Below are 108549 nucleotides of genomic sequence, written 5' to 3'. Positions count from 1 at the left end.
AAACCTGGACGGACGACGCTAGCGTCGACTGGATAACGCGGGGTGGAGCAGCCCGGTAGCTCGTCAGGCTCATAACCTGAAGGCCGCAGGTTCAAATCCTGCCCCCGCAACCAAATCACATCACACATACAAACAGCAACGACATCGCAAACATCCCCATCCGTGGGGCTATCTGCGTTTCTCGCCCTTCGCATAAACTTTGGCAGCCAGCCAGTACGACGAGATAAGACGTCAGCGGGGAGGCGGCTGAATCGGAGCCATGCCTGAAGACAAAAAATCCGTCATGAAACGAAGCTCTTTGTTCGAAAGCATCTTGAAAGCAGGGCTCCGAACCGTAGCCCGCTCTGAAACGGTAGAGGTAATGCAGGCGTAAAATGTGGGCGGGCGATGCGTTACCATTCCTGCATTTGCCGGGAACTCGGTGTTGCAAGGCTAGAGGATCACGCTTTCGAAATCGGATGCCGTTCTCCAGCTCTTACCGCGCCACTCAATCGATTTCCTGATGGTGCCAACGGGCACACATAGCGCGAGGAATAAGCGCAAGAAGGAAAATAGGAGAAGTTGAAATCAAGGACCAATGTTCCATCTGAGCCGACAGCTCCCAGGTCCGCTCCCTTGATTGTGTCGAGGAGATATCGTCCACCACCATATGTCTCGGTGCCTGAAGTCGCGTCCACGAAAGGCAGGAAGACGCCACCGCCATACCCCTCGATCCAGTAAAGCGTCAATTCACCACCCAATCTGGTCATGAGACCCTCGGTACGTGCGAACGAACGCATCGACAGGTCGCCATCCGCTCCAGTTGCAACTGTCATCTCTTCCGGCATTACAGGCTCAAGCCGTACCGTCAGGCGCAATGAGGGGTCATACGGAAATGTTGTCGGCCCTTTGAACGCTTGGCGTTCTGCCACTTCAATTGGCGACTGAGAATGATCGAGGAACAGAGATGTCCGCGTATCGCACCAGAGGTGCCAGGCAGCGACGACGTCCGAGCTGGAACGTATCGCGTAGTAAAGGTCGGCGATCTTCTGCCGCCAATCCCAAAGTTGTTCAGCTTCTGTCATCTGATATCCTTTCTTGTCGTCGGCTTGCCGGGGCCTGGGTCAATCCTGGCCATTTTTTCGGTACAACTGCTATATATTTCCTGCTTAAGATACCGTCGTCATGCTCCTGACGGATCCTATTGCGCCACACGACGAGTCCACAGCCAAAAGTCCCGTTCCGTCCCTTTGCGCAGGGAGACATGCGGCTTTGGATTTGTCAGGCTGACGCGGTATGAGGTGAAACAACAACCTCCGCAAAAGCTTGCAAAGCCATGGGTTCAAATCCCATCAAGGCGTGCCAGTTGATGGGGATTGGTGATGACCAATTGCCTCCAAGAGCCGAGGTGACCCGATTGGTTCTTTGGGCGTCACGTACTGCAGCGAGGAGAAAACTTGATAAAAAGCGCCGTTCTTGATGCGCCATTCCTGGGAAGTTCGGAAATTTAGTCACTCGGCCTCTCGATAAACTGCGCGCGCGAGGGCGAGGGCTCGAAAACGTCCGAAAAGTATTGTGTTTCGCGCACGACAAGCCTCTTCTGGAACTCCATAATGCTGAGGACGCAGGACGGCCTGCCGTCATAGAAGAGCGTGTATTCCGTTACCCAGAGCGTGCGGGCGCCTGAGATTCGCCGAACAGCAAACCGTTTTGTGTTCGGTTATGCGACCCGACTCGATTCAATGTTCGACCGACCACGAATACGCTCGCCCGATTGTGGGTAATCCAGCACGGCATCTTCATCGTAAATCTCGTGTTCGGTGACAAAGTCACCCGCGTCCGACGCTTTCCAATGCAGCTCTAGGGCTTCTTTTATGAGTTGTTCTTCCATCTAGCTCCTCCCGAGAGCCCGCGCTTGTAGTCTTGGTAAGCTCCCATTCATTCTGTCGCTTGATGGTCGCTTCACCGGCTGAGACAGAGTTCGCGGTAGTGTTCCACCAACCGTACCAGGTCGAAGGCCCTGTTCAGTCCGCTGGGATTTGGCAAGACCCAGACTGAGGCTCCAGCAAAAAGATCTGGCTGCCTGCCCCAATTGATCGACGCGTCGTTATTGATCGCTGCATATGCCGCCTTTCCCAGGAAGGCGAGTGTAGCAGGCGCAAATGTCCTTATCTTGTTTTCGAGGGCGGGAGCAGCACTGAGATAATCGTGCCTTTTGAGCTCACCTGCACTTTTCGTTGGCCTTGCCACAGCGGAAGTCAGGCCCAGGCCATAAGCCAGAAGTTCCCGCTCTTCGTTTGCTGCCAATTGGCGTGGCGTAAAACCGGCAAGATGGAGAACCGGCCAGAAGCGGTTGCCCCGGTGGGAAAAATTGTGCCCGTCACGCGCAGCTGAAAGCGCGGGATTTAGCCCACAGAAGATGACGGATAACCCCGGCGCGAGGATCTCTGGTGGTCCAATCACTTCCGCCGCGTCGACGGAAACAGCTTTGCCAAAACCTGCAATGGATGGCATTCCCGGGCCTCCTAGCCTGACGCATATCCCTCGGCTGCACTATACCGAAAGCTGCTTTTGACTAAGTTGCGTATCTGCGCCGCCATGGTTTCCCAAAACAGTGGCTATGCCGCTGCGATGATGACTATAGTAGCAATCACGCTCGCACGCCCGCAATCTGGCGCATCACGGGGGAGATCCCATCCTCCCGATCCAACTCGCGGGTGAGAAGCCGAAGCCAACTATAGCCGACCCATAGCGAAACCTTGTCACCGACTTCTTCGGCACGGATCTCGCCGCGAGAGGCCGCGTCCATCATGATCTTCTTCACATCGGCAGTGCGCTCGGGCAGAAACCGGTCACGTAGGGCACTCAAAGCCTCCGCAGTACCCTGCGCCTCGGCAATCAGGCCGCGCAAAGCGGCTCCGGCGGGCTGTGACGCCCAAAACCGCCATAGGCTCGTGGTGTATTGCACCAGATCCTCGACGAGGTTTCCCGTGTCAGGGATCATGACGAAAGTCGAGCGTTCCGTCGCATAGATCGCGAGAAACAGATCCGCTTTCGTCGGGTACCACCGATAAATCGTCGTTTTTCCTGCTCCGGCACGGCGTGCCACTTCATCGACGGAAAACCCGGCGTAGCCTTTCTCCGCAATAAGCTCCTTGGCTGCCGCCAGTACGGCGGCTTCAGCTTCCGGACTGCGACGAGACCCCACCGAGGTCCGCTTCTTTTGAGGGGCAGAGTGCTTTATCATCATGTTGAATGGCCTAGCTTGACTCGCGGGGGTCGATCAACACCGGGAATGCGAATATCCGCCTACCGGATATCTACCGGACTTGAGGTATGAAGCCGGGTACACCGGTCTCCACCACGCTGTTGAAGCGGATGTTGGTCTTGATCCCGTCTCGCATCTCGCGCATTGCATCTTCAGGCAGAGCCGAGATGTCAAAGTTCTCTTCAATTCGATGTGGCGTCTTTGAAGTTGTCAGAAACGCGGTGCCTCGCTGCACCGCCCAGGCCAGCGCAGCCTGTGCCGGTGTCTTGCCGACACGCGCCGCGATGGCTTTGATGACGGGATCGTCCAGCAGGTTGGGTTCCATGTTGTGACCCAGGGGCGCAAAGGCAAGCAGGACTACTCCATGCTCCTGGCAGAATTCCAGCATTTCCCATTCCGGCAGATAGGGGTGCGATTCGACCTGGACGACGGCGGGCTTGATCCGTGCGACTGCAACGATTTCCCGTAGCGTTTTCAGCGTCACATCCGATAGCCCGATCGACTTGCAGCGGCCACTGTCAACGAGACCTTCCAGCGCGCGCCATGTCTCGATCAGCGTTACGCCGGAATCGTAAATGACCTGGCCGTGCTCGTCTCTCGGGTCCTGGTCATCGCCAGCTTGAAAGGCGAAAGGGGTGTGAATGAGATAGCAATCGATGTAGTCGACCTGCAATCGGCGGCAGCTCGCCTCGAAGGCGGGTTTCACCCGTGCCGGACGGTGATTGGTGTTCCACAGCTTGGTAGTTATGAAGAGGTCTTCTCGTTGAACAATGCCTGCGGCGAACGCTTCCTGCAGCGCTTCTCCGACAACCTGTTCGTTGCGATACCTTTCCGCGCAATCGAAATGCCGAAACCCGACCTTCAGTGCCGTCAGAACGGCCTGTTTTGCCGCGACGGGATCAGGGATTAGTGTCCCAAATCCCACAGCCGGAATGGCGGTATCTCCGTTGGAAAGGCCAATTGTCCGGTGGCGAAATAAGTCGGAGTTTGTCATTTTCTATCTCCCATCTTCGAGTTCGAGGCGGTGAAACACTTTGGACAGTTCGATGTCGAGCTGGTCTGAGTAGCTGAGGTCACGAGGACAGAGTCTGGGTGGTGAGCGGATGCGCTGGCGACTTGGTCATCAGCGAGACGACCAGCAACCCCAGGATGGCGGCCAGAAACGTACACCAAAAGCCATCGATGTAAGCCTGGACGTTCGCTTCTCGCTGCACGATACCAGCCAGCAAGCCAATGCCCAACTTCGCATCGCTTGCCTGTGTGCCAGAAGATCCCGATCCGTGGCCTAACACAAGCGACATCGAACCCAGTCCGCGCGTCGGGCTCGTGACGTGGAGCCCGATGAGATAGGAGTGCAACTGCTCGCGCTGGCGTATCCAAGTCGCCATGATCGCTCCCACCGTCTCCGAACACATCAGCCGAACGACCTGCACGTAGGCGGTGAGGGCGATGACGCGCGCCGGATTGACGTTGCTGAGCAAGGTGGCAACGGCGGCAAGGAAGACGATCTCTTCGCCAAATGTCTGCAGAATGCCGATGAGCTTGAATTCCGGCAGAGACCACTGGCTGGTCAACTGCGTTCCGAGCCAGGCGGAAAGAGCAAAACAGCAAAACCCTATTATCAATGCAAAGCGCTGTTTGACTATCCGCACCAGTGCCACCGCCGTGACCGTCGCGCCGGCAAGCAGCAGGATCGCGCAAGGGCCTGAGAAGTCACCAATCTGTTCCGGGCGCAAATGCGCGACAGTCACCAGAAAGTTTGGCTTCAGCAGCGAACTTCCGAGGCTGGCGGTCATAAAACAGAAGATGGCAACAAAACCGAGAGCTATGTTTCTCGACAACAGGACGGAAACATGCGCCCAGGGATTTGCGACGCGGGACTCGTGCCACAGAAAGACGCCGGCGAGAAAAGCGGCCGCGCCAAGCATAGCGATAACGTAGCCGGATTGAAACCAATCCAGCCGGTTCCCCTGATCGAGCCCGAAGTAGAGCGTCGTCAGTGAAACGCCGAAGATCATCATGCCGCCCCAGTCGCCCCGTTTGAGAAGCGCTCGATCGATTTCGACCGGTTTTGCGCCAAACCAGAACAGCATGCCGATGATAGGCGCAACGATCGCACCCTGCCAATATATCCATTGCCAGCCTATGCTCTGAGCGTAGCTCCCGGCCGTGTAGAGGCCGAGGTTCTGCGAGAACGGGATCCGAATGACGTAGAACGCAAGTGCTACGATCCAGTACCTGCGATCGAGGTTTCGAAACGCCGTCATCATGGTCGCACCGACAAACATTCCCATCATCGCGGCCCTGATCGCATGCAGCGAAATGAGAACCTCGAAGCTCTGACAATAGGGGATGAGAATGGATGCGGTGGAGTAAACGACAGTCGGTCCAACCAACACCCTTCTGACCCCGAAGACGGCGATCATCCACCCTACGCACGGAGCAACAAGAACCTGCGGAGCCGTGGCGAAGGTCCCAAGCCAGGAACCCTCGTCGGAATTCAGGCCAAATGCGCCTCGCAGATCCGCAAGCCCGATGCCGAACATACGAAGGTCAAGAGCGGTCAAAATCGATGCCATTAACACGGCGATCGCAACAAACCCCTGTCGGGCAAGATCCTGTCGGGAAGAGACATTCTCAGCCATGACTTTCTCCTTCCCCTGTGGCGATCCGGGTTACGACCGACATGCCAGGACGGAGGCGATCATAGTTTGCCTGGTGAGGATCGAGTTCGATGCGTACCGTCAGACGTTGAACGACCTTGGTAAAATTCCCGGTGGCATTGTCCGCCGGAAGCAGTGCGAAGGTCGATCCGCTCGCCGGCGAGATTTTGGAGACCGTCCCGTGAAGGTTCTCTCCAGGCAGCATATCGACCGATATATCGACATCCTGCCCCTCCCGAACCCGAGCCAGTTGATTTTCCTTGTAGTTGGCCAGAACGTAGACTTGCGGCAGCGGCACGACGGAGATCAGGCTCGTTCCAGCTGTGACATACGCGCCGAGCTGGACATTGCGTTTTGCAACGACTCCATCAAAGGGCGCGCGGATTTCCGTATAGCCCAACTCCAGTTCGTTCGCGGCCACTTCTGCAGCGGCTAAATCGACATCCGCAATCAAGGCTTCTCGTTGCTTGGCAAGCACATCAAGCTGGGCTCTCTGCGCGTTCACCACCGCTCCGTTCATCTTCGTATTGGCGAGAGCACGCTCATGAGCTGCAGTTGCCTTCTCCAGCGTCTGAATTGAACTTGCGCGAATATCGCCAGTCAGTTTCAGCTGACGTTCCATCTCCTTGCTTGTCTGAACCTCGTCGGCAGCAGACGCTTGCTGCTGCGCKACTGCAACATCGACTTGCGCGAGCTGAAACGCACGTTGGCTATCATTGTTTTGGAGGTGTGCACGCGCCGCAGCGAGCTTGGCCTTCGATGAAAGCAATGCGATTTCATATTGCGCACGATCAATCGAGAACAGAAGGTCTCCGGCCTTGACGTGGGCATAGTCGCCAACCGCGATCGCCTGCACGGCGCCGCTTACGCGAGTACTTATCGCAGACACGTCGGCAATTATAGCGGCGTCATCTGTTGATTGAACGGCCCGGTTCGCGACCCAAGAGTCCCAGTTTGCTCCGGCAGCAACAATTGCAGTCAGTGCGATGAGGATCGCAGTGCCAGGTACGATCAACGATCTGATCGGCGAATGAACAGGAGCCACGGTATTTTCCGGGGCGCCGGAGATTAACGCTGTCACATTGCCGGACCGTGCGAGTTGCGTACCCGGGTGGTTTTCATTCAAGACGGCCATGTTCTTCACCGTTGCTCTCAATCTTAAAAAAACAGTAGGTGCACTTTATATGGACGATACGTATCGTTTCGTCAAGTTTGGTAAAAAGTGGATCGGAAATTTTTGGCGACGACGCGAGCGTTTGTGGCTCGGGCGTCATTCCCGTCAGACCAGCCGTCGATAAGATGGCAAAGAGAAATCGGGAGCCCACAGGCGCAAATTTCACGTCAAAGCATAGGAAGAAGCTGGCAGAGCGCCAGTAAGGCAGGACTTTTCAAGGCCCCAAATCTACAAGTCTCCATGCCATCAGGCCCCGCAACCAATCTTCTATATCGAGCTAACAAACAAAAAGCCCGCATGGTCAAAACCTGCGGGCCTTTCGACGTTCTCGCGCAGGGCAAAACAAGCCCCACCGACAAGGCGCAAGCCGACGAAGCGGGACAGATGCTCGCTACCGACGTAAGGAGCGGGCAAAAAGATCGATCTGCCGTAAAAACCGGCGACCAAACTAAAAGCCTAACCGAGCAGGCCATCCCCAAGAAACCAAAGCTCAACAAGTGACGTTCGGGCCGCCACATCGCGGGCTTATTACTGTCGCGGGAGGCAACCACGCCATCGTCTGAGCTACCGCAGCCTGCCACACGCCAAAATTTATCTGATCCTCGAAAAACTGTAGCTGGGCGGAATAAATCGCCAGCTCCGTTGTCTACGTCCATGAAACCGCTCTGCATAACAAGGAGCCCGCATGAACGTCTTTCCTCGAAAAACATCCCTTCCCCTAGCGGCATCGATCTTGGTGATCTTGTCCGTTTCCGCGTTTGCGGACGATGCAGTATCGCATGAACACACTACCTCCCCGGTTACCGACGAGACGCCGTTCCTGGCGGAAAACGATGCAGCCATGGTGAGGATGATGAACGACATGGCGGTCAAGCCAACAGGCGACGTCAGCAGGGATTTCGTCGAGATGATGATCCCTCACCATCAGGGCGCGATCGATATGGCGCAGACCTATCTGCGTTATGGCAGCAATGAGCAACTTAAGCGCATAGCCCAGGAAATCATCGTCGATCAGCAGCAGGAAATCGCCGCGATGCGGCTGGCTCTCGGCGATCCTCTTCCGCCTTCGGAGCCGGCACCGACACAAGTTTCCCCGCAGAACTCCCTCTCTTCTGGAGCCGGCATGTCGATGATGCCGGCTATGGATCCGAACATGAAAATGGGCAATTGAAAGGACCCCGTTATGAAGTCTAGCCTTCTCGCCCTCAGCCTTTTCGCCGGCACGATGCTGGCGCCATCAGCGAGCTTTGCCGGACAGGCGCCGAGTGCGGCCTCCGATCCGGATATCCCGATCAGCGGCAGGGATCGCGTCTATGCGGCCGAACAATTCTCCAATACGGTTTCAGTCACCGATCCATCCACCAATAAGTTGCTCGGCGTTATCCGTCTCGGCGATCCGCAGCCGGGCAATTTGAGTCCGCTCTACCGGGGACAGGTCCTGGTCCACGGCATGGGCTTTTCGCCCGATCACAAGACATTGGCTGTCGTTTCGATCGGCTCGAATTCGGTGACGTTCATCGATACGGCGACCAACGCCGTGAAGCACACCACCTATGTGGGCCGCTCGCCGCATGAGGCATTTTTTACGCCCGATGGCAACGAAGTCTGGGTCACCGTTCGCGGAGAGGATTACATTTCGGTCATCGACGCGCATACCTACAGGGAGAAGCTGCAGATCAAGGTGCCGGCCGGACCGGGCATGCAGATATTCTCGCCGGATGGAAGATACGGCTATATCTGTTCCTCGTTCAATCCGGAGACCGTCGTCGTTTCCGTCGCCGATCATCAGATCGTTGGCCACATCAAGCAGGAAAGCCCCTTTTGCCCCAACATTGCGGCGACGCCTGATGGCAAGCAGGTTTGGTTCACTCTGAAGGATATCGGCAAAACGCAGGTCTTCGACGCTGACGCGCCTTTTGATCTCATCAAGACGATCGATACCGGGCCGATCACCAATCACGTCAACATCGTTCACAACACCAATGGCGACTTTGCCTACATCACCGTTGGTGGCCTCAACCAGGTGAAGGTCTACCGGACGGATAATTTCGAACAGGTCGCGACGATCCCGGTCGGTAATCTTCCGCACGGTGTGTGGCCATCAGGCGATGGCACGCGCGTCTATGTAGGCCTCGAAAACGCCGACGCGCTCGCAGTGATCGACACGCTGACGAACAAGGTGATTGCCATGATACCGATCGGCCAGGCGCCACAGGCCGTCAACTATGTCCCAGACGCAGTCCCTGAGGGCGACGGCATGCAGAACCTCCAGCCGCTCGGTATTGCCGGCCAGGTGGCGCATCTTGCCCTGCAGGCGCCCAAGTCAAAGCAGGATGGCATTGCTCCAACCAGTGTCTCTCTTTTCGATCAAGGCCTGTCGCAGGTGTTGCAGGCGTCCGTGACGGGTCTGGAACCAAAGAAGCCCTACATTCTTGCGCTCTCCACGCGGGCCGACGGTACGGGTGATCTTCAGCCTCTGGCTTCCTTCATGACGAATCCGGCCGGCTCGGCCATCGTCAACGCGGTTGGCCCCATCCGACAAATCATCCAGAGCAGCGAGAAGGCTGAGCGCCGCTATCTCGTTGTCGCTGCGGCAGGGGATAAAGGGCCGGGTGACGTCGTCCAGATCCAAGCGAAGTAAATCCGTTCAGCCCGCCGGCTGTGATAGGGTGGCGGGCGGAAGCTTCTGAAGGTAAGCCTCTCATGAGTGACATTCTGCAGCTCGTCGAACCAATGATCCCGGCACTCCGCCGCTATGCCCGTGGACTGCTGCGGGATGCGACGGCAGCCGACGATCTCGTCCAGGATTGCCTGGAGCGGGTTATCGCCCATTGGCATCATCGCCGAAACGACGATCCGCGCACCTGGGTCTTCGCCATTCTTCACAATCTGGCGGTCAACCGGTTGAAACAGACCGCACGCCGTGGCGAACATCTGCCCTTTGAAAAGGTGGACGAAAGCGCCTTTGCCAGGCAACCGACACAGGAAGACAATCTGATACGTCGCGATGTAATTCAGGCGCTGGAGCAGCTTCCCGAGGAGCAGCGAAGCGTTCTGCTGCTGGTGTCGGTCGAGGATCTGTCCTATTCGCAAGCAGCGGAAGTCCTGTCTATTCCGATTGGCACCGTCATGTCGCGCCTGTCGCKGGCGCGTGAGCGGCTGCGTCAGATATTGGAGAATCCGGGGCAGACAGTGCAGGGGCCATCCGCCCATCTTCGGAGAGTAAAATGAGCGTAAAACCAATAACCGAGGATGATCTTCACGGCTTTGTGGACGGCGCCCTCGACGAGGTGCGTGAAGTCGAGGTTGCTGTCTACCTTGAAACCCATCCCGAAATCGCTGCGCGAATCGACAGCTACGGCAGGCAACGGCTGGATCTGCGGGCCGTGCTCAACCCGGTGGCGGAAGAACCGGTTCCAAGCCGACTGAACCTGAGCCACCTGGTGGATATGCGTAAGCAAAGCCGGCTACCCTTCTGGCGCATGGCCGCCGCCGCCGCGTTTCTTCTGATTGCTGGCGGTTCGGGTGGCTGGATGTTGCATGGCATGTACAGGCAATCGAGCGAGGGCATGGTTGCGCTGGCCGATGAAGCAGCCGACAGCTTTGCTACTTATGCGTCCGACAGGACGAGGCCGGTCGAGCTTCGCGCCGACAAGATGGTCGAGCTTGTTGACTGGGCGACCGAACGAATGGGCCGTAAGCCGGTGCTGCCGGATCTTTCCAAGTCGGGCTATCGTCTGATGGGCGGCAGGATGATCGCGACGTCTCATGGCGCCGGGTTGATGCTGATGTATGATGATGACCGGGGAACGCGTCTCGTTATGCTGACGCGGCCAATGCTCGCCGATCAGAACAAACCCATGGCGCCGCATGCGCAGGGCAATGTTGAGGGCTGGAGCTGGGCGTCCGGCGGCATGGGTTACAGCCTGGTCGGCGTCCTGCCGGCCGATACCTTGCATCCTCTCGCCGATGATATCAGGCACCAGACCGAAACCGGCGTCTGAACTCTGTCATGCCGAAAGCATGTTGCGCAAAGTGTGCAGGGTCTTGCGGTAACAACATGCATATTTAGTGCATGCGGGGACGGCGTTTCTCGCCGCCGCGCCTTCCAGGCAACCCCATCATGCCTTGAGGGATCTGTTCATCGGCAGCCAATGCCGCATTATGCTGGCGTAGACGCTCAAGCGCCACGGAAGCAAGCTCGGTATAGGGAATAGTAGCCGGATCGTCKGTATGGATATCCTGGATCGCTGCAAGGACCGTCTCGGCTTGCGTAAGGCGGCGTGTTGCGATGAGGGCGATGCCTTCCTTGTAGCGGGCCTGCACCACATGGGGCGCCTGCTCGCCGATGCGACGGAAGGTTACGGCTGCATCCTCATAGAGTTTCAGCGCCAGTTGCGTATCTCCAAGGCGAAGCGCAATCGGCAGTGGCTCGGCCGTGCGCTCCAGCAGCGACTGATAGGCGGCAAGGGCTTCGGTCAGCTTTCCCCGATCGAAGAGCAGGTTGGCAAGGCCAAATTCGGCACCGACATGGCCCGGCGAGGATTGCAGAACCTGGGCGAAGACGATCTCGGCTTTTCCCTTCTCCCCCTTTCGATACATTTCGAGTGCTTGCTCGTAGACATAGTTGACGCTGCGCGGATGCAGAACGCCGCCGAGATTGCGCCCATCGCGGGTCCTGAAGAGCGTATAGCTGATCCGTCGCTCGTCAGCGCCGAAGACATATTTGTAAGGTTCGTTTCCGCGCAGGAAATCATAGAATCGGAAGCCGCCTTCGATCGCACGGCGGATGCAATATCCATGGAGCACGAGACCGGGAGACGGCGTTTTCCAGTTCTCGTCACGACCGGTGATATAGAAAAGGATCGTCTTTTTCGGGCGGTCGATGATATTGGCGAGCGCGCCGAGCGGCTGCTCGCCGAACCAGAAGACCGGAACGTCCAGTGTGCCGTTCCTGAAGCAGTCCATCAGCATTTCGCGGGTAGAATTGATGAGCCGCTCCGTCCGTTCCGGTCCTTTGCGCTCCGTCCATCGCATGCGCCAGAAATCAAAGAGAATGGTGAGGTCGCGGTCAATGGTCTCGGGCGTTGCCATCGTGATCCGGTAGCCTTCGTCGCCGTCGAGCTTGCGCAGGAAGCGGCGCAGCTTCTGGCGCGTCTGGCTGCTCATCTTCCGCTCCAGATAGTCGTCCCAACTTGCAGGCAGAATGACCACCGGGCAGATCGTATTGTCGATATTATCATGGCCAGTTGGGACGTTGTCACGGAACATGACGAGCGGCCCCTGGAGTGCAAGGATCATCTTCTCGCGCCGTTCCGGTGGCCCGCTGAAATGCTCCAGCCGGAGATGCGTCCAGTTCTGCTGTTTGAGGTAGGCGGCAAAGCCGTCGATAGCTTTTTGTTCGTAGCCGGGCATGACGATGAGGCCGGTATAGTCGGCCGAATAATTTCCGCCCATGACGATTTCATCGTAGAAAAGCCCGCTCTGCTCATCGAGTTTCGTGAGCAATCTCAGCGGCAAAAAGGCGACATAGGGAGCATCCGGCTGCCGCTCGCGCAGCGCCAGGACGAACCAACGGCCGCGATGCCCAAGAAAGTCTCTAAGCCATGTCCAGGAGAGGAAATGTTGGGCATCCGGATCGTCCCGATAGACCTGATCCCAGTTGTCGCGAACGGCCTCGTAGCCGGCTACGGTATCAATGATATCGATGCGCATGCCCCCTCCCAATACTCCGTACGCAATTCGGGATATTTCAGTCTAATGGGGAATATCGATCTTCAAATAAACCGTCCGGGTGATTCATCGGCGCGAAATGGGATTAGTCCGCAGCCGCGCTTTCGGCCTGCAATGCTAGAGTGCCACAATCCGCGGGCTCGCATGKATGAAAGCCCAGAGCGCCTTGCTGATATTGACGATCTCGCCGATCGATTTATCCAGAAGCTCCATTTCCCGGTCATCCATCTGTTCGATCTTGCCGTAGCGGATTTCCTTGTCGTCCTCGACAAGCCGCATGAGCTGCGTGCTGGAGATCTCGCCCTTTTCGTCGAAGGAATAGATGCAGTGATTGTATTTGTTGCGCATCTTCGATTCCTTCTTCAGGCGCGACATGGCCGAGAGAACCGCCTTGCGGTCCGCAGCAGGCGTCGAAGTGAGCTTTGCGAGACGCTCGACGAGATCTATGCGCGCGCGCGTCGTATTAAGCGTCAGGAAGACCACGATCGCCGCCTCCTTCTCCACCTTGAGAAGATGGGCGATAATATAGATCAGCAGGCTTTCCGTATTCGTCCAGACATAGTTTAACCGGCCAACACTCAATAAGACATCAGACATGGCCGGCATGCTGGACTCCTCCGCTTCAACGCTAACGATACATGGACTATATCAGATCATTCCGTCAGCGCGTCGCGATTTCCTGCGCTCAGCGCTCCTTGAACGCACGCGACATGCTGTCGGCGATCGGCTTGCTCAGATACTCGAAGAAGGTGCGCTCCGAACTCTGGATCAGCACTTCAGCAGGCATGCCGGGAACCGGATGGAAGTTGTGAACGCGGGCAATTTCCGAGTCCGGGATCTGTACGCGTACGATGTACACGTCCTTCACGGACAAGCCGGAATTTTCCTCGATGGAATCGGCCGAAACATAGAAGACCTTCCCTTCCAGAACCGGCGTGGTGCGCCTGTTGAGGGCGGTCAGGCGGATTGCCGCCGTCTGCCCCTCATGAAGCTGATCGATGGAGGTACGCAATACCTGCGCCTCCAGGATCAGCGGCACATGGGCCGGCAGGATTTCCATGATCGGTTTTCCGGTGGTGATGACGCCGCCGGCGGTGTGATAGTAGGAGCGCACAACGGTACCTGTCACCGGCGAACGGATGACTGTGCGCTCCAGAACGCCGGCAGCTTCGTGCATCTGTTGACGTACGCTGTCGAGGTCGGATTCGGCGGTTTCCAGTGCATCGAGCGCTGCCTGCTTGTTGGAATTGACGGCGATGACAGCTTCCTGGCGGAACTTGGCTATTTCCGCCTCGCTCTCGTTCAGTTCGCCGTTCAGTCGTGAAATATCGCCCATCGCGTCGGCAATGGCGCGCTCGATGGCCAGAAGGTCGGTCCTGCGCATGTAGCCGACTTTGACCAGCCGTGCCTTGGAATCTCGCTCATCCGTAAGCAGTGCCAGTTGCCGTTCGAAGGACTCGCGCTGGCCCTTGTAACCTTCGAAGCGGTATTCCAGCGATTTGATGTTCTTCTCGATGAGGTTGAGCTGCTCCTCGAGCTTGACCTGCTTGCTGTGGAAGACGACGTTCTGGCTCTGGATGATGGCGTTGATGTCGGGGTCGCTCGCCTCTGCCATGACGATGTCGGGAAGCTTGAACTCGCGCGATCCCTGTGCTTCGGCCCTGAGGCGTCMGACGACTGCCTCCAGGCGCAGCCGCCTCAGCGTCAGCATTCGCTCGTTGGTCAAGGCGGCTGTTTGATCGAGAGTGACCAGGACGTCGCCCTCCTTGACGCTCTCGCCTTCGCTGACGAGCATTTCCTTGATGATGCCGCCTTCAAGGTGCTGGACGACCTTGTTGTTGCCGGTTGCCACGAAGCTGCCCTGGGCGATGATGGCGGAGGCAAGCGGCGCGGTTGCCCCCCAGTATCCGAAACCGCCGAACGAGCAGAAAAGGACAGTCAGGCCGACAAAGCTGTGCAAACGGATGGAGCGCGGCACGTCGCCATACCATTCGAGCTGCACCGGGCCGGTGGATTCCTGCTTCTTCTTTTCCATGGCCTTCATCCTTCGATACGCGGTGACTGTTGGCCAGCTCGGCCATTGCCCTTTGATATTGCCTGCAAGACTTCCATTCGCTCGCCGAACATGGCGACCGTGCCGTCCTTGAGCACCATGATCTTGTCTACGCACTGTAGAAGGGCGGGGCGTTGCGTGATCGTAACTGTCGTGATGCCCTGTTTCTTGGCGTGGATCAGCGCTTTTGCGAGAGCGGCTTCACCTTGCGTGTCGAGGTTGGAGTTGGGCTCGTCGAGCACGACGAATTTGGGATCGCCGAAGAAGGCGCGTGCGAGCGCGATGCGCTGCTTCTGGCCGCCCGAAAGCGGCGAGCCATCGGACGCGACAACGGTCTCATAGCCCTGTGGGAAGCCAGCGATCAGCTCATGCACGTCGGCAAGAACGGCGGCCTCATAGATCTGCCGGTCTTCGATGTCATCGCGCATGCGGCAGATATTGGCCTTGATCGTTCCCGGGAAGAGCTGCACGTCCTGGGGCAGATAGCCGATGCTTTCGCCGAACTGCCGCTGGTCCCAGTTGCGCAGATCCATGAGGTCGAGGCGCACATTGCCGGAGGTTGGCAGGATGGAGCCCACCAGCATTTTGCCAAGTGTCGTCTTGCCGGAACCGGAATTGCCGATGATCGCCAGCGATTCACCTTTCTTCAGCGAGAAGGAAATGCCGTTCAGGATCACCTTCTTCTGCGGCGGCGGAACGAAGAGGAGCCGTTCCACATCGAGCCTGCCTTCCGGATTGGGAAGGCGCAGGCGCGGGAAGTTGAGCGGCGAGGTGAGAAGCAGGTTCTTGATGCGGCCATAGGCAGCAGCCGATCGGTTGAATTGATGCCAGCCTTCGATTGCTCCTTCGATCGGCGCCAGCGCGCGGCCGGAAATGATCGAGGCTGCGATGACCATGCCGCCCGTCAATTCTCCAGACAGCGACAGATGTGCGCCCCAGCCGAGAAGCCCGACCTGGGTGATCATGCGGCAGGCCTTGGAAACGCCGGTGAAGATGATATTGCGGTCTTGCGCCTGGACGTGGGATTTCAGCGAGCCGGCGGTTTCCCGACCCCACATCTTCACCGCCTCGGGGATCATCGCGAGTGCGTTGATGATCTGCGAATTGCGCGACATGGAATCGAGATGGAAATTCGCGCGGCTGAGATAGCTGTTGGATTCGGCGAACTGTTTGGCCGTGAACTTCTGGTTCAGGAAGGCGATCAGAAACAGCACCGCGCAGCAGACCATGATGATGATGCCGAGATGCGGATGCACCAGATAGACCACGACCACGAACAGCGGCATCAGCGGCGCGTCGAGGAAAGCAATCAGCGTTCCTGAAGTCAAAAAGCTGCGGAGAGACTGTAGGTCCTGCAGAATCTGGTAATCCTTGCCGCTTCCATGCAGCGAGGCGCGAGCGGCGGCACTGAGGATGGGTGCACCCAGCTGGACTTCCAGTTCCACGGCAGTCCGCATCAGGATGAAGCGACGGATGGAATCCATGAAGGCCTGCAAGAGGACGGCGCCGACCACCACGATGGAAAGCATTACCAGCGTGTCGATGGAGCGGCTGGTCAGGACGCGGTCGGAAATCTGGAAGAGGTAGAGCGGGATCGCCAGCAGGAGCACATTGATCGCGATTGTGAAGACCATCACGATTGCGAGGTTGCGCCTGATGACCGCGACGCCTCTCGCAAGGCTCAAAGCGAAATTCACCGGCTCGCTGCGCTTGTGGAAGCCGTTGTTTCCGCCGCCACCACCGCCGCCGCCACCGAAATCCGGTTCCTTGCCGCCCCCACCACCGCCGCCTGCACGCAGGCGGCGCTCATTATCTTTCACCGGCCCGGTGTCGCCGTCGATCGTCTTGGCGAAAGGAATATCCGGCTTGGCCTTGAGTTCGTTGATTTCATCGGGTGCCCGCCGCGCCTCGATATTGGGCGTCGCCCAAAGTTCTTCAGCCGGCTGCGGCTTTGTTTTCGGCTCTATAGCATCGACGACGGGCAGGTCGTGGCCGGAAAGCTGCCTTTCAGATCGTTCGGTCGGCATTACGGTTTGCACGTCATCCACTTTCTCTTCAGCGACAGCCTCGACAGCCTCGACAGCCTCGACAGCCTCGACAGCCTCGACAGCCTCGACAGCCTCGACAGCCTCGACAGCCTCGACAGCCTCGACAGCCTCGACAGCCTCGACTTCGTGGGGATAGGAAGGCGCCTTGCGCGTCAGTTGGCGAAGATGGTCCACCGCATCGTCGATCGCCGAAACGCAGGCCTGCGTCAGAAAATCCTGAGGATTTGCGGCGGTCGGGGATGGTTTGTCACCACGCAGATCGAGTGCGCTGCCATTGGCAAAAATCTGTTTTGAGATTTGGTTCATCGCGGTCTCTCCCAATATACGCAGGTCACGCGACCACGGCTTGCATTACATCTGAGGGGTGAGCGGAGGACCATGAAAGGTCATGCCCGCCGTTGATGACGCCATCGCCGCTGTCCCCGCCTTGGAGGCTATCGTCGTCGAGAAAGGCGATGACTTCATTGGCAAGTCTTTCGCCTGCCGTCTCGGGCTGGCTGACATCATGGTCTATGATGCCGCCCTGGATGAGAATGGCGTCGGAATAGAGCTGACCGGCAACGTAGGTGGTGTTGCCGAAGCTGTCGTAATCGACGATCTCAGCGATATTGGCGACGGTATTGCTGCCCGTATCAATCGTGACCACAGCGTCCGGGTTGTTCTTCAGAATCGCGGCTGCAGCCAGGGTCACGTCATCGGAATCTCCGAGCACCGCGACCTGCTTGATGATCGTCATGTCGAAGAGATTGCCGGTGATGTAGAGAACATTCAGGCCGACATAGCCTTGGAAATTGGAATCGGTAGACAAGCCCTCGGGCATTGTCGGATCGCGCTCCTGGATCCCCTTCTCTGCCTGGGACATATAGTCAGGCATGGCCTCGAACCGGTCATTGGCGCCGACATTGTGGATCGCCGCGAGATTCCAGATGAGATTATTGCCGGACTGGATGGCGGCACTATCGTCGACACCATCCTCGGCGCGGGCCCAGTCATTGTCGTAAAGAAGTGAAATCTGCGTTATACTATTGATATCGTAAACATTTCCGCCAACGATCACCAGGTCGTACTGCAGGCCCATCTGGAAGTAGGATGAGAAATTCAGCGTCGTATTGCCGCCCGTCAGCACCGTCGTTTCCGACCCGCTCGTCATCACGGTCATGGTGTCGTTGTCGGTCACGAAATGATACTGCTCGATCCAGTTCACGAAGGAAACATCGCCCTCGATGACGCTGACACGCCAGGCCATCGGAAAGATCGGGTCGCCATGTGCATCGACCGTCGTCTGCGGTTGCGTCGACTGGAAACTGTCCCGTTCGAAGCTTGCAATGTTGTAGGCGGTGACGCCCGCGTTTTCGGCTGCATCAGCTGAGGAATGGAATACCGAGGAGATGCTGTCATTGTCGCTGTAGACATAGACCTGCGTGATCGCATCGACTTGGTGATAGTCACCCATGACAGCCGTCACGGAAGAGATCACAGCGGTATTGACGACGGAAGCAATGTTGGCGACGAGGTTTGCGCCCGCGGTGACCTCCAGGCTGCTTCCAGCCGGGTCATGCTGTTCGACGGATGTCTGGGTTTCGTCGGGTTCCTCAGCCAACTTGGCTAGGCCCCGGTCCGGCAGCAGGTCGTCGAGAACAGGAATTTCGGAAGCGAGCTTGCCGTTTATATAGGGTCCGGCGGTGATCTCGTCACCGGTCAGCACGAAATCATGGACCTGATCATTTGGATTGTCTGCCGGCGGTTCGTCCGTTCCGAGCGATGTCTGGCCGGAATCCTTTATCTCCTGGATATAGGTTTCCATATCCCCGGCGATCTGCTTGACGCCCTCGAGCGTGTCCGTCCGCTGCAAGTTGGCAAACGGAGAGAAAATCTCGGCCTCGGCGCTGAATTCCGTCAGTTTTTCGACGACGAAACTCGTATCGCGCGGGGCGTGATTGCCACCGGTCATATCGAGGTAATCGTCGTCGTAGAGAACGTTGACCTGTGTGGTGAAGCGGATTGCCGAGCCGGGCCCGTCGAAAACCTGCAGCTCTTCTTCGGTTTCGATACCGATGTCGATGTCTTGTGGGCTGCCGAACCGGGGCAGCGATACGTCGCGGTGGGCGATCTCGGAGAGCTTTTCGATGCTTTCCTCAAAGGGGCGGCCGAACCGGCGGGCGCCGCCATAAACGATCTCATAGCTGACGCTTCTGTAGTTGACATCAGGATCGTAGTCCTGGAGCGCGAGATCGGAGGCGAAAGTGGGCGTGTTGGCGACCAGATCGTCAAGCGCCGGATTATTTTCGGCAGGGCCTCTACCCTCCGCCAGCTCCGCGCGCAGCCTCATCTCTTCGGTCGTCGTTTCGAATATGCCGACGAAATGGGCGATGATTTCCGAGAATTTCTCAATTTGCATTGCCTTGGCCCTCCCCTTCGAAAAGACAACCGGCCATGCGGCATCCTTCTGCGGGGGCCGCGCTGTTCGTCAATTCGCACGCAAGCATTCAAACTGCACCGACCGAAGCCGGTGCAGCCCTTTCTTGGTCTTGGAGGTTAGTGTCCGCTGGTATCTTCGCCGACATCGGAGACGTGCGAGTTGCCGCCGATGACACTGGAGTCCACAGCATTGCTGAGCATGTTCGCGCCCTGAACGAGCTCCAGATGGAAGCCCGAGTTGGCGAGAATTGCGGAAGCATCTGCCGTCGATGTACCTGCGACGTCGTCGCCTGCCTTGAGGTCCCAGCCTTTGCCGTCCATATCGACGCCGTCAGCACCATGGGCGGTGCCAGCGTTTGCATTCAAGTGGTTCTGAGCATCGTTGTTGTTCTGCGCAACGTTCCAGGCGTGATCCTGGTCCGCCAGATGGTTCGCCTGGACAGTGTTGAAGACTGAGTCGGCGCCTCCGCCGGCCAGCGAACCGTTGAGGATGTTGTCGATATCGAGAGTGAAGGAGAAGTCGTCCCCGATGTCGAAGGTGAGGTCATGACCGGCAACGCCGAGGTTTCCGAAGTCCTTGACATCGTCAATGACGGCGAAATCCGTGTCCGTCTTGTTGAAGCTGTCGCTGGTGTTGTGGCTGTTGCTGGTCGATTCCGTCCTTGTGTCGTTATCGCTAACCGTCTTGATGTCGGTGTCGATATCCGTTTTCGTGGTTGTGGTCGTGTCGTTATCGTTGATCGTCTTGGTGTCGTCGTCGCTGTAGGATTTKGAATCGTAGCTCCAGTCGTAGTCCGACTTCGTGGTTGTTGTCGTATCGTTGTCGTTGATATTGGTGGTCTTGATATTGGTATCGTCGTCCGACTTGTAGCTCCAGTCGTATTCGTTGTCGCGGTTGTCGCCGTTGTCAGTCTTCACATCGACATCGACGTTGGCCTTGACATCAACATCTGTGCTGTTGTCGGTGTTGTTGCGATTGTCGCCGTTGGCGATGCCGCCGACGTAACCCGTAGAATCGTCATCGATTTCGGTCGAGTTGATAGCGCTGGAAAGGCCGTCGGCCAAGGCACCCACCTTAACGGTGTCGTCGTCGGAGCCCTGTGGACCGGGCTTGGGATCATAAGGCATTTCAGTTTTCCTCCAGAAAAAAAACTGGAGCAGCTTTCGAAGTCCCTCTCATCTCAAATGGGATCTTTGCTCGCGCTTGCTCCAATGCGTTAATATCGGCAGATGGACTCGGTACCTTTTCACCTGCAGCTTCATAGTGATTTGTTGGCCAAATTCTGTATTGGGATTGTGCCTATGCAGTACAAAGACGCACAAATCCGGTCCCGGACTCGATATGAGCGCGAGCAAGGCAGTCGAACTTCTTTTTGAGTTCCCTCGAAAGAAGACCAAGTATCAAAAACACATGCCGATACTCGGTTTTCACGTCGCCGCTTTGGCGACCATCACAGACTGATGGAAAAAAGTGGGTCCCGATAGATATCAATTCGGGCTAAGGTAGTTGAAAGCCGGTTCAATACTCTGGTTAAGCCTGTGCCGGGCGGCAGGCCCGGAAACCTGTGTATGAATTCGGGACGGCGTCCCATACCTCGGAATCCGCCGGATTCGACTGATTGCGGTATCGCGAAGTTAAGCCCGAAAGGTTCTCCGTCTTATTTTGAAATATCGTCTGCCCTTTACCGCTTTGCTTTCGTATGTCTCGAACTAATACATGGTGCTTTATACCGTGATCTAGTTGAAATACCGCCCACCAGTATGTTTCTTGTCCGAAATGCAACCATAAAGTGGCAAAAAATAAATATAACTTCGCGACAACTAACCCATTTGGGCCATTTCTTTCCTTTGAAATCCATATTACCATAATTAAGAAATGCCTAAAAGATAAGGCGGCCACATGCCTAGGGGCAATGTTCGTCGGCATGTAATACCCGCCATCGCGCCAATGGGAGTAGAAGCTCCGTGTTTGAGTATAGTGTAGCGCTAGGGGAGGCGTATATGTTCATGGTTGGGTCGGAAGTAGGAGATTCGGATCAGGCAAGAAGACTGGGTCCGAATGGAGAAACAGTCCTGGTAATCGCCAAGGCGGACTTGTTCTCCGAGTGCATGGTTGAGGCACTGGCGAAGAAATTCCCGAATTTCGATGTTGTAAGCGTACCGAGCGCGCAGTCCATATCCGAGAAGGATATTCACGACATGCGGCTTGTCCTGTTCTATCATGTCGCCGGCGCCGAGTTGCATGATGCGATGCAGACCGTTCGTGAAAACCGTCCGGATGCATCGATAGGCCTCGTCGTCGAAGCTATCGACATGATGGAGCCCTATATCAGTCGCCTCGTCGAGGCGCGCGTCATCGATGGCGTCCTGCCGCTCAATCTGCGTCTGGATGTCTTCATGGCGGCGATCGATCTGCTGATGAAGGGCGGGGAGCATTTTCCATCCGCGCTTCTCGGTCGTTTGTCCAACCGGGCGACGGCACAGCTCGAGCCCTCGCTGTACCAGACGAAGTCGGTCGACGCGGCGCGCGCCAATGCGCTGAAGCTTCGCCGCAACAGCATGGCGACTCTGACCACGCGCGAGGTGCAGATTCTCGACCTCATCTGCAAGGGCACCCAGAACAAGATCATCGCTGACAAGCTTCACCTGTCCGAAAACACGGTGAAGGTCCATGTTCGCAATATCTATAAGAAGATGAATGTGAGAAATCGCACGGAAGCGGCCTCACGTTTCTTCAACGATACTTCGGACAACGGCGATCTCTCCGGCAAGTGGCCGCACTAGGTCATCAATCCATCCGGGACGAGCGGGCAAAGCAGCGCGATTTCTGGCCGAAACCGCTCGGCGAGCAGATGTAAGGGGCAGAGCCGGGATAGACCGCGGCGCCGACACTAGTCGGGGCGGTCTTCGCTCCGGCAGCATAGGCGAAGTCCTTCGCGGCATGTGGCACACTTGCCACCACGACATTCTTCTCCGTGCTTCCTACGATCGCCGTGTCGACGACCGCACATGACAGCGGTCCGACGGCCGAGAAAACAATGGTCACAGCCAAAGCCAGAGAGCTGAAACTGCATGTCGCTCTGCCATGCATGCGATCACGAGCCTTCATTGAAGGACCCCCTCTATCATCAGGGCAGTAGCGACGCGCCCCTGCACACCCAGTGTCTGGCCACTCCTTATATTAGCTTCATTGATTGAAGCTGGAGCGGCCGGACGGAAAGCGACCGCATCGACCTGAAAATCGGAATCGATTTTTCGGAAGGCCCGATGCGTAGATTMAACGAGTTGGAGCGTTCTTTGTGCGTCCGAATGAACGCACGGCGCTCTAAATACCTTAATCCTTAAGAGGGATTAATCAAGCGAATTCGGGCATTTAATACTGTAGCTATTTAGAATTGCGCCCGTGTTTTGAAGTTGACCTTCAATAATATTCTCTTATCGTTTTAGACGCTTATACAATTGTCCGAAGAATAACCAAGTTTGTTATTCCATCGATGCTACTTTATGTTGAGGCTATCGAAGCGGATGAGGGAGAGCTGAAAGTATAGAAGGGTCTAAAGACCCCACGACATGGGAAGGAGTTTGTAGTGCGTAGTTTCATTCCCACCGAAGGCCATTCAGAATCTGTACCCTCATCGCCACGACAGCGGTCAAAAACCGTGCTGGTCAACGGAGGCGCTGGTTTTCTGGGTTCCCACCTTTGCACGCGGCTTCTCGAGCGCGGCCATCAGGTCATCTGTCTCGACAATTTCTACACGGGCCGCCGCGCCAATATCGAGCCTCTGCTGCGGCATTCCCGTTTCCGGCTTCTGGAACATGATGTTCGCCAGCCCTACGATGTCGAAGCTTCCGTCATCTTCAACTTCGCTTCGCCGGCATCGCCGCCGGATTATCAGCGCGATCCCGTCGGCACCTTGCTGACCAACGTGCTTGGAGCCGTCAATACGCTGGATGCGGCACGCCGCGGCGGTGCAACGGTCGTCCAGTCCTCGACCTCGGAAGTCTACGGGGATCCGCATCAGAGTCCGCAGCGCGAAACCTATTTCGGCAACGTCAACCCGATCGGCCCGCGCGGCTGCTACGACGAGGGCAAGCGGTCTGCCGAAACCCTGTTCTTCGATTATCACCGAAAGTATGGCGTCGATATCAAGGTTGGCCGGATCTTCAATACCTACGGCCCGCGAATGCGCCCGGATGACGGACGGGTCGTGTCCAACTTCATCGTCCAGGCGCTCTCCAACACCGACATAACGATTTATGGTGATGGTCGGCAGACCCGTTCCTTCTGCTATGTCGACGATCTCGTCGATGGTTTTCTGCGTTTCGCCGATACCGATCCGAGCTGCGTCGGCCCGATCAATCTTGGCAACCCGGCGGAGATCACCGTGCGGGATCTTGCCGAAATCGTTCTCGATCTGACCAATTCACACTCGCGCATCATTTACCTGCCGGCCGTCGCGGATGATCCGCAGCAGCGTCGGCCGGATATTTCCCGAGCCAGGGAAGAGCTGAACTGGTGGCCGACGACGGAGCTGAAGACCGGGCTKAAGCGCACGATAGCCTATTTCGATGCACTGCTGACCCGCAAGGAAGTGGCGGAGGCCGTATGAGATGCCCCGCTACATCCTGGTTACAGGTGGCGCCGGCTTCATCGGCAGCCACATTTGCAAGGCGCTTGCGCGCGCCGGCATGGTTCCGGTCACCTACGACAATTTTTCAACCGGACACATCGATTGTGTCCGGTGGGGGCCGCTGATCCGGGCGGATATCGCCGATGGCGCAAGGCTGCGGCAGGTCATGGCGGAGTATTCGCCGGATTGTGTCATCCATTGCGGTGGCAATGCCTATGTCGGTGAATCCGTCGAAAAGCCAAGCCTCTATTATCGCAACAATGTCGTCGGCAGCTTGTCGCTGTTGGACGCCTGCCTCGATTGCAATATCGACAGAATCGTCTTTTCCAGCAGCTGCGCGACCTACGGCATCCCGGAGATGCTGCCGATCGGCGAGAAAACGCCGCAACACCCGGTCAATCCCTATGGTCGGACCAAGCTGATCTTTGAGATGGCTCTGGAGGATTATGCGGCCGCCTATGGCATTCGCTTCGCCGCGCTTCGTTACTTCAACGCTGCCGGCGCCGATCCGGAGGGTCAGCTTGCCGAGCGGCACTATCCTGAAACCCATCTGATCCCGCGCGCCCTTCTTGCCGCCAGCGGCCGTATCGACAGCCTCGATATTTTCGGCACCGACTATGAGACCGAAGACGGCACCTGCGTCAGGGATTACATCCATGTCAGCGATCTCGCCGCGGCGCATCTTGCTGCCGTTCGCCATCTCCTGGTTGACGGCGACTCCTTGAGCGTCAATCTCGGCTCCGGCCGCGGCACATCGATCGGCGAGATTCTCAATGCCGTCAAACGAAAGACAGGCCACAGGGTGCCGGTCCGTTGTCAGCCGCGCCGCGCCGGCGATCCGCCTGCGCTTTTCGCCGATACGAAAAGGGCTCGCCTGGAACTGGACTTCATGCCGGCGCTTTCGGATATCGATACGATCATCCGCACGGCCGGCCCGACTTTCGGACTGGAGGTGATCGCATGAGCACCAGAGCCGGAATCGACCGTACGCATCAGTCTTCAGCCTCCAAATCCGGGATGTTCGAGCCCGTCTTTACCGGCTGGAATCGAGCTGCCTATGGTATTGGCATAGTTTTCTGGCTGGCGGCGCTCGGTTATTTCTGGCTCTGGTGGGCTCAGCCCACTCATATCGTTTCATGGCCGGCATTCCTGCTCGTCACCCTCATCCTTGCCTGGGTCACCCTGATACCGGCCTATTTCATCCTGATCTTCCTGGATGCAAGGCAGGTCAAATCGTCCGGCGACCTGCCGAAGGGCCGCGTCGCCATGGTGGTCACCAAGGCTCCATCAGAACCTTTCTCCGTCCTGCGCAAGACGCTTGTTGCGATGCTCGATCAGAAGGGCGTCGAATTCGATATCTGGCTCGCCGACGAAGACCCTTCCGAGGAGACCAAGAGGTGGTGCGGGCAGCATGGCGTCATGATCTCCACCCGCAAGGGCGTGAACGAATATCATCGCCCCATCTGGCCGCGCCGCACGCGCTGCAAGGAAGGCAATCTTGCCTATTTTTATGATCGCTTCGGCTATGAGCGCTATGATTTCGTCGCCCAGTTCGATGCCGATCATGTGCCGACGCCGACCTATCTTCGCGAAGTCCTGCGGCCCTTTTGCGATCCCGAAGTCGGCTATGTCTCCGCACCTAGCATTTGCGATGCCAACGCGGCGGAAAGCTGGGCTGCCCGCGGCAGGCTTTACGCCGAAGCAAGCCTGCATGGTTCGCTGCAGGCAGGTTATAACAATGGTTGGGCGCCGCTCTGCATCGGTTCCCATTATGCCGTCCGCACGGCTGCCCTGCGAGAGATCGGTGGGCTCGGCCCCGAACTTGCGGAAGACCATTCGACCACGCTGATGATGAATGCCGGCGGCTGGCGCGGGGTCCATGCGGTCAATGCTATTGCCCATGGCGACGGGCCGGCGACCTTTACCGATCTGGTGGTTCAGGAGTTCCAGTGGTCGCGCAGCCTGGTCACTATTTTTCTGAAATATTCCCGCAGGCATGTCGCCCGCCTGCCGTTGAAGCTGAAGTTCCAGTTTGTGTTTTCGCAACTCTGGTATCCGCTCTTTTCGACCTTCATGGCCGCGATGTTCCTGCTGCCGGTCGCAGCTCTGCTCACGGGTCATGTCTTCGTCAATGTCACCTACCCGGAATTTCTGCTGCATTCGTTGCCGCTTTCGACCTTGCTGACGGCATTCGCCATATTCTGGCGCGCGTCAGGCACATTCCGGCCATACGATGCGAAACTCTTCGGCTGGGAAGGGGTGGTCTTCGTCCTCCTGCGCTGGCCCTGGTCGCTTGCCGGTAGCCTCGCTGCCGCGCGCGATCATATGAGCGGCTCCTTCGTGGATTTCCGCATCACCCCGAAGGGTGATCAGGGACAATGCAAACTACCGGCGCGCATCATCGCACCTTACATCGCGCTGACAGGCATCTGCGCTGCCGCCATGGCTTTTGCCGTCGACGGCGACAGGGCACGGGGCTTCCAGATCTTCGCGGCGATCAATCTGCTGATCTACGTGTCGCTCGCAATTCTGATTGTCGCCCGCCACGCCATCGAGAACAACCAGCCGCTCTTGCCGCAGTCGCAGGGGCTCAGGCTTGCCGCCGCCGGTGGTCTCGTTGCCTGCCTTGTCGGCGGCGCACAGCTTGGCAATCATGGGCTGAACGCCCTTGAAGCGCTTTCGCACGGCCAGCCCTTCGTTACCTTCACCCAGTCACAATTTGCCGTGGCGGGTGCGGGGCTTGGCGGCGGCAAAACCAGGATCGTGAAATTCCGTCTCAAATGGCACGGCCTTGCCGAAGCCGACCGCACGGGAAGGGGTATTTGGGAGAGCAGAAATGCGTGAGGAGGGTAAAAAATGAGCATGGCAACACGATTGACGGGAGGAGCGCTGGCTCTGTGCCTCGGCCTTGTCTTCCCGATGAGCGCACTCGCAGTGGAACAGAAAAAAGCACCGGCGCCGCTTAACGCCGGCGAGCTCTACGCGATCTACGCCGACAGGACCTGGACCTGGGATACCGGTGGTGGCCGTTTCATCGGCGAGGGCAGGCGTTTCGTCGCCTGGGTCAACGATGGCGGCAAGCAGTCTTTCGCCGAAGGCCGCTGGTTCGTCGACGATTTCGGTCAGATGTGCATGCGGGCTACCTGGACCAATAATGAGGGGGCGGCACGTGCCAGTACCTGCTTCGGCCACCGCAAGATCGGCGACACGATCTATCAGCGGCGTCAGCCGAACGGGGACTGGTACGTGTTCCGGCACGCTTCCGCAAAACCCGACGATGAGTTCCGGAAGCTGGTTCCGGCAGATACGGTGAGCCTGAAAGCCAAGGAGCTGAAACAGGTTCTTGCGACCGGCAAATAGCCGGAGGGCGGAGGATAGGATCATGAAAACCCCGGCGAAGAGAATTTCGACTGCAGCGATAGCAATGCTGCTGGTTGGAGTTGCCGATCTTTCGCATCGAAGCGAGGCGCAGAACGCCACCGCCGTCATGAATGCGGGTGCGCAGACGATCACCGACAAGCGGCCCACTATTCACGCCGATGGTATCAAGTTCGGTGCCTACGATCCGCATGGCGATTTCGGCGCGCAGCAGAGCGTAACGACGGAGCACCTGTTCCTTCCGTGGGAAGACGTCGATCTCGAAACGCTGCGCTTGGCGGATGCCTATGCGCTGGCGAGAGGTCGCAACCTGCTGATCACGGTGGAACCCTGGTCGTGGGATGTGGGCTGGCGGCTGACCTCGACGGAGCTTCGCGCAAAGCTGCTCCGCGGCGATTTCGATGCGAACATGCGCGCGATTGCCAAAATGATCGCCGAGTTGAAGAGCCCGGTTATCGTCCGTTGGGGGCAGGAAATGGAAGACAAATCCGGCCGCTTTTCCTGGTCCGGCTGGAATCCTCCGGACTATATCGCTGCCTACAGGCGCATGATGGATATCGTGCGGCAAGAAGCGCCCGGTACGAGGCTCATGTGGTCGCCCAAGGGAGAGCCCGGCCTCAATGCCTACTACCCCGGCGACACCTACGTGGATTTCGTGGGTCTCTCGGTCTTCGGACTGGAGGCCTACGACAAGATCGCTCACAACGGCCCGCGAACCTTCACCGAGGCATTGAAGCCTGGCTACGACCTTGTCGCCTTGTATCACAAGCCCATCTGGGTTGCCGAGCTCGGCTATGAGGGCGGTGACGTCTACATCAAGCCGTGGATGGAGACCGCGACGATGAAACAGAGCGACTTTCCTGAGCTTCAGGAGGTCGTCTATTTCAATGACCGCGAGGTGCACGCCTGGCCGTTCAATCTCGGCAGACCCAACTGGCGCGTTATAGAGGATGCGAGCAACTGAGCCGGTATAATCCAAAAGAAAGGCCCGCCGGTGGCGGGCCTTCTCGCGCGTTCATATGGGCTATGATTAGCCCTTGATGGTGGCCTTGCCGGTTTCGACAAGCTGCTGCGCGGCATCGGCAACCGTGATGCGCTCGAAAGCGAGTTCGTCGCAGGTCGGGCGAAGGACGCGCTGGTCGAATTCGGTGGAACCCATTGGTGCCGGCCGGGGATAGTCACCAACCTGGTCCTTGAGCAGGTTGATGTATTTGACGGTTTCCTGCTCCGTCGGGTTGAGCTGCGGCAGAATGGCTTCCCGCACCACCGGCGACATTGGCACGCCGCGCTCCACGCCGAGGATCTTGCCGGCTTCCGGATCGTTGACGAAGAAGCTGATGAATTTTGCAGCTGCCTCGCCCTGCTTCGTCGTGGCACCGACGCTCCAGATCAATCCCGGACGATAATAATGACCCGACGGACCACCCTTCTTCTCGCGTGGCAGCATGGCGATGCCGAGCTTGTTCTTGATGATCAGCTGGTAGCCGACCATCTGGTTGGAATAGGCCATGCTGATGGCCGATTTGCCGAGGGTGAGGCAGTTCGTGTCGATRTTGTTCTGGTCCAGTGTCTGCACGTCGGCAGCAACGGTGCCGCCGGCCTTGCGCAGCTTCTCCCAGTAATCGAACCATTCCTTGGCGTCATCGACCGTGAAGCCGAGGGTTGGGCTTTCCTTGTCATAGAGGCTCTTGCCACGCTGGCGCAGCCAGGCGTCGAAGACATAGGTGTAACGTGCCGCGTAGGGGCCGCTCTTGCTGGAGGATTTGCCGAGCTCTACGGCGAGCTTGGCATACTCATCCCAGGTGAGATCGGGTGTCGGCAGCGGAATGCCGGCCTTTTCGAATTCCACGGTGTCGTAGAACATCGCGAAGGAGTTGAGGCCGAGGCCCACGCCATAGAGCTTGCCGTCGACGGTTGTCAGTTTCAGCATGTCTGCGCCGAAGCTATCGACCTTCAGCGTCGAAGGCACGAACTCATCGAGCGCCAGGCAGGCGCCGCGCTTGGAATAGTCCGAGATCGTGCCCGGCTCAAGCTGGAAGACGTCGGCGATCGCGCGACCGGCCATTTGCGTTGCGAGTTTCGTCCAGTAGCCATCACCGGCCAGCGATTCACCGACGATGCTGACGCCCGGCGTCTTCGACTGGTAGAGCTTGGCGACATCGAGCGTGCGTTTGGCGCGGTCGTTCGAGCCCCACCACATGGCGCGGAGCGAAGCATCCTCGGCGAATGCGGGGATCGAGCTGCCGGCGCCGAAGGCGAGGCCGGCCGCGGCGCCTGCGGTTCCCATCAAGAATGAACGGCGATTGACCTGCATGATTTCCTCCTGTGTCTGATGCCCGGTGCCATCCTCCAATGGTCTTTCCAGGCGTTCCGGCGGCTAGAGTACGCAAAAAATTTCTCTTTGCAAGAAATTATGATTATCTTGCAAATTTGCGTAATTTGCATAATATTTGCCGCATGAATGAAATCAGAATGAATGAGAGCAAGACCAGGCGGCCGCGCCAGGCCGATATTGCCAGCCTGGCTGGCGTGTCCGTTTCAACGGTCTCGCGGGTGCTCGCCAATGAGCCCGGCATCAGCGAAAGTGTGCGCCGGCATATTTTGAAAGTCGCTGCCGAACACGGCTATCCGGTGAAGGTCACGTCGGAAAATGTTGCCGGCGGGCTTGCCCTGATTGCGAGCGATGGGGCGACGGGCGGTCTGAGCGTCTTCTACGAGTCCATTGTGGAAGGCCTCCGCGCCGGTGCGGCCGAAGCCGGCATGCCCTTTGAGGTGCGTCTCGTGCGGGAGGACCGCACCACGCCCGACGTGGTCAGCGAATATATGCAGACGGCTGAAGCCGAAGGGCTTTTCCTCGTCGGCATCGATCCTAGTGATACGTTACGGGCGTGGCTGGAAGAGACCGGAATGCCCACCGTTCTCGTCAACGGCACCGATCCGCGACTGCGCCTCGACGGCGTTTCACCTTCCAATTTCTTCGGCGCTTACGAGGCGACGAGTCGGCTAACGAAAGCCGGCCATCGCCGCATCCTGCATCTGACCGGCTCGCACCGCCACACGATCCGCGAACGCGTGCGCGGCTTCGAAGCGGCCATTGCCGCGGTTCCCGGGGCCGAGGGTCGCCTCGTTCCATTGACCTTCCAGGGCAGCGCCAGCCGCGAGGCACATGAGCGAACGGTCGCAATGCTCGCGGAGGATCCGGGTTATACGGCGGCCTTTTGCATGAATGATTTCATCGCCGTCGGCGTGCTGGAAGCCGTCACGGAAGCGGGCCTTCGGGTTCCCGAGGATTTTGCGATTGTCGGCTTCGATGATCTTCCCTGCGCCGTCATGACCAATCCCCGGCTTTCCACCATGCGCGTMGACCGCGCAGCGCTTGGCCGCGAGGCCGTTTCCCTGATGATGTCCCGCTACCGCGACAGGACTGCTCCCGCCCGGCACATCTGCCAGGCGGTCATTCCTGTCGTTGGGGGCACCGTTCCCAATACCGACAAGCTGTGAGTGATGCCGATGACCTATGATCCCGCCAGCGCCAACCCGCTTGCAGGCAATCCGCTGAAGACGCGGTCTGATATGATCCGCGCCGTCAACGATCTCTTCGATCCGCTGCTTCCCTTCTTCTCGGATGGCAATGCTCGCGTCCGGCTCGACGGCGCCGGCGCTCATTTCGACCGGGCCGCTGCCGATCTCGAAGGTTTTGCGCGGCCGCTCTGGGGGCTTGCGCCGCTCGGCGCCGGCAAGAATGATTTCGCCCATTGGCACCGCTTTGCCGAGGGTCTCGCGAATGGCTGCGATCCGTCCCATCCGGAATATTGGGGTACGGTCAACGCTCGCGACCAGCGTATGGTGGAACTGGCAGCCCTCGGTTTTGCATTGGCGCTGGTGCCAGAGAAGATCTGGGAGCCGCTCGACAAACGCGCCCGCGGGAACATCGTCGCTTACTTCAAGCATGTCCGGCAGTTCGACTATGCCGACAACAACTGGAAATTCTTCCGCATCTTCGTAGATATTGCCCTCGACCGCCTCGGCGCCGATTTCGACCGTAGCCTGACGAAGCAATATCTCGAAGAGCTGGAAGGCTTCTACATCGGCGACGGCTGGTATCGCGACGGCAATATTCGCCGTATCGACCACTACATTCCCTTTGCCATGCATTTCTATGGCCTGATCTATTCCAAGCTGGTCGACGATGAATACGCCAAGCGCTACCGCGAGCGCGCCGTCCTGTTCGCCAAGGATTTCCGTCACTGGTTTGCGCCTGACGGCGCCACCATTCCCTTCGGCCGCAGCCTGACCTATCGTTTCGCATGCGCAGGGTTCTGGTCGGCGCTCGCCTTTGCCGATCTGGAGGCGCTGCCCTGGGGAGAGATCAAACATCTCTGCCTCGAGCATCTGCGCTGGTGGCGGGACAAGCCGATTGCCAGCCACGACGGCGTGCTCTCCATCGGCTTCGGCTATCCGAACCTCCTGATGTCGGAGAGCTATAATTCCGCCGGCTCTCCCTACTGGGCCTTCAAGGCATTCCTGCCGCTTGCCATTGCCGAGGATCACCCTTTCTGGACGGCAGAAGAAAAGGCGCCTGAGCAAGCCCCCGAGGTCGTTCCGCAGCGTCATCCGGGCATGGTGCTCATGCGCGCCGGCGATGATGTCGTGGCGCTGTCTTCCGGCCAGGAGAACCTGCAGATGCGGTTTGGCACGGAGAAATACGCAAAATTCGCCTATTCTGCCCGCTATGGGTTTAGCGTCGAGGCCGACGAGCGAGCCTTCGCACTTGGCGCCTTCGATTCCGCGCTCGCCTTCAGTGATGACGGCCTGCATTACCGCGTCCGCGAAACCAATGAAGAAGCGAAGATCGCCGGCAACATCCTTTACTCCAGATGGTCGGCTTTCAGGGACGTGAAGGTCGAAACCTGGCTCGTGCCATCGGCCCCGTGGCATATCCGCGTTCACCGCATCACAACACCACGCCCGMTGCAGACGGCAGAAGGCGGCTTCGCGATTGCCAAGCGCGATCTCGATGCAGACACGCTTTCGGGGACCGAAGGCTCTGCTCATGCGATCGGCGAAATGGATTTCACCGGCATCGTTGACCTCGGTTCTTCGATCAAGCGAAACGGCCTTGTCCAGAAGGCACTGCCGAATACCAACTTGATCGTTTCCAAGACGCTCGTGCCTCAACTCCGTGGTGAGATTCCGGCGGGCGAAACGGTTCTGGTCACGGCCGTATTGGCGTTGAACGATCCGGCTGCCGTATCGGGGGCATGGACCACGCCGCCGAAAGCGCCTGATATCGCCACCCTTCAAAAGCTGGTCAGCGAAAAGGGCATCACTGTCAGCGCCATCGAAGCGCCGGGACATATGCGATGAACCGTCCTGCCATCGTCCTCGCCATGCAGCCTTCCCGCACGGAGCATGTGCTGCCCGAGGAGGTTCTTCGCCGGCTGGATGGTATTGGGCGCCTGCTTGATGCCGAACCGCTCCAGCGCTTCGATGACGAGCGGGCGAAACGGCTGCTTTCCGAGGCGGAAATCCTGATCACGGGATGGGGCGCGCCCTATGTCGGCCGTGAGGTTCTGGCCCTTGCCCCGAAATTGAAACTTGTCGTTCATGCGGCTGGGACGGTAAAAGGCCTTATCGATGCCGAGATTTTCGATGCCGGCATCGCCGTCAGCCACGCGGCTGAGGCCAATGCCGCACCGGTCGCCGAATTTACGCTCGCCGCTATCATCTTTGCCGGCAAACATGTCTTCCGCTTCCGTGACCTCTATGTCGGTGATCGCAATCGCGACCGTACGCATCCGATGCAGAGCCAGGCTATCGGCAATTATCGCCGCACGGTCGGCATCATCGGCGCTTCGCGCATCGGCCGCCGCGTGATCGATCTGCTGATGCCCTTCGACTATCAGGTGCTGCTGTTCGATCCGACCGTCGATCCGGACCAGGCACGTGCCATGGGCACCCGGAAGGTCGAACTCGACGATCTCCTGCGCCAGTCGGATATCGTCTCCATTCACGCCCCGTCGCTACCCTCCACCCGGCATATGATCGATGCCGCAAAGCTGGTGCTGATGAAGGATGGGGCAACACTGATCAATACCGCGCGTGGCGTGCTGATCGATGAGGATGCCTTGCTTGATGTGCTGAAAACCGGACGAATCGACGCCATCATCGATGTGACCGATCCCGAGATACCGGGACCGGAATCGGCGTTTTACGATCTGCCGAATGTCTTCCTGACGCCGCATATTGCTGGCGCAGTCGGCCTGGAGCGCACCCGCCTCGGTGAAATGGCGGCAGACGAAGCTGAACGCTTCATCCAGGGCGAACCCCTGCTTTACCGGCTCACCCTCGAAAGTCTCGAAAACATCGCCTGAGGCGTCTTATGACGCCTTCAGCGAGTTGGGCGAGCCGTCATTGGCAAGTTCCGGCATAAGGTCGGAAATATTGACGACTTTGCCAGTGCGCGAGCTTGTCAGGGCCGCGATGCCGCAAAGCACGGACATGGCGCCGGCGCGCGTGCCGGCCCGCTGCGCGAGCTTGTCTTGCATGTCGGGCTTGAAGATCATGTTGCGCATTCGGTCGTCGCCGCCGTAATGGCCGCCGGAGAAATGCGGCACTGTGATGCGCTCCACCGCCTCCTTGCCATGCGGGAAGTTGCGGATCAGCAGGATCGTATCCTCCCGCGGCTCCTCCCAGGGCTGCGCCTCATACTGGCGGATCTCGATGCGGCCCTTGGTGCCGTTGAAGGCCAGGTGGTGTCCCTCGATCGGCTGGAACGTGTTCAGCGAATAGGAGACGTGGACATTGTTTCGGTAGCGGAGCGAAACGACCATCGTATCGGGAATGTCGATATCTTCACGGAAGACACAGCCGTCGCGGAAATAGCCATCGATCTTCGAGGGGTCCTCATAGAGCGTATCGAGGAAGGGATCCTTTTCGAGATCGAGATAGTAGTCGCATTCCTGCGTATGCGGACAGAGCTTGCAGCGCGGGCCGCGGAAAGGCCCCTTGCGGCCGTAATTCTGCAGGTCGGCAAAAGAGGTCACGGCATCAGGATCGCTGTCGAGATACCAGTTCAGAAGGTCGAAATGATGTGTCGCCTTATGAACGAAGAGGCTGCCGGAATTTTCCGTATAGGCATGCCAGCGGCGGAAATAATCGGCGCCATGCTTGGTGTTGAGATACCAGTGGAAATCGACTGAGGTGACGCGGCCGATCTCCCCCGAATTCAAGAGTTCCTTGATCTTGGCGGCCGTCGGCGCATAGCGATAGTTGAATGAGACGTCGACCCGGCGGCCAGTGCGCTTTTCGGCATCCAGAATCCGGCGAATCTTTTCCACCGAAGTGGTCATCGGCTTTTCGGTGATGACGTCGATGCCCGATTCCAAGGCACGCACGACGATGTCGTCATGCGTATGGTCGGGCGTGCAGACGATGACCAGATCCGGCTTTTGCTCTGTCAGCATCGAATCGATGTTTTCGTAGAGCGGCGCATTACTGCCGATCATGGTGCGGGCACGCTCGCCGCGCAGCGAATTCGTCTCGACGATTGCGGTCAGGTCGACATGCTCGCGCCAGCCCGCCAAGAGATCCTTGCCCCACATCGTGGTGCCGCGGTTACCGGTGCCGATCAGGGCAAAACGGCGTTTCTCCATCGAATGATTCCTCCTTCATACGTGATGAAACGATTGGACTTTAAAATTAAACCTGGCAGCAGTTCCTGAAGCGCTCGACGCAGGTGGCAATCACCTCGTCGGCAGGGCGCTTCCACCAATTCTCAGCCGAGAAGATTTCAACCTCCTGCGCGCCGAAGAAGCCGGCAGCCTCCACCATCCGTCTTATGCCTTTGAGATCGATGACGCCATCGCCCATCATGCCGCGGTCAAGCAGCATGTCCTTGGTCGGCACCAGCCAGTCGCAGATGTGATGGGCAAAGATACGCTTCAAGCGTCCGGCGCGGGCAATCTGATTGGTAAGATCGGGATCCCACCAGACGTGATAGACATCGACGGCGACGCCGACATCCTCGCCGAGCTCTTCGCACATATCAAGCGCCTGGCCGAGCGTATTCACGCAGGCACGATCGGCGGCATACATCGGATGCAACGGCTCGATGGCGAGCTTCACACCGGCAGCCTGCGCATGCGGCAGCACGGCGGCAATGCCGTCGAACACCATCTGACGGGCCGCGACGATATCCTTTGAGCTGCCTGGCAATCCGCCGACGACGAGCACCAGGCAATCAGCAGAAAACGCTGCCGTCTCATCGATGGCGCGCCTGTTGTCGTCGAGGTTCTTCTGCCAGTCGGCATCGTTTGCGGCCGGAAAGAAGCCGCCACGGCAGAGCCCCGTCAGCTTGATACCGTTCGACTTGACGATCCTCACCGCCTCGTCGAGGCCTGCCTTGGCAACCTGATCGCGCCACGGCGCGATCGAAGTGATGCCGTGTTTCAGGCAGATATCGACGGCTTCGGCAAAGCCGCATTGCTCGCGGATCGTCGCAAGGTTGATCGAAAGTCCCTCGACCTGCATGTCTTTCCCCTCCCATTGCCGTGCCGGTGATCAGTGAACGCCGTTGATGGCAAGCACCTGTTTCATGCGCGCGGTTGCGAGTTCCGGATCGGCAAGAACCCGAGCCTTGTCGGCCAGGCGGAAAAGCTCCGACAGATGTGTCAGGGAACGCGTGCTCTGCTGGCCGCCGATCATCGTGAAATGATCCTGCAACCCATTGAGATAGGCGAGGAAAACGACACCGGTCTTGTAGAAACGGGTGGGCGCCTTGAAGATATGGCGCGACAGCGGAACGGTCGGCTCGAGCAGGTCGAAGAACTCGTGGTTACTCTTGCGGCCGAGTGCGTCGAGCGCAGCGGAAGCTGCCGGCGCGATGGCGTCGAAGATGCCGAGCAGTGCATCCGAATGGCCCTGCTCGTCGCCGGCGATCAGTTCGGCGTAGTTGAAGTCGTCGCCGGTATACATGCGCACGCTCTTCGGCAGTTGCCGGCGCATCGTCACTTCCTTCTCCTTCGACAGGAGCGAGATCTTGATGCCATCGACCTTCGTTGCATTGGCTTCGATCACCTGCAGGCAGGTTTCCATTGCCTTCAGATGGTCGCCATTGCCCCAGTATCCGGCAAGCGCCGGGTCGAACATTTCGCCGAGCCAGTGGATGACGACAGGTTCCTTTACCTGGCGAAGGATCCGGTCATAGACCTTGACATAGTCGTCGGGCCCCTTGGCGGCGGCGGCAAGCGCGCGGCTTGCCATCAGGATGATCCGACCACCGGCGGCTTCCACCGTCTCGATCTGCTCTTCGTAAGCCCTGATGATCGTGTCGATTGTCACGTCGGGGCCAGGTGCCAGATGGTCGGTGCCGGCGCCACAGGCAATCAGCGCGTCCTTGCGGCCGGCCGCTTCGGCAAGCGCGCGACGGATCAGCTCGCGGGCTTCCGGCCAGCCGAGGCCCATGCCGCGCTGGGCCGTATCCATCGCTTCGGCGACGCCAAGGCCGAGATCCCACAGGCGATGGCGGAAAGCGAGTGTCCGTTCCCAGTCGATCGCCGGYGTCAGCCACGGATCATTGTCGGCAAGTGGATCGGCCACCACATGAGCGGCGGCGAAAGCGATGCGCGGGAAGCTCTTGGCGTCCCGCTTCTTAAGCTCGATCGGCGCACCGGTCAGCGTATAAGGAGCGATCTTGCCGTCGAGGGGAAGATTGATCGTCGTCACGGCTTAGAACTCCAGCGTGGGAACATCGAGCCAGCGGCGCTCGGCCCAGGATTTCAGGCCGAGTTCGGCAAGCTGCACGCCCTTGGCGCCGGCTTCCAGGCCGTAGGGCCACGGAGCATCCTCGACGACGTGGCGAATGAACATTTCCCACTGCGCCTTGAAGCCGTTGTCGAAGGCCTGCGTATCCGGCACTTCGTCCCAGGTCTTGTAGAAGTCGATCGTCTGCGGCTGGTCCGGGTTCCAGACCGGCTTCGGCGTATTGACGCGATGTTGGCTCCAGCATTTCGTCAGGCCGGCAACGGCAGAACCATGCGTGCCGTCGACCTGGAAGGTCACGAGATCGTCGCGGCGAACGCGAACCGCCCAGGACGAGTTGATCTGCGCGATCGCGCCGCCTTCCAGCTCGAAAGTCGCATAGGCTGCATCGTCGGTGTCGCAGTCGTAGGGCTTGCCCTGTTCGTCGATACGGCTTGGAATATGCGTAGCGCCCAGGCAGGAAACGGACTTCACTTCGCCGAAGAGATTGTCGAGCACATAGCGCCAGTGGCACAGCATATCGAGGATGATGCCGCCGCCATCGGCCTTGCGGTAATTCCAGGAGGGGCGCTGGGCCGGAACGCCCCAGTCACCTTCGAAGACCCAGTAGCCGAATTCGCCGCGCACGGAGAGGATCTTGCCGAAGAAGCCTGAATCGCGCAGCAGCGCCAGCTTGCGCAGGCCTGGCAGGAAGAGCTTGTCCTGCACCACGCCATGTTTCAGACCGGAGGCGCGCGCCTTGCGGGCGAGGTCGAGCGCCACCTGCAGGTCATCGGAAATCGGCTTTTCGCAGTAGACATGCTTGCMGGCGTCGAGCGCCTTCGACAGCAGCTCGGCGCGCATCAGCGTCGTGCCGGCATCAAAGAAGACGGTATCGTCGGGATTGGCAAGCGCGGCGTCGATGTCCGTCGACCAGCGCTTGATGTTATGCTTCTTGGCAAGCTCCTCCATCTTCGCGCCGTTGCGGCCGACGATAATGGGGTCGATTTCCAGTTTTTCGCCCGATTTCAGCGTGATGCCGCCCTGATCGCGAAAGGCAAGGATCGAACGAACGAGGTGCTGATTATAGCCCATACGGCCGGTGACGCCGTGCAAAATGATCCCCAAGCGTGCCATTTGTTCTCTCCCTGCGAGCTCTTCCGCGTCGGGAGTGGGCAGTCAGCCCGGCCCTCCCGTGCCGGTAACTAAACAGTTACTTGATGGCAGAAGTGGAATATTGCTGTCAATAGCCATTTCGGTTTTTTGAAAATCAGCGCTTTATCGAGGCGAGCGTGACGTGGACTATTTGCTGTTCCCAGGCGTCGAGATTGGCTGACGTCATGATGTCCCGACCGAAGATCGTCGAAAGCGTATACTGATTGGAGAGATAGAAATAACCGAGCGAGGCAATTGTCAGATAGACATGCAGCGGATCGGCGCTCTCGATGAAGACACCGGCCTTCTTGCCTTCTTCCAGCACCTGCGAAAGTTCGCCGATCAGATGCGAATGCAGCTCCTTGAGCCGAACGGATTGGCGCAGCCAGCGTGCGCGGTGCAGGTTTTCCGTGCCAAGCAGGCTTAGAAACTCCGGATGCTGCAGGAAGTAGCGCCAGGTAAAGAGCGCAAGCTCTCCAATGCCTTCCTCCGGGCTGCGGGTGCCGATATTCAGCGCTCGCTCGGCGGTGCGGATGCCGACATAGGCCTCCTCGAGAACGCGCAGATAGAGCTGCTCCTTGTCGCCGAAATAGTGGTAAAGCATCCGCTTGTTGGTGCCGGCCCGCTCGGCGATGGCATCGACACGTGCTCCCCCCATGCCGTTTTCGGCAAATTCCCGCGTAGCGGCTTCCAGAATGGCCGCGCGGGTGCGCTCCGGATCGCGTTGGGCGGTGCGCTCGGTGGATGGGCGCCTGATTTTCTTTTTTGCGCTCTCCCCGGTGTCGTTCATTGGATTCCCCCTATTTTCCCCATGTTGCGCTCATATGGCTAAAGCGGGACAATGTAAAAACTCAAATTGGCAGGCGCAACCGGACCACCAACACCGCTTGACAGCCCGGAGGCTTTGAACATAACTTGTAACCAATTAGTTATTTGTTGCAAGATAGCTAATTCGGAAGCGTGTGGAGGCGCTTCTTGTTGGGAGGAGGAAAACCAATATGACTTTTCGTGTAAACAGACGTAATTTCATGGCGGGCGGAGCCACGCTCCTTTCGCTGTCAGCGCTCGGAAACAGCGCTTTTGCGCAGGAAAACCGCCTGCGCCTCATATGGTGGGGCTCTCAGCCGCGCGCTGACCGCACCAACAAGGTCTCGGACCTTTTCAAAGCCAAGAATAGCGGCGTTTCGATTACCGGCGAATTCCTCGGATGGGCCGATTACTGGCCGCGCCTTGCCACGCAGGTGGCTGGMCGCAACGCGCCCGACATCATCCAGATGGATTATCGCTACATCGTCGAATACGCTCGGCGCGGCGCGCTTGCCCCGCTGGAATCCTATATGCCATCGAAACTGCAGATCGATGATTTCGATCCGGCACAGATCGAAGGCGGCAAGGTCGACGGCCACTTTTACGGCGTCAGCCTTGGTGCAAACTCGGCAGCGACAGTCATCAATACCGTCGCCTTCCAGGAAGCCGGCATCGACGTACCAACCAACAAGACGACTTGGGAAGAATTCGGCAAGATCGGTGCCGAAATCACCAAGGCCGGCAAGCGCAAGGGCTATTTCGGCTTTGCCGATGGCAGCGGCGGCGAGCCGCTCTTGGAAAACTACCTGCGCCAGCGCGGCAAGGCGCTGTATACGGCCGATTCGAAGATCGCTTTCGGTGCCGAGGATGCTTCCGAATGGTTCGACATGTGGRCCAAGTTCCGTGAAGCTAAAGCCTGCGTAACGCCCGACATTCAGGCGCTCTACAAGGATACGATCGACACCAGCCCGCTGACCGTCGGCAAGGCTGCCTGCGACTACGCCCACTCCAACCAGTTCGTTGGCTATCAGGCGATGGTCAAGGACAAGCTGATGCTCAGCAACTACATGAGGATCAAGCCGGACTCGAAGGGCGGCCACTACCGCAAGCCTTCGATGTTCTTCTCGGTCTCCGCCCAGTCGAAGGTGATCGATCAGGCTGTCGACTACGTCAACTTTTTCGTCAAGAACCCTGATGCTGCCAAGATTCTCGATGTCGAACGGGGCATTCCGGAATCGAAGGCGATGCGTGACGTCGTTGCCGGCACGCTCGATGAAACCGGCAAGGTCCCGCTCGAATATGTCAGCGGTCTTGGCGATCTCGCAGGCCCGCTTCCGCCCCCGCCGCCGACCGGCGCTGGTGAAGGCCAGGTCGTGTTGCGCACCATCTCTGAACAGGTCGCTTTCGGCCAGCTTACTCCGGCCGATGCCGGCAAGCAGCTCGTGGACGAAATCACGCGACTTCTCGCGCGGGGTTGATCTTATATGACAAATGCGATGCGCACGTCCGCAGGGACGGTAACTGTTGAAAGATATCAGGGAGTACGGGCTGACGGACGCTTCCGGCGGCTGTGGAATGCCAATGCTCCCGGCTATCTCTTTCTGCTCCCCTGGCTGGTAGGTTTCTTCGGCCTGACGCTCGGCCCGGCCCTGATCTCGCTCTATCTCTCCTTCACCGACTTCGACATGTTGAGGGCGCCTGGATGGGTAGGAGCGGCAAATTACGTGCGCATCGCCACGGCCGATCCGAAATTCGCCTCGGCCATGACCGTCACGCTGACTTACGTCGTGCTGTCGGTTCCTTTCAAGCTCACCTTTGCACTGCTCGTCGCACTCGCACTGAACCGGGGCATCCGCGGGCTGCCGGTCTACCGTGCGATCTTCTACCTTCCGTCGCTTCTCGGCGGCAGCGTGGCGATTGCTGTGTTGTGGCGCCAGCTTTTTGCAAGCGACGGCCTCGTCAATGCTGCACTCTCTCATTTTGGCATCGTCGGCCCGAGCTGGATCTCGCATCCGAGCTATTCGATCTACACGCTGGTCGCGCTCTCCGTCTGGCAGTTCGGTTCGCCGATGATTATCTTCCTTGCCGGCCTGCGGCAGGTCCCGCAGGATATGTATGAGGCCGCCAGCCTCGACGGCGCCTCGAAATTCCGCCAGTTCTACAAGATCACCCTGCCGCTTCTGACACCGGTGATCTTCTTCAACGCCGTCGTCCAGACGATCGATGCCTTCAAGGCCTTCACGCCAGCCTTCATCATCTCCGGCGGCACAGGCGGCCCGATCAATTCGACGCTGTTCTACACGCTCTATCTCTATCAGGAAGCCTTCGGCAATTTCCGCATGGGCTATGCCTCGGCACTCGCCTGGATCCTCGTGGTGATCATTGCAATTTTCACCGCCTTCTCCTTCCTGACCTCGCGCTACTGGGTGCATTACGATGACTGAGATGACCGCTTCCGTCACTGCGGCCAGGCCGCCATCTGACATCACCAAGCGCAGCCTGCCGGCAACGCTCGTCATCCATGCGCTGCTGATCGCCGCCTCTCTGCTGATGCTCTATCCGCTGCTATGGATGGTATCGGCGTCGGTCAGGCCGGAGAACGAGATCTTCTCCTCGACCTCGCTCATCCCGTCGTCGGTCGATTTCTCCTCCTATGTGCGCGGCTGGACCGGCCTCGACATTAGCTTCGGCCGTTTCTTCTGGAATTCGCTCGTCATCTCGCTGCTGGTCGTGGCAGGCAATGTCATTGCCTGTTCGCTGACGGCTTTCGCCTTCGCGCGGCTACGTTTTGCCGGCCGGAATTTCTGGTTCGCGATCATGCTCGGCACGCTGATGATCCCCTATCACGTGACGCTGATCCCGCAATATGTGCTCTTCCTCGACCTCGGCTGGGTCAACACCATCCTGCCGCTGGTCGTGCCAAAGTTCCTGGCCAGCGACGCCTTCTTCATCTTCCTCATGGTGCAGTTCTTCCGGGGCATCCCGCGCGAACTCGATGAAGCCGCGATGATGGACGGCTGCAGTGCCTGGCGCATCTACTGGAAGATCATGCTGCCGCTGTCGCTGCCGGTTCTGGCCACGGCCGCCATCTTCTCCTTCATCTGGACCTGGGACGATTTCTTCGGTCCGCTGATCTACCTCAACGACATGAACACCTACACGATCCAGCTCGGCCTGCGCACCTTCGTGGACTCCACCAGCGCATCCGATTGGGGCGGACTGTTTGCCATGTCGACTCTGACACTCGTGCCCGTGTTCTTCTTCTTCCTGTTCTTCCAGCGCCTGCTGATCGAGGGCATCGCCACGACCGGTATGAAGCGTTGATGGATCGGACAGGAAAGCCAGACAGGAAAGAATGACATGAGCATCAAGACAGTCGCGATCATCGGCTGCGGTATCGGCCGCTCCCACATCGTCGAGGGTTATCTGCCGCATCCGGACAAGTTCAAGGTCGCAGCGATCTGCGACCTGAACGAGGAGCGCCTGAAGTCGATCGGCGACGAATTCGGCATCGAACGGCGCACCACCTCCTTCGCTGAGCTGCTCGCCGACGACAGTATCGACATCATCGATATCTGCACGCCCCCCGGTATCCACAAGGAGCAGGTCATCGCGGCCTTGGCTGCCGGCAAGCACGTCGTCTGCGAAAAGCCGCTTACCGGCTCGCTCGCCGGCGCCGACGAAATCATCGAGGCCGAAAAGACCGMCAAGGGCACGCTGATGCCGATCTTTCAGTATCGGTATGGCGATGGCGTCGAAAAGGCCAAGCGCATCATCGATGCCGGTCTCGCCGGCAAGTTCTACATGGGTTCGGTCGAAACCTTCTGGCGCAGGAAGCCGGAATATTACGCCGTTCCCTGGCGCGGCAAATGGGCATCCGAACTCGGCGGCGTGCTCGTCACTCACGCGCTCCATCTGCATGACATGCTCTTTTATCTCGCCGGTCCCGCCACCCGTGTCTTCGGCCGTGTCGCGACCCGCGTCAACGAGATCGAGGTCGAAGATTGCGCCTCGGTCAGCCTGCAGATGCAGAATGGCGCCTTTGTTTCGCTCTCCTGCACGCTCGGCTCGCAGAACGAGATCAGTCGGCTGAGGCTGCACTTCGAGAACATCACCTTCGAAAGCAATCATGAAGCCTATGCGCCCGGCCAGGACCCCTGGCAGATCATCGCTGCCGATGACGAAGTACAGGCAAGGATTGATGCCGTCATCGCCGATTGGCAACCTGTGCCGCTCCGCTTCAATACGCAGATGCTGCGTTTCCATGATTACCTGATGGGCAAGGGGTCGCTTCCGGTGACGAGCGCCGATGCAAGGCGCGCGCTGGAACTGGTCACGGCCATCTATCAATCCTCCGATAGCGGCGCCGATGTCGCCTTGCCGATCGGTCCAGACAGCCCGAAATACGCCGACTGGCGTGCAAGAACCAAATAAGAGGGGATTTCGGAACATGGCAACGAGTGTCGTTCTTCAGAAGGTCGAGAAGCGTTACGGCCAGCTGGATGTCATCCACGGCATCGACCTGACGATCGAGCCCGGTGAATTCGCCGTTTTCGTCGGCCCTTCGGGTTGCGGCAAGTCCACGCTGCTGCGCATGATCGCCGGTCTCGAGGAGATTTCCGGCGGTGCGCTGATCCTGGACAACGAACGGATGAACGAGGTGGCGCCGGCAAAGCGCGGCATTGCCATGGTCTTCCAGTCCTATGCGCTTTATCCGCATATGTCGGTCTATAAGAACCTTGCCTTCGGCCTGGAAACCGCGGGCTACAAGAAAGCCGAGATCGAGCCGAAAGTGCGCCGCGCCGCACAGATCCTGCAGATCGAGAAGCTGCTCGAACGCAAGCCGAAAGCGCTATCAGGCGGCCAGCGCCAGCGCGTTGCGATCGGCCGCGCCATCGTGCGCGAGCCGCGTATCTTCCTCTTCGACGAGCCGCTGTCCAACCTTGATGCCGAACTGCGAGTACAGATGCGCGTGGAGATTTCCCGCCTGCACCGCAGCCTTGGAAACACGATGATCTACGTCACCCACGACCAGGTGGAGGCCATGACTATGGCCGACAAGATCGTCGTGCTGAATTCAGGCCGCATCGAACAGGTCGGCGCCCCGCTCGATCTTTACAACAATCCTGCCAACCGCTTTGTCGCCGGCTTTATCGGCAGCCCGAAGATGAATTTTCTCAGCGCCAAAATCGAGCGCATTGGCGATGCCGGCTCGACCATCAATGTCTGCGGCAACTCCATCGAACTCGGCCGCCGGCTTGCAGGTCAGCCGGGCCAGGACGTCACCTTCGGCGTCCGGCCGGAACATCTCTCCCTGATGGAAGGCGGCACTGCCCTTTCGACCGTCAATGTCGATCTCGTCGAAAACCTCGGCGGCGCCACGATGCTGTACGCCACGACGCCGGACAACCAGCCGCTGACCATCGCGCTCGATGGCCAGCAGAAGGTCGAGCGCGGCACAAACGTGAAAGCCTCCTTCGATCCCGCCCGCTGTCACGTTTTCGACGCGAGTGGCAAGACGATCTGAAATGGCCGCAGCTTGACAGCTGATCCCTCTCAAGCCCATCATCCTTGAGGGCTACGAGGGGGATATGCGTGACGCCTGAAGAGAGGATTCATGCGCTTGGCATCTGGCAGGGCCCGATCGACATAGTCCCGATCACCGGCGGCCTCACCAACCGGAACTACCTGGTGAGAGATGGTGCGCTGCGGCGGGTCGTCCGCCTGGGCAACGATATTCCGGTCCATCATATCAACAGGCAGAACGAGCTTGCCGCAAGCCGCGCCGCACATGCGGCCGGCATCTCGCCTGCCGTTATCCATCACGTGCCGGGTGTGCTGGTTCTTGATTTCATCGACGCCGCGCCGCTATCGCCCGGCGATGTAAGCAAGCCGGAAACGCTTGCTCGTCTCATTCCGTTGATCCGCACCTGCCACTACGACATGGCCCGCCATTTTCGCGGTCAGGCGATGATCTTCTGGGTCTTCCACGTGATCCGCGACTATGTCGCAAACCTGAAGGCAGCAAACAGCATTTATGCGCCATTGCTGGATGGCTTGCTGGGGAAAGCTGAGTATCTCGAAGAAGCTGCGGGGCCTTTCGAGATCACCTTCGGTCATAACGACCTGCTCGCTGCCAATTTCCTGGATGATGGCAAACGGCTCTGGCTGATTGACTGGGACTATGCCGGCTTCAACACGCCGCTCTTCGATCTCGGTGGTCTCGCCTCCAACAGCGAGTTTTCCGGGGAGGCGGAGTGGCTCATGCTGGAGACCTATTTCGAGCGACCGCTGACGGATGATCTGCGCCGCCGCTACCAGGCTATGAAATGCGCCTCGCTGCTGCGCGAGACGCTTTGGAGCATGATTTCCGAAATCCATTCGGCCATCGATTTCGACTACGCAACCTATACGGCCGAAAATCTTAGCCGTTTTGAGCGCGCCTATCGGGCATTTGAACAGGATCATTGAATGACGAAGGAATTACCGAAGACGGCAAAGGCCGTGGTCATCGGCGGCGGCATCATCGGCTGCTCCACCGCCTATCATCTGGCAAAACTCGGCTGGACCGATACAGTGCTCCTGGAACGCAAGAAGCTGACATCAGGCACCACGTTCCACGCCGCGGGCCTCGTCGGCCAGTTGCGCACCAGCGCCAATATCACCCAGCTTCTCGGGTACTCCGTCGATCTCTACAAGAAGCTGGAAGCCGAGACAGGCCTCGGCACAGGCTGGAAGATGAATGGCGGCTTGCGGCTGGCCTGCAATCAGGAGCGTTGGACAGAGGTCAAACGCCAGGCGACGACTGCCCAATCCTTCGGCCTCGAAATGCATATCCTGAGCCCGCAGGAAGCTTTCGATCTGTGGCCACTGATGACAACAGACGATCTCGTTGGTGCTGCTTACTTGCCGACGGATGGCCAGGCCAATCCGTCTGACATCACACAAGCTCTCGCCAGGGGCGCCCGCATGGCTGGCGCGACGATCTTCGAGGATACCGAAGTTCTCGATCTCGAAATCGACAAGGGCAGGATCCGCGCCGTCATTACCGCGCAAGGCCGCATCGAATGCGAGCGCGTCGTGGTCTGCGCCGGCCAATGGACGCGCAGCTTCGCCAGCCGCTTCGGCGTCAACGTGCCGTTGGTGTCAGTCGAGCATCAATACATCATCACCGAATCCTTCGGCGTGCCCTCCAATCTGCCGACGCTGCGCGATCCCGATCGCCTGACCTACTACAAGGAGGAGGTCGGCGGCATCGTCATGGGCGGTTATGAGCCGAATCCGATTGGCTGGGCCCTGGACGGCATTCCTGAGGGTTTCCACTACACCCTCCTTGACAGTAATTTCGACCATTTCGAGCAGATCATGGAACAGGCGCTCGGCCGTGTGCCGGCGCTCGAAAATGCCGGCATCAAGCAGCTTCTGAACGGGCCGGAGAGTTTCACACCCGACGGCAATTTCATCCTCGGCGAGGCACCGGAATTGAAGAACTTCTTCGTCGGTGCCGGCTTCAATGCATTCGGCATCGCATCGGCCGGTGGTGCCGGTATGGCGCTCGCCGAATGGGTCACGAAGGGCGAGCCGCCCTATGATCTCTGGCCGGTCGATATCCGCCGCTTCGGCCGCCCGCACTTCGATACGGACTGGGTCCRCACCCGCACGCTCGAGGCCTATGGCAAACACTACACGCCGGCATTCCCCTTTGAGGAATRTGCAAGCGGCCGCCCTTGCCGGAAGTCGCCGCTTTACGAGAGGCTGAAGGCGCAGGGCGCGTGCTTCGGCGAGAAACTTGGCTGGGAGCGGCCGAACTGGTTTGCCGATCTTTTCGCCAACGAAGAGCCCCGGGATATCTATACCTATGGCCGCCAGAACTGGTTCGATGCCGTCGGCCGCGAACACAAGGCGGTGCGCGAGGCGGCCGTCATTTTCGACCAGACCTCCTTTGCCAAATTCGTGCTGAAGGGCAGGGATGCCGAAGCGGCGCTGTCTTGGCTTGCCGCCAACGATGTTGCAAAGCCCGTCGGTTCGCTGATCTACACGCAGATGCTGAACGACAAGGGCGGCATCGAATGCGACCTCACCTGCGCCCGCATCGCCGAAAACGAATATTACATCGTCACAGGCACCGGTTTTGCCACGCATGATTTCGACTGGATCTCGCGCAACATCCCCGACGGTCTCCACGCCGAACTCGTTGACGTTACCTCCGCCTATACCGTGCTCTCGCTGATGGGGCCGAATTCCCGTTCCATTCTGGAGAAGGTCACGACCAGCGACGTCTCAAACGCCKCCTTCCCCTTCGGTCGCGTCAAGACTATCGGCATTGCCGGCTGCCCCGTCCGGGCGCTGCGCATCACTTATGTCGGCGAACTCGGTTACGAACTGCATGTGCCGATCGAGTATGCGACCACAGTCTATGACGCACTGATGGCGACGGACGGACAGTTCGGCCTCGTCAACGCTGGTTACCGCGCCATCGAGAGCTGCCGCCTGGAAAAGGGTTATCGCGCCTGGGGTTCCGACATCGGCCCCGATCACACGCCTGTTGAAGCTGGTCTCGGTTGGGCGGTGAAGACGCGGAAGAACATGCCCTTCAAGGGTCGTGAAGCGATCGAACGTCAGCTTGAAGGTGGCGTGAAGAAGATACTTGCCTGCTTCGTACCCGATGACCCTGATATCGTCCTGCTCGGACGTGAAACCATCTATCGCGACGACAAGCGCGTTGGCTGGCTCTCCAGCGGCGGCTTTGGCTACACCATCGGCAAGCCGATCGGTTACGGCTATGTCCGTAACCCTGACGGGGTGACGGAGGATTTCGTCCTGTCCGGCACTTATGAGCTGGATGTCGCCCGCAAACGGGTGCMCTGCAAGATCTCGTTGAAGCCGCTTTATGACCCCGAAATGAAACGGATAAAGGCTTAAACGGCTGTGACGGAGCCGATTCCATTCATATTTCCTCATACCCGCGGCAGTCACAGGGATGGGAAAGGGTCGCTACCCCTTCAATAGAGGGGCAGCCTGTCGTCCTGGATCAGAATCTCCAGCTTGTTCGCCACATCATCGGTCCAGGCGATGTTTTCGGTAAGCGCCTTCGGGAACAGCCCCGGCAGGTCGAGCAGTGCTTTCGAAACTGCCTCGCCGTTGCGCGGCACACCGTCGAGAAGTGCTGCAATCTCCCCCGCCCGCGGATCACGCAACTCGTAGCGTTCGCCCTTGCGGTCGACCCCAATGGCGTAGCGCATCCACGCTGCAACGGCGATTGCGTAGGTTTCGGCCTTGCTGCCTTTGGCCAGCGCTTCCGTCGCCGGCTCCAGCAGGCGCTGCGGCAGCTTCTGCGTGCCGTCCATGGCAATCTGATAGGTGCGGTGCGCGATAGCCTTGTTTGCAAAGCGCGMTATCAATTCGTCCGCATAGGCGTCAAGATCGATGCCTGGAACCGGATCGAGCGTTTCCGCCGCCGCATTCATGTGCCGACGGGCAAGGGCGGCAAGCCCTGCATCACCCATCACATCGCGGATAAATTCATAGCCTGCTATATAACCGAGATAGGCGAGCAGCGAATGCGCACCATTCAGCATACGCAGCTTCATCTTCTCATAGGCCGAGACTTCCTCGACCATCAGCGCGCCGTGAACCTTCTCCCAGGCCGGTCGGCCATTGGCGAAATGGTCCTCGATCACCCATTGGGTAAAGGGTTCCGTCTCGATCGCCGCCATATCCGTGCGGCCCGTCAGCCGCTTGGCATCGGCGTAGGTCGCATCGGTGCTTGCCGGCGTGATGCGGTCGACCATTGTCGAAGGGAAGGGCACGTTCGCCTCGATCCAGCCATGCAGGTCGGTATCGATGCGGGAGGTGAATTCCAGCACGAGGCGCTTCAGCACGGCACCGTTACTTGGCAGGTTGTCGCAGCTCAGTGGCGTAAAGGGTGCGATGCCCTTCTGCCGGCGACGTGCAAGGCCTTCCACGAGATAGCCAATGACGCCACGCGGCGCATGCCGGTTGGTAAGGTCGGCGACAATATCAGGGTGCTTGAGGTCGAGACCACCCGTTGCCGGATCGAAACCATAGGCCTTTTCCGTCACCGTCATGCTGACGATGCGGATATCAGGGTCTTCAAGCCGCGCCAGAAGGCCTGCTGGATCACGTGGCGCCACATGTGTTTTCAGGATGGAGCCGATCACCTGCGCCGTCGTACCCGAGGTGTCCCGGATCAGCGCCGTATAGAGCCCGTTCTGGGCGCCTAGATTGTCCGCAACATCAGGCGTGCGCAGGCTTGCTACCTCGATGCCCCAATCGCCGCCGGCAGCTGCCAGCGCGCCATCCGTGAAGGGCGCGAAATGAGCGCGGAAGAAGGCACCTGGGCCGAGATGCAGGATGCCGGCTTTCAGCGCATTCCGGTCATAGGCAGGAAGCTTCGCAGTTGGCGCAAGGCCGGTCACGTTCTGCAGTCTGTCGCTCACAGCTTATAGGCCTTCTTTGCATTGCCATAGGAAAGCTCGCGCGCGACGATCTCGGCTTCCTTCCTGGAAATCCGGTGTTCGACAGCAAGTTGCGCCAGGAAACGGCAGATCTCGCGGCGCCAGACGTCGTGGCGCGCGGGGATCGATAGCAGGGCGCGGGTATCGTCGTTGAAGCCGGCGAGATTGGCAAAGCCGGCCGTCTCCACCACCTGATCGAGATAACGGCGGATGCCGAGAGGGCTGTCGTAGAACCACCAGGGCGGGCCGATCATCAGGCAGGCCCAGTGGCCGGCCATAGGCGCCAGCTCGCGGGCATAGGTCGTCTCGTCGAGCGTGAAGAGCAGGATGCGCAAGCCCGGCGCATGGCCGTATTTCGAAAGCAGCGCGTTGAGGCCGCCGACCCAGTCGGTGCGCGTCGGAATATCGGCGCCCATGTTCGGTCCACGGGTTTCGAAAAGCTCGCGGTCGGTATTGCGGCGCGAACCGGCATGGATCTGCATCGTCATGCCGTCTTCGGCAGACAGGCCGGCCATTTCCGTCATCATCTGCCCGCGGAAAAGTTCCGCATCGGCCGCCGAAAGCGGCCCCTTCAGTGCCTTGTCGAGCAGCGCCTGCTTCTCGGTAAGCGGCAGATCGGCGGTAAAGGCGCTCGGTACGCCGTGGTCGGTCGCCGTTGCGCCGAACTGGCGGAAATAGGCGCGCCGCTWGCGATGGGCCTCGATCAGCCCGTCCCACTTGGTAATGTCGCAGCCGCTGATCTCGCCGAACTTGACAAGGTTGTCGCGGAAGCCGACGGCATCAGGATCGGTAACGCTATCGGGGCGGTAGGTGGTGCGCACTTTGCCGATCCAGCCGTCCGCCGCCATCTTCTGGTGATGCGGCAGCGGATCGAGCGCGCCCTCGGTCGTGGCAATTGTTTCGATACCGAAACGCTGATGCAGCGCCCGCGGTCGGAACTCCGGAAGCTTTAGCTGCGCATTGATGTGGTCGTAGAGCGCATCGGCGTTGTCAGTCGTCAGTGGCTCGGTGCAGCCAAGTACGGCCGACATGGCGTGATCGACCCAAAGGCTGGAAGGGGTTCCGCGGAAAAGATGGTATTTGGCGGCGAAAGCACGCCAGATATCACGGCCGCTCGAAACCGTCTTGCCGTCGAGACGCGGTACACCGAGCTGGTCAAGCTTGGTGCCGGTGCTGTGTAGCATACGGAAGAGATAGTGGTCGGGAATGACGAGCAGCGAAGCGGCGTCTTCGAAGGCCTTGTCGTCTGCGAACCAGGACGGTTCGGTGTGCCCGTGCGGGCTGACGATTGGAAGACCGCGCACCGTCTCGTAGAGATCGCGCGCTATTGTCCGCGTTGCCGGATCGGCGGGAAAGAGCCGGTCCGGATGAAGAAAGCCATTGCCTACATCCATCAGTTTTCCTCCCATATGGATATCGGCCTACCCCACATCATGAGGCGCGGCAAGGCCTTTTGGTAACCAAACGGTTCACTTTCGGAATCCTTTGCTTTGGCCCTCGAAACCATTGACGCCCCGGCCTATTTCGGCTTTGGAATGCCACCTGATATCAGGGGAGAAAGCCGATGTCCGACGAGGCAGCCCGCATTACCAGACTGGAAGAAATGCTGGCCCACCAGGCAAAGACGATCGATGAGCTTTCCGATCAGCTTGCCGAACAATGGAAGGTCATGGAGCAGACGCGCGCCAAGCTTGACCGATTGACTGAGCGCTTCCTGAGCCTGGAGGAACAGTCGCTGGAGGCGCCGGCGATCACCAGGCCACCGCATTATTGAACGGACGACGCGCCGCCGCCAGATAGCTGGCCCGCAGCAGGAAAAGCGGTTTCGCGCTTCCGCTCTTTGCGATATAGCCCGGAAAGACGAAGCTGAACGAGAGACATCCCATGGCGGCCACCATCCGTTATCACCAAGGCGATATTTCCGCGGCGGATGCCGCCCGTTACACCGGGGCGATCGCGATCGATACCGAAACGCTCGGCCTCGTGCCGCGCCGGGATCGTCTCTGCGTCGTGCAGCTTTCGCCGGGTGACGGCTCTGCGGACGTGATCCGTATTGCGGCTGGTCAGAAGGAAGCTCCGAACTTGGTCGCGCTGCTTGCCGATCCGACACACCAGAAGATCTTTCATTACGGCCGTTTCGACATCGCCGTGCTCTTCCATACGTTCGATGTCACCACGACGCCGGTCTTCTGCACGAAGATCGCCTCCCGCCTGACCCGTACCTACACGGATCGCCACGGCCTGAAGGATAATCTCAAGKAGATGCTTGAAGTCGATATCTCCAAGGCGCAGCAATCCTCCGACTGGGCTGCCGAAACACTTTCACAGGCGCAGCTCGAATACGCTGCCTCCGACGTGCTCTATCTGCATGCGCTGCGTGACAAGCTCAATCAGCGCCTCATTCGTGACGGCCGTCTGGAGCATGCGACGGCCTGCTTCGAATTCCTGCCGACACGAGCCAAGCTTGATCTTCTCGGCTGGGAAGAGGCGGATATCTTCGCCCATAGCTGAGTCAGCATTTCATTGGAAATGCTGATTGGCCCGCGGATAACACGTCCGCGGTCGTTAGCTATTCGTTAAGGGATTTTCAGTAACATTATCATTAATTTTTATGCATTCGACGGCGCAAAAAGTGCGCCGGTGCGGACAGGAGGATCTGCCAGGATGCAAGGGGCCGGATGAGCGCGGTCTCTTTGTAAAACCTGCTTTCATAGCCACTTTGCGAAAGGAGCATGCCTGTGTTGTCTCCCGTTCGTTCAGCGTCCAATGCAAGTCTTTCTTCTCAGGGCCAGACGGCGGCAATCGTTGCCGGCGGCCTCGGCCGGTCGGTGGTCGCCCCCACCCCGGTGAATGCAGTTGAAGCAGCCGACCTCAATGCCGCGATTGCCGGCAAGCTCAATATCCTGCTCATTGCCGCGCGCCAGCGCATGATTGAAGCGCTTCTCGACATCATCAATGCCACCGGGCGCACCATGTCCCTGCAGCGCGGCGAAGGCGAATCCGATCAGGCTTTTGCCACTCGTGTCGCCGAGGCCATCCGCCGCATGCCCGACGCCGCAATTGATGCGGTCGAGCGCCAGCTTTCCGATGATGGCCACAGTCTGCCACTGAGGATGGTCGCCGCGGCCCTCAAGAATCCCACTGGTCCGGAAGCCGCACGTGTCATCTCCTATCTGGAGATCATMAGCCATAAGGACAGGGATCTCGCAGCCCGCGCCGTTGTCCGCTCTTATCGCCAGAATGATGGGGCGCCGCCGCGTATCGAGACGCGGCCGGAAATCCAGCTGCAGCAAGACAACCTGCCCACCGCACGCCAGCCCGCCGCAAAGCCGGCTGCGGGAATGCCTGATCTCGCCGAACAAACCGCTTCGGCAGAAGCACCTGTTGTCGGGGCGGTCGATCTAACCGTCGAGGACCAACAGACCGGCGGTCGGGGCCAGTCTGCGACGGTGATGCAAGAAACTTCGCCGCTGGCAGTCATGCTGCGAGAGACGGAAGAAGTCCAGCCTGCGCCGGCGGAGCAGGAAGTGGTCGAACCGGAACAGGTTAAAGCCGCTGAGCAGTCTCAGCCGGAACAGCAGGCAATCTCCGCCAAGGCCGATCCGGTTATCCCGCGCAACTGGACCGGTATCGTCAGCTCCATGACCGAGCAGGTTTCGCAGATGATCGCAACGATCATCCGCGAGCAGGAAGCCGCCGTCCTATTGACGGAGACGCCTGTCGAAGCCGCTGTCGAAATCGATGCGATGCTGGACGAGGCCGTCATCAGCGAGGCGACGGAGAGCCTGGTTCGAACGACCCCGGAAGATGTGCTCGAGCCTGCATCTGCCCAGGCCTCTCGCCCGTCCCAGGCGGAAATCGCTGCTGTTGCCCAGACGGCGCGTCCCGCCCGCGAAATCGTTGCGCAGCCGCAAACGGTTCCCGTCGCAGTCGTCGAAACGCTCTCTTATGTTCCGCTCGCGGCCCGCATGCCAGAAGGCCTTCCCTACGCGCAAACCCCTTATCAGTTCGCCCGCGATGAATATAAGGCGACCAAGGCGGACGAGCCTCCTCAGCGCCATCATGAAAATGGTGGCTCGCAGGATCAGCAGCAGCAGGCGCAATCCGGTCAGGGCGGCGACGAGCAGCAGGCCGGCGGGGAGGAAGCCCCGCGGGAGGAGAGGCGCCAGCCGAAAATGTTTGATCCCGATCCGTCTACTGCTCCGGCAACGGTCGCCGATCCGGTCTATGCCCTCTACCAGCGCATGGTCGGCTGGGAATAATTCCAGACATTCCCTTAAGACAAAAAAACCCGCCGGAGCGATCCGGCGGGTTCTTATTTCAATGGATCAGCGAAGGATTATTCGCCGCGGTTCTTCAGAGCCGCGCCGAGGATGTCGCCGAGCGAAGCGCCCGAGTCGGACGAACCGAACTGAGCAACGGCTTCCTTCTCTTCCGCGATCTCCAGAGCCTTGATGGACAGCATGATCTTGCGGTCCTTCTTGGAGAAGTTGGTGACGCKGGCATCTACGGTCTGGCCGACCGAGAAGCGTTCCGGACGCTGTTCGTCGCGATCGCGAGCGAGATCGGCGCGACGGATGAAGGAAGTGATGTCCTCGTGGCTGACGAGCTTCACTTCGATACCGCCGTCGTTGACAGCGATGACTTCGCAAGAAACGACTGCATTCTTGCGCAGGTCGCCGGAAGCAGCGGCTTCACCGACCGCATCCTTGCCGAGCTGCTTGATGCCGAGCGAGATGCGTTCCTTCTCGACATCGACGTCGAGAACGACAGCCTTGACGACGTCACCCTTGTTGAACTCCTCGATGACCTGTTCGCCCGGACGGTTCCAGTCGAGGTCGGAGAGGTGAACCATGCCGTCGACATCGCCGTCGAGGCCGATGAACAGGCCGAATTCGGTCTTGTTCTTGACTTCGCCTTCGACTTCAGTGCCGGCCGGATGGCTGCGGGCGAATGCTGCCCACGGGTTTTCCAGCGTCTGCTTGAGGCCGAGCGAGATACGGCGCTTGGACGGATCGACTTCGAGAACGACGACTTCGACTTCCTGGCTCGTGGACAGGATCTTGCCGGGGTGAACGTTCTTCTTGGTCCAGGACATTTCCGAGATGTGGATCAGGCCTTCGATGCCCGGCTCCAGCTCGACGAACGCACCGTAGTCGGTGATGTTCGTAACGGTACCGGAGATCTTCTTGCCTTCCGGATACTTGGCCTGGATGCCATCCCACGGATCGGACTCGAGCTGCTTCATGCCGAGCGAGATACGGTGGGTTTCCTGGTTGATGCGGATGATCTGAACCTTGACCTGCTGGCCGATGTTCAGGATTTCCGACGGATGGTTCACACGGCGCCATGCCATGTCGGTGACGTGCAGCAGGCCGTCGATGCCGCCGAGGTCAACGAACGCACCGTAATCGGTGATGTTCTTGACGACGCCGTCAACAACCTGGCCTTCTTCGAGGTTCTGAACGATTTCAGAACGCTGCTCGGCACGGGATTCCTCCAGAACCGTACGGCGCGAAACCACGATGTTGCCGCGGCGCTTGTCCATCTTGAGGATTTCGAAGGGCTGCGGGTTGTGCATCAGCGGAGTAACGTCGCGGATCGGACGAATGTCGACCTGAGAACGCGGCAGGAAGGCGATCGCACCGTCGAGGTCGACCGTGAAGCCACCCTTGACCTGGTTGAAGATAACGCCTTCGACGCGCTCGCCAGCTTCGAACTTGGCTTCGAGCTTGACCCAGCTTTCTTCGCGGCGAGCCTTCTCGCGCGACAGAACTGCTTCGCCGAGCGCGTTTTCGATACGCTCAACGTAGACTTCGACTTCGTCGCCAACCTTGAGCTGGCCATCCTTGGCGCGAGCGCCGAATTCCTTGAGCGCGATGCGGCCTTCGACCTTCAGGCCGACGTCAACAACGGCGACATCCTTTTCGATGCCCGTGACGATACCCTTGGTAACATAGCCTTCGGCCAGATCGTTCTTGGCAAAGGACTCTTCGAGAAGGGCCGCGAAATCCTCGCGAGAGGGAGTAGCTACTGACATAAAATCTCCTGCGTGGCCTTCGATAGCTTCAAGGCTCACGTATGCGCCGGTTGGTTCGAGTTAAATGGGCCTGAACCCAGTCCGCCCTCGTTTAAGAAGGCAATCCGGCGCTTGGACGGAATTTCAGGCTTGCTTTCGCATGAGCGTCCCGCGCACGAAGCACGGAAAATCGCTTGTCTTAGGCATTTCGGTTCAAAGCGGCGTCGATAAACGACTTTGCAGCTTGAAACGCGGCTTCTATACTCATTTCCGACGTGTCAAGCAAGTGCGCATCGACCGCCGGTTTCATCGGGCTGTCCGCCCTGTTCATGTCGCGATCGTCGCGTCGTTTGACGTCCTCGAAAATCGCATCGAAATTCGCCGAGCCACCCTTGCCGACGATCTCGTCGTAGCGGCGTCTGGCGCGAACCTCCGGCGATGCCGTCACATAAAGTTTCACCGGTGCGCCAGGGCAGACGACGGTGCCGATATCGCGCCCGTCGAGAACCGTCCCCGGCAACTTCCCGGAAAACCGCCGCTGCGCCTCCACCAGCGCCCGGCGAACCGCCGGCATCACGGCAATCTTTGAGGCGGCTTCGCCAATCTCGTGTCTCGAGAGTATATCGCGATCGAGCCCGGCCAGTTCAACCTCGCGCGCCATCTTTTCAGCAACCGTCTCGTCGTCGAGAGGCAGCCCGGCATCGATGAGCGCCTTGGCCGTCGCCCGGTAGGTGAGGCCGGTATCGAGGTGGTGGAAGCCGTATTGCTCCGCGATCCGGCGCGAAAGCGTGCCCTTGCCCGCCGCGGCCGGGCCGTCGATGGCGATGATAAAGCTGTCGGTCATCAATTCATTCCGTGCCAAGGCCGCCGTAGCGGCGCACCAGTTCCTGCATTTCGGCCTGCTCTGCCATCTCGTCCAGGCCCTTGGCAACACCTTCGCGGTCGGCGATAGGTCGGTTCTGGCTCACCTTCCACTTGCCCTCGATCTCGGCGATCTCGATTTCGACGCCGATGATGCCCTTGAGTTGGGCACGGATGAAATCGTCAGGCGCATCACCGACCGACCAGGGCCTTGCGCGCTGACCTTCCTGTTCGCCTGTAATTGCGTTGATCTGCGAAAGCAGCCAGCCTTCGTCCTCGATCACCCGGGCGGCCCCGCGCGCCTGCACGATCGCATAGTTCCAGGTCGGCACGACTTTGCCGGTCTCTGCTTTGGTCTTGTACCAGGATGGCGTGACATAGGAATTGGCGCCCTGGAAGACGGCAAGCACCGGCGCGCCGGCCGCGATATCGCGCCACTGCCCGTTCGCCCGTGCCAGATGCAGCCGCAGCATTCCCTTCTCAGAGGCCTCGGCATCGAGATGGAAGGGCACCGAATTGGCGATAAGCCCGGAATTGCCCGCCGTAATCAGCAGGCCAAGCGGATGGGCGCGGATCAGCGCATGCTGCACGCCAAGGTCTTCCTCGCGGAAATGTGGTGGCTGGTACATGTCAGGCCTGCTCGATCTTCGCCCCAAGGCTCTCCATCAGAGCCATGAACTGCGGAAAGCTGGTTGCGATCATACTGCTGTCGTCAATGCCGACAGGATGCTCCGAAGCCAGCCCCATGACAAGGAAGCTCATGGCGACGCGATGGTCGAGATGTGTGCTTACCCGCTCACTTGCGGCACAACCGAGCCCCTTGCCATCCGGCCTGCCGGTGACGGAAAGCCAATCCTTGCCTTCCTCGCATTCGACGCCGTTGAGCTTCAGCCCTTCCGCGACGGCTGAGAGCCGGTCGGACTCCTTGACCCGCAGTTCCTGCAGGCCATTCATGACCATCCGGCCCTTGGCGAAGGCGGCGGCGACGGCAAGAACCGGATATTCATCGATCATCGAAGGTGCCCGCTCTGCCGGCACGGTGACGCCGGTCAGCTCGGAATGGCGCGCGCGCAGATCAGCAACATCCTCGCCGCCCGTAAAGCGTGGATTGAGGATTTCGATATCGGCGCCCATTTCCTGCAGCGTCAGGATCAGCCCGGTTCTGGTCGGATTCATCAGCACATTGGAAATGGTGATGTCCGAGCCCGGCACCAGCAAAGCCGCGACGAGCGGGAAAGCGGCAGAGGAGGGATCGCCGGGTACGTCGATAGTCTGTCCGGTCAGCTTGCCGCGGCCTTGCAGCCGGATCGTCCGCGTGCCGTCCGTGTCGGTCTCCACGGATAGGTCCGCGCCGAAGCCGATCAGCATCCTTTCCGTATGGTCGCGCGTAATCGCCGGCTCAATGACCGTCGTCACACCTGGTACATTGAGGCCGGCCAGCAATACCGCCGATTTCACCTGCGCGGAGGCCACGGGCAGGGTGTAGCGGATCGGGGCCGGCGTTTCAGGCCCACGCAGCATGACCGGCAGGCGGTCGCCCTCCATGGCCTTCACCTGCACGCCCATCCTGCGCAAGGGATCGAGCACGCGGACCATCGGCCGCCGAGAGAGCGAGGCGTCGCCGGTGAAGACTGTGTCGAAGTCGTAGACGCCGGCAAGGCCCATGGTCAGGCGCGCGCCGGTACCGGCATTGCMGAAATCGAGCGGTATTTCAGGTGCAAGCAATGCGCCATTGCCTGTTCCATTGATGATCCATGCGCCGCCATCCTGATGGATTATGGCGCCCATGGCCTGCATCGCCTTGCCGGTATTCACCACATCCTCGCCTTCGAGGAGCCCAGTGACACGTGTTTCCCCCGATGCCAGTCCGCCGAGCATGAAAGCGCGATGCGAGATCGACTTGTCGCCCGGAATACGGACGGTTCCGGAAAGGCCGGAGGATTTGCGAGTGAGGGCCGGCTTCAATGCGAAACCCTGCGACATGGGTTAACCCTTTGCAAAGGCAATACATTCAGATCGCTTACGCCCCGGTGACGGGGTGTTTTTCCGACCGGCCTTGCGACAATCGCGGCTGGTTAGCACAAACTTGCCGAACGGTCATCCGGAATGGCGGCGAAAAGCCTGAAGTGCCCTATGAAGTTTAGCTTTGACATGAGAAGCCGTAGCGATTATGGGGACCGGCTTATAAATTCCGAATAGAACGCCGGTTTGACGGCATTTGCCGAATTTCTCATTCGGCCATTCTCACGAGGCTTATAGTGGCGAAAGCGGAACTTGGTACAAAGCGCACTGATCCGGAAACCGGCAAGAAGTTCTACGATCTGAACCGGGATCCGATCGTCTCCCCTTATACCGGCAAATCCTATCCCCTGTCCTTCTTCCAGGAAACCTCGGCACTCGCCGAAGTTCAGGATGATGACGAGGTTGCTGAAGTCGATACCGAAAACACCGAAGTCGAACTGGTTTCGCTCGAAGACGCAGATGACGCCGCTTCCGGCGACGATATCCCTGATATCGGCGACGACGATGTCGAAGTCGAAGGCGATGACGACGATACTTTCCTCGAAGTTGATGAAGATGACGAGGATGACGACATGAGCGACATCATCGGCGTCACCGGCGACGAAGACGAAGTCTGATCGACGAATATCGGCCCGGATGACAAAAATATTCCGGGCCGGATTTTTTAGGCTTGCCATCTGCGAAAACCGCAAGTAATAAGCCGCCACTCCAGAGGAAACGCCTCCGGAGTATCCCAGGACCGGCGCAAGCTGGACCACCCTGATGGGGCTATAGCTCAGCTGGGAGAGCGCTTGCATGGCATGCAAGAGGTCAGCGGTTCGATCCCGCTTAGCTCCACCAAATTTCTTTTCATCCGTTGTTTTTATTTAAAATCAATGCCTTGTGGCGGCATGATGCTTCGGTAAGTACCCAGGAAAGTACCCAGCGAGAGTACCCACCGATTCATGTCTGCCCGCCTTGCGCTGCTTCGACCTCATTGAGCGCAATCCAGACACCCTGAAAACAGCACTGCTCCTTCTGCCGATTGAAGAAACGAGACAGCTTGGCTCGATATCATCATTGATCGCGGCGCAACTTCTACGCAAAATCGGATGGTTGTATTCCGAATCAAGGATGGGCGCGCCGATGGGTATAGGAATTTGCAAGCTGACCAAGGTCAAAGGGAAGTATGCAAAGTCGCACTTAATACCTCATGCGTTCACAAAGCCCGAGATTGCTGGGCAACCTTTGATTCAAGCTGGCTTTGGACAGCCCGCTGTGCGGCGATGGAGCAGTTGGTATGACCAAAAACTCGTGACAGCGGAAGGAGAGTTGATACTCAGAGACCTGGATACCTGGGGGATTTCATACCTTCGAAGGCAGAAGCTGGTTTGGAGCGGCTGGGGGCCATCGCGAGTGCTTCAGGGGAACAGGGTTATTTTGGAGGAGACAGGCTGGGGCATCAGATCCGTTGATGTGGATGAGCCTGAAAAATTTCGCCTATTCATCTACAGCCTGCTTTGGCGCGCGGCGGCCAGCAGTATGCTCGAATTCAGCGAGATTTCGATGCCCGCAAATGATCTTGAGAGATTGCGCGTGGTGCTCTTGAAGAATGAGCTGCCACCTATCGATTTTTACCCGGCGTCTTTAACGCAGCTATCAACGCTTGGGATCAAGCACAATTTGTCTCCGATTGCTCAAGTTAAGACAACGCCCGCAATTGGATCGGAGCCCGAGCGGCAGATTCCCATCTTTCGCTTGTACTTCGATGGCCTCATCGTTCATATTCATCGGCACGCGAACGACGACGGGTACACTCAATCCCTTGGCCCTCAGATTGTGGGCAATGAGAAAGTCGTGACTGTCTCGACGATCAGCTACGAGAAATCCTTTCAGCTGGAAAACTTGCGCGCAATCGCTGCTGGGCGGCTCTAGGTGAAGGCAGACCGAGCTGTGCTAGTTATTCCCAACAGTGCCGCGGACTGTGTCACACGTCGCTACAGCCCGGCCAATCGTTGCATTTATTGTGGCGCGACTTCGGGTCGGCTTGGCGACGAACATGTCATACCGTTCGCAATAGCCGGGAACTCGGCCATCCTGCCGCAGGCCAGTTGTCAGCCGTGTGCGGATATCAATAACAAGATCGAAGGCCCCATGCATCGCCGCCAACTTAAGGAGCTTCGGTCAGTAATCAACTCTCCAACGCGCAGACCCCGAGACCGGCCGAAGCGGTTGTCGATTGGCCTCTCTCGTTTCTCCACGTTTGAGCCCGGTGAGCAGGCGCGTTATCTTGGTGAAGCCKAGGTCGATGTAACGAATTTCCCTGTCTTCTATGCATCTTTGCATTTAGACAAACCGGGCATAATTTTAGGTCTGCCGCTCGGAACACCCTTGCCCTGGAATGTGCAGCACCACGGGAGCTTCACCCAGGACACCAACCCCTTCATGAACGGCGCGAATGCCGCTCGCATTGGCTCAATTAATCCGTACTTAACTGCCCAATACCTTGCACGCCTTGCTTTCGCTTATGCGGTTGCAGAGGAAGGCGCTGGTAGTTTTATGCCCCTTTGTCTGGACCTAATAACGGCCCGCACKAATTACTTCCGACACTGGGTAGGCGGTGAACTAGCAATTCCGGCCGCCGATCCTGCTGTTCTTCATGCGATATCGCACTCTTGGGTCAAGCAGAAGGATATCGCCTATCTCGTAGTCTCGATGCGGCTATTTTGCTTTCTAGGCACTCCGATCAACTATGTCGTCGTTGGACGTGAGAAAGGTCCGCTTAACGGTTAAATCGATTGCGATTCCGGCTGACCGCTCGGCGTAGCGCACCTTAGCCATCGAAGCTGCACCAATCGTTCTTATGCCGGGGTCTCCACTCACGAGCAAATCCTTCCGCCAACAGCATCGCGCCGACCTCCCGGCCATCCTTTCGGTAGATGTTCACTAGGGGGCGATGTGCCGGCGTGTTGTCGATCCCCTTGATTTCGATCCGCAAGCCGCGCTCCTCCAGGAGTTCCTTCAACCTGCCTTTGGCTATCAGTGCCAGCTTGCGTTCCTTGATGCACTTCGCGTGGCTGCCAATCTCCGGGGTATCTATCCCCGAGACGAACGGAATGCCGCCACCAAGGAGCCTCATGAGCTGTCCATCGCAGCGTACAGTGTCACCGTCCACCGCAGTCAGCGAGGCGCATACCAGCATTGCGGCGGCGATCATCGTAGCATCACCGGACCGCTAGAGGGCTGCTTGTAGGGATAGTGCTCCCAGCACCACCAGATGGTCTCTGTAGGCCGACCCGAGGAAAACCCGAAGCCACCCCACTTTGTGCATCCGGCCACCGAACAGTAATGCTCCACGATGACGTTTGCGCCGGGTGCCGTTGAGTGTCCTTCGATACTCATGCAGGTATTTGCTCGGGAGCCGGAAGGCGCACCAATTGGTCATCCCGCAGCGGGCGTTGAAGTTGGCGGGCCTCCTCCCACGGGGCCGTCAGCCACGTCTCAATCTCATCGCTATCCGTAAGGCTCACCGGCATGGCTTTCTGATGGACCGGCTCAACGATGCCATTCGGCTCGGTTGTGAGAAAGCCGTATAGGTCATTGACGGTGAGCCCCTGCTGGAAGTCCACTTCCTTGCCCTTCTTGCGGAGGCCATCGGCTCGCTTGGTGGCGGCTTGGAATATCGCCTGAGACGAACTCGGCAGACCCCAGCGAACGTTTACAAGCTCCCGGCCAACAGGCGTGTTGCGAACAATCGGTGCCATATAGTCGGGCCAGATTTCGGTGATGGGCTCCATGTTGCCGGTGCTGTCGATCATTGCCCGCGTGATTGAGCGAATGGCCGCCTGATTGCTCAGCATTCGGTAGAGATTACACACTTCGCCCTCCCTTGGTATCCATGCGCCGTTACGGGCAACTTCGTCCGTGTCGATGAACTGTCCGCGCCACCTGCCTCTAAACTGGCGAGCAGCCTCGCGATTGCTGAAGCAAAACACAAGGTATTGATCCCACTCAATCCAAGCGCTGAAGCTTTTCGACTCTTTTTCAAGATCGATCGCTGAAGCTAACACTTCGCCTCTCTGCCGATAGTCATGAGGCTGCTCGCCAGTTCGATAGTTTCCCCACCAGACGGCGACGTGGTGCGGCAAAAGGCGATCAAATATCCATCGGGCATAAGGATTTTTTCTCCGGTCAGCCATCTCAAACCTAAAGTGTTTCGTCCCGCCAGACAGGCACCTTCACATCCCTGACGCCGGCCAAACGGCGAACAGGAAGCTTGCCAATCTCCAACGAAGAGGGGAGGTAAACGGTCACGTCCATGTAGTCGCGCTTATTGCAGTGCTGGCAGACGAACCGCAGCCGGTTGATTGTCGTGTTGTTGCGGAGCTCAAGGATGTCGGCAGGCAGGAACCGGCGCGTAACATTGCAGAGACCGCACCGGACAATGAGAATGTGCCMGACCTCACGCGCATCCTCTAAGGACCAGCGCGAGAGTTTATTCAATTGGTTCATTTCCGGCATGGCAGTCTCGCCTGTTGGCGTCGTCCTTTAGGCGGGCAGTCCGGAAGCCGGGAGATGCTAAAAGCTACGCCAGGTAGCCTCTTTCTCTAGCTCGGTCATAGAGTGCATTGAAGGCTAGATCGATATCCTGCTCGAAGGCAAACCACATTGGCTCCGTCGCTCCAACATCACCGGCACCGTTGTAGATCCCGATGGCGCGCCCATTAGACTCGTCAATGGAAACCAAAAAGGTCCCAGTCGGAGCGCAAGACTCCATATCGAAGGCGTAGGCGAGATGTATCTCGAATTGGTCTAAGCTTTCAGAGCGGGACTCAATGGCCAGCAACACCGCAGCACGAAGCGCGGGGTTTACCTCGTGGATGCTCACGGGGACCGGCGGGGTCCAGTAAGTACCTACGGGGTTCCTATCGAAGTCGTCTTCTTGGCATAGCTCATCGATCGGCAAAATACTCATAACCGTCATCCTCCGTTTCGAGTGGCGATGTTCTTATTATGTTCTCATTCTGATAGGAGTCAACAGGCACAGTCGAATGAAGTTTTGGGGTCACGCATCTCAGAGGTGATCTACGTGCCAGTGACCGCGCGACTTCCCCCCGGTAGGGGGTGGATGGGATCCATGTTGCAGCAATTCGCTTCTGGCTATACACGCGTTGCCCTCCATCTCGTTATCGTCGTCTATTCGACTGTTCGACAGTCTTCTTAGGGGTGCTTGACCATTTGGTTATATGGTTGGTGGAAAGATCGATCATAGTCTCTCCATAGAGTTTGCAGTTGGCCTCCTCATCGTCTGTGGCGTAAGCGCGTGACCCTTGTTTGAACAGCGCCGTCTCCGCCCAAAGCATGACCTGCTGTTGACGGTCCACTCTGTACAGCGCCTCGGGCGATGACGTTGCGAATAATGAATTGGCTGCACCGACAGCAGCGCTTAGCACAACAACAGCCCAGCCAAAGATCGGATCGCCATGTGACAAAACTGTTGCCGCTCCGCCGGCGCTGGTGAGCGTCATGGCAATCGTTATCAATGGCTTTAGATAGAACACGGCAAATCGACCTGTGTCCGCAAACCCCTGCGATCTAGCTATTAATCGTTCGCCCCAACGAAGGTATTCCTGTTTTGTCAATGTTGTTGGAGGCAAAGGGAATTCGTCAGCATTCTTAAATAACCGCATAGATTGCTCCCCTATCGGCTCTGCACTCGATGCTAGCCGGGTATGTGGTTTGTCTCAATAGGCCAAGCCCTTGTGAGTCTGTCCCTAAGTCGTAGAAAGAGTCTCACATAAGTACAATTGACATTTTGAGACTAATTGTATCTCATGGTCATCAACTCTTGTGAGACTCTGAGGACGCTACGATGCCAGCAGTGATGATAGGTTACGCCCGCACATCCACCACCGACCAGAAGGCGGGACTAGAAGCTCAGCTCCGCGACCTACAAGCGGCGCGGTGCACAAAGATATTCCAAGAGCAGCTTTCCTCTGTGGCGAACGAAAGACCCCAGCTTGAGCGTGCGCTTGAGTTTGTCCGTGAGGGGGACGTGCTGGTGGTCACGAAGCTGGACCGTCTTGCTCGCTCGGTGGCGGACCTCGTGGCCATCACGGAGAAGCTGAAAGCAAAGGGCGTCGAGTTGCGTATCCTCGCCCTTAATCTGGACACCTCCACACCTACCGGCAAGCTGATGCTCAATCTGCTGGGGTCTATCGCGGAGTTTGAACGAGAGCTGATGTTAGAGCGGCAGCGGGAAGGCATCGCCAAAGCCAAAGCCGAAGGAAAATACAAGGGGAGAGCACCCACGGCTCGCAATCAGGCGGACATCGTGTTGAGCATGAAGGCTGAGGGAAAGAAGGTCGCGGACATCCAGTCTGCGTTGGGCATCAGCCGTGCGAGTGTGTTCAGGATTTTGAAGGAAGGGCTTGCCTAAGGGGCCTTCTCTTCCATGCGCCGGATGCACATTGGTTGTTCCATGCATGCTGAAAGGGCGGCTTCATATCGGCGACCTTTATCAGTTCGGGGCAAATCGAATTCAGAATACTTGTAGCCGCCCCAGAGGCCTGCCGCCAGAATGATCGGGTATGCGTAGATTGCGATGGTTCGCCTGAAGCGCTGGCCTTTCCCTACGTTAAGCCCGGAATTTAACGCACCCAGCAAAACTACGAAAGAAATCAGTAGGCCGAGGAGGAAGCCCTTGGGATGCTGTGAAAGCTCAGGAACCACCATAATGGCGATTTTGCCCAGCGTTACGACACCGTAGTACGCCGCAGCCCCTGTCACAATGTAGCGGGCCAGCAGCTCGAATAGTTCCCTAATAGGTTCTTGCCCCGCGTCGATCTTGGTGCGGTTAACTTGCGGCAGCGTCGTCTCGGTGGACTCCATATCGATTTCCCTTGAGGCCTTTGCCTGCGGTTCGCCCCCGCAAGCTTGCCTCCATGACCCCTTGATCGGGGAGTTAGAAAACCGAGTCCAGTCGGTCCCTGAGGCCTTTAGTTCGGTGAACCTGGACATACGCCACAGGCTCCCCGACCTAGAGAAGGTCAAGGATCGGTCATCCCTTCCGGTGGGGACCAAACCGCTGGACTCGGAGTTTCTATGCCCCGGAGCGCCGCGTCTGCGCTCAAGCGATTTCATATCACTCGGCGGAATCCTCCCGCAACAGAAATAGCAAAATATTCTCTTCATCGTATTTTCGAGACTGCTCATGAATTAGCTCTGGTAAGTATTTCCATGTCCTCCTGAGGACATCTGCCCAGAATATTTGGTGATATATTCCTTTGAACGGCTGAGAAACGAGATCTATATTTGGGGAGCGGCAGAAACAGAGGAAAGAATGGAAGAAATCGAACTGTATATAGCGGCTGGTGAAGCCGAACGACCTAGCTCGTACGATGGTCATCGAAGATGTTCGTATTGTGCTATCCTCAAAAGAGGAGATGAGCTGCGCACATTTTGGGGGCTTGCGAGAGTCAAAGACCCTACTTCGCTTTTTGCTTTGGCCATCAATCACGCTTTAAGCCATTGTTTGCCAGACGACCTCGAAGCGGGTCCTTGGCCAAAAGTTACTGTTTTTGTGAAGAGTCCAAAGTTCTGGGAGCGCATTGATCAGGCGTCGCGCCGAGAATCTCACGAGCCTAAAAAGATGGCCGATCAAAGCGAAGCTTGGAAACGCACCGCGACCCTCCGAGCTTTGTTCGAGATCTCACCAGCGCGCGTGCCGGAAACGTCCGAAGAGGAGCAGCTATTCCAGAAGGCAACCGCCCTGCAAAAAAGGTATACAAAAAAAGCGCTGTTGGAGGTGCCGGTGGATTTTACCGGATTGTGGGCGGATGGTGAGCTCGATCCCGGAGCGGTCCAGTGAGAGCCCGCAAGGCATTGCCGCTTGTTATGCCTGAAGCTAGCAATCAGCAGAGATGTACTGTTCCGGGCTGTTGTCGACTTGCCGAGGCATCACAAGGCAATGGGATGGCAGGTTTTCACTGCCGCTACCACGTCCAAAGGAAGTCTCGACACGGTTCCCATTGGCACGCGACCTACAAGGCGTCCGAGTTGTTGCCTTACGTTAAGAGCGCGGAACGGTGGATTAAGGAACACCGAGAGGCCTCGACCTATCGGGGGACATACTGGGAGCTGGAGCACTTCATGGCCGGGCTCGGACGCGTGGACCCTGCGATGAACTTACGGGGCCAGTCGGCGGAATACCGCGCTCGGATCGCCTTTGCGCGTCTGAGGGCGGCGGAAATTCCCACAAGGCGGCTCATTGCCATCTATGTCGGGGTTGCAGCCCTGATTGAGGATGATTTCGGCAGTCATCGGACCCGAGAGTTCCGCATCGTGCAAGCTGCGAAGGCTGTCCATAGGCTAGCCAGCGGCACCMACCGCAAGTGGGACGTCTGGGACCCCCGAACGGGCGGCACCCGCGAGGCCGAGCTTCACGCCTATCCTCGCTCATCAGGCCACGTTCTGAGGAAGATCGGGGAGACGCTGGCGAGGGCATGCGACGAGCTAGCCCGCGCTGTGGTGCCCGAGGTGATCGCTATGCGGACGCAGCACTTTGGACCCCATCCATCTCATCCGCCTGTCGCTCAGGCGTCCTAACCAAAATTGAAAGTCCTCACCACCGTTTGATCTCCTTGCGGGGGTGGGGACGCACATGTGGAGCTTTATCTTGCTTCCCCAGAAATCGGCAGCCACGAAGGCGTTGCCCTATGTTCTCCACTATGATGCATGGTTGACCGCTGGTTACGGTCGGCTCGTTGCATTGGCCGAATGCGTCTTTGAAATGCTTGCGCCTCCGATCATCACGCCCGGAAGGAAACCCAGAGCCGACGCGGCGGAGCGTCGGAAGCTTTGCTCTGTGACGCTCGTAGCAAACCTTGTGATGGTCGCTGTAAGCCCCGTTCGCTACGCGGGTCTGGCGGTGCCACTGAGGAACGGTAAGCTCAGCCGATACGACCGGAAAGATTTCAACGCTGATGTTCTCAGGCTTGTGATTGAGGAGGCTGAAAACGCGGGCCTGGTTTCAGTCCAAGAGGCTGTCTTTAAGGAGCGTCGGACAGTCGTCGCCCCGACGTCGCGCTTCCGGCAGCTCGTTGCCGCTCACGGGGTATCGCTTGCCGATATCCATCACCTGGAAGGCCGAGAGACAATCGAGCTATGGGCGGGAAGTAGAAGAAGCGGACATAAGACGCCAATTGACTATGTGGACTGCAGAGAGGCGGAYGCCCTGCGAGCCCAGATGGCAGAGATCAACGGGGTCCTCAACAGAGCCGATATCCGCCTTGGTGGTGAACAAACCGGCCCCAGCCACCTCGTGCGAAAGTTCCGTATAGATCAGCCCGAAGATGCTCGTATGTTCGACCGCCATGGCAGGCTCTACAGTGGCTTTTGGGAGGATCTCCCTAGGGATCAGCGCTATCTGTTAACGATTGGCGGTGAGTCAGTGGTAGACCTAGATTTCGGCTCCATGTTCATTCAGCTCGCTTACTGCCGCCAAGGAATAGTGCCCCCTACCGGCGACCTTTACGCAGTCCCCGGGCTGGAGGACCACCGAAAGGCCGTCAAATCGCTCATGGTCTCGCTTTTCTTCCGAAACGCGGCGGCGCGGCGGTTGCCTGTCGGCAGCAAGGAGGCGCTCCCTCTGGGGTGGACTATGGAGAGGTTCAAAGCCGCTGCGTACGCTCGCCATCCTGCAATCGCTTCCCTTTTCGATACCAATGCGGGATTTGAATTGATGGCGGTAGAAAGCGAAATTCTTGTCGGCATTCTCCTTGAACTTGGCTCAAAGGGCGTCGCCGCCTTGCCAATGCACGATGGTATCATGGTGGCAGTCAGCCAGAGGGAATTTGCCATCGCGACAATGCAGAATGTCAGCGCCGCCAAGGTGGGCCGGTCACTGCCGGTGGTCGAAAAGCCGATCCATAGGCCGCCGCGAAATAACTCCCCCCTATGGAGCTCTAGGACTGGCTCAGAGGGAATAGACCTTACTGAGTGAGACCCCATCATCACCTTTGCTTAGAGGGGGCTAGAAGCCTGCTTAGAGCAACCTAGCAGGCGTATCTCAAAGTGACTGACCTTGAAGCAGCCTCTATGCAACATGATGGGGCTGCCTTCTGGAGAAGGATGATCGATGGACAATTCACCTCCAATGCAATGCCTCAAAGCCATTCTTTGCGTTCGGTAGCAGGAGACTTAAAGTTCAGTCCAATAGGTGCTGCCGGTGAAAGGTGATGGGGTCTAGTAACAGCGGTGTCTTTCGCCAGCTTGCAGGCGCAACCCCAGTGTGCCACGCTTCTAAGACCCGCAACCCACGCCATCATGGTCACAGATTGAGTCGCCCCAACTTTTCCCTACAAAAAATCCACKAGATGTCGAAGGGCATCGAGCGGAGCCTCAGCAGGCTGAGAGCTTCAAACCTCAATGAACGGCAGCAGATGCCCATGACATATATCCCGGAAGCAGTATCTGTCTTTGTGGATTTCGAGACGAAGGGCGTGCTGMATGGCATCGGGATCAATCCATCGATCGTGAATAAACTTACGAACATTGACGCAAAGCTAAGGGGCCCTGTGATGATCGCCGTATTGTCCCATGCCCGAGGCTATCTCCGAAAATTGGAGAGTGAGCACGTTGGTGACGGAGCGCCTCAAGATTATGAGGCCAATCAGGATAGTCTGACCCAAGAGCTTGCCGACGCACATCCACCCCCGCCAATTCAGGTTTGGACAGAACAATGGGTCTACGTGAAGCGTGGATCACGCGCAAAGGAGATCATCGCTGATGTCTCCGACCTGCTTGACGAAGCTGTGCTTCTAGCCAAGGCCACAAACTTGCCTGAAGAACAGGCCGCCTTGACTGCCATTGAGCGTGCCCAGCTCATTGCCATCCTAGAGACGACGCTAGCGGTATTGAAGGCTCCGATGGTCGAGACCGGGCTTTTGAAGAAGACCGCCAGCCTCGCCAAAGAGGTCGCCCAAAGTACAGCAAAAACGAAGACCGAAGAGGCGCTTGGTATTGGTCTTGAGCACATCGCCAAGAGAATTTTAGAGCTCATCGCGAGTTTGATGTAGTTTTGAACCGTGAGCGGCTACGAGTGGGGAACGGTGATGGGGTCTATGGTTCACAAGAAACTGCTATTGGCCTTGGCCTCGCTGTTTGTCGTCGGCGCACCACGAGCCTACGCCTGTGATCAACCCATCGTCCTGTCCAACTGGAAGTCATGCGCGGTGGGGCCTCTGAGCGAAGCCGGTGGCGATGCCGATTGGAAAGCCGTCCCGAAGTGGACTCGAAGCAAAGACCTCAGGCCGTGGTTCATGGACGATCCCCGCCTGCTCGCCAATCACGGCTTGTGTAACGCCAAGTTCCATCGGGTCGTGCTCTGTGCGCCGGGATGGCAGGAGAGCGACGATAAGGATGCTTGCTGGTACGCGATCTGCAACGGCTATCAGGCGTCTTTGAGGGATTGGCGTGGCGACGATACTTGCCTTGTTGTGAGCTAGACAACCTTTGCGTTTGCTGATCAATTTCTCTTCATGCCCGCCCCATTGATTCTCACCACTGATCTCGGCACACAGCTCAATGCGAAGGTTGAGATGCATGACCTTGGGCTGATTCTCCACGGTCGCAGCGGGAAAGACCGGAACCGTGACTACCGAGCGGCACTCGAATTGCTGTTGTCACGTCTGGATGGCGCAAGAATTGATTATCGAATCTACCTTGACAGCCTGCCGGTTCAGGGGATCAATCTTGCTGAACGCGAACTTTCCTTTGATCGCCGGTCGTCAGTAGCAATGCGGTTCGATGAACTGGTGCGCGAAATGAATAAAGGCAGCTCCAGCCATGGTGCGTGGCGACGGCTTCTGATTGCTACTTCTGGCACCAATCCAGCGGAAATGAGGGCAGTCATTGAGGCTAAGCGCGGTGTTACTCGCCTGCCTGCGATTGACCTCAGAAAGGTCACAGCAACCCACATTCACAACGCTGTAAAGAAGCTTCTTAACGGCGAGGACGCTTCAAACTTCGCGCAGTCCCGCGACTACGATGCACTGACTGATGACGGGACCCCACTTGCGCCGAAAAAAGTCTTCGGTCTGGCCTTAGAGGAGGCCCTTGGTATCGAGGCTTTCCCCCAACATTTTAGCGCCGGATGGGGGCAAATCTGTTTTGAGTTGCTCGAAGATGCGGGTCTCTGGATTACTCCCAAAAAAGATGGTGTTGCGCGTCCCAAGCCAAGTCAAACGGATGTCGAGATACAGCTGGGCGGTTTTGCCCCCACTGAAGAGGAGCGAAGCTGGATTGAAGGTAATCCGAAGATCGTCGCTCATCTAAGACGTGAAAGGCATCCTGGTCTCGCTAAGCAAAAACGAGATGAGTTTATCGCGAAGCACGGGCGGCTCTTTTGTGAGGACTGCAAGCTCGATCCCCTCAAACTCTATGGCGAGGAGGTGGGGTCCGCGTGCATTGAGGTGCACCATCATCGAACTCATGTAGCGGATATGGGGCCTGGTCACAAAACCACGATGGAAGACTTGAAGTGCTTATGCGCGAACTGTCACCGCGTGCTGCACCGCAAGCTAGCTCTAGGGCTAACAATCCGTTTGTGACCACGCCACCACATTCTTGCTTTAGTCGTCTGGAACGGCGGTCTCGCACAAGAGTTCAATAGGTGGTCTGAGGCTCCGAGAGATAAAATATGTCCGCCACCTCGCCGAGAGTCTGGTTGCAGCGCCACGCGTCGGCTACAGGGGTCGCGTCGTTTTCAAGCCGGCTTCCTGGTGCAAGAGCCATTGGAATGCCCCCATAATCACTATGCACCTTATCCAACCCCAGCTTATAGACGGCTATGTGGTTGATTGCTGCTCCAACGAAAATGGCATAAACGCCGGGTCGCGTATTGGTTTGCCATTGGGCAAGGCTTAAAGGCTGAGCTGCTCCTTTCGCCATTTCCGGTGAACTCAGACGCCCCAGTAATATGAGAGCCGCTCGGTACTGACGCACAAAGATCGATTCAGCAGCCAACTTGGCGTTGGGGCCGATAAGGTTGGTGCCGGGATGGGTCGGCTTAGCGCCAAAGTCCCCAAACTCCTCGTATGCATCAAGGTTCGCAAGAAATCTGGAGAATGTTTGGTGCCGTAGCGTCCGCAATATTGAATCAAATTGAGCGACTAAATTCGCATGAGTTGAAGGCCTTGCGGCGAGAACAGAGTGCGTGCCGGGTTTTGACGCGACGAGAGATCCATTGGATTCTGAGACTGGTGCAGGAAATCCAGCCATGCCTACGCCAAGGTCCAGCAATTGAGGATTCAGGTCAGTAATTCTTGCATGAAGCGGTGACACTACTCTTGTCTTTTGGACTTGCTGAGGTGCCGGGCGTAGTTCGAAGTGAAGTTGATAGGTAAGTGTATCGACTGGTTGCACGGTCGACCTCAGAATTGCTCCATACGAGTCGCTGAGAGGGTCAATATCCCGTAGGCGGACTTCCCAACTCCCGTCTGGCAAGCCAACAGGATTAAATTCTTCTCTTCCCTCTAAGACCGATGTTAAGTCGCTTCGATTTTGATCTGCTTCGCCAAGCGAAAAAGTATATCGAAAGACCCTATTGGAATCGGTACTTAGATGGTCTCCTCCGGCAATATATTCAACACGGCTACCGGAAGCCGTAATACCATATCCACCTGAAGGCTGGCTACAACGATATACTTCTATTCGATTATATCGGCCTCCGTTTGTGCGGTCTGTAACGTCAAGTTGAGAGACGTTTCCATCATTGCACACTGAAATCTGTGTTTGTTGCAACCCCATTTCGGCCTCCCAAGGGTTAAATCGGATTTTGGCAACTTCAGATGCGCAATAACCAATCGCGAGTTGCCTTGTAAATTACAATACACRCAACCGATGATGACAGTATAGCTACCCAAGTTGAGTACACACCTTGATCTCAAACTATCCTTCATCGCCTATAGGACGTATTACTGGAGATGGCATCTTGGGTAACTGCACCGCTTCAATACACTTCCGCGCCTGCTCAAGAAGCGGTCCCCCGGAGTACACCCCAAAGGTCATCCCTTGGCGCTTGTGGCCAACCACTACAGCGATTGTGCTTTCAATTTGCCCCGCCTGCTCGGCCTTGGTGATGAACCAGCGGCGAAAGCTATGGAAGTTTACAAGGCCTCTGCGCTTGCCCTCGCGCCTGTCCTCGACGCCAACGCTGCGACGATACTCCGTGAACTCGTTGGAAGTCTTGAAGGAGCGTTCCCGCAGGGAGTTGGATTTCTTCACGCCCGGCCATTCGGGGAAAATATCGTCCTCAGGTGCTTTGCCTTTTTTCCTCCGCTCAACGATTTCGATAAGGTCAGAGTGGATAGGGCAGAGACGTGGTCCCGGTTCTTTCTTTTGGGGCTTGAAGACGAACACGCCATCATCTCGGCAATCCTTCACCTTGAGGCACACGATCGCATCCAAGCGGGCACCGGAAAGGGCAGCTATTCGCATCAGGTCGTCCATTGCGGGCTCGGCGGGACCTTTCAGCAAAGTCTTCACTTCATCGTCGGTAAATGGGCGTTCCTTCTGATCGGTGGTCTGTTGTGGCTCGCGCAAGCGCCGCCCTTGCCAGATATTGGACTCGACCTCGTGCCGGTTCTCAAGCCAGGTCCAATAGACGGAAAGGCGGCTCACGTATTTGTTGAGGGTGACAGGGGTAAGATTGGCAGTGACGCTCGGAAGCTCATCGCAAAATCGAACGGCTTCCTTCTTGGTCATTGCCTGCAAATAAGGTGGTACGCCTGCTCTGTCGCACCAATCCTTTAAGAGCTTTATCGCTCGCTTGTCGTCCGCCAGCGTACGAGCCTTGACGTGCGACATCGCCAGGAACTTCTCATGATGGAGGTCGATTGGTGTTCTGTCCCCACGCGCTAACTGAGAGAAATCCTTAGCGAGGCGTAAGCGCTCGGGGTCGAAAATCTCGTGGCCGCCCTCGTCGGTGGCAATGGGCTGGCCTGCGAGCGATTCTGCCTGCCAGTCGATCTCCTCATCAATCTCGTCTCGCCGCTCCGGATCGAACGCACCCTTGCGCTGCTCGGCAAATCGAATGGCCTGCTGCATAGCCCGCTCTCTGCTTATTGATCGGGCGGCTTCCAACGTGAGCGATGGATTTTCCGCGTGCGCGATGGTTGCTTTGAGGTCGGCGATAACATCCCACTTGAGCCGGTTTGCCTCCTTAAGGCTGTCTGTCCCCAGTGACCTCTTCAACTTAGTCCCGAGTTGCCCATGCAGCTTTTTCGGCACGTTCACGACAACGCGCCACTGGGTACCATGGTGTTCCAAAAACATGCGATCAGATGAGAGGGCCAAGAAAGCCTCCAAGTACCCAAGAAAGTACCCATATCTAGTCCCGCAGACATCTGAATTTCAATAAGTTTTTGGCATCGCAGAGAAATTTTTCGATCCAGGTTGTCTCCCGCTTAGCTCCACCAAACTTCTCCGAATACATTTTAATGGGCATTTCAGGTCAGCATAACTGACATTTGTCAGCGATTGCTCAGTTGTCGGTTTGCCAACAGCTAAAAACGGGTTTTCATATCTGTCGTCGAAGCCTGCCGATTCGACGCTTCMCGGACGCGAACCATGACACGAGCAAGACGCCGCCGCATCATCAGAACCCGCAGGACTACAACCGGGCTGGCGTTGGTTGGCTCGATCTCCTTTCTGGCTGGAATGACGGATGCGACTGGCCTGCTTCTGACCGGCGACTTCGTTTCCTTCATGACCGGCAATACGACACGGGCGGCCCTTGCGCTGAGCAGTGGCGACGTCAGGCATGCCGCAGTGCTTGTGTCGGCCATCATCGTCTTCGTGCTGGGAAATGCCGCCGGCATCGTCGTCGCTCACCGCGCCGTGCGGCGTATCTTCGTGGTGCTCTGCTGCGTCAGCCTCATGCTGGCGCTCGCCTCGATGATGACGCTGCAGGATCTGCTGATGCCACGCTTCTACTTGATCGTGCTTGCCATGGGCATGGTAAATGCCGCGGTCGAGCATATAGAGGGCCTGCCGATCGGTCTGACCTATGTGACCGGCGCGCTCTCGCGCTTCGGCCGCGGCATAGGTCGCTGGATCATCGGCGACCGGCGTCTCGACTGGACGATCCAGGTCGTGCCATGGGGCGGCATGGTGCTCGGCGCCATCAGCGGAGCTCTCATAACGCATCATGTGGGCGCGCAGGCGCTGTGGCTGGTTTCCGTTTTCGCAATGGCGCTGGCGATTGCGGCCCTGTTCATTCCCCGCCCGCTGCAGCGGCGGTTCAATCAAAAGATCGCAACTCCCCAACCGCATCCGGCGCGCGCCAGGTAACGGCAATCATTGCGATCGCTCTCGAATCGGGTAGGAAGGCCAGACGCTACCTGGCGAGGAGTTGAACGTGTTCGTATTTTCCAAGCTCGTCTGGATCTTTGGCCAGCCTCTGTCGCTGGCTTTTTTCTGCGCTCTGCTGCCCTGATCGCCGGGTTATTGCGTTGGCGTATTTTCAGTGCACTCGGCGCAGCGGGGGCGGTCATCCTCCTTTTCGTCACGCTCTTTACGACATCAGGCAACTATCTGCTGCAGGGGCTGGAGGAACGTTTCCCGAAGCCGGGCAGCGATCCTGACGACGTCAAATGCATGATCGTGCTCGGCGGCGCATTTGAGAACGACGTGAATACCGCTCGTCACGGGATCGAGTTCGCCGATGGTGCGGACCGCTTTATCGAAGCACTACGTTTGGCGCAGAAATATCCGCAATCCCGCATCCTGGTGTCGGGTGGCGACGGGTCGCTCTCTGGAACTTATGAAGGGGACGCGGCCGCTTCCAAACGCTTCTTCCCGATCTTCGGCATCGGCAAAGAGCGTCTCGTCGAGGAAACGCAGTCGCGTACGACCTACGAAAACGCTGTTAACACCAGGGAATTCCTGGCGCAGCAGGGCCTCTCGAATTGCCTGCTGATCACCTCGGCCTTCCACATGCCGCGCTCGGTTGGCCTCTTCCGCAAACTCGGCATCGCTATCGTGCCTTGGCCAACGGATTATCGCACGACCGGCAATGTCAGCCTCGGCCTGGATTTTACCCAGCCGAGCTTGAACGCCCAAAACTTCGGGACCGCCCTTCGCGAATGGTACGGCCTCGTCGGTTACTACCTCGCTGGCCGCAACACGCTGCTCTTTCCGAGCTGAGGACTATTTCTTGGAAATGGTAACGAACTTCGTACCGCGTACGCGGGTGGTGACTATGCACGGGTCGCCGCCGGTACGGTCGCAGAAGCGCGGGCTCATTTTCATGGCGAGCACCATGTTGCCGAAGCGCTGCACGAAGTCGTAGCCGAAGATCTGCGCGGTCGCGATCATGAAGTAGCCGCCTTCAGCCACCTGCAGATAGAAATTATAGGTGCAACCGTCTTCATTGCACTGCGGACCCTTCTGGCCGTCGCAGGTGAGTTCCCCCTCGTTAATGACGACATCCATGAGCCCGTCATTATTGATATCCTGGCGGATCAGGAAGCCGTCACCGAAGGATGCTTCCGTGCACTTTTCCTGGAAATGCTTCTTCTCGTAGATCTCCGGGTCGGAGATCAGCGATTGCTGTGCAAAGGCCGCAACCGGCATGACCAGCAGCAAAATGACGTTCAGGAGTACGGGCAGCAGCTTCACGGCTTTCCTCTTATGGATAAAGGCTCTCTGGCCTTCCATTCTGTATGCGCCGCCTTGCGCCGCCCTTGCCGCAATGATTCAGTGTGCCTCGTTCCGCCGGTCTGGAGGCCTCAATGTCATTGCTCGTCTATCTCGATTACGCCGGCATTGCCCTCTTTGCCGCAACCGGCGCGCTGGCGGCCTCGCGCAAGCAGCTCGACCTGATCGGTTTCCTGTTTTTCGCGATCGTCACGGGGACGGGCGGCGGCACCGTGCGCGATATCATTCTCGGCCGCGTGCCGGTCTTCTGGGTCTTGAACCCTTTCTATATCGTCATCTGCTGTATTGCGGGTGTCGTCGTCTTCTTTACCGCCCATCTCCTGGAATCGCGCTATCGCCTCCTGATCTGGCTCGATGCGGTCGGTCTTGCCGCCTATTGCGTGCTCGGCGCCGCCAAGGGGCTGGCCGCCACCGGCTCGCCGACGATCGCCATTGTCACCGGTGCGCTCACGGCAACCTTTGGCGGCATCCTGCGTGATCTCCTGGCAAATGAACCGTCCGTGCTGCTGCGCCCGGAAATCTACGTGACGGCGGCCCTGGTGGGGTCTGGCGTCTTTACCGGCGTCAATGCGCTTGGCGCCGAGCTCTACATCGCATCGGCCTGCGGGGTCGCGGCAGCCTTCGCGGTGCGCGGCGGCGCCCTGTGGTTCGGCTGGACATTCCCGACCTACAAGCACATGCCCGGCCGGCATCCTGACGATGTGATGTGAAAATCAGCTCTGCTTCTGCCGTAGACGGATCACCACGTCGACATGGGCGATTTCCATGCCCTCGGGCGGCGACGGCAGATTGGCGATGGTCAGATTGCTGATCGGAATATCGAGCACCTCGTTTTCGCCTTCGACGAAAAAGTGATGGTGATCGGAGACATTGGTGTCGAAATAGGTCCTGGCGCTCTCGACGGCGAGAACCCGGATCAGGCCGGCTTCCGTGAACTGGTGAAGCGTATTGTAGACCGTCGCGAGCGAAACCGGCACGCCGGCAGTAACCGCTTCCTCGTGCAGTTCTTCGACGGTCAAGTGCCGGTCGCCCTTGGCAAACAGGAGATCGCCAAGCGCAACGCGCTGGCGGGTGGGACGCAGGCCTGCACTGCGCAGCCTGACCTCAATGGCGATCGGGGCTTCACCCGTCATTAACACCAACTCCGGTTATTCTGGCGAAAAGCAATCATGTTTGTTCAAGCGATATAACTTTTGCGCAAAAGCCTTTCAATAGTTCAATGGGGACAAGAACCTTCGAAAGGCCGCAAAAACGGGCTTTTGACGCAATTAGGTCTGGTCGAGGCCTTGGCCTTCCTGTATGCGACCACCAAATACTGGCTCAAGCCGGGTCCGGAACCAAGAAATGAAGCTGCCATGCTTGCGCTTCATTTTCTGGTGAACTTGGACTAAAGACACACATCCATCGCCAAGAACGCGGGGGGAAACAGAGATTTATGACGACCGGACAGTCCAGCTACTCGTATGAAGAACTTATCGCCTGCGCACATGGCAAGCTCTTCGGGCCTGGCAATGCGCAGCTGCCTTTGCCRCCCATGCTGATGGTTCATCGGATCACGGACATTTCTGAAACAGGTGGCGCCTTCGACAAGGGCTATCTGCGAGCCGAATACGATGTTCGCCCCGACGACTGGTATTTCCCCTGCCACTTCGAAGGCAATCCCATCATGCCGGGCTGCCTCGGCCTTGACGGCATGTGGCAGTTGACCGGTTTCTACCTGGGTTGGCTCGGTGAACCGGGCCGCGGCATGGCGCTTTCGACGGGCGAAGTAAAGTTCAAGGGCATGGTCCGTCCGCATACGAAGCTGATTGAATACGGTATCGACTTCAAGCGTGTCATGCGCGGACGTCTGGTGCTCGGCACCGCCGACGGCTGGCTGAAGGCGGATGGCGAAACCATTTACCAGGCGACCGACCTTCGCGTCGGTCTCTCGAAAGATAAGACGGCCTAAAAACCGCATTTCGAGCGGCTCACGAAACAACAAGGGTTTGAGCAGATGAGACGGGTAGTTGTCACGGGTCTGGGTATCGTGTCTTCGATCGGAAACGACGCGGCCGAAGTCACCGAATCCTTGCGGCAGGCAAAGTCGGGTATTTCCTTCTCCAACGATTTCGCCGAGCACGGCTTCAAGTGCCAGGTCTGGGGCAGCCCCAAGCTCGGCTCGGAGAAACTGGCCGAACTGGTCGACCGCCGCGCCATGCGTTTCCTTTCGCAGGGCGGCGCCTGGAATCATGTGGCCATGAAGCAGGCGATTGCCGATTCCGGCCTGGAAGACAAAGACTACAGCGAAAACGAGCGCGTCGGCATCATCATGGGATCCGGCGGCCCGTCAACGCGCACGCTCATCGAAGCGGCCGAGATCACCGTCAAGAACAACAGCCCGAAGCGTATCGGCCCCTTTGCCGTGCCGAAGGCCATGTCTTCGACCGCATCCGCGACGCTCGCCACCTGGTTCAAGATTCACGGCGTCAACTATTCGATCTCGTCTGCCTGCTCGACCTCTGCGCACTGCATCGGCAACGCCGTGGAAATGATCCAGTGGGGCAAGCAGGACATGATGTTTGCCGGCGGTCATGAAGATCTCGACTGGACGATGTCGAACCTCTTCGACGCCATGGGCGCCATGTCCTCCAAGTACAACGACACGCCGGATACCGCTTCCCGCGCCTACGACGTCAGCCGTGACGGTTTCGTCATCGCCGGCGGCGCTGGTGTGCTCGTCCTCGAGGAACTGGAACATGCCAAGGCGCGCGGTGCCAAGATCTATGCCGAAATCATCGGCTACGGCGCGACCTCCGACGGCTATGACATGGTCGCACCCTCGGGCGAAGGGGCCATTCGCTGCATGCGTCAGGCGCTGGCGACCGTGAAGGGCGATGTCGATTATATCAACACGCACGGCACGTCGACGCCGGTCGGCGACAGCAAGGAAATCGGCGCCATCCGTGAAGTTTTCGGCGACAAGATTCCGCATATTCAGTCCACCAAGTCACTGACGGGCCATTCGCTGGGAGCTGCCGGCGTTCAGGAATCGATCTATTCCCTGCTGATGATGCAGGAAGGCTTCGTCGGCGAAAGCGCGCATATCAAGGAACTCGATCCGGAATTCGAAGGCGTGCCGATCGTCCGCAAACGCATCGACAATGCGAAGATCGACATCGCTCTCTCCAATTCCTTCGGCTTCGGCGGCACCAACGCCACGCTCGTGTTCCAGCGCTATAACGGATAACAATATGACCGGAATCATGCAGGGTAAGCGCGGCCTCATCATGGGCGTCGCAAACAACCATTCTATCGCCTGGGGGATTTCGAAGGCGCTCGCTGCCCAGGGCGCGGAACTGGCTTTCACTTTCCAGGGCGATGCACTCGGCAAGCGCGTCAAGCCGCTTGCCGCCGAAGTCAATTCCGATTTTATTCTACCCTGCGATGTCGAGGATATTGCTTCGGTCGATACGGTCATCGACGCGCTCAAGGAGCGTTGGGGCAAGCTGGATTTCATCGTCCATGCCATCGGCTTTTCCGACAAGAACGAGCTGAAGGGCCTCTACGCCGATACGACGCGCGAGAACTTCAGCCGTACCATGGTTATTTCCTGTTTCTCCTTCACGGAGATCGCCAAGCGCTGCGCTCCGCTGATGGAAGACGGCGGCACCATGCTGACGCTGACCTATAACGGCTCGACGCGCGTCATTCCGAACTACAACGTCATGGGCGTCGCCAAGGCCGCTCTGGAAGCCTCCGTGCGCTATCTGGCGGCGGATTACGGCCAGCGCGGCATCCGCGTCAACGCCATTTCGGCAGGCCCGATCCGCACGCTCGCCGGCGCCGGTATTTCCGATGCCCGCGCCATCCTGTCGTGGAACCAGCGCAATGCGCCGCTGCGCAAGACCGTCACCATCGATCAGGTCGGCAGCTCGGCGCTGTACCTGCTTTCGGATCTCTCGACGGGCGTGACGGGCGAAATCCATTTCGTGGATGCAGGCTACAACATCACCTCCATGCCGACGCTGGAGACGCTGCGCAGGGCAGACGTCGAGTAAGGCGAGCAAGGCTTAAAAAGAAAAGGCGGCCATCGGCCGCCTTTTTTATTTCCGTGCCCACAACACCTTGAAGCGGGCATTGCGGCAGGTTTCGCCGCTATCCTTGAAATGCTCAGCAAGAACCGGTTCATACGGCAGGCCGCGATTGGCCACCAGCATGAGCCGTCCGCCGCCGCGCAGTGAAGAGGCGGCGGTCTTGATCATTGCCTGGCCGAGCGAAGGCTCGGCCGCGTGACCTTCATGGAAGGGCGGGTTCATGATGACGAGATCGTATTTGTCCCGCACCGGCTCGCCCGCCACATCGTGCCAGAAGAAGCGCGTGGGCGCGTGCGGGCAGTTCTCCGCCAGATTGGCCTTGGCGGCCTCCAGGGCCTCGTAACTGGCTTCGTAGAGGTCGAGGCGGGCAAGGTTCGGAGACTTCTGCGCCATTTCAACGGAGAGATAGCCCCAGCCGGCGCCGAAATCAGCCACATCGCCGGTAAAATCGGTCGGCAGGCGTGAGGCGAGAAGCTGCGAACCGGCATCGAGCCGATCATGCGAGAACATGCCAGGCGAGGCAATGAAGCGGCCGTCGACGCGCACCGGCGACTTCCCGAACTTCGAAACGATCTCGCTGACATCGGCCGGCCGGCCGAACCAGAAGGCAACGCCATGATATTTCGGCATATGCTCGGTATCGAGGCCGAAACCTTCCACCCTCTTGCGCAACGGCTGGATACCGTCTTCCTTGCCGCCGGCGACGACGATCAGCCCGCCGGCCTTCACGCGGGAAAGGGCAGCGGCAATATTGGCCTCGTTTTCGCCCTTGTGCTTGTTGCAGAGCACAAGGCCCGCATCATAGGCTTCACCGTCGATCTCCGGCGTTGCCTCGACGCGTTGCGCCAGAAGCTGCCTGTAGAGCGGCTTGAAGCCCTGCACGGCAGCCAGAGACGCGGCAAAGCCCTCGGGCAGTACAAAGCCTGCCTCTGCGCCAAGGAAGAGCACACGCTCGCCTTCGCCGGGCGACGCTACTGTTTCGCTGGCAAAGGGGTGAAAGAGAGTTTTAAGCGTTTCGCTGCTCATGGTCTGGTCCCGTCATCTGGAGCAATTCCAGGGAAAGTGCGCGGCGGTTTTTGATCCGAAGTTGCGCAAAGGTCGAATACAAAAAGGGCGCGGAAACAGTCCCGCGCCCGAATATCAACGGAGAAGGCGCGGCTTATTCGGCCGCTTCATCCTTCTTCTTGTCGCCCTTTTCGGCAGCCGGGATTTCCTGGCCGTTGGCCTGGTCGACAACCTTCATGGACAGGCGAACCTTGCCGCGCTCGTCGAAGCCGAGCAGCTTGACCCAGACCTTGTCGCCTTCCTTGACGACATCCTGTGTCTTCGCGACACGCTCGGAAGCAAGCTGCGAGATGTGTACGAGACCGTCACGGGCGCCGAAGAAGTTGACGAAGGCGCCGAAGTCGGCGGTCTTGACAACAGTACCTTCGTAGATCTGGCCGATTTCCGGCTCGGCAACGATCGAGTGGATCCACTTGCGGGCGGCTTCGATTTCCTTGCCCGAGGAGGAGGCGATCTTGACGGTGCCGTCGTCCTCGATGTTGATCTTCGCGCCCGTCTTTTCGACGATTTCGCGGATGACCTTGCCACCCGAGCCGATGACTTCGCGGATCTTGTCGACCGGAATGTTCATGACTTCGATGCGCGGAGCGAATTCGCCGAGCTGGCCGCGGCTTTCGGTAATGGCCTTCGCCATTTCGCCGAKGATGTGGGCACGACCACCCTGTGCCTGGCCAAGCGCGACCTTCATGATCTCTTCGGTGATACCGGCGATCTTGATGTCCATCTGCAGTGAAGTGATGCCGTCGGCAGTACCCGCTACCTTGAAGTCCATGTCGCCGAGGTGGTCTTCGTCACCCAGAATGTCGGAAAGGACGGCGAAGCGGTCGCCTTCCAGGATCAGGCCCATGGCGATACCGGCAACCGGCTTGGCGAGCGGTACACCTGCATCCATCAGAGCGAGCGAGGTGCCGCAGACGGTAGCCATCGAGGACGAGCCGTTCGACTCGGTGATCTCGGAGACCACGCGCAGCGTGTAAGGGAACTGCTCAGGCGTCGGCAGCATCGGACGGATGGCACGCCATGCGAGCTTGCCATGGCCGATTTCACGGCGACCCGGGGAGCCCATGCGGCCGGTCTCACCAACCGAGTAGGGAGGGAAGTTGTAATGGAGCAGGAAGCGCTCCTTGTACATGCCCGTCAAGGAATCGACATACTGTTCGTCTTCGCCGGTGCCGAGCGTGGCAACGACGATCGCCTGCGTTTCACCGCGGGTGAAGAGTGCCGAACCATGCGTGCGCGGCAGGAGGCCGACTTCCGAAACGATCGGGCGAACGGTCGACAGGTCGCGACCGTCGATGCGGCTTTTGGTGTCGAGGATGTTCCAGCGAACGATCTTGGCCTGCAGGTGCTTGAAGACGGCGCCGATGACTTCGGCAGAGTACTTCGGCTCAACGCCTTCCGGGAAGAAGTGAGCCTTGACCTTTGCCTTGACGGCGTCGACGGCTGCGTAGCGGTCGGCCTTCTGGGTGATCTTGTAGCCTTCGCGCAGTTCAGCTTCGAAATGCTTGAGCATTTCGGCTTCCAACTCGGAGTAGTCCTCCGGCTGGAAATCGCGGGGCTCCTTGGCAGCCACTTCAGCAAGCTTGATGATCGCGTCGAGAACCGGCTGGAAGCCCTTGTGGCCGAACATGACCGCGCCGAGCATGACTTCTTCGTTGAGTTCCTTGGCTTCGGATTCAACCATCAGAACGGCATCGTAGGTACCGGCAACGACGAGGTCCAGGGTCGACTCGTCCATTTCGTCGAGATGCGGGTTCAGAACATATTCGCCGTTGATGTAGCCGACGCGCGCACCGCCGACCGGACCCATGAAGGGAACGCCCGACAGCGTCAGGGCAGCCGAGGTCGCGATCATGGACAGGATGTCCGGATTGTTCTCAAGGTCATGCTGGACGACGGTGACGACGACCTGCGTGTCGTTCTTGTAGCCTTCCGGGAAGAGCGGGCGGATCGGACGGTCGATCAGGCGGGAAACGAGGGTTTCGTTTTCGCTTGGACGTCCCTCGCGCTTGAAGTAGCCGCCGGGGATCTTGCCGGCTGCGTAGGTCTTTTCCTGGTAGTTGACCGTCAGCGGGAAGAAGTCCTGGCCCGGCTTTGGCGCCTTGGCCGAAACGACGGTCGCAAGAACCACGGTTTCGCCATAGGTGGCGAGAACGGCGCCGTCAGCCTGGCGGGCGATCTTGCCGGTTTCGAGCTTGAGAGGGCGGCCGGCCCACTCGATTTCTACGGTATGTGTATCGAACATGTCTTGTCCTTCAATGCAGCCAACGCGCCGTCTCCAACTGGAGCAGCGCAGGGTCGACCGCAATTCAATGTGACGTATCACGGGCAAGACAACGGGAAGCTTTGAACGGCCGATTTCCTCAAGGAAACCGGGCCAAAGCTCTTGTGAAGCCTTGGCCGAAAGCATCCGGCAATCCTGCCCCATGACAGGTCAACGGTTGGTCTGGCAGATCCGGCCCATCCGGGTCCGCCGGTCTTCCATCGCGGGAAATAGTGCGCGGATGGAAGATTTCATCGGGTGCGTMGTCCCGAAATACATCCGGCGGACGCCCGGAAGCGCCCGCCGGAGAATTTTAGCGGCGAATACCCAGGCTGGTGATCAGCTTGGAGTAACGGCCTTCATCCTTCTTCTTGAGATAGTCAAGAAGCGAGCGGCGGGTCGAAACCATCGTCAGCAGGCCACGGCGGGAATGGTTATCCTTCTTGTGGTCCTTGAAATGGTCCGTCAGGTTATTGATGCGTTCTGTCAGGATCGCAACCTGGATTTCCGGAGAACCGGTATCACCTTCAACGGTTGCATATTCCTTGATCAGCGCAGTCTTGCGCTCAGCAGTGATCGACATCGGGGATCCTTTCGTAAGAGGAGACTAGGTCGCCAAAAGCCGGGATGTCGTCCAGCTTTGGCCGTGAATGCAATCGGGGGATACCCCAGACGCTGGCGCTGCCTATAAACCAAATAAGCAGCGATGGAAAGAGGGGGCTTCCGTGGTGGCTGGTCAGCGCCCCGCCATGCAGTCTCGGATCATCGTATCATATCCCGCAGGATCCTGCAGCATGGCGAAATGGCTGGCATCCTTCAGGATGATGAGCTTTGCGCCAGGGATCTGTTTCGCCATCATCTCCGTGTGATCGAGCTTTACAGCCTCGTCATGGTCGCCGATGGCGAGCGTGACGGGTACCGTGATCTTCCCGAGGTCCGCGGCAGTCCAGGTGGGCTGCGTTGCCCACATTTCCGAGATCTGATTGACGAAGGCATCGTACTCGTTCGGGGTCGGCGATAGTTTCTTGTAATATTCGCCGGCGACGTTGATGTAGTCGGCGAACGTCTTGTTGTTCATGACGTCGGCCTTCACGCCGTCGGTCGTGACATTGGCCGCCTGGGCGATGACGCGGGTCAGCTTCTCCGGATTCTTCATCGCCATGTCGATGCCGATGATGCCGCCGTCCGACCAGCCGACCAGCGTAACCTTGCCGATCTTCAGATAGTCGAGAAGTGCCACATAATCCGATGTCATGAGGTCATAGCCGAAGGGCTGCTGGCTGCGCGTCGAACGCCCATGCCCGCGGCTGTCGGCAACGATAACAAGGTGGTCCTTGGCAAAATCGGCGACCTGATGGCCCCAGACATCGGCATTTCCCAAGCCGCCATGGATGAAGAGGATCGGGTCGCCCTCGCCATATTCGGCGAAATACATCTTGATGTCGTTCACATCGGCCATGCCGCTCGTCTTCGGCGTCGGCATGGGCGGGAAGGCCGGCAGTTCAGCCCAGCGCTCGGCAGATTGAGCACTGGCAAMGGCCAGAAAAAATGAAAAGAACGTCAGCATTCCGATTGTAATTCTGCGCATACTCTTCCCCTTTGACGGGCCTTCATGGCCCGCGGGAGAGCATATCGCATGGCTATCGGCTGACAACCGCCGCCATTGTTACGGCGGGGCCAACGGCGGTCAGCCGAAAACGCGCTTGGGCCGGAATTCGCCTTGTCCGATCTCGCCGATCGCAATCAGGCGGCCACGGGCAGTCGCATAGGCCTCGCTTTCGGCAACGGGCGCGTCCCGACCGCGAACCAGGATCGGATTGCCCATCTTCAACCGGTGTGCCTGATCATCGCTGATAACAAGGTGGGGCAGGGCCGACAGCGCTTCGCATGTGTCGATCAGAAGCGCGTCGAGCGCGGCAAGGCGCTCATCCATGTCCTCGATTTCTTCAAGGGCCGTGAGCTTTGCAAGCGGCACCATCGTCTCCTCGGCAAAGGGCGCGACAAAAGTGCGGCGCAGGCCGGAAACATGGCCGTAGCAGCCGAGTTCACGGCCGAAATCGCGGGCCAGCGCCCGCACGTAGGTGCCCTTGCCGCATTCGACCTCGAAATGCGCCGTATTGGCATCCGGGCAAGCGAGAAGTGTCAGGCGGTGAACCTCGACCTCGCGTGAGGGGATCTCGACCGCCTCGCCTTCGCGGGCCAGATCATAGGCGCGTTCGCCGGCGATTTTAATCGCCGAGAACTGCGGCGGAACCTGGCTGATCGTGCCGATATAGGCGGGCAGGATCTCGCGGATCTGCTCTTCGCTTGGGCGCTCCTCCGAGCTCTGCGTAACCTCGCCCTCAAGGTCGTCGGTCGCTCGCTCTTCGCCCCAGCTGACGGTGAATTCGTATATCTTGCGGCCGTCCATCACATAGGGAACGGTCTTGGTGGCATCGCCCAGCGCAATCGGCAGCATGCCGGATGCGAGCGGATCGAGCGTACCAGCATGGCCGCATTTCTGCGCCTTGAAGAGCCATTTGATCTTGGAAACGGCTTCCGTCGAGCCGAAATCCACCRGCTTGTCGAGGATCAGCCAGCCGGAAATCGGGCGGCCCTTGGGTTTACGTGGTCTGGACATCAATCTCTTCTGTTATTCGTCGTCACTGTCGAGGTCGCGGCTCACCTCGGGCGAACGCAGCAGCTCGTCGATCTTCTTGTAATTGTCGAAGCTTGTATCGTCGCGGAAGCGCACTTCCGGCATGTATTTCATCTGCCGCAGCTGCGGTCCGAGCCTGCCGCGGATGAATTTCGCGTTACGGTTCAGCGCACCAATGACGACGCTGTGGTCGGAAACGCCGAGCGGCGTGACATAGGCCGTCGCGATCTTCAGGTCGGGTGACATCCGCACTTCGGAAATCGAGATTACGGTTGCCTCGATGATGTCGTCGCGCACTTCGCCGCGCTGCAGCACCTGGGTGATCGCTGCGCGAACCTGCTCGCCGACGCGCAGCATGCGCTGCGAGGGTGCCGAGGTTGTAGGTCTTGTTGCCATTGTTCTTTATCCCAAATGGATCGGGCGCCGGACTGGATCATCCGGCGCCCGTTCAAGATTTCAATCGTCGCCCGATCAGAGCGTGCGCGTGATGTGCTCGACGCGGAAGCACTCGATGACGTCGCCCTTACGCATGTCTTCGTAGTTCTCGAAGGCCATGCCGCACTCCTGGCCCATCGGCACTTCGGAGACTTCGTCCTTGAAGCGCTTGAGGGTCTTGAGCTTGCCTTCGTGCACGACGACGTTGTCGCGGATGAGGCGGACGCCCGCGCCACGCTCGACCTTGCCTTCGACGACGCGGCAACCCGCGACCTTGCCGACCTTGGTGATGTTGAACACCTCCAGGATCTCGGCATTGCCGATGAAGGTCTCGCGACGCTCCGGCGAAAGAAGACCCGACATCGCTGCCTTCACGTCATCCACGAGGTCGTAGATGATGTTATAGTAGCGGATCTCGATCCCCTCACGTTCGGCGAACTGGCGTGCCTGCGCATTCGCACGCACGTTGAAGCCGATGATGGCAGCGTTCGATGCTTCGGCGAGCGAGATGTCGGACTCGGTGATACCGCCTGCACCCGAATGAACGATGCGGGCACGAACCTCGTCGGTACCGAGCTTGTCCAATGCGCCGGCAATCGCTTCGATCGAGCCCTGCACGTCGCCCTTGATGACCAGCGGGAATTCCTTCACGCCCGTGGACTGGAGCTGCGTCATCATCTGTTCCAGCGAACCGCGCTGTCCCGACAGGCGGGCAGCCGCCTTATCGCGGGCGAGACGCTGACGATACTCCGAGATTTCGCGGGCGCGGCTTTCATTCTCGACGACGGCGAATTTGTCGCCTGCTTGCGGCGTGCCGGAAAGACCGAGAACCTCGACCGGAGTCGCCGGACTGGCTTCCTTCACATGGTCGCCCTTATCGGTGACCAGGGCGCGCACACGGCCCCATACGTCGCCGGCAACGATGATCTGACCCGGACGCAAGGTACCCTTCTGGACAAGCACTGTCGCAACCGCACCACGACCGCGGTCGAGCTGGGCTTCGATGACAGTACCTTCAGCCGTCCTGTTCGGATTGGCCTTGAGGTCGAGAATTTCGGCCTGCAGCAGGATTGCCTCGAGCAGCTTGTCGAGGTTCTTGCCGGTCTTGGCCGAGACTTCGACGTCGAGCACTTCACCGCCCATGGATTCCACGAAGACTTCGTGCTGCAGAAGCTGGTTGCGAACCTTCTGCGGATCGGCCTCGTGCTTGTCGACCTTGTTGATCGCCACGATGATCGGAACACCGGCCGCCTTGGCGTGGTTGATGGATTCGATCGTCTGCGGCATCACGCTATCGTCAGCCGCGACCACCAGGATCGCGATATCGGTAGCCTGCGCACCACGGGCACGCATCGCCGTAAAGGCCGCGTGACCGGGAGTATCGATGAAGGTGATCTTCTGGCCGTTCTGCTCCACCTGATAGGCGCCGATATGCTGCGTGATGCCACCGGCTTCGCCGGAGACCACGTTGGCATGGCGGATGGCGTCGAGCAGCGATGTCTTGCCGTGGTCGACGTGGCCCATGATGGTGACGACAGGCGGGCGTGAAACCAGCTCGCCCTGCTCGTCGGACAGGTTGAAGATGCCGAGTTCGACGTCGGATTCGGATACGCGTCTGACGGTATGGCCGAATTCGCCGGCGATCAGTTCAGCGAGGTCGGCGTCGATGACGTCGCCCGGCTTCATCATCTGGCCTTCCTTCATCAGGTACTTGATGACGTCGACGGCACGTTCAGACATGCGCTGCGACAGTTCCTGAATGGTGATGGTCTCAGGCAGTTGGACCTCGCGAGTGATCTTCTCGCGCGTTTCCTGCATCTGGCTGCGGCGGAATTTTTCCTGCCGGCGGCGCATGGCCGAAAGCGAGCGCCCGCGAGCGTTTCCGTCGTCATCGACGTTTGCCGTGGTCACAGTCAGCTTGCCGCGACGGCGATCTTCTTCGCTCTTCGGGCGGGTTGTCACCGGCTTTGCGGGCTCCGGACGAACCGGACGGCCGCGCACCGGACTGCTGCGCGAAGCAGCGCCGCGGTCTTCCTCTTCGCCTTCACCACGGCGACCACGCACACCTGCCGGCGTACCAGGTGCCGGCCGGGCGGTCGAGGGCGACGGCGTGGTTTCCGTACGACGAGCGGCCGGCGCGGATGCCGGTGCCGCCTGCTGCGGACGCGGAGTTTCAACACGTGCTTCCGCTACAGGAGCGGCGGGTGGTTCGGCAAGGGCTGCTGCTGCGGCCTCAGCCTGGCGGACAGCCTCTTCGGCGGCGCGCAGCTTGGCTTCTTCTGCTTCGGCGGCTTGGCGTACGACCTCTTCAGCGGCGCGGCGCTTTTCATCCTCGGCGCGACGGATGGCGTCCTGGGCGTCACGAGCCTGCGCTTCGGCAAGCGCGCGGCGGCGGGCGTCCATTTCCTCGGGCGAAAGATGGTTCAGCACCACGGGGCGCGGACGATCCTGCTGGCGCTGCGGCTGGTAGGATTGCTGCGGACGCTGGTTGGTCTGCTGCGGGCGCTGGTTGTTCTGGCCGCCGGGCTGTTGAATGCGCGGGGCCGGAGCCGACTGCTGCGGGCGAGCCTGCACGGGTGCCGGCGCCGGTTCGGGCGCGCGCACTGGAGCTGCGGGAGCAGGTGTTATCGGCTTTTCGTCTTCGGGGCGCATCGGGCGCCGCTTGCGGGTCTCGACGACGACCGCCTTCGTGCGACCGCGACCCATATCCTGGCGAACGGTACCCTGGCTCATCCCTGAAGGCTTCAGGGTGAGGGTCTTCTTCCCCGTTGCGCTGATTGTCTTGTCGTCGTTGCTGTCGGTCATTCGTTCCCGTTCCTTCGGACAGGGAACGATGAGACCATCACACCCTGTCAATCACATAAAATCGATCAATGATATTGCGGCCGGCTTGCGCCGGTGACCGCATCATTGTTTTTGCTGGCCAGCGCCGCCCGGTGCCCGGGACTGACCGCCGCTACGGTACTGTTCGAGCATCTTTGCGCGCTTCACTACACCCTCACCTGCCTGCCCTGCAAGCACTGCGGCATGGATAAAAGCATTCTGGCCCATCACCCCTTCCATTTCGCTCTCCGAGAAGAGACGGAAGGAAGGTATTTCATCCTCGGTTTCCATTCCGAGGTGCCAGGCCTTGCGGGCCTGGTCAATTTTTCTCACTCCATCGGCGGCGGCATCCGTCGAATGGAACACCGCCAGCGCAGCTCCGCTGCGGATCGCGGCATCCACCTTGGCCGAGCCGGTGACGAGTTGGCCCGCTTTGCGCGCCATGTTCATCATCTGCAAGAGCTGCAGCAGAAACAGCCGCTCCACACGCTCGCCGAGGTCCTCGGCTGCCTTCACATCGGTCTTGAGCGCGCGGGCGAAGAGTTTCTTCGCCACCGCCCTTTCGACCAGTGAMCGGTCGATCTTCACCCAGCAGCCGCGTCCCGGCAGCTCGCGTTTCAGATCTGGCACCACCGTCCCGTCAGGGGCGGCCACGAAGCGGATCAACTCGTCCGGCGATCCGCTTTCGCGTGTCACGATGCACATGCGGCCGTTCACGTCGTAACCTGCAAGATCGTCGTCCTCAGGAGATGTGTCCGGCTTCAGCGTCATTATGCGTCCTGCTCGGCAGCATCGGCCTCGACAGCCTCAGCACCCTTCGCAAGGTCTTCTTCAGTAATCCAGCCGGCAATCAGGCGAGCCTGCACGACCATCTGTTCGGCTTCGACACGCGAAATGTCGAACTTCGAGAACAGACCCTCGAACTTCTTCGTTTCGCCGTTCTTGCGTTCGGTCCAGCCCACGAGATCGTCCGCTGCACAGCCTGCAAAGTCTTCGATCGTCTTGATGCCGTCTTCGCCGAGCGCGACCATCATCTGGGCAGTAATGCCTTCGATCTGGCGCAGCTCGTCTTCAACACCCAGCGCCTTGCGCTTCTCGTCCATTTCGGCCTCGAGCTTCTCGAGGAATTCGCGGGCGCGGGTCTGGATTTCCTGCGCCGTATCCTCGTCGAAACCGTCGATCGAAGAGATTTCGTCGAGATCGACATAAGCCAGTTCCTCGACGGCGGCGAAGCCTTCCGAAGCCAGAACCTGGCCGACCATCTCGTCGACGTCGAGCGAGTCCATGAAGAGGTTGGTGCGCTCGTTGAATTCCTTCTGACGGCGCTCGGATTCTTCCGCTTCCGTCATGATGTCGATGTCCCAGCCCGTCAGCTGCGAAGCGAGACGGACGTTCTGGCCGCGGCGGCCGATGGCGAGCGAAAGCTGCTCATCCGGAACGACCACTTCGATGCGCTCCGCATCCTCGTCGAGAACGACCTTGGCGACTTCAGCCGGCTGCAGGGCGTTGACGACGAAGGTCGCCGGGTCCTGCGACCAGGGAATGATGTCGATCTTCTCGCCCTGGAGCTCGCCGACGACCGCCTGGACGCGCGAACCACGCATACCGACGCAGGCGCCGACCGGATCGATCGAGCTATCGTTCGAGATGACGGCGATCTTGGCGCGTGAACCCGGATCGCGGGCAACCGATTTCACCTGGATGATGCCGTCGTAAATTTCCGGCACTTCCATCGTGAAGAGCTTCACCATGAACTGCGGATGCGTGCGCGACAGGAAAATCTGCGGGCCGCGCTGTTCGCGACGGACATCATATACGTATGCACGGACACGATCGCCATAGCGCACGTTTTCGCGCGGGATCATTTCGTCRCGGCGGATGATGCCTTCGCCACGGCCGAGGTCGACAATGACATTGCCGTATTCGACGCGCTTGACCGTGCCGTTGACGATTTCGCCGGTGCGATCCTTGAATTCGTCGAACTGGCGGTCACGCTCGGCTTCGCGCACCTTCTGCACGATCACCTGCTTGGCAGACTGTGCGGCGATGCGGCCGAAATCCATCGGCGGCAGCGGATCGGCGATGAAGTCGCCGATGGCGGCATCCGGGTTGCGGTCGCGAGCAAGCTCCAGCGGGATCTGTGTGGAATAGTCCTCGGCCTTCTCGACGACTTCGAGCAGGCGCTGCAGGCGGATTTCACCGGTCTTCGGGTTGATGTCGGCGCGGATATTGGATTCGGTACCGTAACGGGAACGCGCCGCCTTCTGGATGGCATCGGCCATCGCGGCAAGCACGATCTCGCGGTCGATGACCTTTTCGCGCGCCACTGCATCTGCGATCTGCAGAAGTTCGAGCCGGTTTGCACTGACTGCCATTGTACTGTTTCTCCGTCCTTGACTACCCGGGTTCCCGTCCCTGGAGCTTACGTTGATCGGTTATTCTTCGTCTTCCGCTTCGTTCTGGTTCGCAGCCTGCGCTTTTGCCAGCTTGTCGGCGCGCAGTGCATCGCGGATCAGATCGTCGGTCAGAATAAGTTTGGCATCGCTGAGCGCTGTGAAGGGTATGACAACCTTCTGCTCCTCGCCGTAGGCAACTTGATCGCGTTCGATCGTGAACCCATCGGCGTCCGCTTCGACGATCTTTCCGCGGAAGCGTTTACGATTGCCGATTATGATCGACGTTTCGCACTTCACAAGATGGCCCTGCCAGCGAACGAAATCGGACTTCCGCACCAGAGGGCGGTCGATGCCCGGCGAAGACACTTCGAGATGATACTCTTTATCGACCGGATCTTCCACATCGAGCACAGGAGAAATCGCCATGGAGACCTGCTCGCAGTCCTCGACGGTCATCGTGCCATCGTTCTTCTCGGCCATGACCTGCATCGTCATGCCGTTCTGATTGAGCATCCGGACACGAATGAGACGGAAGCCGATGTCGACGATCACGGGTTCGATGATGTCGGCGAGACGCTGGTCAAGCCCGGTCTCGGTAATCAGCCGCGGCTCATGTTGATTGTCTGCGTTTGTCAGATCCGACAAGCGGTGCGCTCCCTGCGATTTCTGGCATTCGGGGTGATCGCGCTAATAAAAAAGAGCGGGTCCTCGCGGCCCACTCTTCATCGTACGATCAAGAATTTGAGTGCCATATAGTCCCGTTTTTTAGAAATTGCAAGGTCAGGGGCGATTCCGCCTCTTTCGCCCCTGGAGGTGCGAGCTAACCTATGGCGAGCACTTATCTTCCGCATATATTGCTATTGAGGCATAACGATAAAAGCGGGGGGAAGCGTGGCCTATACTTCATCGACATTTGCGCCTTTGCGGCATGAGACCTACCGCACCATCTGGTTTGCAAGCCTCGCCTCGAACTTCGGCGGCCTGATTCAGGCCGTCGGTGCCGCCTGGATGATGACGGTCATCACCTCGTCCGAGGATATGGTTGCGCTGGTCCAGACCTCGACCGCGCTGCCGATCATGCTGTTCTCTCTGATCTCGGGCGCTCTCGCCGACAATTATGATCGGCGCCGGATCATGCTGACGGCGCAATCCGCAATGCTCGTGGTCTCGATCCTGTTGACGGCCTGCGCTATCATCGGCTGGATTACACCCGGACTGCTGCTCTTCTTTACGTTTTTGATCGGCTGCGGCACGGCGCTCAACAATCCCTCCTGGCAGGCCTCGGTCGGCGACATGGTGCCGCGCGCCGATTTGCCAGAGGCGGTCACGCTGAACAGTATGGGTTTCAATATAACCCGCAGTGTTGGTCCGGCGATCGGTGGCGCCATCGTGGCGGCGGCCGGTGCGGCTGCGGCCTTTGCAGTGAATGCGCTGAGCTACATTGCGCTCCTCTATGTGCTATTTCGCTGGCGGCCGAGTACGCCTGCCTCGACGCTGCCGCGCGAAACACTCGGCAGTGCCATTTTTGCCGGCCTGCGTTATGTCTCCATGTCGCCCAACCTTGAAAAGATCCTCCTGAGAGGGCTGGTATTCGGTATCGGGGCAAGCTCCATCCAGGCTTTGCTGCCGGTCGTTGCGCTCGATCTCGTCTCTGGCGGGCCGCTGACCTATGGTTTCATGCTCGGCGCCTTCGGCATCGGCGCGATCGGTGGTGCCGTCCTCAGCACCAGGCTGCGCGACATGTTCTCCAGCGAGACGATCATCCGCCTGGCCTTTTCAGGCTTTGCATTCAGCGCCGTGATTGCAGCTCTCAGCCCAAGTGCCGTGCTCACCTCGGCCGGGCTGCTCGTTGCCGGTGCCTGCTGGGTTTCGGCACTGTCGCTCTTCAATATCATCGTCCAGCTTTCGACGCCGCGCTGGGTGGTCGGCCGCGCTTTGTCGCTTTACCAGACCGTCACCTTCGGCGGCATTGCCGGCGGGAGTTGGCTCTGGGGTGTTGCCGCCGACCGGTATGGTCTTTCGAACGCCCTGCTGATGTCGGCCGCGGTCCTGCTGTTTGGAGTCGTGATCGGCCTGCGCTTTTCCATGCCGGCTTTCGCCACGCTCAATCTCGATCCGCTGAACCGCTTCATCGAACCGGCTCTCKGCCTCGATATCACGCCACGTAGCGGCCCGATCGTCATCCAGGTCGATTACCAGATTGCCGATGATGACCTGGCCGAATTCATGACGCTGATGGAAGAGCGCCGCCGCATCCGCATCCGCGACGGCGCCCGCAACTGGGCGCTGATGCGCGATCTTGAGAATCCCGGTCTCTGGACGGAAACCTATCATACGCCGACCTGGGTCGAATATATCAGGCACAACCAGCGCCGCACACAGGCCGATGCCGAAAATACCGACCGGCTTCGCGTCCTGCACCGCGGCGAGGGCTTGCCGCACGTTCATCGCATGATCGAGCGCCAGGCCATTCCGCCAGTCGATGACGTCTTCCACAAGGCGCCGATCGATCTGCACCATTGAGGCCCATTATGCACGTCTTCCGAAGCGCCCGGCAATCCGATCTCGCCGACATCATCCGACTGCTCGCCGATGATGATCTTGGCAGCACGCGGGAGGTCGTCTCGGATCCCGCAGATGCGCGCTATCTCGCAGCCTTCGCCGCAATCGACGCGGATCCCAACCAATTGCTCGCCGTTGCAAGCGACCAGGCTGATCGGGTCATCGGCTGCCTGCAGCTGAGCTTTCTTCCCGGCCTTTCGAGAGCGGGCATGTGGCGCGGCCAGATCGAAAGCGTGCGCATTGCGAAGGATCATCGCGGCTCCGGGCTCGGCTCGCAATTCATCGAATGGGCGATCGCCCGCTGCGCGGAACATGGTTGCGGTCTCGTGCAGCTCACATCCGACAAGACGCGCGTGGATTCGATTCGGTTCTACGAAAAGCTCGGTTTCGTGGCGAGCCATGAGGGGCTGAAGCGTAACCTGTAAAGCATCCGCCGGGCGTAGGCTCTTACTTCAGCTTGCCCTTCATCGACGCTTCGGGAAAGCAGGTCGGTTTCATCCCGTTCTTTTCCTGCCATTGGCCGATCGCTCGGCGCGTCTTGTAGCCGGGCAGTCCGTCTGAACCGCCGACATCGTAACCCTGCCGTTCCAGCGCCCGCTGCATGGCGGCGACATCCGAGCGCAGCATCTTCCCGACATCGCCCCATTGTCCCTGGAAGGCGCCGGAACCGAAAGCGATGCGGTCGGCAAGGTTGCCGATGTAGAGGGCATAGAGGTCGGAGTTGTTGTATTCCTTGATAATGTAGAAGTTCGGCGTGACGATGAATTCCGGCCCGTCGCGCCCGGCCGGCACCAGCATCATGCCCTGTGCTTTCAGCTCGCCGGACGGAAAGCCCTTGCCGGAAATGCGATCGATGCCGAGTGATGCCCATTGCGAGAGCGGCTTGGCGAGGTCAGGCCCTTCCTGCGCGCAGGAGACGGCTTGCGGGATCGTCACCTCGAACCCCCAGTCGCGATCGCGCTGCCAACCCTTCTTCACAAGAAAATTGGCGATGGAAGCCAGCGTATCGGGAACCGATGTCCAGATGTTGCGGTGACCGTCGCCATCGAAATCGACGGCATATTTCAGATAGCTCGTCGGCATGAATTGCGGCTGGCCGAGCGCACCCGCCGACGATCCCTTGAAGTCCGCAGGGGTCACGTCGCCGCCGTCGAGAATGTGCAGCGCGGCGATCAGCTCCATACGGAACATGTCCTTGCGGGTAGACATGAAAGCCTTTGTCGCAAGTATCTCGACCGCCGAATTGGGGATCTTCGCCGCACCGAAGCCGGTCTCGCGTCCCCAGATTGCCAGCACGATCGAACCGGGCACGCCATAAGTCTTTTCAATCCGGCTGAGCGTCGAGGCATATTGCGAGGCAAAGCCGCGCCCAGTCATGGCGAGCCGTTTCAGCCGGTCCTCGTTGAAATAGGGGCCTGGCGAGGAAAATTCGGCCTGTGTCTGCTTCTGCTCCTTCGGTGGCGGAAAACCTGGAGGGGCGAGATCGGTCAGGGTCCAATCCAGTTCGATGCCGRAAAAGGCGGCTCGGAAGGTCTTCTCCGAAATGCCGTTCTTCTTCGCCTCCGGCCAGAGATCGGCCTGAACCCACTTTTCGAATTGCGCTTCGACGTCGGCTTTCGACGGAGCTGCATGTGACGGGATCGCGGAAAACGCCAGCAAGGCGGCGCCTGCAAGAAGAAGCCTGCCGAAGAAACCCGTAATCATGTATCCCCCTAGATTGCTGTGCGCGCTCGAAGCGCTGCCGTCAGCGTTCCCTCATCGAGATAGTCGAGCTCCCCGCCGACCGGCACCCCATGCGCCAGCCGCGTGATTTTCACCTTGAGATCGGCAAGCTGGTCGGTGATGTAATGCGCCGTCGTCTGCCCCTCGACGGTCGCATTCACCGCGATAATGATCTCCTTGATGCCGCCTTCGGCCACGCGGTTGATCAGCCCGCGGATATTGAGATCCTCAGGCCCGACACCATCAAGTGGCGATAGCGTGCCGCCAAGAACATGATAGGCGGCATTCAGCGCGCCGGCGCGCTCCAGCGCCCAGAGATCCGAGACATCCTCGACGACGATGATCACGGATTGATCGCGCTGCGCATCGGTGCAGACCGTGCAGGGGTCGACAGTATCGACATTGCCGCAACGCGAGCAGATTTTCACCTTGTCATAGGCCTCACCCATCGCATGTGAGAGGGGGCCGAGAAGCTGGTCTTTCTTCTTGATGAGATGCAGTGCCGCTCGCCGTGCCGAGCGCGGCCCGAGGCCCGGCACTTTCGCCAGAAGCTGGATCAGTTTTTCGATTTCCGGGCCGGTGACTCGCTTTGCCATGCGCCGTTCTTAACTGATATGGAACGAAAACGGAATCGCAGAAGGATTGCCTGGTTGATGAAAATACTCGCCGTCTGCCGGGGGAGCGCCGAAAGGCTGCCGGGCAAGAGTTACAAGACCGGTATCTTCAAACACGCTGTCACCGGTGGCGTCATGATCGATGCCGAAGGCCTCGTCGGCGATGCCATCTGCAACAGGAAACATCACGGCGGCGTCGATCAGGCCGTCTATCTGGAGGGTTCTGTCAGCCGCGACTGGTGGTCGAACGAAATCGGGCATCCCGTTGAGCCCGGCACCTTCGGCGAGAATCTCGTCATCGAAGGGCTCGATAACCGCGATGTCTCGGTTGGCGATCGCTTCACTACTGGCGAACTGATCCTTGAAGTGACGTCCTGTCGTATTCCCTGCGCCACCTTCGCAGCAAGGATGAACGATCCCAAATTCGTCAAGCGGTACACCCAGTCGGCACGCCCCGGCATTTATTGCCGGGTGATATCAAATGGGATCGTGGAAGCCGGAATGCCGGTTGAATATAAGCCATTTCCGGGCGCCGCAGTCACGATGCCGGAAATGATGGAAACGTTCGGGCGCCGGCTGTCAGCCGCGGACCGCGAGCGCTATCTGGCAGCGCCCGTTCACTACAAGCTGCGAGCCGTGCTGGAAGCACAGCGATAGTTCAGCGGATCGCGATCGTGACGGCAGCACCCGCCATCGTTCCAGCACTCACCCGATTGGCGATCTGCACGGCACGCCGGCTCTTCAGGAAACCGCGGGCCTTGGCTGCAAGCAGCATCCAGCCGAAATCGACGACAGCCAGCACGGCGAACAGCGTGATGACGAGTTCGACCCAGCCGGCGAGCGAAACCGAGGGGATATCGATGATCGAAGGCAGAAGGGCCACGTAGAACATCATGATTTTCGGATTGCCGAGCGCAATCGCCAGGCCGGTGAAAAACATCCGGCCGCGCGAACGCTCCTGCGGCAGTTCCTCTTCCTGTACCTCTGCTTTGGCAACCCACATTTTCCAGGCGAGATAAAGGAGATAGAGCACGCCCAGCCACTTGATGACGACGAAGACGTGGTAGAAGCTTTCGGCGATAGCCGAGAGGCCGGCAATGGCGCAGGTCAGCCAGATCGCATCCCCCGCCCACATGCCGAACAGGAAGGGCAGCACGTCACGCGCGCCTTTCGAGATCACGCGAGCGACCAGCGCCGCAACACTCGGCCCCGGTGTCCCGGCAGCAATAAAAAGAGCGCCGGCGAAAACCAGCAACGTCGTCAATGTCATCATCCCTCGTCTCCTCTTCCGGATCGGTCGACGAGATCAGAAAGGCAGCTTGAAGCCGGGCGGGATCGGCAGGCCGGCCGTCAGCGCCTTGGTCTTTTCGGCGGCGATGGCTTCGGCCTTGTCCTTGGCGTCCTTGTGGGCGGCAACGATCAGGTCTTCTAGGATTTCGACATCGTCTTCCTTGAAGAGAGAAGGGTCGATCTTCAGGCTCTTCAGTTCGCCCTTGCCGGAGATGATGACGGTGACGAGCCCGCCGCCTGCCTTGCCTTCGGCAGTCAGCTCGGCGATTTCCGCCTGCATCTGCTCCATCTTGGCCTGCATTTCCTTGACTTTGCCCATCATGCCCATGATGTCGCGCATCGTCTTCTCCTTCTTGAAACTAGAATTCTATGTCGTCGCCCGGCAGGATGTCGCCCTCTTCGGATTCGGCTGCGGCGGGCGGCTTGATTTCCTCCGCTTCCTCCTCCGGCGTCGGTGCCCTCACGCGCACGTCGATGATCTTGGCGCCCGGAAACTGGGCGAGGATTGCGGCGACATCAGGATCCTGGCGCGCATCGCTAACACGCTGCTCCTGAGCCTTGGCCTCCGCCTCGACCATAGTTGGCTGGCTTTCCTCGCGGCTGAGGCTGACGATCCAGTGTATGCCGGTCCACTCCCTGAGCTTGACGGCAAGTTCGTTGAGCAGCGTGTTTGGAGCGCCTTCAGCGAGGCTGACGTCCAGCCGACCGGGCTCGATGCGCACGGGGCGCACGAAGGTCCGCAGCAGCGCCTTCATCTTCGGGTCGCGCTTTTCAGCGGCGAGGTCGACGATATCGCTGATCGAATTGACCGATACGAGCAGCTTCGGTGCTTCCGCTGGCCTCGTCTCGACGCGGCCGATATTCTGCGGCTCCGGATTGGGCACTGCGCGCAACATGGCCGTCGGGCCTGACGGTTGCGGCCGCGGTGCCGGCTCGGGAGACCGTGCCTGTACGCTTGTCTGGTAGGGAACGCGCGTGCCACCACCACCATTGCCCGAAGGCGCAGGCGAGGACGGACGTGACGCACTGCCTTCATTGGAGAATTCCGCAAGCCGCCGCGCTGCATCCTCGGGTGCCGGCAGATGCGCTGCATGCGCCAGCCGGATCAGCACCATTTCGGCCGCGCCTGCCGTGCGCGAGGAGTTTTCCGTCTCCGGAATGCCCTTCAGCAGCATCTGCCAAATGCGCGAAAGTGTCGTGACCGCGACACTCTGTGCGAATTCAGCCGCCTTGGTACGCTCCACTTCGCTGAGCGAAGGGTCGTTTGCCGCGTCGGGCACATACTTCAGCCGAGTCACCAGATGCGTGAAATCGGCAAGATCGGTCAGAACCACGACGGGATTGGCCCCTGCCTCGTATTGGCTCTGGAATTCATTGAGCGCACTTGCAACATCGCCGCGCACGACATGCTGGAAGAGATCGACGATGCGGGCGCGGTCGGCAAGGCCGAGCATGCCGCGCACTGCTTCCGCCTGCACCACGCCGCCGCCGTGGGCGATCGCCTGATCCATCAGCGACAGACCGTMACGCGCCGAACCTTCGGCAGCGCGCGCGATCATCGCCAGCGCGTCCGGTTCCGCCTCGATGCCTTCCTTGGCGGCGATCGTCGTGAACAGGCCGACGAGATCCGAGGCGCTGATGCGGCGCAGGTCGAAGCGCTGGCAGCGCGAGAGAACGGTGATCGGAACCTTGCGGATCTCCGTCGTCGCKAAAATGAACTTCACATGTTCCGGCGGCTCTTCCAGCGTCTTCAACAACCCGTTGAAGGCCTGTGTCGACAGCATGTGCACTTCGTCGATGATGTAGACTTTGTAACGCGCCGAAACCGGCCGGTAGCGCACCTGCTCGATGATCTCTCTGATATCGTCGATACCGGTATGCGAAGCGGCATCCATCTCGATCACATCGACATGGCGGCCTTCCATGATCGCCTGGCAATGCTCGCCGGGCACCCGAAGGTCGATCGTCGGCTTGTCGATCTCGGCCGTCTTGTAGTTCAGCGCCCGCGCCAGGATGCGCGCCGTCGTCGTCTTGCCCACCCCGCGAACGCCGGTCAGCATATAGGCCTGCGCAATGCGGCCCGTCTCGAAGGCGTTGGTGAGCGTGCGGACCATCGGCTCCTGGCCGACCATCAGGTCCGTGAAATCCTTGGGGCGGTATTTGCGTGCCAGCACCCGGTACCCGGTGCCCGTCGAGGCGGCATCTTGTGACTGTCGCTCGGTGTCGCTCATCGCCCTGCTTGCGCCCGGAAAGGCCGGGCTTCTTGGAAGAGAAGGTGGGAGGCTGGCACGATGACCCGTGCCGGGCTCGTTAGGGCTGCTTCCTTCCGGACCTGACCCGGTTGGCGAGTGGCTCGTCCACCACCAACCTCCCGAATGCACATATCGGCAAAATCGACATCAAAAGCAAGCCAAGCTCAAAAAAAACTGCTAGTCCATTGGAAAACATCAGGAGAATGCCCTTGAGCGATTTCGTGCTGGACCCCAGGCTCGAAAACGACAGCACCAGTATCATGGTGACAGKCCTGTGCGATGTCAGGCTGTCGAAGGACGCTCRCTGGCCCTGGTTGATCCTGGTGCCGCGCCGCGCCGATATCACGGAGATCTTTGAGCTGACGCCGCTCGACCAGGTGCTGCTCACCTTCGAGATCGATCTCGTCTCCACGGCGCTCAAGGCGATTACGGGTACCACAAAAATCAATGTCGGGGCACTTGGCAATATCGTCCGCCAGCTTCATGTTCATGTCATTGCGCGTTCCGAAGGTGATGCGAACTGGCCGGGGCCTGTCTGGGGTTTCGGCAAGGCCGAGCCTTACGAGGACGGAACAAGAAACGAATTCATAGCAAAGCTGCGGGAAGCCCTTTCATCATGAGTCATTCGCTTTTCGATTCGGACGTACCGCATCCCGAACCCAGCAATCTCACCGCCTTTGCCGCCAATGACCTTAACCGTGACAGCGAACATCGCGATGAAGCCTCGGTCGAAAAGGCGCTCGCCCGCGAAGGCACGCATATCTTCGCATTCGCCAAGGACAAGCTCGTGCTGAAGCACGACGGTCAGRTGCTCGATCCGCTCTTTGCCCGCTACGAGCTGCAGGAGCTGAAACCGGACTGGGACGAGACTGTGCTGCTCGGCTATCGCAAAACCGGGGAGYCGCGCCTTGCTGTGCCCGTCGGTATCGACGTCGAAGATATGGCAAGCCAGTACAAGCCGGTCGACGGCCGCGCGCTTTTCCGCGACGAGTTGGTGGATGAGATACTGCTCGGCGAGTTCGCCCAGGCCGCAAGCCTCATCCGCTGGAACGGCGACAATCGCTTCTGCGGTCGCTGCGCCGCGGCCATGGAAATCCGCATCGGCGGCTACAAGCGCGTCTGCACTGCCTGCGAGCATATGATTTTTCCGCGTACCGATCCCGTGGTCATCATGCTGACGATCGACGAGGAGCGTGATCTCTGCCTGCTTGGCCGCAGCCCGCATTTTGCGCCGGGCATGTATTCCTGTCTGGCAGGCTTTCTGGAGCCCGGCGAAACCATCGAAAATGCGGTGCGCCGCGAAACGCTGGAAGAATCCGGCATCAGGACCGGCCGCATCCGCTATCATGCCTCGCAGCCCTGGCCGATGCCGCATTCCCTGATGATCGGCTGTTATGCCGAGGCGAAATCGCACGAGATTCACCGTGATGAGGCCGAACTCGAGGATTGCCGCTGGTTCACCCGTGAGGAAACCATCGAAATGCTGGAGCGCCCTGGCGCCAACGGCAAAGCGCCGCCGCCAAAGGGCGCGATTGCCCATCGTCTGATGCGCGACTGGGTGGAGTGGAAACGCTGAGCAGGAGCCGAAACGCGCGGGTGGTCGTCACCCGGCCTCGGCCATGCTGCAAGAAGGTATAATCATGGTCGCCCGTTCGGAACGGCTGTTGGCCCTGCTTCAGACGCTCCGGCGCTACCGGCGGCCGGTCACCGGCACTGTGTTGGCCGGGGAAACCGGCGTCAGCCTGCGCACGCTCTACCGCGACATTGCGAGCCTCCAGGCGCAAGGTGCGATGATCGAGGGAGAGGCCGGCATAGGTTATGTGCTGAAGCCCGGCTTCATGCTGCCGCCGATGATGTTTTCCGAAGAGGAACTGGAAGCTCTCGTGCTCGGCTCCAGATGGGTGGCGCGCGCTGCCGAGCCACGCCTGGCCAGTGCCGGCGCGGATGCGCTTGCGAAGATCGCCGCCGTGTTGCCCCCCGACATGCGCGACATGGTCGATTCGGCCACACTTTTTGTCGGCAGGAAGCGGCAGGATGAGGATAAGGCGGATGTCTCAGCCATCCGCAAGGCGATCCGTCTCGAGCGTATCCTCGAACTGCATTATGGCGACGAGCAGGGCCGCGTCTCCCGCCGGCGCGTCTGGCCTTTCGCGCTCGGCTATTTCGAGCATGTGCGCATCATCATGGCCTGGTGCGAGCTGCGCCAGGATTTCCGCCATTTCCGCACCGATCGCATCATCGATATGGCGATCGATGAGACGCGTTATCCACGCCGCCGCACGGCACTTCTCAAAGAGTGGCGGGCCACGCAGGATACTCCGATCGAGCAGTGACACTGCTGCCATAAACTGTCAGCAGGAAGCGCTATTATCAGTACCAGTCCAGCAGGAAAGGAGTACTGATCATGGGAATGCCCCAAGTCGTTCAATATGCCGGCCGTCGTACTTCCGTCAAAGCCGGAAAGACCCTTCGCTCTCGCCTGGTACGCTTGTTTTCGGATCGCTTCGTAACGCCGTCACTGCGCCGTCCGCGCCTTGATATCGAGACGATGCCGCTATGGCACAAGCGCGATCTCGGCTTCAGCGATGGGCAGGACTGGCGCGTCGGTGACGATCTCTTCCGCTAAGGCCGCACGCCGACATCATCGACATTCTTCCCGGTAACGAAGCGGCGCTCTCTGCAGAACCGTGACAGGAGAACTACTGCCATAACTTGGCAGTAGCCGTTTTCGGCCGTGCATCTTTCAACCCCGATGGAGAACCGAAATGACCAGCCCCAATCTTATTATCCTTTATGTCAAGGATCCCGCCGAAAGCGCCGCCTTTTACCGCAATATCCTGAGCCGCGAGCCGGCCGTGGAGGCGCCGAATTTCGTCGCCTTCCCTCTCGATGGCGGCTTCACTCTCGGCCTCTGGCGCCGCAGCAAGGTCGAACCGCAACCCTCGGCCATCRGCAACCGTGGCGAAGTCGCTTTCATGGTAGCAGGCGAAAATGCCGTCGCCAGGCATTACGAAGACTGGCGCAGTCGCGGCCTGCCCGTCGCCMAGGAACTGACCGARCTCGACTTCGGCCCAACCTTCGTCGTGMTCGATCCGGATGGGCACCGGCTGCGTGTTTGTGAGCCGGATAAATAAGTTTGAACATGAAGCCCCTCCGGCCATCTGCCAGAGGGGCTTTTTGCAATCTATAGAAGCCCGCGCATCGGATGGCCCTTATAGACGCCGAGGATGCGGACCTTCTCGGAGAAGAAACGCAATTCCTCCAGCGCGCGGCGCACATGCGCGTCGTTCGGGTGGCCCTCGATGTCGGCGTAGAACTGCGTCGCCACGAACTTGCCGCCGAGTTGGTAGCTCTCGAGCTTGGTCATGTTGATGTTGTTCGTCGCAAAGCCGCCGAGCGCCTTGTAGAGTGCTGCGGGAATGTTGCGGACATTGAAGACGAAGGTGGTGACGATCTTCTCGTCATGGGTCGAGCGTTCTGCCCATTCCTCGTCACGCGACAGCACCACGAAGCGTGTCACGTTGTTTTCCGTATCCTCGACATTTTCAGCGATGATGTCGAGCCCGTAGAGGTCGGCGGCAAGGCGCGGCGCGAGCGCTGCCATCGAGCGGTCGCCGGTTTCCTTGACGAGCTTGGCAGCCCCTGCCGTATCGCCGGCGATGACGGGCTTCCAGCCGTTGGCCCGTACGATCTTGCGGCACTGGCCGAGCGCATGGATATGGCTATGCACGGTCCGGATTTCATCCTTCGTCACGCCCGGCAACACCATGAGCTGAAACCGGATCGGCATGAAATATTCGCCGATGATATGCAGGCGTGATTCCGGCAACAGGTGGTGGATGTCGGCGACGCGACCCGCGATCGTGTTTTCGATCGGGATCATGCCGATATCGGCGTCACCATTGTCGACCGCCGTGAAGGCATCCTCGAAGGTCTGGCAGGGCAGCGGCTCCATGGTCGGAAACATGTCGCGGCTCGCCATGTCGGAATTTGCGCCGAATTCGCCCTGGAAGGCGATTCTGTTGGTCTTGATGTTCATGGGGAAATCCGTCAGTTGGCCTTTGCAGAGAGAATGCGCCGCGCCTTTTCGAGGTCCGCGGGAGTATCGACACCGAGCGGAACAGTGTCAACGATCTCGACATCGATCCGCATACCGGCTTCGAGCGCCCGCAACTGCTCCAGCGATTCGCGTTTTTCCAGCGTCCCACGGTCGAGGGAGACAAAGCGCTCCAGTGCTGCGCGCCGATAGGCGTAAAGCCCGATATGGTGATAGAGCGGCCCTTCGCCATAAGGCGCGGTCGTGCGCGTGAAGTAAAGCGCGCGCAGACGGCTTTCGGAGACAGGCGTGCCTACGACCTTGACGATGTGTGGCGCTGTCTTGTCCTCCTCGTTGTCGATCTCGGTCGTCAACGTGCCGATATCGACCTCCGGGTTATCGAGGGGACGCAATGCTGCACGCACCGTTTCCGGATCGATTGTCGGAAGATCGCCCTGGACGTTCACGATGATTTTCGCCTTTTTGTCCGGATCGACGATCGTCAGTGCCTCGAAGATGCGGTCCGAACCGACCTGATGGTCCTTGCTCGTCATGATCACTTCAAAGCCTGCTGCGGCCACAGTGTCGAAAACCTCCTGGTCGTCGACGGCCACGATGACGCGCCCGATCGCCGCTTCCTGTGCCCGTTTTGCCACCTGGACGATCATCGGCAAACCGCAAATATCKGCCAGCGGCTTGCCCGGAAGGCGGGTGGAGGCCATGCGTGCGGGGATCAGCACCAGCACGTTATCTAATTTTGAATCAGTCATTGTTCGGGCCTTCTAATCCGGGCTGAAAAGTGGCAAAAAGTCTCACGCACAAGACCATTTAGACAGTTGCAACGAATAGCCAAAAGACATAGGTTCCGCGCAATTTCAAGATGGTCCGGTTTCTGGTCTGCCGGCTGCAAGGGGAGCATTGCAGATGAATTCATACGTCAATACGGCCGTGGGGGCGCTGCTTGGAACGGTTTTCGTTCTGATGTCAGTCTCCATTGCCTCCGAGGGGATCTTCCATTCCGAGGCACCGGAGAAGGAAGGTTTTGCCATCGTCGCCGAGGAGGCACCCGCCGCCGGCGGTGAAGGCGCACCTGTTGCCGTTGCCGTTCCGATCGCAAAGCTTCTTGCAAGTGCCGACGCCAAGGCCGGCGAAACCGTATTCAAGAAGTGTCAGGCCTGTCATGACGGCACCAAAGGCGGACCGAACAAAGTCGGCCCGAATCTCTTTGGTGTCGTAGATCGCCCGATCGCCTCGCATGAAGGCTTCGCCTATTCTTCTGCCATGAAGGACTTCTCCAAGGGCAGCAGCGAACATTGGACCTTCGAGAACCTCAACAAGTTCCTGCTCGCGCCGAAGAAGGACGTTCCAGGCACCGCCATGGGCTTTGCCGGTCTGCCGAAGGATCAGGATCGCGCCAACGTCATCCTTTACCTGCACACGCTGGCAGATTCACCGGCTCCGCTGCCGGATCCGAATGCTCCGACAGCAACGCAGTAAGAGCCCTCGAAATTTTTCAAGAAGCCCGGCCGCAAGCCGGGTTTTTTTGTTGCCTCATGCGCCGAGAATATAGGCCCAGAAGGAAACGGTGATGGCGCCGAGCGCCGTGGTCACCGTGATCGTGGAGGCCGCAAGGCTGTGACCGACGCCGAAGCGGTTGGCGATCAGCCAGGCATTCACCCCCGTCGGTACCGACGAAGTCAGCACCAGTGCTGCCGTCCATTCAGCGCTGAGGCCGAGCGCGTGGCTCGCCGCCCAGACGCAACCGGGCAGCAGCAAAAGCTTGAAGGCGGAAGTCACGCTGGCAATCCCGACATTGCCGGAGACACCATATTTTTGCAGTGCCATGCCTAGCGAAATCAGCGCGGCCGGTCCGGCCGTGCTGGCGATCTGGCCGACGACGGAGCTGATGGTTGCCGGCATGGTCAGGCCCGAGACATGAAAGACGGCGCCGGCAACGATACCGATGACCAGCGGATTATGCAGCAGGTTCAGGCCGATTTGCTTCAGTACCAGGATCATGCTGCGGTCGCTCTTTCCAGAGATCTTGCGTTCGGCATGTTCCATCATGATCGTGCCGGCCACCATCATGATCGGCAGATGCACGGCCAGCAGGATGGAAAGAGCGACAAGCCCCTCGCTGCCAACGGTGCGCTCGACCAGCGGCAGGCCAATGAAAATATTGTTGGCGAAGGCCGAGGATACGCCGGCGAGCACGCCGATCCGCTCGTCGCGGCCGAAGAAACGCGTGGCGACGATGTGCCCCGCCGTCCATGTCACCGCGACGCCAGAGAAATAGACGATCCAGAGCCGGAACGGCGAAGCGCCGTGGAAATCTGCCCCGGCGATGGTGCGGAAAAGCAGCAGCGGTACGGCAATCTTGAAGACGAACTCGCTCAAGGCATCGCCGACATTTGCCGTCAGCACCCCGATGCGGACGATCAGCCAGCCGATGAGAATGAGAAGGAAGATCGGAAGAACGTCGAAAATGATGGCTGACATAAACTGCTGCTCTGCGCGGGATTGCCGAGGTCTAGCAGCAAATTGGCGGCCATGACAAATGCAGCGGATACGATTTCTTTTGCGTCGCAACAAAAAAAGCGGGCCTAGCCCGCTTTTGCGCATCCGGCCTTGCCGGATATCCGGTTACGATACTGCCAGTTCATCCGTGGTCAGGCTCGTTCCGGTAAGACTGAAGGGATCATCCCTTCCGTAACCGGCCATACGAGATACCTGCATGCCGGTCTTCCTGATGCTGTTTTTAGGCAGGCAAAGTGACAGCGGCATGACGAATAGGCGGCAGTTTTACGAAGACTTAGAGGATGATCTGCTCTTTATCCTTTCAATGCCGGCAGATTTCGCTAAGACCGATTACCGGCTATCACAAATCCGGGACTTCCCATTTCATGACCAAATTCGATGTTCTGACAGTCGGCAACGCAATCGTCGATATCATCGCCCGTTGCGACGACCAGTTCCTCATTGACAACAAGATCACCAAGGCGGCGATGAACCTCATCGATGCCGAGCGCGCCGAATTGCTCTATTCGCGCATGGGTCCGGCGCTCGAAGCGTCCGGCGGCAGCGCCGGCAACACGGCTGCAGGCGTCGCCAGCCTCGGCGGCAAGGCCGCCTATTTCGGCAAGGTGGCGGAGGATCAGCTCGGCGAGATCTTCTCGCATGATATCCGTGCCCAGGGCGTTCACTACCAGACCGAGGCCAAGGGCACGTTTCCGCCAACCGCACGCTCGATGATCTTCGTTACCGACGATGGCGAACGCTCGATGAACACCTATCTCGGCGCCTGTGTCGAACTCGGGCCGGAGGATGTCGAAGCGGATGTCGTGGCCGAGGCCAAGGTGACCTATTTTGAGGGTTATCTCTGGGATCCGCCGCGCGCCAAGGAGGCAATCCTCGATTGCGCCCGCATCGCCCACGAGAACGGCCGCGAAATGTCGATGACGCTGTCCGACAGCTTCTGCGTCGATCGTTATCGCGGCGAGTTCCTGGATCTGATGCGGTCGGGCAAGGTCGATATCGTCTTCGCCAATCGTCAGGAAGCCCTGTCGCTTTACGAGACCGACGATTTCGAGGAAGCGCTGAACAGGATCGCCAAGGATTGCAAGATTGCCGCTGTGACCGTGAGCGAGGACGGCGCCGTGATTCTGCGGGGTAACGAGCGCCATTACGTCGATGCCATCAAGATCAATGAAGTCGTTGACACGACCGGTGCCGGCGATCTCTTCGCCTCGGGCTTCCTCTACGGCTACACGCAGGGCCGTACGCTGGAAGATTGCGGTAAGCTTGGCTGCCTTGCCGCCGGCATCGTCATCCAGCAGATCGGCCCGCGGCCGATGAAGTCGCTTTCCGAGGCGGCCAAGGAGGCGGGTCTTATTTAAAGGCCTCGCCCGGATAGGCACCCCAGATTTCCGACTGCGCCACCCAACCCTCGGCGCCGTCGGTTTTTGCGAAGCACCACTCTCCGCTGCATTCGCCGATCGTGATCATCACGCCGGGCTCCAGCTTGGCGACGATGGAGGAGGATGGTTGCGCCTCGCGGCGGAGGTTCACAAAGACGCTCTTGCCCTTGCCTTTCATCCACGGCGCGGCGATGGCGGCACGCTGGCCTGAGAGAAGCGACTGGTTGACCCAGCCCTCGGTGCCGTCGGCATCGCGGATACGTCGCCAGTTGTCATATTCCTGGATGATTTCGACCGGCAGCCCCGACTTCAGATAGAGCCAGGAAACGGCG

Annotated in this window: 103 protein-coding genes, 2 tRNA genes, 1 other RNA gene and 2 pseudogenes; 51 read left to right on the top strand and 57 right to left on the bottom strand. The window is 58.9% G+C overall.

Annotated features, from left to right (window positions below; translation table 11 throughout):
• The first annotated feature begins 36 nt into the window (after positions 1 to 36).
• Positions 37 to 113, top strand: a tRNA-Met gene (locus AC1DNW_RS31390).
• A 327-nt stretch (positions 114 to 440) separates the two neighbouring features.
• Here the strand turns inward: AC1DNW_RS31390 and AC1DNW_RS31385 are convergent.
• The 8 genes and pseudogenes from AC1DNW_RS31385 to AC1DNW_RS31350 all read right to left on the bottom strand — a co-directional run bounded on the left by AC1DNW_RS31385 (position 441) and on the right by AC1DNW_RS31350 (position 7045).
• The gene (locus AC1DNW_RS31385; RefSeq protein ID WP_113311415.1) at positions 441 to 1064 is read right to left on the bottom strand and encodes a DUF1684 domain-containing protein; all 624 of its coding nucleotides are present in this window, start codon (positions 1062 to 1064) and stop codon (positions 441 to 443) included.
• Positions 1065 to 1260: 196 nt separating this feature from the next.
• The gene (locus AC1DNW_RS31380) at positions 1261 to 1494 is read right to left on the bottom strand and encodes a hypothetical protein (protein ID WP_162748618.1); all 234 of its coding nucleotides are present in this window, start codon (positions 1492 to 1494) and stop codon (positions 1261 to 1263) included.
• Positions 1487 to 1870: pseudogene (locus tag AC1DNW_RS31375) on the bottom strand (nuclear transport factor 2 family protein). Before AC1DNW_RS31375 ends, AC1DNW_RS31380 begins: the two are co-directional and overlap by 8 nt.
• 71 nt (positions 1871 to 1941) lie before the next feature.
• Entirely contained in the window at positions 1942 to 2493 is a 552-nt protein-coding gene (gene mug / locus AC1DNW_RS31370; protein ID WP_113298029.1) for a G/U mismatch-specific DNA glycosylase, read from the bottom strand.
• A 136-nt stretch (positions 2494 to 2629) separates the two neighbouring features.
• Entirely contained in the window at positions 2630 to 3187 is a 558-nt protein-coding gene (locus tag AC1DNW_RS31365; RefSeq protein ID WP_477855365.1) for a TetR/AcrR family transcriptional regulator, read from the bottom strand.
• 112 nt (positions 3188 to 3299) lie between these two features.
• Positions 3300 to 4241, bottom strand: coding sequence for an aldo/keto reductase (locus AC1DNW_RS31360; protein ID WP_113311413.1), 942 nt, complete (start codon positions 4239 to 4241; stop codon positions 3300 to 3302).
• Between the two features lie 79 nt (positions 4242 to 4320).
• Positions 4321 to 5892, bottom strand: coding sequence for an MFS transporter (locus AC1DNW_RS31355; protein WP_113311412.1), 1572 nt, complete (start codon positions 5890 to 5892; stop codon positions 4321 to 4323).
• The gene (locus tag AC1DNW_RS31350; RefSeq protein WP_113311416.1) at positions 5885 to 7045 is read right to left on the bottom strand and encodes an HlyD family secretion protein; all 1161 of its coding nucleotides are present in this window, start codon (positions 7043 to 7045) and stop codon (positions 5885 to 5887) included. Before AC1DNW_RS31350 ends, AC1DNW_RS31355 begins: the two co-directional genes overlap by 8 nt.
• Before the next feature lie 336 nt (positions 7046 to 7381).
• On the opposite strand from AC1DNW_RS31350, the gene AC1DNW_RS31345 reads away from it, so the two are divergent.
• From AC1DNW_RS31345 to AC1DNW_RS31325, 5 genes are all read left to right on the top strand, one after another.
• Positions 7382 to 7585, top strand: coding sequence for a hypothetical protein (locus tag AC1DNW_RS31345; RefSeq protein ID WP_113311411.1), 204 nt, complete (start codon positions 7382 to 7384; stop codon positions 7583 to 7585).
• Positions 7586 to 7769: 184 nt separating this feature from the next.
• Positions 7770 to 8255, top strand: a complete 486-nt coding sequence (locus tag AC1DNW_RS31340; protein WP_113311410.1) for a DUF305 domain-containing protein — start codon at positions 7770 to 7772, stop codon at positions 8253 to 8255.
• 12 nt (positions 8256 to 8267) lie between these two features.
• Positions 8268 to 9725 carry a YncE family protein gene (locus AC1DNW_RS31335; protein WP_113311409.1) on the top strand — a complete coding sequence of 486 codons (1458 nt, stop codon included), beginning with the start codon at positions 8268 to 8270 and terminating at the stop codon, positions 9723 to 9725.
• 62 nt (positions 9726 to 9787) lie between these two features.
• Positions 9788 to 10315, top strand: coding sequence for an RNA polymerase sigma factor (locus AC1DNW_RS31330; RefSeq protein WP_477855364.1), 528 nt, complete (start codon positions 9788 to 9790; stop codon positions 10313 to 10315).
• Positions 10312 to 11088 carry an anti-sigma factor family protein gene (locus AC1DNW_RS31325; protein WP_113311407.1) on the top strand — a complete coding sequence of 259 codons (777 nt, stop codon included), beginning with the start codon at positions 10312 to 10314 and terminating at the stop codon, positions 11086 to 11088. The genes AC1DNW_RS31330 and AC1DNW_RS31325 overlap by 4 nt, the downstream gene beginning before the upstream one ends.
• Positions 11089 to 11152: 64 nt before the next feature.
• Here AC1DNW_RS31325 and AC1DNW_RS31320 read toward each other — a convergent pair whose 3' ends face one another.
• The 6 genes from AC1DNW_RS31320 to AC1DNW_RS31295 all read right to left on the bottom strand — a co-directional run bounded on the left by AC1DNW_RS31320 (position 11153) and on the right by AC1DNW_RS31295 (position 20464).
• The gene (locus tag AC1DNW_RS31320; protein WP_113311406.1) at positions 11153 to 12799 is read right to left on the bottom strand and encodes a GNAT family N-acetyltransferase; all 1647 of its coding nucleotides are present in this window, start codon (positions 12797 to 12799) and stop codon (positions 11153 to 11155) included.
• 135 nt (positions 12800 to 12934) lie between these two features.
• Positions 12935 to 13423, bottom strand: coding sequence for a hypothetical protein (locus tag AC1DNW_RS31315; protein WP_113298038.1), 489 nt, complete (start codon positions 13421 to 13423; stop codon positions 12935 to 12937).
• A gap of 79 nt (positions 13424 to 13502) precedes the next feature.
• Positions 13503 to 14852, bottom strand: a complete 1350-nt coding sequence (locus AC1DNW_RS31310) for an HlyD family type I secretion periplasmic adaptor subunit (RefSeq protein ID WP_477855363.1) — start codon at positions 14850 to 14852, stop codon at positions 13503 to 13505.
• Between the two features lie 5 nt (positions 14853 to 14857).
• A complete protein-coding gene (locus AC1DNW_RS31305; protein WP_477855362.1) occupies positions 14858 to 17224 on the bottom strand; it encodes a type I secretion system permease/ATPase in 2367 nt (788 codons plus the stop codon).
• A gap of 25 nt (positions 17225 to 17249) precedes the next feature.
• Positions 17250 to 19316 (bottom strand): hypothetical protein, encoded by a 2067-nt coding sequence (locus tag AC1DNW_RS31300; RefSeq protein WP_113507270.1) that lies wholly within the window; start codon positions 19314 to 19316, stop codon positions 17250 to 17252.
• 137 nt (positions 19317 to 19453) lie between these two features.
• Entirely contained in the window at positions 19454 to 20464 is a 1011-nt protein-coding gene (locus AC1DNW_RS31295; protein ID WP_113307145.1) for an MSCRAMM family protein, read from the bottom strand.
• Positions 20465 to 21337: 873 nt separating this feature from the next.
• Between AC1DNW_RS31295 and AC1DNW_RS31290 the strand changes: the two genes are divergently transcribed.
• A complete protein-coding gene (locus AC1DNW_RS31290) occupies positions 21338 to 22120 on the top strand; it encodes a response regulator transcription factor (protein ID WP_113298043.1) in 783 nt (260 codons plus the stop codon).
• Positions 22121 to 22124: 4 nt separating this feature from the next.
• Here AC1DNW_RS31290 and AC1DNW_RS31285 read toward each other — a convergent pair whose 3' ends face one another.
• Positions 22125 to 22382 (bottom strand): hypothetical protein, encoded by a 258-nt coding sequence (locus tag AC1DNW_RS31285; RefSeq protein WP_477855361.1) that lies wholly within the window; start codon positions 22380 to 22382, stop codon positions 22125 to 22127.
• A 541-nt stretch (positions 22383 to 22923) separates the two neighbouring features.
• Between AC1DNW_RS31285 and AC1DNW_RS31280 the strand changes: the two genes are divergently transcribed.
• Genes AC1DNW_RS31280 through AC1DNW_RS31260 form a run of 5 tightly spaced genes read left to right on the top strand, consistent with a single transcriptional unit; the run spans position 22924 to position 28309 of the window.
• Positions 22924 to 23946 (top strand): UDP-glucuronic acid decarboxylase family protein, encoded by a 1023-nt coding sequence (locus tag AC1DNW_RS31280; protein WP_113307147.1) that lies wholly within the window; start codon positions 22924 to 22926, stop codon positions 23944 to 23946.
• A gap of 1 nt (position 23947) precedes the next feature.
• Positions 23948 to 24931 carry a UDP-glucose 4-epimerase GalE gene (gene galE / locus AC1DNW_RS31275; RefSeq protein ID WP_113307148.1) on the top strand — a complete coding sequence of 328 codons (984 nt, stop codon included), beginning with the start codon at positions 23948 to 23950 and terminating at the stop codon, positions 24929 to 24931.
• Positions 24928 to 26811 (top strand): glycosyltransferase family 2 protein, encoded by a 1884-nt coding sequence (locus tag AC1DNW_RS31270; RefSeq protein WP_477855360.1) that lies wholly within the window; start codon positions 24928 to 24930, stop codon positions 26809 to 26811. The genes galE and AC1DNW_RS31270 overlap by 4 nt, the downstream gene beginning before the upstream one ends.
• Before the next feature lie 12 nt (positions 26812 to 26823).
• A complete protein-coding gene (locus AC1DNW_RS31265; RefSeq protein WP_113307149.1) occupies positions 26824 to 27327 on the top strand; it encodes a DUF995 domain-containing protein in 504 nt (167 codons plus the stop codon).
• Between the two features lie 22 nt (positions 27328 to 27349).
• The gene (locus tag AC1DNW_RS31260; protein WP_113307150.1) at positions 27350 to 28309 is read left to right on the top strand and encodes a glycosyl hydrolase; all 960 of its coding nucleotides are present in this window, start codon (positions 27350 to 27352) and stop codon (positions 28307 to 28309) included.
• Positions 28310 to 28375: 66 nt separating this feature from the next.
• Here AC1DNW_RS31260 and AC1DNW_RS31255 read toward each other — a convergent pair whose 3' ends face one another.
• Positions 28376 to 29659, bottom strand: a complete 1284-nt coding sequence (locus AC1DNW_RS31255; protein WP_113298574.1) for an ABC transporter substrate-binding protein — start codon at positions 29657 to 29659, stop codon at positions 28376 to 28378.
• 158 nt (positions 29660 to 29817) lie between these two features.
• On the opposite strand from AC1DNW_RS31255, the gene AC1DNW_RS31250 reads away from it, so the two are divergent.
• Genes AC1DNW_RS31250 through AC1DNW_RS31240 form a run of 3 tightly spaced genes read left to right on the top strand, consistent with a single transcriptional unit; the run spans position 29818 to position 33719 of the window.
• Entirely contained in the window at positions 29818 to 30846 is a 1029-nt protein-coding gene (locus AC1DNW_RS31250; protein ID WP_113307151.1) for a LacI family DNA-binding transcriptional regulator, read from the top strand.
• Between the two features lie 9 nt (positions 30847 to 30855).
• A complete protein-coding gene (locus tag AC1DNW_RS31245; RefSeq protein ID WP_477855359.1) occupies positions 30856 to 32712 on the top strand; it encodes a DUF2264 domain-containing protein in 1857 nt (618 codons plus the stop codon).
• On the top strand, positions 32709 to 33719 hold the full coding sequence (locus tag AC1DNW_RS31240; protein WP_113307153.1) for a hydroxyacid dehydrogenase: 1011 nt from the start codon (positions 32709 to 32711) through the stop codon (positions 33717 to 33719). The genes AC1DNW_RS31245 and AC1DNW_RS31240 overlap by 4 nt, the downstream gene beginning before the upstream one ends.
• 6 nt (positions 33720 to 33725) lie before the next feature.
• Here the strand turns inward: AC1DNW_RS31240 and AC1DNW_RS31235 are convergent, their stop codons facing one another.
• From AC1DNW_RS31235 to AC1DNW_RS31215, 5 genes are all read right to left on the bottom strand, one after another.
• Entirely contained in the window at positions 33726 to 35000 is a 1275-nt protein-coding gene (locus AC1DNW_RS31235; RefSeq protein ID WP_113298051.1) for a Gfo/Idh/MocA family protein, read from the bottom strand.
• Positions 35001 to 35046: 46 nt separating this feature from the next.
• Complete coding sequence (locus AC1DNW_RS31230) at positions 35047 to 35877, bottom strand: sugar phosphate isomerase/epimerase family protein (protein ID WP_113307154.1); 831 nt, start codon at positions 35875 to 35877, stop codon at positions 35047 to 35049.
• Positions 35878 to 35907: 30 nt separating this feature from the next.
• Positions 35908 to 37071: a dihydrodipicolinate synthase family protein gene (locus tag AC1DNW_RS31225; RefSeq protein WP_113307155.1), complete on the bottom strand. Its 1164-nt coding sequence runs from the start codon at positions 37069 to 37071 to the stop codon at positions 35908 to 35910.
• 3 nt (positions 37072 to 37074) lie between these two features.
• Entirely contained in the window at positions 37075 to 38223 is a 1149-nt protein-coding gene (locus tag AC1DNW_RS31220; protein ID WP_477855358.1) for a Gfo/Idh/MocA family protein, read from the bottom strand.
• A 133-nt stretch (positions 38224 to 38356) separates the two neighbouring features.
• Entirely contained in the window at positions 38357 to 39031 is a 675-nt protein-coding gene (locus AC1DNW_RS31215) for a TetR/AcrR family transcriptional regulator (RefSeq protein ID WP_113298055.1), read from the bottom strand.
• A 208-nt stretch (positions 39032 to 39239) separates the two neighbouring features.
• Between AC1DNW_RS31215 and AC1DNW_RS31210 the strand changes: the two genes are divergently transcribed.
• The 7 genes from AC1DNW_RS31210 (at position 39240) to AC1DNW_RS31180 (ending at position 47970) form a co-directional block, all read left to right on the top strand.
• Positions 39240 to 40526: an ABC transporter substrate-binding protein gene (locus AC1DNW_RS31210; RefSeq protein WP_477855357.1), complete on the top strand. Its 1287-nt coding sequence runs from the start codon at positions 39240 to 39242 to the stop codon at positions 40524 to 40526.
• A 6-nt stretch (positions 40527 to 40532) separates the two neighbouring features.
• The gene (locus AC1DNW_RS31205) at positions 40533 to 41492 is read left to right on the top strand and encodes a carbohydrate ABC transporter permease (RefSeq protein ID WP_162748416.1); all 960 of its coding nucleotides are present in this window, start codon (positions 40533 to 40535) and stop codon (positions 41490 to 41492) included.
• 1 nt (position 41493) lies between these two features.
• Positions 41494 to 42372, top strand: a complete 879-nt coding sequence (locus AC1DNW_RS31200) for a carbohydrate ABC transporter permease (RefSeq protein ID WP_018114858.1) — start codon at positions 41494 to 41496, stop codon at positions 42370 to 42372.
• 36 nt (positions 42373 to 42408) lie between these two features.
• Positions 42409 to 43482 carry a Gfo/Idh/MocA family protein gene (locus AC1DNW_RS31195; protein WP_477855356.1) on the top strand — a complete coding sequence of 358 codons (1074 nt, stop codon included), beginning with the start codon at positions 42409 to 42411 and terminating at the stop codon, positions 43480 to 43482.
• A 16-nt stretch (positions 43483 to 43498) separates the two neighbouring features.
• A complete protein-coding gene (locus tag AC1DNW_RS31190) occupies positions 43499 to 44575 on the top strand; it encodes a sn-glycerol-3-phosphate ABC transporter ATP-binding protein UgpC (RefSeq protein ID WP_113298058.1) in 1077 nt (358 codons plus the stop codon).
• A gap of 68 nt (positions 44576 to 44643) precedes the next feature.
• Positions 44644 to 45519 carry a choline kinase family protein gene (locus AC1DNW_RS31185; RefSeq protein WP_113298059.1) on the top strand — a complete coding sequence of 292 codons (876 nt, stop codon included), beginning with the start codon at positions 44644 to 44646 and terminating at the stop codon, positions 45517 to 45519.
• On the top strand, positions 45520 to 47970 hold the full coding sequence (locus tag AC1DNW_RS31180) for a GcvT family protein (protein WP_477855355.1): 2451 nt from the start codon (positions 45520 to 45522) through the stop codon (positions 47968 to 47970).
• An 80-nt stretch (positions 47971 to 48050) separates the two neighbouring features.
• Here AC1DNW_RS31180 and AC1DNW_RS31175 read toward each other — a convergent pair whose 3' ends face one another.
• A complete protein-coding gene (locus AC1DNW_RS31175) occupies positions 48051 to 49508 on the bottom strand; it encodes a mannitol dehydrogenase family protein (protein WP_477855354.1) in 1458 nt (485 codons plus the stop codon).
• Positions 49505 to 50920, bottom strand: a complete 1416-nt coding sequence (uxaC, locus tag AC1DNW_RS31170) for a glucuronate isomerase (protein WP_477855353.1) — start codon at positions 50918 to 50920, stop codon at positions 49505 to 49507. The genes AC1DNW_RS31175 and uxaC overlap by 4 nt, the downstream gene beginning before the upstream one ends.
• 170 nt (positions 50921 to 51090) lie before the next feature.
• Here uxaC and AC1DNW_RS31165 point away from each other — a divergent pair, with 170 nt between their 5' ends.
• From AC1DNW_RS31165 to AC1DNW_RS31155, 3 genes are all read left to right on the top strand, one after another.
• Positions 51091 to 51300 (top strand): SlyX family protein, encoded by a 210-nt coding sequence (locus AC1DNW_RS31165; protein WP_113298063.1) that lies wholly within the window; start codon positions 51091 to 51093, stop codon positions 51298 to 51300.
• A 110-nt stretch (positions 51301 to 51410) separates the two neighbouring features.
• Positions 51411 to 52037, top strand: a complete 627-nt coding sequence (locus tag AC1DNW_RS31160) for a ribonuclease D (RefSeq protein WP_477855352.1) — start codon at positions 51411 to 51413, stop codon at positions 52035 to 52037.
• A gap of 227 nt (positions 52038 to 52264) precedes the next feature.
• Positions 52265 to 53788, top strand: a complete 1524-nt coding sequence (locus tag AC1DNW_RS31155; RefSeq protein WP_113307281.1) for a ribonuclease E domain-containing protein — start codon at positions 52265 to 52267, stop codon at positions 53786 to 53788.
• A 77-nt stretch (positions 53789 to 53865) separates the two neighbouring features.
• On the opposite strand, the gene rpsA is transcribed toward AC1DNW_RS31155, so the two are convergent.
• From rpsA to aroA, 4 genes are all read right to left on the bottom strand, one after another.
• The gene (gene rpsA / locus AC1DNW_RS31150; protein ID WP_477855351.1) at positions 53866 to 55566 is read right to left on the bottom strand and encodes a 30S ribosomal protein S1; all 1701 of its coding nucleotides are present in this window, start codon (positions 55564 to 55566) and stop codon (positions 53866 to 53868) included.
• 178 nt (positions 55567 to 55744) lie between these two features.
• Positions 55745 to 56389, bottom strand: coding sequence for a (d)CMP kinase (cmk, locus tag AC1DNW_RS31145; protein WP_477855350.1), 645 nt, complete (start codon positions 56387 to 56389; stop codon positions 55745 to 55747).
• A gap of 4 nt (positions 56390 to 56393) precedes the next feature.
• Positions 56394 to 57035 carry an FMN-binding negative transcriptional regulator gene (locus tag AC1DNW_RS31140; protein WP_113298067.1) on the bottom strand — a complete coding sequence of 214 codons (642 nt, stop codon included), beginning with the start codon at positions 57033 to 57035 and terminating at the stop codon, positions 56394 to 56396.
• A 1-nt stretch (position 57036) separates the two neighbouring features.
• Positions 57037 to 58389, bottom strand: coding sequence for a 3-phosphoshikimate 1-carboxyvinyltransferase (aroA, locus tag AC1DNW_RS31135; protein WP_477855349.1), 1353 nt, complete (start codon positions 58387 to 58389; stop codon positions 57037 to 57039).
• Between the two features lie 275 nt (positions 58390 to 58664).
• Between aroA and AC1DNW_RS31130 the strand changes: the two genes are divergently transcribed.
• The 4 genes from AC1DNW_RS31130 (at position 58665) to AC1DNW_RS31115 (ending at position 61200) form a co-directional block, all read left to right on the top strand.
• Positions 58665 to 59045 carry a TIGR02300 family protein gene (locus tag AC1DNW_RS31130; protein ID WP_113298069.1) on the top strand — a complete coding sequence of 127 codons (381 nt, stop codon included), beginning with the start codon at positions 58665 to 58667 and terminating at the stop codon, positions 59043 to 59045.
• 147 nt (positions 59046 to 59192) lie between these two features.
• Positions 59193 to 59268: transfer RNA gene (locus AC1DNW_RS31125), tRNA-Ala, on the top strand.
• Positions 59269 to 59385: 117 nt separating this feature from the next.
• Positions 59386 to 60342, top strand: a complete 957-nt coding sequence (locus tag AC1DNW_RS31120) for a hypothetical protein (protein WP_477855348.1) — start codon at positions 59386 to 59388, stop codon at positions 60340 to 60342.
• Between the two features lie 297 nt (positions 60343 to 60639).
• Entirely contained in the window at positions 60640 to 61200 is a 561-nt protein-coding gene (locus tag AC1DNW_RS31115; protein ID WP_477855347.1) for a hypothetical protein, read from the top strand.
• Positions 61201 to 61240: 40 nt separating this feature from the next.
• On the opposite strand, the gene AC1DNW_RS31110 is transcribed toward AC1DNW_RS31115, so the two are convergent.
• The 5 genes from AC1DNW_RS31110 to AC1DNW_RS31090 all read right to left on the bottom strand — a co-directional run bounded on the left by AC1DNW_RS31110 (position 61241) and on the right by AC1DNW_RS31090 (position 64097).
• Positions 61241 to 61624, bottom strand: a complete 384-nt coding sequence (locus AC1DNW_RS31110) for a thermonuclease family protein (RefSeq protein WP_477855346.1) — start codon at positions 61622 to 61624, stop codon at positions 61241 to 61243.
• 181 nt (positions 61625 to 61805) lie between these two features.
• A complete protein-coding gene (locus tag AC1DNW_RS31105; protein ID WP_477855345.1) occupies positions 61806 to 62606 on the bottom strand; it encodes an SOS response-associated peptidase family protein in 801 nt (266 codons plus the stop codon).
• A gap of 7 nt (positions 62607 to 62613) precedes the next feature.
• Complete coding sequence (locus tag AC1DNW_RS31100) at positions 62614 to 62928, bottom strand: hypothetical protein (protein ID WP_477855344.1); 315 nt, start codon at positions 62926 to 62928, stop codon at positions 62614 to 62616.
• 64 nt (positions 62929 to 62992) lie between these two features.
• Entirely contained in the window at positions 62993 to 63382 is a 390-nt protein-coding gene (locus tag AC1DNW_RS31095) for a hypothetical protein (RefSeq protein ID WP_477855343.1), read from the bottom strand.
• Between the two features lie 211 nt (positions 63383 to 63593).
• Positions 63594 to 64097: a hypothetical protein gene (locus tag AC1DNW_RS31090; RefSeq protein WP_477832493.1), complete on the bottom strand. Its 504-nt coding sequence runs from the start codon at positions 64095 to 64097 to the stop codon at positions 63594 to 63596.
• Positions 64098 to 64279: 182 nt separating this feature from the next.
• Here AC1DNW_RS31090 and AC1DNW_RS31085 point away from each other — a divergent pair, with 182 nt between their 5' ends.
• Entirely contained in the window at positions 64280 to 64846 is a 567-nt protein-coding gene (locus AC1DNW_RS31085; RefSeq protein WP_477855342.1) for a recombinase family protein, read from the top strand.
• Here AC1DNW_RS31085 and AC1DNW_RS31080 read toward each other — a convergent pair.
• A complete protein-coding gene (locus AC1DNW_RS31080; RefSeq protein WP_477855341.1) occupies positions 64843 to 65298 on the bottom strand; it encodes a hypothetical protein in 456 nt (151 codons plus the stop codon). The genes AC1DNW_RS31085 and AC1DNW_RS31080 overlap by 4 nt on opposite strands.
• A gap of 451 nt (positions 65299 to 65749) precedes the next feature.
• On the opposite strand from AC1DNW_RS31080, the gene AC1DNW_RS31075 reads away from it, so the two are divergent.
• The 5 genes from AC1DNW_RS31075 (at position 65750) to AC1DNW_RS31055 (ending at position 71018) form a co-directional block, all read left to right on the top strand.
• Entirely contained in the window at positions 65750 to 66277 is a 528-nt protein-coding gene (locus tag AC1DNW_RS31075) for a hypothetical protein (protein WP_477855340.1), read from the top strand.
• Positions 66278 to 67069: 792 nt separating this feature from the next.
• On the top strand, positions 67070 to 68410 hold the full coding sequence (locus AC1DNW_RS31070; protein WP_477855339.1) for a hypothetical protein: 1341 nt from the start codon (positions 67070 to 67072) through the stop codon (positions 68408 to 68410).
• A 445-nt stretch (positions 68411 to 68855) separates the two neighbouring features.
• Positions 68856 to 69485: a hypothetical protein gene (locus tag AC1DNW_RS31065; RefSeq protein ID WP_477855338.1), complete on the top strand. Its 630-nt coding sequence runs from the start codon at positions 68856 to 68858 to the stop codon at positions 69483 to 69485.
• A gap of 45 nt (positions 69486 to 69530) precedes the next feature.
• The gene (locus tag AC1DNW_RS31060) at positions 69531 to 69914 is read left to right on the top strand and encodes a hypothetical protein (RefSeq protein WP_477855337.1); all 384 of its coding nucleotides are present in this window, start codon (positions 69531 to 69533) and stop codon (positions 69912 to 69914) included.
• Positions 69915 to 69947: 33 nt separating this feature from the next.
• Positions 69948 to 71018, top strand: coding sequence for an HNH endonuclease (locus tag AC1DNW_RS31055; protein ID WP_477855336.1), 1071 nt, complete (start codon positions 69948 to 69950; stop codon positions 71016 to 71018).
• A gap of 55 nt (positions 71019 to 71073) precedes the next feature.
• Here AC1DNW_RS31055 and AC1DNW_RS31050 read toward each other — a convergent pair whose 3' ends face one another.
• Positions 71074 to 72216 (bottom strand): hypothetical protein, encoded by a 1143-nt coding sequence (locus tag AC1DNW_RS31050; protein WP_477855335.1) that lies wholly within the window; start codon positions 72214 to 72216, stop codon positions 71074 to 71076.
• A gap of 141 nt (positions 72217 to 72357) precedes the next feature.
• On the bottom strand, positions 72358 to 73764 hold the full coding sequence (locus AC1DNW_RS31045) for a DUF6538 domain-containing protein (protein WP_477855334.1): 1407 nt from the start codon (positions 73762 to 73764) through the stop codon (positions 72358 to 72360).
• A 273-nt stretch (positions 73765 to 74037) separates the two neighbouring features.
• Between AC1DNW_RS31045 and AC1DNW_RS31040 the strand changes: the two genes are divergently transcribed.
• On the top strand, positions 74038 to 74760 hold the full coding sequence (locus AC1DNW_RS31040; RefSeq protein WP_113298085.1) for a YoaK family protein: 723 nt from the start codon (positions 74038 to 74040) through the stop codon (positions 74758 to 74760).
• A 67-nt stretch (positions 74761 to 74827) separates the two neighbouring features.
• Positions 74828 to 75615, top strand: a pseudogene (locus tag AC1DNW_RS31035) (YdcF family protein).
• Between the two features lie 3 nt (positions 75616 to 75618).
• On the opposite strand, the gene AC1DNW_RS31030 reads toward AC1DNW_RS31035, so the two are convergent.
• Positions 75619 to 76128, bottom strand: coding sequence for a hypothetical protein (locus AC1DNW_RS31030; protein ID WP_113307165.1), 510 nt, complete (start codon positions 76126 to 76128; stop codon positions 75619 to 75621).
• A gap of 74 nt (positions 76129 to 76202) precedes the next feature.
• Between AC1DNW_RS31030 and AC1DNW_RS31025 the strand changes: the two genes are divergently transcribed.
• Positions 76203 to 76838 (top strand): trimeric intracellular cation channel family protein, encoded by a 636-nt coding sequence (locus AC1DNW_RS31025; protein WP_007814141.1) that lies wholly within the window; start codon positions 76203 to 76205, stop codon positions 76836 to 76838.
• Positions 76839 to 76841: 3 nt separating this feature from the next.
• Here AC1DNW_RS31025 and irrA read toward each other — a convergent pair whose 3' ends face one another.
• Complete coding sequence (gene irrA / locus AC1DNW_RS31020; RefSeq protein ID WP_113298088.1) at positions 76842 to 77261, bottom strand: iron response transcriptional regulator IrrA; 420 nt, start codon at positions 77259 to 77261, stop codon at positions 76842 to 76844.
• A 302-nt stretch (positions 77262 to 77563) separates the two neighbouring features.
• Between irrA and fabA the strand changes: the two genes are divergently transcribed.
• The 3 genes from fabA to fabI are packed head-to-tail and all read left to right on the top strand — an operon-like array spanning position 77564 to position 80168.
• Positions 77564 to 78079 (top strand): 3-hydroxyacyl-[acyl-carrier-protein] dehydratase FabA, encoded by a 516-nt coding sequence (gene fabA, locus AC1DNW_RS31015; RefSeq protein ID WP_113307166.1) that lies wholly within the window; start codon positions 77564 to 77566, stop codon positions 78077 to 78079.
• 45 nt (positions 78080 to 78124) lie between these two features.
• Positions 78125 to 79357: a beta-ketoacyl-ACP synthase I gene (gene fabB / locus AC1DNW_RS31010; RefSeq protein WP_113298090.1), complete on the top strand. Its 1233-nt coding sequence runs from the start codon at positions 78125 to 78127 to the stop codon at positions 79355 to 79357.
• A gap of 4 nt (positions 79358 to 79361) precedes the next feature.
• Positions 79362 to 80168, top strand: a complete 807-nt coding sequence (gene fabI / locus AC1DNW_RS31005; RefSeq protein WP_113307167.1) for an enoyl-ACP reductase FabI — start codon at positions 79362 to 79364, stop codon at positions 80166 to 80168.
• A 45-nt stretch (positions 80169 to 80213) separates the two neighbouring features.
• Here the strand turns inward: fabI and AC1DNW_RS31000 are convergent, their stop codons facing one another.
• The 10 genes from AC1DNW_RS31000 to rimP form a co-directional block, all read right to left on the bottom strand.
• Positions 80214 to 81230: a class I SAM-dependent methyltransferase gene (locus AC1DNW_RS31000; protein WP_113307168.1), complete on the bottom strand. Its 1017-nt coding sequence runs from the start codon at positions 81228 to 81230 to the stop codon at positions 80214 to 80216.
• Positions 81231 to 81363: 133 nt separating this feature from the next.
• Positions 81364 to 83514 carry a polyribonucleotide nucleotidyltransferase gene (gene pnp / locus AC1DNW_RS30995; protein ID WP_477855333.1) on the bottom strand — a complete coding sequence of 717 codons (2151 nt, stop codon included), beginning with the start codon at positions 83512 to 83514 and terminating at the stop codon, positions 81364 to 81366.
• 331 nt (positions 83515 to 83845) lie between these two features.
• Complete coding sequence (rpsO, locus tag AC1DNW_RS30990; RefSeq protein ID WP_113298094.1) at positions 83846 to 84115, bottom strand: 30S ribosomal protein S15; 270 nt, start codon at positions 84113 to 84115, stop codon at positions 83846 to 83848.
• 153 nt (positions 84116 to 84268) lie between these two features.
• The gene (locus AC1DNW_RS30985) at positions 84269 to 85120 is read right to left on the bottom strand and encodes an alpha/beta fold hydrolase (protein WP_477855332.1); all 852 of its coding nucleotides are present in this window, start codon (positions 85118 to 85120) and stop codon (positions 84269 to 84271) included.
• A 99-nt stretch (positions 85121 to 85219) separates the two neighbouring features.
• Positions 85220 to 86152 carry a tRNA pseudouridine(55) synthase TruB gene (gene truB / locus AC1DNW_RS30980; RefSeq protein ID WP_477855331.1) on the bottom strand — a complete coding sequence of 311 codons (933 nt, stop codon included), beginning with the start codon at positions 86150 to 86152 and terminating at the stop codon, positions 85220 to 85222.
• A 12-nt stretch (positions 86153 to 86164) separates the two neighbouring features.
• Positions 86165 to 86566: a 30S ribosome-binding factor RbfA gene (gene rbfA, locus AC1DNW_RS30975; RefSeq protein WP_113307171.1), complete on the bottom strand. Its 402-nt coding sequence runs from the start codon at positions 86564 to 86566 to the stop codon at positions 86165 to 86167.
• A 75-nt stretch (positions 86567 to 86641) separates the two neighbouring features.
• Positions 86642 to 89410: a translation initiation factor IF-2 gene (gene infB / locus AC1DNW_RS30970; protein ID WP_113307172.1), complete on the bottom strand. Its 2769-nt coding sequence runs from the start codon at positions 89408 to 89410 to the stop codon at positions 86642 to 86644.
• Positions 89411 to 89512: 102 nt separating this feature from the next.
• Positions 89513 to 90199 carry an RNA-binding protein gene (locus tag AC1DNW_RS30965; protein WP_113307173.1) on the bottom strand — a complete coding sequence of 229 codons (687 nt, stop codon included), beginning with the start codon at positions 90197 to 90199 and terminating at the stop codon, positions 89513 to 89515.
• On the bottom strand, positions 90199 to 91803 hold the full coding sequence (nusA, locus tag AC1DNW_RS30960) for a transcription termination factor NusA (protein ID WP_113298100.1): 1605 nt from the start codon (positions 91801 to 91803) through the stop codon (positions 90199 to 90201). The genes AC1DNW_RS30965 and nusA overlap by 1 nt, the downstream gene beginning before the upstream one ends.
• A 60-nt stretch (positions 91804 to 91863) precedes the next feature.
• Positions 91864 to 92469 carry a ribosome maturation factor RimP gene (gene rimP, locus AC1DNW_RS30955; RefSeq protein WP_113307174.1) on the bottom strand — a complete coding sequence of 202 codons (606 nt, stop codon included), beginning with the start codon at positions 92467 to 92469 and terminating at the stop codon, positions 91864 to 91866.
• 246 nt (positions 92470 to 92715) lie between these two features.
• On the opposite strand from rimP, the gene AC1DNW_RS30950 reads away from it, so the two are divergent.
• Positions 92716 to 94347, top strand: coding sequence for an MFS transporter (locus tag AC1DNW_RS30950; protein WP_477855330.1), 1632 nt, complete (start codon positions 92716 to 92718; stop codon positions 94345 to 94347).
• A gap of 8 nt (positions 94348 to 94355) precedes the next feature.
• Positions 94356 to 94811, top strand: a complete 456-nt coding sequence (locus AC1DNW_RS30945; protein ID WP_113307176.1) for a GNAT family N-acetyltransferase — start codon at positions 94356 to 94358, stop codon at positions 94809 to 94811.
• A gap of 22 nt (positions 94812 to 94833) precedes the next feature.
• Here AC1DNW_RS30945 and AC1DNW_RS30940 read toward each other — a convergent pair whose 3' ends face one another.
• Positions 94834 to 96090: a lytic murein transglycosylase gene (locus AC1DNW_RS30940; RefSeq protein WP_477855329.1), complete on the bottom strand. Its 1257-nt coding sequence runs from the start codon at positions 96088 to 96090 to the stop codon at positions 94834 to 94836.
• 8 nt (positions 96091 to 96098) lie between these two features.
• Positions 96099 to 96704: a recombination mediator RecR gene (gene recR, locus AC1DNW_RS30935; protein WP_113307177.1), complete on the bottom strand. Its 606-nt coding sequence runs from the start codon at positions 96702 to 96704 to the stop codon at positions 96099 to 96101.
• 57 nt (positions 96705 to 96761) lie between these two features.
• On the opposite strand from recR, the gene AC1DNW_RS30930 reads away from it, so the two are divergent.
• Positions 96762 to 97379 carry an MOSC domain-containing protein gene (locus tag AC1DNW_RS30930; RefSeq protein WP_477855328.1) on the top strand — a complete coding sequence of 206 codons (618 nt, stop codon included), beginning with the start codon at positions 96762 to 96764 and terminating at the stop codon, positions 97377 to 97379.
• Between the two features lies 1 nt (position 97380).
• Here AC1DNW_RS30930 and AC1DNW_RS30925 read toward each other — a convergent pair whose 3' ends face one another.
• The 4 genes from AC1DNW_RS30925 to ffs form a co-directional block, all read right to left on the bottom strand.
• Positions 97381 to 97992, bottom strand: coding sequence for a LysE family translocator (locus tag AC1DNW_RS30925; protein WP_113307283.1), 612 nt, complete (start codon positions 97990 to 97992; stop codon positions 97381 to 97383).
• A 36-nt stretch (positions 97993 to 98028) separates the two neighbouring features.
• Positions 98029 to 98352, bottom strand: coding sequence for a YbaB/EbfC family nucleoid-associated protein (locus AC1DNW_RS30920; RefSeq protein ID WP_007813855.1), 324 nt, complete (start codon positions 98350 to 98352; stop codon positions 98029 to 98031).
• 19 nt (positions 98353 to 98371) lie between these two features.
• Entirely contained in the window at positions 98372 to 100243 is a 1872-nt protein-coding gene (locus tag AC1DNW_RS30915) for a DNA polymerase III subunit gamma/tau (protein WP_477855327.1), read from the bottom strand.
• Between the two features lie 44 nt (positions 100244 to 100287).
• An RNA gene (gene ffs, locus AC1DNW_RS30910) (signal recognition particle sRNA small type) lies at positions 100288 to 100384 on the bottom strand.
• A gap of 89 nt (positions 100385 to 100473) precedes the next feature.
• Here ffs and AC1DNW_RS30905 point away from each other — a divergent pair.
• From AC1DNW_RS30905 to AC1DNW_RS30885, 5 genes are all read left to right on the top strand, one after another.
• A complete protein-coding gene (locus tag AC1DNW_RS30905; protein ID WP_477855326.1) occupies positions 100474 to 100884 on the top strand; it encodes an HIT domain-containing protein in 411 nt (136 codons plus the stop codon).
• Positions 100881 to 101840, top strand: coding sequence for an NAD(+) diphosphatase (gene nudC / locus AC1DNW_RS30900; protein ID WP_477855325.1), 960 nt, complete (start codon positions 100881 to 100883; stop codon positions 101838 to 101840). The genes AC1DNW_RS30905 and nudC overlap by 4 nt, the downstream gene beginning before the upstream one ends.
• 61 nt (positions 101841 to 101901) lie before the next feature.
• Positions 101902 to 102597, top strand: a complete 696-nt coding sequence (locus tag AC1DNW_RS30895; protein WP_113298583.1) for a helix-turn-helix transcriptional regulator — start codon at positions 101902 to 101904, stop codon at positions 102595 to 102597.
• 71 nt (positions 102598 to 102668) lie between these two features.
• Positions 102669 to 102890 carry a hypothetical protein gene (locus tag AC1DNW_RS30890; protein ID WP_113307181.1) on the top strand — a complete coding sequence of 74 codons (222 nt, stop codon included), beginning with the start codon at positions 102669 to 102671 and terminating at the stop codon, positions 102888 to 102890.
• 139 nt (positions 102891 to 103029) lie between these two features.
• Positions 103030 to 103398: a VOC family protein gene (locus AC1DNW_RS30885; protein ID WP_477855324.1), complete on the top strand. Its 369-nt coding sequence runs from the start codon at positions 103030 to 103032 to the stop codon at positions 103396 to 103398.
• 50 nt (positions 103399 to 103448) lie between these two features.
• Here the strand turns inward: AC1DNW_RS30885 and AC1DNW_RS30880 are convergent, their stop codons facing one another.
• Both AC1DNW_RS30880 and AC1DNW_RS30875 read right to left on the bottom strand, forming a co-directional pair.
• Positions 103449 to 104303, bottom strand: a complete 855-nt coding sequence (locus AC1DNW_RS30880; protein ID WP_113298111.1) for a prephenate dehydratase — start codon at positions 104301 to 104303, stop codon at positions 103449 to 103451.
• A gap of 11 nt (positions 104304 to 104314) precedes the next feature.
• The gene (locus AC1DNW_RS30875; RefSeq protein ID WP_113307182.1) at positions 104315 to 105070 is read right to left on the bottom strand and encodes a 3-deoxy-manno-octulosonate cytidylyltransferase; all 756 of its coding nucleotides are present in this window, start codon (positions 105068 to 105070) and stop codon (positions 104315 to 104317) included.
• Between the two features lie 154 nt (positions 105071 to 105224).
• Here AC1DNW_RS30875 and AC1DNW_RS30870 point away from each other — a divergent pair, with 154 nt between their 5' ends.
• Positions 105225 to 105797 carry a c-type cytochrome gene (locus AC1DNW_RS30870; RefSeq protein WP_113307183.1) on the top strand — a complete coding sequence of 191 codons (573 nt, stop codon included), beginning with the start codon at positions 105225 to 105227 and terminating at the stop codon, positions 105795 to 105797.
• A 54-nt stretch (positions 105798 to 105851) separates the two neighbouring features.
• Here the strand turns inward: AC1DNW_RS30870 and AC1DNW_RS30865 are convergent, their stop codons facing one another.
• On the bottom strand, positions 105852 to 106799 hold the full coding sequence (locus AC1DNW_RS30865; RefSeq protein ID WP_113307184.1) for an AEC family transporter: 948 nt from the start codon (positions 106797 to 106799) through the stop codon (positions 105852 to 105854).
• A gap of 404 nt (positions 106800 to 107203) precedes the next feature.
• On the opposite strand from AC1DNW_RS30865, the gene AC1DNW_RS30860 reads away from it, so the two are divergent.
• Positions 107204 to 108196 carry an adenosine kinase gene (locus AC1DNW_RS30860; protein WP_113307285.1) on the top strand — a complete coding sequence of 331 codons (993 nt, stop codon included), beginning with the start codon at positions 107204 to 107206 and terminating at the stop codon, positions 108194 to 108196.
• Here the strand turns inward: AC1DNW_RS30860 and AC1DNW_RS30855 are convergent.
• Positions 108189 to 108549 (bottom strand): SH3 domain-containing protein (locus tag AC1DNW_RS30855; protein ID WP_477855323.1); only part of this gene is annotated, 361 nt, incomplete at its 5' end. The two genes, AC1DNW_RS30860 and AC1DNW_RS30855, sit on opposite strands and share 8 nt — an antisense overlap.

This window comes from Rhizobium sp. 05L429 (genome assembly GCF_056397645.1).
Note: the sequence above shows the minus strand (reverse complement) of the source record. Positions and strands in the feature narration are given on the sequence as shown.

Excerpts from the sequence above, each read along its gene's own strand:
- AC1DNW_RS31385 (WP_113311415.1), bottom strand. The coding sequence starts at position 1,064 with ATGACAGAAGCTGAACAACTTTGGGATTGGCGGCAGAAGATCGCCGAC.
- mug (WP_113298029.1), bottom strand. The coding sequence starts at position 2,493 with ATGCCATCCATTGCAGGTTTTGGCAAAGCTGTTTCCGTCGACGCGGCG.
- AC1DNW_RS31360 (WP_113311413.1), bottom strand. The coding sequence starts at position 4,241 with ATGACAAACTCCGACTTATTTCGCCACCGGACAATTGGCCTTTCCAAC.
- AC1DNW_RS31355 (WP_113311412.1), bottom strand. The coding sequence starts at position 5,892 with ATGGCTGAGAATGTCTCTTCCCGACAGGATCTTGCCCGACAGGGGTTT.
- AC1DNW_RS31345 (WP_113311411.1), top strand. The coding sequence starts at position 7,382 with ATGGTCAAAACCTGCGGGCCTTTCGACGTTCTCGCGCAGGGCAAAACA.
- AC1DNW_RS31340 (WP_113311410.1), top strand. The coding sequence starts at position 7,770 with ATGAACGTCTTTCCTCGAAAAACATCCCTTCCCCTAGCGGCATCGATC.
- AC1DNW_RS31335 (WP_113311409.1), top strand. The coding sequence starts at position 8,268 with ATGAAGTCTAGCCTTCTCGCCCTCAGCCTTTTCGCCGGCACGATGCTG.
- AC1DNW_RS31325 (WP_113311407.1), top strand. The coding sequence starts at position 10,312 with ATGAGCGTAAAACCAATAACCGAGGATGATCTTCACGGCTTTGTGGAC.
- AC1DNW_RS31305 (WP_477855362.1), bottom strand. The coding sequence starts at position 17,224 with ATGAACCAAATCTCAAAACAGATTTTTGCCAATGGCAGCGCACTCGAT.
- AC1DNW_RS31300 (WP_113507270.1), bottom strand. The coding sequence starts at position 19,316 with ATGCAAATTGAGAAATTCTCGGAAATCATCGCCCATTTCGTCGGCATA.
- AC1DNW_RS31290 (WP_113298043.1), top strand. The coding sequence starts at position 21,338 with ATGTTCATGGTTGGGTCGGAAGTAGGAGATTCGGATCAGGCAAGAAGA.
- galE (WP_113307148.1), top strand. The coding sequence starts at position 23,948 with ATGCCCCGCTACATCCTGGTTACAGGTGGCGCCGGCTTCATCGGCAGC.
- AC1DNW_RS31270 (WP_477855360.1), top strand. The coding sequence starts at position 24,928 with ATGAGCACCAGAGCCGGAATCGACCGTACGCATCAGTCTTCAGCCTCC.
- AC1DNW_RS31265 (WP_113307149.1), top strand. The coding sequence starts at position 26,824 with ATGAGCATGGCAACACGATTGACGGGAGGAGCGCTGGCTCTGTGCCTC.
- AC1DNW_RS31260 (WP_113307150.1), top strand. The coding sequence starts at position 27,350 with ATGAAAACCCCGGCGAAGAGAATTTCGACTGCAGCGATAGCAATGCTG.
- AC1DNW_RS31240 (WP_113307153.1), top strand. The coding sequence starts at position 32,709 with ATGAACCGTCCTGCCATCGTCCTCGCCATGCAGCCTTCCCGCACGGAG.
- AC1DNW_RS31235 (WP_113298051.1), bottom strand. The coding sequence starts at position 35,000 with ATGGAGAAACGCCGTTTTGCCCTGATCGGCACCGGTAACCGCGGCACC.
- AC1DNW_RS31230 (WP_113307154.1), bottom strand. The coding sequence starts at position 35,877 with ATGCAGGTCGAGGGACTTTCGATCAACCTTGCGACGATCCGCGAGCAA.
- AC1DNW_RS31215 (WP_113298055.1), bottom strand. The coding sequence starts at position 39,031 with ATGAACGACACCGGGGAGAGCGCAAAAAAGAAAATCAGGCGCCCATCC.
- AC1DNW_RS31205 (WP_162748416.1), top strand. The coding sequence starts at position 40,533 with ATGACAAATGCGATGCGCACGTCCGCAGGGACGGTAACTGTTGAAAGA.
- AC1DNW_RS31200 (WP_018114858.1), top strand. The coding sequence starts at position 41,494 with ATGACCGCTTCCGTCACTGCGGCCAGGCCGCCATCTGACATCACCAAG.
- AC1DNW_RS31190 (WP_113298058.1), top strand. The coding sequence starts at position 43,499 with ATGGCAACGAGTGTCGTTCTTCAGAAGGTCGAGAAGCGTTACGGCCAG.
- AC1DNW_RS31165 (WP_113298063.1), top strand. The coding sequence starts at position 51,091 with ATGTCCGACGAGGCAGCCCGCATTACCAGACTGGAAGAAATGCTGGCC.
- cmk (WP_477855350.1), bottom strand. The coding sequence starts at position 56,389 with ATGACCGACAGCTTTATCATCGCCATCGACGGCCCGGCCGCGGCGGGC.
- AC1DNW_RS31140 (WP_113298067.1), bottom strand. The coding sequence starts at position 57,035 with ATGTACCAGCCACCACATTTCCGCGAGGAAGACCTTGGCGTGCAGCAT.
- AC1DNW_RS31110 (WP_477855346.1), bottom strand. The coding sequence starts at position 61,624 with ATGATCGCCGCCGCAATGCTGGTATGCGCCTCGCTGACTGCGGTGGAC.
- AC1DNW_RS31105 (WP_477855345.1), bottom strand. The coding sequence starts at position 62,606 with ATGGCTGACCGGAGAAAAAATCCTTATGCCCGATGGATATTTGATCGC.
- AC1DNW_RS31095 (WP_477855343.1), bottom strand. The coding sequence starts at position 63,382 with ATGAGTATTTTGCCGATCGATGAGCTATGCCAAGAAGACGACTTCGAT.
- AC1DNW_RS31090 (WP_477832493.1), bottom strand. The coding sequence starts at position 64,097 with ATGCGGTTATTTAAGAATGCTGACGAATTCCCTTTGCCTCCAACAACA.
- AC1DNW_RS31085 (WP_477855342.1), top strand. The coding sequence starts at position 64,280 with ATGCCAGCAGTGATGATAGGTTACGCCCGCACATCCACCACCGACCAG.
- AC1DNW_RS31080 (WP_477855341.1), bottom strand. The coding sequence starts at position 65,298 with ATGGAGTCCACCGAGACGACGCTGCCGCAAGTTAACCGCACCAAGATC.
- AC1DNW_RS31075 (WP_477855340.1), top strand. The coding sequence starts at position 65,750 with ATGGAAGAAATCGAACTGTATATAGCGGCTGGTGAAGCCGAACGACCT.
- AC1DNW_RS31060 (WP_477855337.1), top strand. The coding sequence starts at position 69,531 with ATGGTTCACAAGAAACTGCTATTGGCCTTGGCCTCGCTGTTTGTCGTC.
- AC1DNW_RS31055 (WP_477855336.1), top strand. The coding sequence starts at position 69,948 with ATGCCCGCCCCATTGATTCTCACCACTGATCTCGGCACACAGCTCAAT.
- AC1DNW_RS31050 (WP_477855335.1), bottom strand. The coding sequence starts at position 72,216 with ATGGGGTTGCAACAAACACAGATTTCAGTGTGCAATGATGGAAACGTC.
- AC1DNW_RS31040 (WP_113298085.1), top strand. The coding sequence starts at position 74,038 with ATGACACGAGCAAGACGCCGCCGCATCATCAGAACCCGCAGGACTACA.
- AC1DNW_RS31030 (WP_113307165.1), bottom strand. The coding sequence starts at position 76,128 with ATGGAAGGCCAGAGAGCCTTTATCCATAAGAGGAAAGCCGTGAAGCTG.
- AC1DNW_RS31025 (WP_007814141.1), top strand. The coding sequence starts at position 76,203 with ATGTCATTGCTCGTCTATCTCGATTACGCCGGCATTGCCCTCTTTGCC.
- irrA (WP_113298088.1), bottom strand. The coding sequence starts at position 77,261 with ATGACGGGTGAAGCCCCGATCGCCATTGAGGTCAGGCTGCGCAGTGCA.
- fabB (WP_113298090.1), top strand. The coding sequence starts at position 78,125 with ATGAGACGGGTAGTTGTCACGGGTCTGGGTATCGTGTCTTCGATCGGA.
- fabI (WP_113307167.1), top strand. The coding sequence starts at position 79,362 with ATGACCGGAATCATGCAGGGTAAGCGCGGCCTCATCATGGGCGTCGCA.
- AC1DNW_RS31000 (WP_113307168.1), bottom strand. The coding sequence starts at position 81,230 with ATGAGCAGCGAAACGCTTAAAACTCTCTTTCACCCCTTTGCCAGCGAA.
- rpsO (WP_113298094.1), bottom strand. The coding sequence starts at position 84,115 with ATGTCGATCACTGCTGAGCGCAAGACTGCGCTGATCAAGGAATATGCA.
- rbfA (WP_113307171.1), bottom strand. The coding sequence starts at position 86,566 with ATGGCAACAAGACCTACAACCTCGGCACCCTCGCAGCGCATGCTGCGC.
- infB (WP_113307172.1), bottom strand. The coding sequence starts at position 89,410 with ATGACCGACAGCAACGACGACAAGACAATCAGCGCAACGGGGAAGAAG.
- AC1DNW_RS30945 (WP_113307176.1), top strand. The coding sequence starts at position 94,356 with ATGCACGTCTTCCGAAGCGCCCGGCAATCCGATCTCGCCGACATCATC.
- recR (WP_113307177.1), bottom strand. The coding sequence starts at position 96,704 with ATGGCAAAGCGAGTCACCGGCCCGGAAATCGAAAAACTGATCCAGCTT.
- AC1DNW_RS30930 (WP_477855328.1), top strand. The coding sequence starts at position 96,762 with ATGAAAATACTCGCCGTCTGCCGGGGGAGCGCCGAAAGGCTGCCGGGC.
- AC1DNW_RS30925 (WP_113307283.1), bottom strand. The coding sequence starts at position 97,992 with ATGACATTGACGACGTTGCTGGTTTTCGCCGGCGCTCTTTTTATTGCT.
- AC1DNW_RS30920 (WP_007813855.1), bottom strand. The coding sequence starts at position 98,352 with ATGCGCGACATCATGGGCATGATGGGCAAAGTCAAGGAAATGCAGGCC.
- AC1DNW_RS30890 (WP_113307181.1), top strand. The coding sequence starts at position 102,669 with ATGGGAATGCCCCAAGTCGTTCAATATGCCGGCCGTCGTACTTCCGTC.
- AC1DNW_RS30880 (WP_113298111.1), bottom strand. The coding sequence starts at position 104,303 with ATGAACATCAAGACCAACAGAATCGCCTTCCAGGGCGAATTCGGCGCA.
- AC1DNW_RS30870 (WP_113307183.1), top strand. The coding sequence starts at position 105,225 with ATGAATTCATACGTCAATACGGCCGTGGGGGCGCTGCTTGGAACGGTT.
- AC1DNW_RS30865 (WP_113307184.1), bottom strand. The coding sequence starts at position 106,799 with ATGTCAGCCATCATTTTCGACGTTCTTCCGATCTTCCTTCTCATTCTC.
- AC1DNW_RS30860 (WP_113307285.1), top strand. The coding sequence starts at position 107,204 with ATGACCAAATTCGATGTTCTGACAGTCGGCAACGCAATCGTCGATATC.